The sequence below is a fragment of the Acidaminobacter hydrogenoformans DSM 2784 genome (assembly GCF_900103005.1).
Classification (GTDB): Bacteria; Bacillota; Clostridia; order Peptostreptococcales; family Acidaminobacteraceae; genus Acidaminobacter; species Acidaminobacter hydrogenoformans.
This window is the reverse complement of the sequence record NZ_FMWL01000016.1, coordinates 1-91,343: the sequence shown is the minus strand read 5'-3', so window position 1 is coordinate 91,343 and position 91,343 is coordinate 1. Positions and strand designations below refer to the sequence as shown.

At 46.4% G+C, this 91,343-nt stretch carries 79 protein-coding genes and 1 riboswitch; of the genes, 66 read left to right on the top strand and 13 right to left on the bottom strand.

The features are described 5' to 3' along the window. Nucleotides 1–769: 769 nt before the first annotated feature. From BLP63_RS12940 to BLP63_RS12925, 4 genes are all read left to right on the top strand, one after another. Entirely contained in the window at nt 770–1,798 is a 1,029-nt protein-coding gene (locus BLP63_RS12940; protein ID WP_092592245.1) for a DUF4352 domain-containing protein, read from the top strand. Between the two features lie 169 nt (nt 1,799–1,967). After that, a complete protein-coding gene (locus BLP63_RS12935) occupies nt 1,968–2,558 on the top strand; it encodes an MjaI family restriction endonuclease (RefSeq protein WP_092592243.1) in 591 nt (196 codons plus the stop codon). Between the two features lie 2 nt (nt 2,559–2,560). Further along, nucleotides 2,561–3,163, top strand: a complete 603-nt coding sequence (locus BLP63_RS12930; RefSeq protein ID WP_092592241.1) for an MjaI family restriction endonuclease — start codon at nt 2,561–2,563, stop codon at nt 3,161–3,163. 444 nt (nt 3,164–3,607) lie between these two features. Continuing rightward, nucleotides 3,608–3,693, top strand: a riboswitch (cyclic di-GMP riboswitch). A gap of 30 nt (nt 3,694–3,723) precedes the next feature. Next, nucleotides 3,724–7,098 carry an ExeM/NucH family extracellular endonuclease gene (locus BLP63_RS12925; protein ID WP_092592239.1) on the top strand — a complete coding sequence of 1,125 codons (3,375 nt, stop codon included), beginning with the start codon at nt 3,724–3,726 and terminating at the stop codon, nt 7,096–7,098. 1,260 nt (nt 7,099–8,358) lie between these two features. Here the strand turns inward: BLP63_RS12925 and BLP63_RS12920 are convergent. Continuing rightward, a complete protein-coding gene (locus BLP63_RS12920) occupies nt 8,359–8,718 on the bottom strand; it encodes a hypothetical protein (protein ID WP_092592237.1) in 360 nt (119 codons plus the stop codon). Nucleotides 8,719–9,300: 582 nt separating this feature from the next. Between BLP63_RS12920 and BLP63_RS12915 the strand changes: the two genes are divergently transcribed. The 14 genes from BLP63_RS12915 (at nt 9,301) to BLP63_RS12850 (ending at nt 20,813) form a co-directional block, all read left to right on the top strand. Next, nucleotides 9,301–10,224 (top strand): Fic family protein, encoded by a 924-nt coding sequence (locus BLP63_RS12915; RefSeq protein ID WP_092592235.1) that lies wholly within the window; start codon nt 9,301–9,303, stop codon nt 10,222–10,224. A 244-nt stretch (nt 10,225–10,468) separates the two neighbouring features. Further along, nucleotides 10,469–11,107 (top strand): type 1 glutamine amidotransferase family protein, encoded by a 639-nt coding sequence (locus tag BLP63_RS12910; RefSeq protein WP_092592233.1) that lies wholly within the window; start codon nt 10,469–10,471, stop codon nt 11,105–11,107. Between the two features lie 761 nt (nt 11,108–11,868). Continuing rightward, on the top strand, nt 11,869–12,411 hold the full coding sequence (locus BLP63_RS12905; protein WP_092592231.1) for a hypothetical protein: 543 nt from the start codon (nt 11,869–11,871) through the stop codon (nt 12,409–12,411). A 63-nt stretch (nt 12,412–12,474) separates the two neighbouring features. Then, the gene (locus BLP63_RS12900; RefSeq protein WP_092592229.1) at nt 12,475–13,878 is read left to right on the top strand and encodes an MBOAT family O-acyltransferase; all 1,404 of its coding nucleotides are present in this window, start codon (nt 12,475–12,477) and stop codon (nt 13,876–13,878) included. Between the two features lie 9 nt (nt 13,879–13,887). Further along, the gene (locus BLP63_RS12895; protein ID WP_092592227.1) at nt 13,888–14,991 is read left to right on the top strand and encodes a DHHW family protein; all 1,104 of its coding nucleotides are present in this window, start codon (nt 13,888–13,890) and stop codon (nt 14,989–14,991) included. 230 nt (nt 14,992–15,221) lie between these two features. Next, nucleotides 15,222–16,016 (top strand): PASTA domain-containing protein, encoded by a 795-nt coding sequence (locus BLP63_RS12890; RefSeq protein ID WP_092592225.1) that lies wholly within the window; start codon nt 15,222–15,224, stop codon nt 16,014–16,016. A gap of 22 nt (nt 16,017–16,038) precedes the next feature. Further along, entirely contained in the window at nt 16,039–16,305 is a 267-nt protein-coding gene (locus BLP63_RS12885; protein WP_330387160.1) for a GyrI-like domain-containing protein, read from the top strand. 214 nt (nt 16,306–16,519) lie between these two features. Next, nucleotides 16,520–16,942 (top strand): MarR family winged helix-turn-helix transcriptional regulator, encoded by a 423-nt coding sequence (locus tag BLP63_RS12880; RefSeq protein ID WP_092592223.1) that lies wholly within the window; start codon nt 16,520–16,522, stop codon nt 16,940–16,942. Next, nucleotides 16,942–17,715, top strand: a complete 774-nt coding sequence (locus tag BLP63_RS12875; RefSeq protein ID WP_092592221.1) for an EFR1 family ferrodoxin — start codon at nt 16,942–16,944, stop codon at nt 17,713–17,715. The genes BLP63_RS12880 and BLP63_RS12875 overlap by 1 nt, the downstream gene beginning before the upstream one ends. Beyond that, nucleotides 17,681–18,040: a hypothetical protein gene (locus BLP63_RS12870; RefSeq protein WP_139159832.1), complete on the top strand. Its 360-nt coding sequence runs from the start codon at nt 17,681–17,683 to the stop codon at nt 18,038–18,040. Before BLP63_RS12875 ends, BLP63_RS12870 begins: the two co-directional genes overlap by 35 nt. Nucleotides 18,041–18,292: 252 nt before the next feature. Then, entirely contained in the window at nt 18,293–19,138 is an 846-nt protein-coding gene (locus tag BLP63_RS12865) for a KilA-N domain-containing protein (RefSeq protein ID WP_092592217.1), read from the top strand. Nucleotides 19,139–19,212: 74 nt separating this feature from the next. Continuing rightward, nucleotides 19,213–19,605 (top strand): VOC family protein, encoded by a 393-nt coding sequence (locus BLP63_RS12860; RefSeq protein ID WP_092592215.1) that lies wholly within the window; start codon nt 19,213–19,215, stop codon nt 19,603–19,605. 65 nt (nt 19,606–19,670) lie between these two features. Next, entirely contained in the window at nt 19,671–20,384 is a 714-nt protein-coding gene (locus BLP63_RS12855) for an SAM-dependent methyltransferase (protein ID WP_092592213.1), read from the top strand. A gap of 75 nt (nt 20,385–20,459) precedes the next feature. After that, entirely contained in the window at nt 20,460–20,813 is a 354-nt protein-coding gene (locus tag BLP63_RS12850) for a hypothetical protein (RefSeq protein WP_092592211.1), read from the top strand. Between the two features lie 250 nt (nt 20,814–21,063). Here BLP63_RS12850 and BLP63_RS12845 read toward each other — a convergent pair whose 3' ends face one another. After that, a complete protein-coding gene (locus BLP63_RS12845; protein WP_170829452.1) occupies nt 21,064–22,680 on the bottom strand; it encodes a PucR family transcriptional regulator in 1,617 nt (538 codons plus the stop codon). A gap of 286 nt (nt 22,681–22,966) precedes the next feature. Here BLP63_RS12845 and BLP63_RS12840 point away from each other — a divergent pair, with 286 nt between their 5' ends. From BLP63_RS12840 to BLP63_RS12785, 12 genes are all read left to right on the top strand, one after another. Further along, the gene (locus tag BLP63_RS12840) at nt 22,967–24,580 is read left to right on the top strand and encodes an ABC transporter substrate-binding protein (RefSeq protein WP_092592207.1); all 1,614 of its coding nucleotides are present in this window, start codon (nt 22,967–22,969) and stop codon (nt 24,578–24,580) included. Nucleotides 24,581–24,687: 107 nt separating this feature from the next. Next, nucleotides 24,688–25,650: an ABC transporter permease gene (locus BLP63_RS12835; protein WP_170829451.1), complete on the top strand. Its 963-nt coding sequence runs from the start codon at nt 24,688–24,690 to the stop codon at nt 25,648–25,650. Further along, a complete protein-coding gene (locus BLP63_RS12830; RefSeq protein ID WP_207646472.1) occupies nt 25,650–26,549 on the top strand; it encodes an ABC transporter permease in 900 nt (299 codons plus the stop codon). The genes BLP63_RS12835 and BLP63_RS12830 overlap by 1 nt, the downstream gene beginning before the upstream one ends. An 8-nt stretch (nt 26,550–26,557) precedes the next feature. Then, nucleotides 26,558–27,745, top strand: a complete 1,188-nt coding sequence (locus BLP63_RS12825; RefSeq protein WP_242870911.1) for a M20 family metallopeptidase — start codon at nt 26,558–26,560, stop codon at nt 27,743–27,745. A 2-nt stretch (nt 27,746–27,747) separates the two neighbouring features. After that, nucleotides 27,748–28,761 (top strand): ABC transporter ATP-binding protein, encoded by a 1,014-nt coding sequence (locus BLP63_RS12820; protein ID WP_092592205.1) that lies wholly within the window; start codon nt 27,748–27,750, stop codon nt 28,759–28,761. Then, the gene (locus tag BLP63_RS12815) at nt 28,754–29,722 is read left to right on the top strand and encodes an ABC transporter ATP-binding protein (protein ID WP_092592203.1); all 969 of its coding nucleotides are present in this window, start codon (nt 28,754–28,756) and stop codon (nt 29,720–29,722) included. The genes BLP63_RS12820 and BLP63_RS12815 overlap by 8 nt, the downstream gene beginning before the upstream one ends. 46 nt (nt 29,723–29,768) lie before the next feature. Continuing rightward, nucleotides 29,769–31,028, top strand: coding sequence for a M20 family metallopeptidase (locus tag BLP63_RS12810; RefSeq protein ID WP_242870910.1), 1,260 nt, complete (start codon nt 29,769–29,771; stop codon nt 31,026–31,028). 54 nt (nt 31,029–31,082) lie between these two features. Beyond that, nucleotides 31,083–32,021: a DUF1177 domain-containing protein gene (locus BLP63_RS12805; protein WP_092592201.1), complete on the top strand. Its 939-nt coding sequence runs from the start codon at nt 31,083–31,085 to the stop codon at nt 32,019–32,021. Between the two features lie 5 nt (nt 32,022–32,026). Next, on the top strand, nt 32,027–32,704 hold the full coding sequence (locus tag BLP63_RS12800; protein ID WP_092592263.1) for an AroM family protein: 678 nt from the start codon (nt 32,027–32,029) through the stop codon (nt 32,702–32,704). Between the two features lie 18 nt (nt 32,705–32,722). Further along, nucleotides 32,723–33,649, top strand: a complete 927-nt coding sequence (locus BLP63_RS12795) for an aminopeptidase (protein ID WP_092592199.1) — start codon at nt 32,723–32,725, stop codon at nt 33,647–33,649. Between the two features lie 311 nt (nt 33,650–33,960). Then, on the top strand, nt 33,961–34,722 hold the full coding sequence (locus BLP63_RS12790; RefSeq protein WP_092592197.1) for a type II toxin-antitoxin system Phd/YefM family antitoxin: 762 nt from the start codon (nt 33,961–33,963) through the stop codon (nt 34,720–34,722). Nucleotides 34,723–35,051: 329 nt separating this feature from the next. Next, a complete protein-coding gene (locus BLP63_RS12785; RefSeq protein WP_092592261.1) occupies nt 35,052–35,723 on the top strand; it encodes a YkgJ family cysteine cluster protein in 672 nt (223 codons plus the stop codon). Nucleotides 35,724–35,960: 237 nt separating this feature from the next. On the opposite strand, the gene BLP63_RS12780 is transcribed toward BLP63_RS12785, so the two are convergent. The 5 genes from BLP63_RS12780 to BLP63_RS12760 form a co-directional block, all read right to left on the bottom strand. Next, nucleotides 35,961–37,757 carry a sensor histidine kinase gene (locus BLP63_RS12780; RefSeq protein WP_092592195.1) on the bottom strand — a complete coding sequence of 599 codons (1,797 nt, stop codon included), beginning with the start codon at nt 37,755–37,757 and terminating at the stop codon, nt 35,961–35,963. After that, nucleotides 37,754–38,443 (bottom strand): response regulator transcription factor, encoded by a 690-nt coding sequence (locus BLP63_RS12775; RefSeq protein WP_092592193.1) that lies wholly within the window; start codon nt 38,441–38,443, stop codon nt 37,754–37,756. Before BLP63_RS12775 ends, BLP63_RS12780 begins: the two co-directional genes overlap by 4 nt. A 177-nt stretch (nt 38,444–38,620) precedes the next feature. Continuing rightward, nucleotides 38,621–40,939 carry a xanthine dehydrogenase family protein molybdopterin-binding subunit gene (locus BLP63_RS12770; protein ID WP_092592191.1) on the bottom strand — a complete coding sequence of 773 codons (2,319 nt, stop codon included), beginning with the start codon at nt 40,937–40,939 and terminating at the stop codon, nt 38,621–38,623. Next, nucleotides 40,939–41,814 (bottom strand): FAD binding domain-containing protein, encoded by an 876-nt coding sequence (locus tag BLP63_RS12765; RefSeq protein ID WP_092592189.1) that lies wholly within the window; start codon nt 41,812–41,814, stop codon nt 40,939–40,941. Before BLP63_RS12765 ends, BLP63_RS12770 begins: the two co-directional genes overlap by 1 nt. Continuing rightward, the gene (locus BLP63_RS12760) at nt 41,807–42,271 is read right to left on the bottom strand and encodes a (2Fe-2S)-binding protein (RefSeq protein WP_092592187.1); all 465 of its coding nucleotides are present in this window, start codon (nt 42,269–42,271) and stop codon (nt 41,807–41,809) included. Before BLP63_RS12760 ends, BLP63_RS12765 begins: the two co-directional genes overlap by 8 nt. A 219-nt stretch (nt 42,272–42,490) precedes the next feature. On the opposite strand from BLP63_RS12760, the gene BLP63_RS12755 reads away from it, so the two are divergent. From BLP63_RS12755 to BLP63_RS12730, 6 genes are all read left to right on the top strand, one after another. Then, nucleotides 42,491–43,561, top strand: a complete 1,071-nt coding sequence (locus BLP63_RS12755; RefSeq protein WP_092592185.1) for a TRAP transporter substrate-binding protein — start codon at nt 42,491–42,493, stop codon at nt 43,559–43,561. A 152-nt stretch (nt 43,562–43,713) separates the two neighbouring features. After that, the gene (locus tag BLP63_RS12750) at nt 43,714–44,205 is read left to right on the top strand and encodes a TRAP transporter small permease (protein WP_092592183.1); all 492 of its coding nucleotides are present in this window, start codon (nt 43,714–43,716) and stop codon (nt 44,203–44,205) included. Nucleotides 44,206–44,212: 7 nt separating this feature from the next. Beyond that, nucleotides 44,213–45,499 carry a TRAP transporter large permease gene (locus tag BLP63_RS12745; protein ID WP_092592181.1) on the top strand — a complete coding sequence of 429 codons (1,287 nt, stop codon included), beginning with the start codon at nt 44,213–44,215 and terminating at the stop codon, nt 45,497–45,499. A 474-nt stretch (nt 45,500–45,973) separates the two neighbouring features. Further along, nucleotides 45,974–47,044 carry a Bug family tripartite tricarboxylate transporter substrate binding protein gene (locus BLP63_RS12740; RefSeq protein WP_242870909.1) on the top strand — a complete coding sequence of 357 codons (1,071 nt, stop codon included), beginning with the start codon at nt 45,974–45,976 and terminating at the stop codon, nt 47,042–47,044. Between the two features lie 73 nt (nt 47,045–47,117). Next, the gene (locus BLP63_RS12735) at nt 47,118–47,651 is read left to right on the top strand and encodes a tripartite tricarboxylate transporter TctB family protein (protein ID WP_092592179.1); all 534 of its coding nucleotides are present in this window, start codon (nt 47,118–47,120) and stop codon (nt 47,649–47,651) included. Between the two features lie 12 nt (nt 47,652–47,663). Further along, nucleotides 47,664–49,163: a tripartite tricarboxylate transporter permease gene (locus BLP63_RS12730; protein ID WP_092592177.1), complete on the top strand. Its 1,500-nt coding sequence runs from the start codon at nt 47,664–47,666 to the stop codon at nt 49,161–49,163. A gap of 203 nt (nt 49,164–49,366) precedes the next feature. On the opposite strand, the gene BLP63_RS12725 is transcribed toward BLP63_RS12730, so the two are convergent. Then, nucleotides 49,367–50,257 (bottom strand): LysR family transcriptional regulator, encoded by an 891-nt coding sequence (locus BLP63_RS12725; protein ID WP_170829449.1) that lies wholly within the window; start codon nt 50,255–50,257, stop codon nt 49,367–49,369. Between the two features lie 132 nt (nt 50,258–50,389). On the opposite strand from BLP63_RS12725, the gene aroA reads away from it, so the two are divergent. After that, a complete protein-coding gene (gene aroA / locus BLP63_RS12720; RefSeq protein WP_092592173.1) occupies nt 50,390–51,676 on the top strand; it encodes a 3-phosphoshikimate 1-carboxyvinyltransferase in 1,287 nt (428 codons plus the stop codon). 44 nt (nt 51,677–51,720) lie between these two features. After that, nucleotides 51,721–52,485 carry a type I 3-dehydroquinate dehydratase gene (gene aroD, locus BLP63_RS12715; protein WP_092592171.1) on the top strand — a complete coding sequence of 255 codons (765 nt, stop codon included), beginning with the start codon at nt 51,721–51,723 and terminating at the stop codon, nt 52,483–52,485. 174 nt (nt 52,486–52,659) lie between these two features. On the opposite strand, the gene BLP63_RS12710 is transcribed toward aroD, so the two are convergent. Further along, entirely contained in the window at nt 52,660–54,768 is a 2,109-nt protein-coding gene (locus tag BLP63_RS12710) for a flagellar export protein FliJ (RefSeq protein ID WP_092592169.1), read from the bottom strand. 162 nt (nt 54,769–54,930) lie between these two features. Between BLP63_RS12710 and BLP63_RS12705 the strand changes: the two genes are divergently transcribed. From BLP63_RS12705 to BLP63_RS12665, 9 genes are all read left to right on the top strand, one after another. Then, on the top strand, nt 54,931–56,376 hold the full coding sequence (locus BLP63_RS12705) for a sigma-54 interaction domain-containing protein (RefSeq protein WP_170829448.1): 1,446 nt from the start codon (nt 54,931–54,933) through the stop codon (nt 56,374–56,376). Nucleotides 56,377–56,730: 354 nt separating this feature from the next. Then, nucleotides 56,731–58,044 (top strand): Na+/H+ antiporter family protein, encoded by a 1,314-nt coding sequence (locus tag BLP63_RS12700; RefSeq protein ID WP_092592165.1) that lies wholly within the window; start codon nt 56,731–56,733, stop codon nt 58,042–58,044. 16 nt (nt 58,045–58,060) lie between these two features. Next, nucleotides 58,061–59,413: an aspartate aminotransferase family protein gene (locus tag BLP63_RS12695; protein WP_242870908.1), complete on the top strand. Its 1,353-nt coding sequence runs from the start codon at nt 58,061–58,063 to the stop codon at nt 59,411–59,413. A gap of 269 nt (nt 59,414–59,682) precedes the next feature. Beyond that, nucleotides 59,683–60,624 carry a dimethylarginine dimethylaminohydrolase family protein gene (locus BLP63_RS12690; RefSeq protein ID WP_207646471.1) on the top strand — a complete coding sequence of 314 codons (942 nt, stop codon included), beginning with the start codon at nt 59,683–59,685 and terminating at the stop codon, nt 60,622–60,624. Nucleotides 60,625–60,674: 50 nt separating this feature from the next. Further along, the gene (locus BLP63_RS12685) at nt 60,675–61,241 is read left to right on the top strand and encodes a DUF4256 domain-containing protein (protein WP_092592163.1); all 567 of its coding nucleotides are present in this window, start codon (nt 60,675–60,677) and stop codon (nt 61,239–61,241) included. 115 nt (nt 61,242–61,356) lie between these two features. Beyond that, nucleotides 61,357–61,827: a pyridoxamine 5'-phosphate oxidase family protein gene (locus BLP63_RS12680; RefSeq protein WP_092592161.1), complete on the top strand. Its 471-nt coding sequence runs from the start codon at nt 61,357–61,359 to the stop codon at nt 61,825–61,827. A 76-nt stretch (nt 61,828–61,903) separates the two neighbouring features. Beyond that, nucleotides 61,904–63,328: a C4-dicarboxylate ABC transporter gene (locus BLP63_RS12675; RefSeq protein ID WP_092592160.1), complete on the top strand. Its 1,425-nt coding sequence runs from the start codon at nt 61,904–61,906 to the stop codon at nt 63,326–63,328. A 175-nt stretch (nt 63,329–63,503) separates the two neighbouring features. Next, on the top strand, nt 63,504–64,133 hold the full coding sequence (locus tag BLP63_RS12670) for a metallophosphoesterase (RefSeq protein WP_092592158.1): 630 nt from the start codon (nt 63,504–63,506) through the stop codon (nt 64,131–64,133). A gap of 47 nt (nt 64,134–64,180) precedes the next feature. Beyond that, on the top strand, nt 64,181–65,188 hold the full coding sequence (locus BLP63_RS12665; RefSeq protein WP_092592156.1) for a hypothetical protein: 1,008 nt from the start codon (nt 64,181–64,183) through the stop codon (nt 65,186–65,188). A gap of 233 nt (nt 65,189–65,421) precedes the next feature. Here BLP63_RS12665 and BLP63_RS12660 read toward each other — a convergent pair whose 3' ends face one another. Both BLP63_RS12660 and BLP63_RS12655 read right to left on the bottom strand, forming a co-directional pair. Continuing rightward, a complete protein-coding gene (locus tag BLP63_RS12660; protein ID WP_242870907.1) occupies nt 65,422–66,138 on the bottom strand; it encodes a class D sortase in 717 nt (238 codons plus the stop codon). Between the two features lie 4 nt (nt 66,139–66,142). Continuing rightward, nucleotides 66,143–67,132, bottom strand: coding sequence for an ice-binding family protein (locus BLP63_RS12655; protein ID WP_170829447.1), 990 nt, complete (start codon nt 67,130–67,132; stop codon nt 66,143–66,145). A 516-nt stretch (nt 67,133–67,648) separates the two neighbouring features. On the opposite strand from BLP63_RS12655, the gene BLP63_RS12650 reads away from it, so the two are divergent. The 6 genes from BLP63_RS12650 (at nt 67,649) to BLP63_RS12625 (ending at nt 77,607) form a co-directional block, all read left to right on the top strand. Then, on the top strand, nt 67,649–68,473 hold the full coding sequence (locus tag BLP63_RS12650; RefSeq protein ID WP_170829446.1) for a ZIP family metal transporter: 825 nt from the start codon (nt 67,649–67,651) through the stop codon (nt 68,471–68,473). 234 nt (nt 68,474–68,707) lie between these two features. Beyond that, the gene (locus tag BLP63_RS12645; RefSeq protein WP_092592152.1) at nt 68,708–70,069 is read left to right on the top strand and encodes a Wadjet anti-phage system protein JetA family protein; all 1,362 of its coding nucleotides are present in this window, start codon (nt 68,708–68,710) and stop codon (nt 70,067–70,069) included. Next, the gene (locus tag BLP63_RS12640; protein ID WP_092592150.1) at nt 70,069–70,686 is read left to right on the top strand and encodes a DUF4194 domain-containing protein; all 618 of its coding nucleotides are present in this window, start codon (nt 70,069–70,071) and stop codon (nt 70,684–70,686) included. Before BLP63_RS12645 ends, BLP63_RS12640 begins: the two co-directional genes overlap by 1 nt. After that, nucleotides 70,673–74,056, top strand: coding sequence for an ATP-binding protein (locus BLP63_RS12635; protein ID WP_170829445.1), 3,384 nt, complete (start codon nt 70,673–70,675; stop codon nt 74,054–74,056). The genes BLP63_RS12640 and BLP63_RS12635 overlap by 14 nt, the downstream gene beginning before the upstream one ends. A gap of 32 nt (nt 74,057–74,088) precedes the next feature. Further along, nucleotides 74,089–75,372: a Wadjet anti-phage system protein JetD domain-containing protein gene (locus BLP63_RS12630; RefSeq protein ID WP_092592146.1), complete on the top strand. Its 1,284-nt coding sequence runs from the start codon at nt 74,089–74,091 to the stop codon at nt 75,370–75,372. A gap of 186 nt (nt 75,373–75,558) precedes the next feature. Further along, the gene (locus tag BLP63_RS12625; protein ID WP_139159830.1) at nt 75,559–77,607 is read left to right on the top strand and encodes a sigma-54 interaction domain-containing protein; all 2,049 of its coding nucleotides are present in this window, start codon (nt 75,559–75,561) and stop codon (nt 77,605–77,607) included. A gap of 106 nt (nt 77,608–77,713) precedes the next feature. Here BLP63_RS12625 and BLP63_RS12620 read toward each other — a convergent pair whose 3' ends face one another. Beyond that, entirely contained in the window at nt 77,714–79,261 is a 1,548-nt protein-coding gene (locus BLP63_RS12620; protein ID WP_092592143.1) for an AbgT family transporter, read from the bottom strand. A gap of 33 nt (nt 79,262–79,294) precedes the next feature. Beyond that, complete coding sequence (locus BLP63_RS12615) at nt 79,295–80,485, bottom strand: M20 metallopeptidase family protein (protein WP_092592141.1); 1,191 nt, start codon at nt 80,483–80,485, stop codon at nt 79,295–79,297. Between the two features lie 500 nt (nt 80,486–80,985). On the opposite strand from BLP63_RS12615, the gene BLP63_RS12610 reads away from it, so the two are divergent. From BLP63_RS12610 to BLP63_RS12550, 13 genes are all read left to right on the top strand, one after another. Continuing rightward, nucleotides 80,986–82,404: an amino acid permease gene (locus tag BLP63_RS12610; RefSeq protein ID WP_092592139.1), complete on the top strand. Its 1,419-nt coding sequence runs from the start codon at nt 80,986–80,988 to the stop codon at nt 82,402–82,404. Between the two features lie 83 nt (nt 82,405–82,487). After that, nucleotides 82,488–83,729 carry a sensor histidine kinase gene (locus BLP63_RS12605; RefSeq protein WP_092592137.1) on the top strand — a complete coding sequence of 414 codons (1,242 nt, stop codon included), beginning with the start codon at nt 82,488–82,490 and terminating at the stop codon, nt 83,727–83,729. 17 nt (nt 83,730–83,746) lie between these two features. Next, nucleotides 83,747–84,319: an ANTAR domain-containing response regulator gene (locus BLP63_RS12600; RefSeq protein WP_092592135.1), complete on the top strand. Its 573-nt coding sequence runs from the start codon at nt 83,747–83,749 to the stop codon at nt 84,317–84,319. 288 nt (nt 84,320–84,607) lie between these two features. After that, a complete protein-coding gene (locus tag BLP63_RS12595) occupies nt 84,608–84,880 on the top strand; it encodes a hypothetical protein (protein ID WP_092592133.1) in 273 nt (90 codons plus the stop codon). Nucleotides 84,881–84,905: 25 nt separating this feature from the next. After that, nucleotides 84,906–85,199, top strand: coding sequence for a hypothetical protein (locus BLP63_RS12590; protein WP_092592131.1), 294 nt, complete (start codon nt 84,906–84,908; stop codon nt 85,197–85,199). Nucleotides 85,200–85,341: 142 nt separating this feature from the next. Continuing rightward, complete coding sequence (locus BLP63_RS12585) at nt 85,342–86,742, top strand: APC family permease (protein WP_242870906.1); 1,401 nt, start codon at nt 85,342–85,344, stop codon at nt 86,740–86,742. Between the two features lie 253 nt (nt 86,743–86,995). After that, nucleotides 86,996–87,355 carry an ArsR/SmtB family transcription factor gene (locus tag BLP63_RS12580; protein ID WP_092592129.1) on the top strand — a complete coding sequence of 120 codons (360 nt, stop codon included), beginning with the start codon at nt 86,996–86,998 and terminating at the stop codon, nt 87,353–87,355. A gap of 19 nt (nt 87,356–87,374) precedes the next feature. Further along, nucleotides 87,375–88,379 (top strand): permease, encoded by a 1,005-nt coding sequence (locus BLP63_RS12575; protein WP_092592127.1) that lies wholly within the window; start codon nt 87,375–87,377, stop codon nt 88,377–88,379. Between the two features lie 104 nt (nt 88,380–88,483). Beyond that, nucleotides 88,484–88,711 (top strand): thioredoxin family protein, encoded by a 228-nt coding sequence (locus BLP63_RS12570; RefSeq protein WP_092592125.1) that lies wholly within the window; start codon nt 88,484–88,486, stop codon nt 88,709–88,711. Between the two features lie 208 nt (nt 88,712–88,919). Continuing rightward, entirely contained in the window at nt 88,920–89,327 is a 408-nt protein-coding gene (locus tag BLP63_RS12565) for an ArsR/SmtB family transcription factor (protein WP_092592123.1), read from the top strand. A 20-nt stretch (nt 89,328–89,347) separates the two neighbouring features. Continuing rightward, complete coding sequence (gene arsB / locus BLP63_RS12560) at nt 89,348–90,409, top strand: ACR3 family arsenite efflux transporter (RefSeq protein WP_092592121.1); 1,062 nt, start codon at nt 89,348–89,350, stop codon at nt 90,407–90,409. 34 nt (nt 90,410–90,443) lie between these two features. Continuing rightward, complete coding sequence (locus tag BLP63_RS12555; RefSeq protein ID WP_139159828.1) at nt 90,444–90,866, top strand: arsenate reductase ArsC; 423 nt, start codon at nt 90,444–90,446, stop codon at nt 90,864–90,866. 200 nt (nt 90,867–91,066) lie between these two features. Next, nucleotides 91,067–91,343, top strand: a 277-nt coding sequence (locus BLP63_RS12550; RefSeq protein WP_139159794.1) for a transposase, incomplete at its 3' end; no start/stop codon positions are given.

Sequence of the window (91,343 nt, the reverse complement as noted above, 5' to 3'; positions counted from 1 at the left end):
CTCATAACTGACCTTTGATTTTCTTTTCATAGAAAAACTCCCCTTGCAGCGACAGTTTTATTATTTCAACTGTCTACTACAAAGGGAGCATATCAAAGTGCCGATGGTCATTTTCATGTTTAGTATGAATACTGAGATAATACTTGGGATCACTCATTGTTGGGACTCGGAATGATGCTGCGGAAGTTGATCCAAAATTTAATTAACCCATTATCTTAAGCTGATAATGGGTTTTATAAATGACACAAATTGCAAATTTTTTACACACTATAGTTGGAGATGGGAAACCATCGGCTGAGTCTTTGCTCATGAATTGTGAAGCTGTTTAATGGAATCACGGGATAATGCAATTGATTAGGTAGGATCTCCCGAATGAAGAAAAGGAGTGTTGATAGTATGAATACGTCAAGTGCTGACATAAAGCTGGAAACAAAGTATGTAGGTTTCGTTCAAGGTAATTTCAACGTGGATATCGATAGGGACGAGATGAGGTAACTCGTCTCCTGGATGATATTTATTCAAACGGGACGAAAAACTAATGCGAATCGATGCTGCTATAGCCCGAATTAGTGATGTACTTGTTGTGAAGTTTTAAAATAACCATTGTTTGAGATTTGCGGTTTTATTGATTCGTTCAAAGTGAAGACGCTATTTGAGTGGTGATAATATTCAATTAATTATGTGCTATTCAAACAAAGATAAAGGGTATAGGAACATATAGTTGAAATGGAATGATATTACTTTAAAGAAAAATGTAGGAGGAGATTGTGTGAAAAAGTTAACCGGAATTGTTTTGATCGTAGTTCTAATAGCATCACTTGTGGGATGTGGCGGTGTGACAGCCGAGAGTGCGACCCAAAGCTTTCTTGAAGCGGTTAAGACAATGAATGTAGAAGAGATTTCAAAATATGTCGATTATGACGAGCTCGTCAACACTTCTGAGGAGTCAGAAGAGATGGAAAGCATCACTGAACAGGAAGAATTTGTGAAGCAGATTTTTACAGGAATGAGCTATGCCATTATTGAATCCTCAGAGGAGAAAGAAAGCGCTACAGTCAAAGCAGAGATTACAAATATTGATATGAAAAATGTAATGGGGGAATTCATTAAGGAGGCATTTTCTTTCGCATTTGCAAATGCGTTTTCAAATGTATTGAGTGATGAAGAAATGGAACAGAAGATGACAGAGATGATGCTTGCCTCACTTGAAAGCAATAAAGATAAAAAAGTAACGAATACTGTTGATATTCAGTTGAAAAAAGTTGATGGCGCCTGGAAAATTGACTTAAATGACGAATTGCAAAATGCGATAACTGGTGACCTGATGGAGGTAGCAAATTCTTTTGAGGATAGTTTTGCTGGTGAAGCTGCTGCTGAAGATACGCAAGAGGAAGAGCTGATATGGTATGAGAAGAATGTTGGTGATGAGGTAGAATTTGCGACTATTTTATTTAAGGTCAAATCTGTCAACGAAACAAAGGCGATTAAGAGTACATACAGTGAAGCTGAAGCACAAGAAGGTGCTAAATACGTCGTTTTAGAGGTTGAAGTGACGAATATCACCAAAGAAAACATCACGTTTGATCCGTTATTTATACTTATTGATCAGGAGGAGCGAAACTTTGAGGTTTCGGATGATACGTGGATTCTCGATGACTCCATGGTATATAGAGAATTAGCGCCAAGCATTAAAGAGAATGGTGTTTTAGTCTATGAAGTTCCAGAAGACGCAACAAGCTACGTTATAGCTGCCGGTAAGGCAGACACTAATGAAGCTTATAAGATTGTTCTGAAGTAAATGGTTTGAAGACGTCCATAACTGGGACCCAAAGTGAAGTTGAAGAAATTCAAAGGACATAGATCAGTGATCTTGAGAGATTTCAACGCAACATCTCATTAGAAAATGGATAAAAAAATTCAGATGCCCTTGGAGTTGAAACTTACAAAATGTTCATGGAGGAATAAAAATGAATTATAGTTTGAAAAACGAAAGTATTCAAGCATATAACGAAAGCAATCCTTCTTCATTCCCAAAATATACTTCCCAGTTAATAAACTGGGCAAATCAAAATGCGCAAGGAACCCGTGCTGTTGTTGTAGGTCAGATGTCTGATCTTTTCCCAGAATTCATGAATTCCAGCGAGGAGATTAACATTGAAGAATGGAGAAAATGGTACGTTGAACGTTATCCAGATTCCTTTGAAAAAGCTACAGATAAAATTTATGGACAAGTACAGAATCTTAGAAATGCTATTCCACTTATCGACCGTAAAATGGTTGAGAAATGGGTCGAAGATCTGGTAATATCTAAAACTTTCAACGGTCTATATTTACAGAAGGCAATACTTGGTTCACTTGCTGATAAAAAAGGTCTGACATATAGATTGGCATCGCCTGCTGAAGAGTCTGTTGGTATCGACGGTTTTGTCGGGGATGTTCCATATTCAATAAAACCAGATACATACAAAACAATGGGCCGTTTATCAGAGGTTATTGATGTAAAAATGATTTATTATACAAAGAAAAAAACCAGCATAAAAATCGAAGTGGAAGATTAATTATGGTGAATGAAAGAATATTAAACAACTATTACAACATCGGTGGGTTCAACAAACCCGTTCGAATAGGATATATGATGAAAATGATACGCGACTTAAGTCCTCTGACAGAAGATGAATGGAAAATTTGGTATTTCACAAATGTTCACGACGAAGCTTATCTTGATACCATAGTGCGAGAAATGCACCAGTCCATTCCTGAAAATTATAGGGTGAGTGTATTTGACTGTAAGCAATACATCTATGACGTTATGTTCCGTAGAACTTTTCAAGGATATAATAAAGAGAATCAAGCTTTAAAGATTCTGAGAGAAGTTGTTTCACCACTAATTCAAGAAGCTCCAAAAGAATGGGATACCGATTATTTTATCGATTTTTTTGCCATAGGTCAGAATAATAACCTTGTTGGAATTCAACTTAAACCTGAAACTTTTTATTTCGGGCATTATCAATATATTGTCGATATCAAAGGCAAGATGAGAGCGTTTTGCCAACAACAAAATGCCACAGCATTTGTTTTAAAGTATAAATCTACTTCTGGGAACGATATAATTGAATTTTCCAACCCAGAAGTTATTAACGAAATAAAGAAACAGCTATACTAAATTACAAGGAACTTATAGTATATCTATTACGACCGCCTGTACCGTTTGCCCGGATCGCTCGTACCAGGTAACCCCAGTGAACTTTCAGAAATTGTTCGTACAAGAATCCTGATATATCAAGGCTTTCAAAGGACACTTTTGAAAAAACGAGTTCAACCTGTACCAAGTAAAGTCGAAGAAATTTTAACAAATATGTGTGCTGCAGTTGACGCTTACGTTTAATAAGAAGAATAGTACAGAAAAGGACCGCAGTATTATTCGGGGAAGCGACCTGAATATTGGGCAAGAGATAATGAAACCCACCTTGTAGATTAGATCGCAGTGATTTGGTTTACGGGGTGGGTTACTTTTGTGTGTATTCAATAGATTTCTAAAACTTTTCTAATCGACGCTATTAGACAGTTTAAGTTCAGTATTATGTGGTAATTATTAAAGGTAACATAATACTTTTGAGGACGCGATGAAGCTGTAGATTTATTTGGACGCTCATGTCTACAGCGGAGCAAAAAGCGTAACCGGCCTTTTGGGTCGGTTTTTGTTTTTGAAAGGGAGAGATCTAAATGCTTAAAATGAAAAAGACCTCGCAACTACACAGAGTGCTGGCTATAGCCATAATGCTGATGCTGGCATTCGGGGGGGTAACTGTAGCTGAACCGATAGCGTTAACCCCAGTGATCAACGAATTCAGCTGCAGTACTACCGGTACCGACGTTGAGTACATAGAACTGTTTGGCGTGCCTGATACGAATTATGGCAATCTTACTATTCTGGAGATTGAGGGCGATACTACCGGAGCCGGAGTGATCGATGAAGTCCTGCCGGTTGGGAGCACCGACTCTCAGGGCTTGTGGCTTGGTAATCTGCCCGCCAACGCGCTGGAAAATGGAACCATTACCTTATTGCTGGTCGAGGATTTTACGGGAGCCCTTGGTCAGGACTTGGATGACAATAACGACGGTATCATTGACATTACCCCTTTGCCTTGGACAACTGTACTTGACAGTGTGGCCGTAAATGATGGAGGTGCAGGTGATATAACCTACTCAGAGTCAGTCTTAAATGTATCTTATGACGGCCTGGCCTTTGCACCGGGCGGCGCTTCCCGCATTCCTGACGGAAATGACACTGATTTGGCCACCGACTGGATCAGAAATGATTTCGACTTGTTCGGCATACCAGGATACACAGGAAGTCCGGTACTGGGTGAGGCCGTAAACACCCCAGGAAGCCTTAATCAAACTGTAATCCAGCCGATAGCTCCAGTGATCAACGAATTCAGTTGCAGTACTACCGGCACCGACGTTGAGTACATAGAACTATTTGGCGTGCCTGATACGAATTATGGCAATCTGACTATTCTGGAGATTGAGGGCGATACTACCGGAGCCGGAGTGATCGATGAAGTCGTGCCGGTTGGGATCACCAATTCAGAGGGTTTGTGGCTCGCTGATCTGGCTTCCAATGCGCTGGAAAATGGAACCCTCACCTTATTGTTGGTAGAGGATTTTGCGGGATCCCTCACTCAGGACTTGGATACAGATAACGATGGTGTCCTGGACAGTACCCCATGGGAAACCATACTTGACAGTGTAGCCGTAAATGACGGTGGTACAGATGATATAACCTACTCAGAGACAGTCTTATATCCAAATTATGACGGTCTGTCCATTTATGCTCCGGGCGGCGCCTCTCGCATTCCTGACGGATTTGACACAGATCAGGCCACCGACTGGGTCAGAAATGATTTTGACCTGTTCGGAATACCAGGATACGCGGGAAGTGCGGCACTTGGGGAAGCCGTAAATACCCCGGGCAGCCCGAATGAAGTGGTAACAGAGCCTATGCCGGTAAACGCCTTCATCCATGATGTCCAAGGCAGTGGGGCTGCAAGTCCTATGGTTGGACAAACTGTCACTATTGAAGGTATTGTGGTGGGTGACTTTCAACATGGCATCAATGGCACCCACGGTGATTTAGATGGCTTCTATGTTCAGGAAGAGGATGAACATGCAGATGCGGATCCCCTCACCTCTGAAGGCATCTTAATACATGATGGAAGCTCTCCGGCAGTGGATGTAAAGGTCGGCGATCTGGTAAGTGTGGAAGGCGTCGTCTCTGAATACTATGGAATGACAGAACTCACTTCCTTGACCGACGTTACGGTGGTTAGCAGCGGCAATGCTCTTCCAACGACCACATCCCTCTCTTTGCCGGTGACAGCCGTTTCTGACTTTGAATCCTTCGAAGGCATGCTGATCACATTCCCACAGGAGCTGGTTATCGCTGAATATTTCAACTTCGACCGCTACGGTGAAATTGTGTTGACCTCTGAGCGGCATCTCACCCCAACGGCTGAATTTGAACCGGGCTCAGTAGAGGTGAGCCAGGCCACGGCGGAGTATCTGCTGGATCAGATCACCCTGGATGACGGGCGTGATTCTCAGAATCCGGATCCTGCCATTCATCCCAATGGCGAAATTTTTGACCTGGACAACCTGTTCCGAGGCGGCGATACGATTGAGAATGTGACCGGCATCATGGATTATGACTTTGGGCTCTATCGCATTCAGCCTACCCAGGGGGCGGACTATACCGCAGCCAATCCTCGCCAGGATCAACCTGATGATACAGGAGGCAATGTGAAAGTGGCTTCCTTCAATGTCTTGAATTACTTTATTACATTTGGCGAGCGTGGCGCAGATAATGCGCAGGAATTCGAGCGCCAAAGGGATAAGAGCATCGCTGCGCTGGCAGCCATTGATGCGGACGTAGTTGGCTTGATAGAGATCGAGAATAGTCCGAATGACGAGGCCACTGCTGATCTGGTGAGCGGGCTCAACGCTGTTTTGGGTGATGGCACCTATAATTACATCGCCACTGGCGAGATTGGCATGGATGAAATCCGGGTAGCCATGATCTACAAACCAGATGCGGTCAGTCCGGTGGGGGATTATGCAATCCTCGATTCAAATGTGGATTCCCGCTTCATTGATACCTTGAACCGGCCAACCCTGGCCCAGACCTTTATGGATGACGCCACCGGCGGGATTTTTACGGTGGCGGTTAACCACCTCAAGTCGAAGGGCTCGGCATGCCCAGATGATCCGGATACTGGGGATGGCGCCGGCAATTGCAATCTGACCCGCACCGCCGCCGCCCAGGCCCTGGTAGACTGGCTTGCCACTGATCCTACCGGGAGTGGTGACGCTGACTTCCTCATTATAGGCGACCTGAACGCCTACGATAAGGAAGATCCTATTGATGCGATCCTCATGGGCGCTGATGATATTCTTGGAACCGGCGATGACTATACAGATATGGCTTACGAGCTGCTGGGTGAGGATGCCTACTCTTATGTTTTCGATGGACAGACTGGATATCTTGATTACGCCCTGGCCAGTGCGGGACTGGTTGACGAGATTACGGGCATGACCTACTGGCACATCAATGCGGATGAACCCGACCTGATCGACTACGACACCACATACAAGCAGGATGCTCAGGACTTGATCTACGCGCCGGATGCCTATCGTTCGTCAGATCATGATCCGGTTATTGTCGGCTTGTCGGTCTGCGAGGAGATCGCACCTTCCTTTGACGCGATTACGATTTCCCCTGATGTTCTTTGGCCTCCGAACCATAAGTACGTTGATATTGAAGCAATAGTGACGGCATATGACAATTTCGATGCCAATCCAGTTATTACACTGCTCTCAGTCACCTCTAATGAGCCGGATGATGCTGAAGGTCCAGACGACGGCAACACTATAAATGATATCGTTATCGTGGATGACTATCATTTTCAGTTGCGCGCTGAGCGTTCGGATACCGGTACGGGCCGGATCTATACCATCACTTATGAAGTGACCGATGACTGTGGCAACTCGACCACCCAGTCGGCAACGGTGGCAGTTCCGCTTCAGTTGGGAGATTAGTTGGCCTGTCCGGAAATTTTATTGCGCGACCCGATATATCATGTATGTACATTGTATTGAACGCCCGTACCAGATACAGGAAAAGAAATTGGTGAAATTGATTTACAATTTTCCGTAAGCTGTCACCAAGCGCCTCCGGAGCTATATCCGGGGGCGCTTTTCCATGTCTTTCGCTTTTCTCTTGTCAAGATTTCATCCATCTGGCATTTCTCCAATTCCAAAACCACCATCTAAAACAACCCATTATCGTTCGACCCGATAAAGGTTATAAAAAGCCTGCAACTTCCAAATTTTAACACACAAAATTAATTGAAGTTGGGTGATCATCGGCAGAAAAGTCTTTTCTCTGGCCTGTCCTTCAAATAGAAATGATTATTTCGCGCTAAAAGCATCATCGATTCGCGCCATGTGCATCATCGAAATGCAATTCGGGCAGCGGTAGACCATAATTTGGGCATCACTGTCACTTTCATTCTAACTCGAGTCAGAGTAAGAATCACCGCAGCTGATCAATGGCCTCATAGAGGGTTGAGATACCTACCTTAATCTCCATTCTGTTCTCTATGCTGTAGGGAAGCAGCATAAACTGCTGGTTTAGAACCTGGATCATCCTCGAGTCCTCAATTGGATAAACCAGGGCTTAATTGCCCATTACATAGAAAAAGCTCGCACCGGCCGGGTATTATAACTTCCCGGCCCAGTACGAGCAATTATGCTTAATGTACACAAGTGGTTGAACCGCCGCATACCGAACGGTACATACGATGGTGTGAGAGGATGATCACCCGAAAAATGGATGACTTCCTACTCGATTAAAATATTATTCATGGAGTGAAAGGCAACACTACTGTGTCAATGACGTGTATTATCCCATTGGATGCGGGTACATCTGTTACGGTGGCCCGTACCGGTGGCCCGTACCTGGTAACCCCAGTGAAGTTGCGGAAGTTGTTCATAAAATAATCCTGATATATCAACGCTTTCAATGGACTCCTTTTAAAAAACGAGGCAATATGTACCTGGTACAGTCGAAGAAATTCCGGAAGTTGATCTACAATTAAAAATAACCCATTATCATCTTAAGACCTGATAATGGGTTTTAAAAGAAACAAAGCCTCCATATTTTGTAAACTTGTGCGAATGTGGGGAAAAGGGATCATTGGCAGAATCTTTGCTTTGAGAAGGATCTGGCGGCAGATTTGTACTTTGGCAGCGATTCGACACTATCATGTTAGTATCCAGCGATTTAGAGCCACTTAATCAACGTAATGCTATAAAGAAAAAGACACCTAGAACTACAAGAAAAAGCAGAACAATGATTCCCCAAAATTTAAAACGCTTTTCTTCAGGGCTAAGATCTGCATAACGTCGGTGATTTGTTTTCCACTGTTTCCTATGGGTTATTCCTATCAACATAAAAATGATACCCATCCCGAAAAGTCCAGGGTTATGAGTTGAAATCATAATCGAAACACCAGCGCCTGTCCATATGATCCCCAAGACGAACATCATATAATAATCTATAGGTGGTTTAGGTTTATTCCTGTAAGTTATAATGTAGCCCACCAGAAGACCAATAACCACGATTCCAACAACAATTGATATAGGCAGCCATGGCATGCCTTTCACCTCCCAATCGTTCATCCTTGTTTTGTCATGATTTTCACCTTAGTGAATGCACTCATAATTGTGATAAGCGACTCTACCTTGCCATCAAAGGTTTAATGTTCTTTTTATCGAAGAGCACCTCTTTGTTCACTCTTTAATACATTATATCATGTTCCTTAAGTTTGGGATTATATTAAGAGGCAATCTGTACCAGTACAGTCGAAGAAATTCCGGAAATTGATCTACAATTAAAAATAACCCATTATCTTAAGCTTTGATAATGGGTTATAAAAAAGCTGAGGCTTCCATATTCTGTAATGCTGTGTGAGGCTGGGGAAACCGGAACCATCGGCAGCGTCTTTGCCCTGGTGGTTATTGATCAGTTTGCAATCAGAGTAGGATCAACTGGACAGGTGTTTTATTCACATATTTTCTGGAAGTTGACATCAATGATCCACAGTGTTGAGATCTGAACTTGTTATTATTTCAATAATCATTGTATGATTTTATCGGAATAATAGAGCGAATAAATCAAATTTCGGCCTTTTAATATTCCGATGAGGTGATATACTTTCTTTAAGGAGGTGATAAATCGTGGATTATATCACTGCAAAACAAGCTTCAGTACAGTGGGGCATCTCGGATCGCCGTGTCCGGGTACTATGCGCCGAAGGACGAATAGAGGGCGTTATCAAGAAAGGCCGTTCATATCTCATTCCGGCAGATGCGCTGAAGCCGGTTGACGGACGCAGCCTGAGGGGCAAGGTGATTCCGGAACAATACGTTTCACTTTTCGCCGCCGTTGATGAAATGAAAGCGGAGCTTGACCGTAGACGCCCGCTGACCAGTGGAGAGCTGAAGCGGCTGCAGGATGAGTTCCTTGTTGAGTTTACCTATAACTCCAACGCTATTGAGGGCAGCACGCTGACACTTCAAGAAACCGCACTCGTCCTGGATGGCGTGACGATTGACCGTAAGCCGCTGAAGGAGCACTTAGAGGCGGTGGGCCATCGCGATGCATTTGTTTATGTCACTTCTCTTGTCAGTGAACATGTTCCAATTTCTGAACGGATGATCCGTGAGATCCACGCTTTAGTCCTGATGGATCGACCTGAGGACAAAGGGGTTTATCGGAGAATTCCGGTAAAGATTATAGGTGCCCATCACGAACCTCCGCAACCCTATCTTGTTCCGGTACAAATGGAACAGCTCATTGTGGATTTATTCAATGACCGGCGGCACCCCATAGAAGCAGCGGCTCTATTCCATCTGACTTTTGAAGGCATCCATCCCTTTATTGATGGAAATGGACGCACTGGGCGACTCTTAATTAACCTGATGCTCATGCAAGCAGGCTACCCACCAATAGATGTAAAATTTTCGGATAGGAGACAATACTACGACTGCTTTGACAGTTATTTTCGAAAACAGGATCCTTCGCCGATGGTGATTATGATCAGCGAATATGTTAAGGAAAGGCTCTCTCGATATATAGCATTGTTGAAGGCTTTGAAATAGCCTCACGGAGAGCTTTCATACCGGGACCCGTACCTGTAACCCAACCCAAAATCAATTGAAGTTGGGTGACCATCGGCAGAAAAAGTCTTTGCTCTGGTCTGTCCCGCAAATAGAAAACCTCACTGGCACAGACTAGTTGGCAGCCTCATCTCTTAAACACCGCATTGCAACCTCTAAGTGATTCTTACTATAAAAAAACCATTGGTGAAGCGGCGAACTGGAACAATGAGAATGGAGGGAATTTATGTTTACGGTTTATGTTTACGTTCTGGATACTTTAGCCGACTGGGAACTGGGGTATGTTATTTCGGAGCTGAATTCTGGCCGGTTTTTCAAAAAGGGCGAGCAGCGTGTATCGCTCAAAACGGTTAGTCATTCTCAAGCGCCAATCACTACAATGGGTGGAATGACGATAGTGCCTGATTGCTTAATTGAAGATATTGTTGTGAGTGAAACAAGCGTGTTGCTATTACCAGGCGCAAATACATGGAACGACCTAAAGCATGTCGCTATTATTGAAAAAGCCAGCGAGCTTCTCTCAATAGGCGCTACGGTGTGTGCAATCTGTGGGGCTACTGCAGCGCTTGCCAACTTTGGGCTATTGGATCAGCGTCCGCATACCAGTAATGGACCTGGATTTCTTGAAATGGTTTCTCCCGGTTATAAAGGGCAAAGTTTCTACATAGACAAGCCATCTGTAGCGGATCACAACCTTATTACTGCAAGTTCCACCGGAGCTTTGTTGTGGGCGAAGCAAATTATTGAGCATTTAGGTGTTTTTCAATCAAACACACTGGAAGCTTGGTATGAGTACTTTCGTACCGGTGAGCCTGAACATTTCTTTGCCCTCATGCAAACTTTGCCGTCCGGCAATGAGAGCTGATCTGTGTTTGTCATAAACAGGATTGTCTGTATCTGGTAACAGCTCGGAAGCAGATCCTCAATTCAAACTAACCCATTATCGTACAATCCGATAATGGGTTTAAAAAGAAACAAAGCTTCCATATTTTGTAAATCCGTGCGAGTGTGGGGAAAAGGGACCACCGGCAAAAGCTTCAAAGTGCTGCCTTCCCTGGAATTTGAAGCCACCAGGTCAATCTCTACTTGGTTCTTGCAGCAGCTTCATTGGTTCATCTTCAAATTAATTGAACGTCGGTTTTCACGAAAATCTTACCAAAGGACTGCGTTGAATCCTTTTTAATGACAAAAAAGAAAATGTCATTTTTTTGAGAATCGGTGAAACTTAATTGAAAGTCTCGCGTCTAATAAAGCATTACGCTAATTGGAGGATAAGTTGAATTTCAAAAAAACACTTTCAATGCAGAGTGTCACAACTCAATTTCTGGAAATTAAAGGGAGGATCAAAACTTGAATGCGTTTCCGCCGTTCTCATTATTGGCGGAACTTTGTACTATTGTGGTAAATGTAATTTTCTGTGTAACCGTCAAATGCCAAACGAAAAAACCTGTGCATTCAGCAGTACGTTACTTTTATACGATGCTGAAATAGATCTTTTTTAATGTGGATCGTTACATAAAAAGGAAACTATCAACCTTTCACTTTCCATGACAAGGAAAGTGAAACCTGGATGCAGGCTTATTCCAACAATTGAAAATGAATGAAGAGATTATGGAGGTAATTAAAATGACAAAAAAAACTATTGCTTTACTACTTGCGGCGCTTATGATACTTACTTTGGGAGCCTGTTCAAAGAATGTAGCGTCTTCAACTACAAACGCTAATTATGAAGGAAGTTTGGAAGACCTGATGTCTGCAATTTATGAAATAAATCCAGTTGAACTTAAGCTCGGCCCAACAACAACTATTGACTTAGGTAATGCGGATAATTTAATCTATTTTCTTGGCTTATCCGACGCTGAAGGTATAAAAGAAGCCGTATCATCTGAACCCATGATGGGTTCGCAGGCATATTCTATCTCTTTGGTTCGCGTAGAAGAGGGTGCTGATATTGACACATTAAAGCAGAATATTCTTGATGGCATCAATCCAAGAAAATGGATTTGCGTTGGAGCGGACAAGGTAATTGTAACCAATTACGGTGATATTATCGCTATGATTATGACTGACAGCAACTTATCAGCGACCTTGACCGACGATCTATATAATGCATTTGCCGAAGCAGTTGGTGGAGAAACCGGTAAAAAGCTGGAGCGCGCAGCAGAATAAAAAAGAAACATGCCTGTGCCTGGTTGACGCAGGCATGTTTCTTTATATGGAGGACGTTTTGAAATGTTGTTTTCAAGTATTGTTTTTTTATACTATTTTCTCCCCTGCGTGCTTCTTTTGTATTTTATCTCTCCCAAACGTATGAAAAATCTGGTTCTTCTAAGTGCGAGCTTATTTTTCTATTGGTGGGGTGAACCCAAATATGTATTATTGATGATTTTCACTATTCTACTGGGCTATGGTCATGGCATATTGATTGATAAATTCAGAGGTGATAAGGCATCAAAGGTATTTCTTATTTCCTCGGTATCAACGAGTATCATGTTGCTCGGATTCTTCAAATATGCAGATTTCTTTATAAAAAATACAAATGCCTTATTCAGCTCATCGCTTTCACTTTTAAATCTCGCACTTCCAATAGGCATCAGCTTTTATACCTTTCAAACGCTCAGCTACACTATTGATGTGTACCGGGGAGATGCGAAAGTAATTAAGAACCCAATCAACCTTGCAACTTATGTGGCTTTGTTCCCACAGCTTATTGCGGGTCCTATTGTCCGCTATACAACGATAGAGGAAGCGTTAAATCACAGAACGCATAGCCTCGATGACTTTGCTTATGGCGCATTTCGTTTTGTAGTGGGCTTGGCTAAAAAGGTTTTGATTGCGAATGCTCTTGGTGAGTTGTGTGAAATCTTTCTTGATTCAGGTGAAAAATCGGTGCTCTTCTTCTGGGTGTATGCAATTGCATTTTCACTTCACATTTACTTTGATTTTTCAGGATACAGCGATATGGCAATTGGTCTGGGTAGAATTTTTGGATTTCATTATTTGGAGAATTTCAACTATCCATATGTCTCTAAAAGCGTCACAGAGTTTTGGCGCAGATGGCATATGTCATTAAGCACATGGTTCCGTGACTATATTTATATCCCAATGGGAGGCAATCGTGTAAAAGTATCCAGATGGTTATTTAATATCATTGTAGTTTGGATGCTTACAGGCTTTTGGCATGGCGCTGAATGGAATTTCATTGTATGGGGCTTGTTCTTTGCCCTTTTTCTCATTATCGAAAAGCTGTGGATTGGAAAATATCTCGAAAAAGCGCCATCTGTTCTAAGCAGATTTTATGTGTTGCTCTTGGTTGCAGTCAGCTTTGTAATTTTTAACGCAGATGGAATGAAGGAGGCAATCACCTATATATCTGCAATGTTCGGCACACAGGGCTATCCGCTCATCACCGCAGAAACATTATATTATTTACGCAGTTATGCAGTAATCATTGGGATTGCGGTTATTGGTTCAACACCATTTATCAAAAATAGCGTACAACTCTTGCAGCAATATCATGCCGCAAGGCGCATCTTAAATACCGTCGAGCCCGTGGTTATGGTCGCTCTTCTCCTCGTGATTACGGCATATCTCGTTGACGGTTCGTTCAATCCATTTTTGTATTTTAGATTTTAGGAGGCAGTGATGAACGATAAAACAAAGAATAAAGCAGTCACTTCAATTTTTATCTTCTTTTTTGCAGTGGCCGCCTTGCTCATTGTTTTACATGAGCAAAATGAAACATCTGAAAATGAGAGAAGAAAGTTGTCTTTGATGCCCAGACCCTCTATAGAAAATATGCTTTCCACAGAATATATGACGGACTTTGATAAATACGCCCTTGACCAGTTCCCCTTTCGAGACAACTTCCGTGAGCTAAAAGCCATTACACAATTTTATGTTTTTCAGCAGAAGGACAATAATGGCATATATATCACAAATGATACTGTGTCAAAAATTGAATATCCACTAAAGGAAAGCTCTGTTGTTGATGCAGCGAAGAAACTCTCGTATATATATGACTTCTATCTCGCAAATGAGAATACCAATGTATTCTTTTCAATTATTCCAGATAAGAATTATTTTTCAGCATCTGAAAATGGTTATCCCGCCATGGATTATGATAAGCTTGTAGCACTGATGCAAGAAAATATAGACAATATGAAATACATCAACATATTCGACTGTCTTTCCATTGAAGATTATTATGCAACTGACACCCACTGGCGGCAAGAAAGGCTTAGCCGTGTGGTCGAACGTATAGCTGCTGAGATGCGTTTTCTTGATAGACTTAAAGAAGAGTTTACTATCAATAAATTTTCCCCTTTTTATGGCGTCTATTACGGTCAAGCTGCGCTGCCCATAGTACCGGAGACACTTTATTATCTGACAACTGATATTATTGATAACAGTAAGGTTTATAACTATGAAACGAGTAAATATACCGGAGTTTATGATATAAATAAACTTGACAGCAGTGATCCATATGAGATGTTTCTTTCGGGTGCAGTCCCCCTTTTAACCATAGAAAATCCAAAAGCCCAAACTAACAAAGAATTGGTGATTTTCAGGGATTCCTTTGGCAGCAGCATTGCACCGCATTTCGTAGAGGCTTATAGCAAAGTTACACTGATTGATATCCGATATATTACAAGTGATTATTTAGGCAGTTTTATTACCTTTGATGATCAAGATGTGTTGTTTTTATACAGCACCCTTGTTCTAAATAATAGTACAATGTTGAAGTAACTTCGAGCTGTGTGAAAAGATTGCCCGTAATTGGTACGGATCCCCCGTACCGATCCCCCATACCTGGTAACAGCAGTGAAGTTGGCGAAGTTGTTCGTGCAGGAATCCTGATATATCAAGGCATACAAAGCGAGGGCCCCAGTTGCTGCGGCGAAAGAAGGGAATTTGTTTAACGCTGTCGTTCGAAAATATTACCTAATACGAGATCTGGATCATTGGAGGGCAGAAAAATGGGATTGAAAACGGGGTTAATTAAAGGTGGAAAAATAGTTGCTCACAAGCTTGCTCCGGATGTCGTGAATTTGGGCGCCAAAATTGGTACTGAGATCATAGAAAAACAGAAAAGCCTCGTCAAAATACCAAATCTGAAAGATGTTCATATTGACGAAGCGCTGCGAATATTAAAAGATGAACTCAACTTAATTCCAACTTCAGCAGTAGCGAAACCTAATATTGCGTATGCGAATGAAAGTGAAAACGAGGTCGTGTACTCTGAACCCAGATTTGGCAGGCGCGTTAATCCCAAAACAATGGTGAAGGTTTACTATCTTACTCAAGAGGTCATTGATAAGAGCAAAGAGCTGCTGGATAATTCAGTTCAAGAATTCAAAATGCCAGTAGTCGTTGGCCTTAACATAGAGGAGGCGCGTGAAGATCTCCAGGGATTAGGATTGAGAGTCACTGAAAAATTAGAGAAACCCAATCTGAAATTCGTCAATACAGTGGATGGTCAGGTCACGAGAGTGACGCTTCCGGGCGATAAAAAAGTCATTTCAAAGCTTAAAACGGGTGATCGGATTTGTCTCTATTTTGTCAACGAGGAAGTTATTTTAGAGAGCAAGGCCATAAGGGACCATAAGGAACAAGAAAAGCAGGCGCTCATCGATAAAGTTGGGCAAGTTGCACAAGGCGTAGCAAAAGGCATCCACACCGGGGCTGTAGAAGCCCCCCGCCATATTGCAAAAGGTATAAAAACACCTTTCAAAAAGAAAAAAGTTCGTGATGTTAAGAGGAAAGAAAAGTAGCTCTGAGTTAGTGAGGCTACAATTGCTTGATGAATTAATTGTCGAGGCCGGGACATGGGCAGTATTCGAATCCGTTGGACCATTTCCGGAAACGCTGCAGAATATTTGGGGGAGGATCTACTCGGAATGGCTGCCATCCTCGGGCTATGAGGTCGTAGAAGGCCCCGAAATTCTATGGAATGAGAGTCCGGATATCAGTAATCCGGAGTACAGGAGTGAGATTTGGATTCCGGTTAAAAAAAAAGGACTAAACGAAAGAGGCTCAATGACATGGGGAAGCTGTCATTGAGCCTCTTTGTGGTATTATGGCGCGCGAGCGCTTGAACATCAATTTTCAATATACTATGTGGAAGTGGCGTACAGGAACCATCGGCAGAGTCTTTGCTTTGTGAAGGATCTGGTGGCAGCTTTGAAATTATTAGTTGCGCACACAACGTTCTGGTGATATAATTCAGTATATCAGTTGTATGCACAACTTACGATGAAAAGAAAGAAGGGGTTATATGACGCATTCACCTGAACAATTGGGTGATTTAGTTGTCGGCATTTACAAAGAGTTGAAAGCAAAGACAGAAAAAAGCCTCAAAGCGTATGGGATAGGAATGGGACAGCTGCAAATTCTGATGCTTTTTTATGCACATCAAAGCAGCAGTTACTCTCAAAACGAGCTCGTTAAATTACTGAACATAGACAAAGGAAACATCAGCAGAAATGTTAAGAAGCTAATGGACAAAGCGTATTTGGAGCAAGTCCCCGAGCACTCAAAAATGTATCAGTTGTCTGCTCAAGGAAAAATGATCAAACGGGAAATTATGACTACTTTTATGTCGCTTCATCAAACTATGACGGAAGGGGTATCAAAAGAGGCGCTAACGCAAACCGTTATGATCCTGTCCAAGATCTCAGTAAACCTGGAGGCGCTCTAATGAGGGTTTCGATTATATATTTCAGTGGAACCGGCAACACTAAAAGCATTGCAATTGGTTACGGTCGGGCATTAGAAAAAATGGGACATGATGTATCAATCTCATCCATAGAAAAGGTCTCTACGCTCGAGGAACACGATGTTCTCATTATTGGGGGCCCTATCTATGCAGGTAATATGCCTCATGAGCTGATCCATTGGGTGAGAAAAAATATACCAAGAGCTACAGGCAACAAAAGCGCAATCGTTTTCTCAACTTCTGCAGGTCTTGAGAATGCAAATGGAGTCAAGTCTATTGGCAAAAAGCTGGCACGTAGAGGCTATGCCATCATAGATTTAACAGTTTTTGAAATGCCAAGAAATTTCTATGTGGAAAAATATGATCCAACGCCTGAAACCATTCAAAAACAACAGTTCAAGGATGCCGCCCAGAAAATTATCAATTCAGTTGGACATATTCATAATACTACCCCACGTATTGTAAGGGATTCTGTGTTCATAATTGACATGCTGGCAGATCTTTTCAGCATCATGGCAAAATCAATGGGGAAAAATTTCGCGATTGATGAAACCTGTCTATCGTGTGGTACTTGTGAGAGGGATTGTCCAAAGCAAAATATATCATTCAAAGATAAAAAGTATCATAACCGCTGTATTCTTTGTACACGCTGCATCCACAATTGCCCAGTCAATGCAATTAGCTATAAAGGCAAGAAAATCGAATCCTATAGAGTTCATAATGAAATTTACTTTGATGAGGAGCTGCTGCAATGACAAAAAAATTATTGTGTCTGTTATTATTGGTCTGGTTGCGGGACTTATTGACTTGATTCCATTGGTTATGGTCAGAGTGCCGCTGCTTAATATGATTTCAATTCTGATGTTTTGGATTATAACCAGCTATTTCGTTGCTAATGTGACATTGTTTAAAAACGCCCTGCTCAATGGTTTGGTGCTATCAACCCTGAACATGCTGCCATTGGTCGTGGTCATTTATACCATCAATCCGAAGGATTTTCTGCCTATGCTCTCAATGGCGCTGATCCTTGGCCCTTTGGTCGGTTATTTGAACGGTCGTTTTAATCGATCGAGTTCATGAAGACAGCAGGGCCGGCATCTGATAATTCCGGTGAAGCTGGTTAATTAGTTTAAGCAAGAATGGCTTTTGCCGATGGTCGCATGTCCCAACCAAAATAAATTTAGACGAGTGACCATCGGTATTTAAGTTTTTGCTTTAAAGCATTAAAGCATTTCAAAAAGATGATTCAGAACGTTTGTTCTTCGAAGCTTTTGGAGATATAATTAGTTTAGCTACAACGTACCTGATGAAATCTATATGGGAGGCTAAGCAATGTCAAAGAAGCCGGCTAAAGAGGTTATCCATGCCAAAGGATTCGACATTTCCATTTACACTGAAGATTTTCAAAACGAATACATTTCGCTCACGGACATTGCAAGATACAAAAGTGATGAGCCCAATGATGTTATTAAGAACTGGATGAGAAATAGGGACACGATTGAATTTCTAGGTTTATGGGAGAATTTAAACAATCAGAATTTTAAACCCGTCGAATTCGACGGGTTTAGAAAAGAAGCAGGACTAAATGCATTCACAATGTCTCCAACAAAATGGATTAATACAGTAAATGCAATTGGCATCGTCTCCAAATCAGGGAGATATGGTGGTACATTTGCCCATTCGGACATTGCCTTTGAATTTGCATCATGGATCTCTGCAGAATTTAAACTGTACATCATCAAAGACTATAAAAGGTTAAAAACGGATGAAAGCAGCAGGCTTTCATTAAGTTGGAATCTCAACCGTGAAATATCAAAGCTAAATTATAGAATCCATACCAATGCAATAAAAGAAAATCTTTTGCCGCAGGAATTGACAGCGTATCAAATATCCACAACTTATGCCAGCGAAGCAGATGTCCTCAACGTAGCGCTTTTTGGAATGACGGCAAAACAGTGGCGTGATGAGAATGTAAGCTTCAAAGGGAATATTAGGGACTATGCAACTTTAAATCAGTTGCTGGTTTTAGCAAATATGGAGAGCTATAATGCTATATTGATCGAACAAGGTAAGCCCCAAGCTGAAAGACTGCAATTATTAAATAAGCTTGCAATACGTCAGTTGAAAGCAATCGAAGAGATTGGAACAAGTGAAATTAAGACGCTTGAAAGTGAGTGAGGGCATTTTGAATCCTCCCATCGGCTTCATTGATGGTGATGGGTTCAGTATGAATGAATGGAGGTTCGCGCACTATGAAGCTAGATGGATTTGGGATCTTCGTCAAAGACATGGCGACAATGGTCCGCTTTTATAGGGATGTTCTGAATTTTGAAATCCAAGAAGAGGATAACGCATCAAATGTATATTTGATCAAGGATGGAACCTTGTTCTTATTGTATCGTCGGACAGACTTTGAAAAGATGACAAACAGAACCTTTGGATATACGAATAATATTAATGGACATTTTGAAATTGCCTTAAGCGTTGAAAACTATGAAGCGGTGGACTTGGCATTTAAAGAAGTCGTATCAAAAGGAGCAATCCCTGTTTTGGAACCTGTTACCGAGCCTTGGGGCCAGCGCACATGTTATATATCTGATCCGGAAGGCAATCTGATTGAAATTGGTTCCTTCAACAAGTCATGAAGTCAAGGCAGCAAAAACAAGACCAGATGATCCTGGTGATTTAAAAAAATTCGGTGGTGAAAATTATGTATAGCTATCAACGTACATCAAAGTATGATCAGCACTTTCTGTCTCAGAATTTGATGGGCCCAAACGCTATGCTCATGCTTGACGAAATCACACAAAGCATTGAGCTCACGAAGGGAATGCGTGTTTTGGATCTGGGCTGCGGCAAGGGGTTAACCTCCATATTTCTGGCTAAAGAGTACGGCGTGCAAACCTTTGCGGTGGACTTGTGGATCACAGCGACCGAAAACTATCAGCGCTTTCTCCAAATGGGTGTCGCTGACCTGGTGATCCCCATTCATGCTGACGCAGCGGAGGCGCTGCCTTTTGCCGACGGGTACTTCGATGCGCTGATCAGCGTGGACGCCTACCACTATTTCGGAAACAATGATGACTATTTTGAGAAGCTTTTGAAGCCCCTGGTCAAAAAAGGCGCACCCGTTGCAATTGCAATCCCTGGCACAAAAGAAGAGCTGAACGGCATTATACCGGAGGCGTTAAAGCCATTTTTAGATGACGAGGGCTTTGCTACACTGCACTGTATGGCATGGTGGACGCAAATTCTTGAGAAGCATTTGGACGACTTTGAGATCAGGGAAATGGACTGTACGGACACGGCGTGGCGTGACTGGCTTGCCGCCGACCATCCAATGGCAAAGCAGGACATAGAGATGATGAAAGCCGATGGTGGCCAGTATCTGAATCTGATCTCGATTACGGGAAAGAGGAAATAGCAATCTTTGAGTTTCCAATTGTTTAATTACATGATGAACTAATGAAACGTACGACTGAAGGAATGAGGTTGTGAGATGAAAAAGGCTGGCAATGTCTTTGGGATCATCACGGGGATCGGTATGATTTCAATGTGGGGAGTACTATTTGTTACTGGACAAATTCAAGAATTGAACACAGAGCCGCTTCGAATAAGTGCGCATATTTTATCGGAGGGGCTGACGGCTATAGCATTACTGGCAGGCGGGATATTGTCACTAAAGGGGCACGACTTGGGAAAACGAATGCACTTAATCTCCCTGGGCATGCTGATGTACTCTGTCTTGACGGCAGGCGGATATTACTTACAGCTGAATGATTTGGCCATGACCGGGATGTTCGGGGTGCTCTTTGTGGCGACGGTGGTTTTCGCTTGTGCTAATCTCTCTTGAATCCCGATGTAGAGATCAGGTTGGAAGAACCTATATGTCAGGCATAGAAACAAAAAAACATAGAACTCGTTCACCAATTGATCTTAGCCCGTTGTCTGGATATTGGGTTTTAATAATGAAGTGGTGTAATATTTTGTAATGTTGTGAGAGCGTAAGAAACAGGAACCAACCATCGGCAAAATCTTTAAGCTTTTATAGCTTCAGGTGGCTTTACCTTAACAAATGATTATAGTGGTTTTCTGAAAGTCTGCTACAGTATGTTTTTTAGCTTCATCATAAGCTGTAGGGTGAAGAGGCCTTCAGAGGACGATGTTGAGCAGCCTGTCAACGCTTGAATCTTGTTGAGCCTGTACCTCAGAGTCTCCACATGTATATGGAGTTCCTCAGAGGTTTCTTTTTTACTCATATTATGGTTGAAGTATTGGAATAAGGTATCCAAGAGAACGCCTTCATTCTGGAGATCGTAGTCCTCAAGTTTGAGCATGATCTCATTGTATTGCGTGATCACGGTAGGGTCGTTTTTGAGTGGATTGATGAGTCGGAGAGTTCCGATTGATTCATAGGTGAGGGTTTCTCCGGGTTTGTTAATCAGGGCGGTAACAACACATTCGTCCTGAACTTTGGTTAAGTCCGCAAGATTTTGGAAAGGATTTGATAAACTCACCGATAAGGAAAGAATGGAGTTTTGAATGCTGAATTTAAATCTTAGTAAATCGATAAGCTCATAAAGCCGGCTTTGTGAAATATTATTAATAAAGATCAAAAAGATATCATTACTTTCACCTATTAGAAATGTCATGTTTTTATCATAAATTTTTAGAAGTGTATTTAGATCGCGCTGAATAATTTCTGCACCGGGCATTTGACTTTTATCGGTGTAAAACTTCAATCCAATACCATAAGATAGTCGCTTGTTATCCCACTTTATATTTGCAGTTACATTCTTCATGAAGTCATCAGTCAGATCCTTGTCTTGAATTATTAGGCTTGTTATCATTTTCTTTATACGGATTTCGTTAAAGATATCAAGATCCACTTTTTTCATATTCATGCCAATAATCTTTGCACCATGGTTAAGCATATGTCGGATCAAATTATTGAATGGAGAAAGTGAGAAAGCATGGATGGCACCCATTTGATTATCATCAAATTCGACTGGGATTTTGATCCGATAGAAATTATCCTCATGAAAAGCAGTTTCGAGATCGGTTTCTCTGACAAGCTGATGATTGATGGTGTGATGGAGAAAGGAATTGTGGATCAACTGGTCGGGTCCTGCCAGGACTATTGAGAGGTTTCCCAGATGCCCTAAGGCCTCCAAGACACCGTTAGCATCTTTTTTGTCCAAGACTAAATCAAGCAGCTTCTCATGTGTTTTTTTGGTCTCGAGGAGATAGGCATTCGATTTATAGAAAATGGCTTCATAGAATCCGGAAACTAACTCTGTGTAGACCTTGCTCTTAGGTAATATTACAAGAGGGATGCCAAGTTGATCTGCCCGTTCCCTCATGGCTACTGGAATTTCATCGAGAAAACGACCTTCTTTTATGGCAATACCTGAACACCCACGCTCATGAATTTTGTCGATCAGCTTATCCTTGATATCTGGGGAATCCTTAAAAGCATAGCCTGCAGTAAGTATGAACTCACCTCCAATAAGCCAATCCAAACCATCCGGTGTTTCCCAGACAACGATCGAGGTGCATTTGTTATCCAGGCCACTGCTACCGCCAATTAGTCTTGATGTACTCATAGATGAGAGGCTCAACAGTTCCCTGATTGTTATAAAGTTGCCGCCGCAGTCCTGATTGATTGTTGTGACATCTTCATTGAACATACTTTTATACAAGTCAATAATTGAATTCATATCCTTCTCCTTGCCAAGCATTCTAAGATAGGGTAACCACTATTTCTGATAATTCTACTACATATGATTATGGATATCCATAAAATAAATTCTTAAATATTCATGAGTATGAGAATATTAAAACATGGAATTTTCAGATATATTAATTTATATTAATAATTCAAGTTGGATAGACCAGGATGAAGAAATACATATCAACGAACTTCTGTGGACCGACTTGAGTTATCATTGTTAGAGGGCTTTTATAATTTCCTGGGAAGAACATCAAAAAGGGGGAGTAACAAAAATGAAGAAAAAGCTTATGACATTGCTGAGCTTGGTTCTGATTGTCAGCATGGTGCTGGCAGGCTGTTCCGGCGGAGCAAAAGAGAACGGGGAAGCACAACCGCAGCCATCTGAACAACCGGCCGAAGTCGGTGAACCACGTGATGGCGGCACACTGACGATTGCACTTTCAGCTTCTCCGAAAAACCTTGATCCGGTCAAATATACCGGAACTTATGAGTCGCAAATTATTCAGAACGTTGGCGATACTTTGGTCGCCTATAGTATGGACCTCTCAGAAATCGTCCCTGCTATTGCGGTTTCATGGACCGTAAGCGATGATGGTAAGGCGTACACATTCAAACTTAGGGAAGATGCGTACTTCCATCCTGGGCAGTATCAGGACGGAAGACAAGTCGTTGCTGAAGACGTCAAATACTCACTTGAGCGTTCTTATGAACTGTCGGCAATGCAAAGACTTGATATGATAGAAAGCGTGGAAGTGGTCAATGATTTCGAAGTAATCGTCCATTTGCCTGAGCCAAGCGCTGTCTTCCTGACTGCACTCACGAATTCTGGAAACATCATCGTGCCAAAGGAAGAAGTTGAAGGCTGGTGCGATGATTTCGGCAATCATTTGATTGGCTCTGGTCCATTCATCATGAAGGAATTTAAACTGGATGAAGAAACAGTGCTGGTGAAAAATGAGAATTACTGGGCTCAGAAGCCTCATCTGGATAGCGTTGTATTTAAGGTTATCACAGACATGAGCCAGAATGCCAACGCGCTTAGAACTGGCGAAATTGATTTCGCACAGAACTTGACTGGTGAAGCAGTGAAAATCATTCGCGATGACGCGACAGTTAACCTACTTGAAACACCAGGACTTCACTTCGCTTATATTTACTTTAATATGCTCAATGGTCCAACAACTGATATAAAAGTCCGTGAGGCACTCATAAAAGCGGTTGATACAAAGGAACTGGTAAAAGGTATTTATCAGTATGGCGAAGCCCAGCCTGCAAGCCTGCCACTACCTCCGGGCTCGTGGGGCTATGATGCTTCAATTGAAGCTGATGTGCCAAATTATGATCCTGAAGCTGCCAAAGCTCTTTTGACAGAAGCTGGTTTTCCTGATGGCTTCAAGACAAAGCTATACATTTCAAACACTCCAGCACGTGTAAGAATGGCGACCATTGTTCAACAATACTGGAAGCAAAACTTGAACGTGGATGTAGAAATCATGACGTCCGAGTGGGGTACATTCAGTGAAATTGCATCTAAAGGAAACGCTGACATTTTCGCTATGTCATGGACGTGGTATCCGGATCCGTTCTTTTTCCTGAATAAGATATTCCATTCCGGTGCGATCGGATCCCTTGGTAATGGACAAGGTTTCAACAATGCTGAAGTAGATAAACTATTGGACGAAGCACTTGTCATTACAGATCAGGATGAAAGAGCCAAGCTCTATAGTGAGGCAGTCAGAAAGATCATTGCTGAAAGACCAGGCATTTTCTACTCCAACGAGAATGTTACATGGGGTGTTTCTCCAAAAGTCCAAGGCCTTGTGCAAAGAGCTGACGGAAGTATTTTCCTGGTCAATGAAGAAGTCAATGTTTGGCTAGCTGAATAGCAATAACTGATGCATTAAAAAGGGCTTAGAAGGGCATAGAGTTCCCTTTTAAGCCCTTGCTTTTTTTAGGAAGTTTCAAATAGGAAGTTGAAAAAGGTGGTGCAATCGTGGTTAAAACGATTTTTCAAAGATTAATCCAAATTATACCGACGCTGCTGATCGTTGTGACAATAACTTTCATTTTGACGAGAATGATACCTGGAAATCCTGCGGCTGCCATGTTGGGGCCACAAGCTTCCGTTGAGGAAATTCAGAAGTTGACTGAAGAATTGGGATTAAACGACAGTATGGGGCAACAGTACATGCGATATCTTGGTGATATTTTTAGAGGCGATTTTGGCAGGTCGTATTCTTACAATGATTCCGTGCTGAATCTGATTTTGAATCGATTACCAAATACATTGTTAATATCCATCACGAGCTTGATAGTCGCAATCATGATCTCCATCCCTCTGGGCATTCTATCTGCTATCAAACAGTATTCTATCTTTGACTATGTGGCCATGATCATGGCTCTCGTCGGTGTCTCGATGCCAATCTTTTGGTTGGGACTCATGTTGGTGCTTGTATTCAGCGTTGGTCTGGGGTGGCTGCCTTCGCTTGGCATGGGAAGTATGGACAAAGGATTATGGGATGTAATCAGTCATATGGTCCTCCCTGTCGCTTGCCTGGCGACCATTCCGACAGCGACATTTACACGGATCACGCGCTCCAGTATGTTGGAAACCATTAACAATGATTTCATTAAAGCCCTGAGAGCAAGAGGCTTAAAAGAAAGATCAATTATTTATAAGCACGCCCTGAAAAATGCACTTCCTCCAGTTATCACAGTCATTGGAATTCAGCTTGCAGGCGCATTTGCAGGTGCTATTCTCACCGAGACCATCTTCTCGTGGCCAGGTATGGGTACCCTGATCACTGGGGCAATTGAAAACAGGGATTATGTCCTGGTTCAAGGTGCTGTTTTGGTGACGGCTATGGCATTTGTCTTTGTCAATTTATTTGTTGACTTGATATATATGGTCGTCAATCCTAAAGTCAATTATGAAGGCAAAGGAGGCGGCGCATAATGAGTCATAAAAACGATATGTTGAGCAGTGATGCCCATTTCAAGATGCTTGAAAAGGAAAGACGTGCCAATAGTGCCTGGAACAAGATCAAGAGAAACAAAACCGCCATGTTGGGTCTCGCAATAGTGTCATTCATGCTTTTACTAGTTATTTTTGCAGATGTTTTAGCGCCGCATGATCCTAATGAGCTTAGATTGGGCAGCACTTTCCTTAAGCCCGGGAGCCCCGGTCACCTTTTCGGAACGGACGAGTTCGGTCGGGATCTATTGAGTCGGATCATCTATGGCTCCAGGATTTCACTTTTCGTAGCTGTAGGCGCTACCTTTGTAGGGGCCACTATCGGTATTCTTCTGGGCTTGGTATCAGGCTATGCGGGTGGTGGATTAGATGTCTTCATAATGCGTATCATGGATGGCATGATGGCATTTCCTTTTATTTTGCTGTCCATCATTTTGATGACGATCTTGGGGACGGGTGTGTTTAATGTCATTTTGGCTGTGGGTATAGCCAACATTCCGAACTTCGCCAGGGTGGTAAGAGGTCAGGTACACGTGGTTAAAAACGAAGACTACTGTAATGCTGTGAAAGGGATCGGTGCATCACATGGGCGAATTCTATTCCACCATATCCTTCCGAATATTTTATCTCCCATAATTGTCTACGCGACCTTAAATACAGCTGGCTCTATCATATCCGAAGCCGCTCTAAGTTTTCTTGGGCTTGGAATCATGCCACCGCACGCTTCTTGGGGAAATATACTCAGGGCGGGTAAGGAAACCCTAAATACGGCACCGCATGTAGCGACCATTTCTGGTTTGTTCATCCTCGTTACAGTATTGGGCTTCAATCTTCTGGGGGATGGCATTCGCGATATTCTCGATCCTAAAATGAAGAAGTAGGTGAGATTGTGGACTACAAACAGATTGTTCAAGAGAAAATAGATGACCTGATGCCTGAGCTTGTGGCTTTGTCAGATGAAATCTGGCGAAACCCTGAGTATAATTTTCAGGAGCACAAAGCTTGTGCTGCTTTTTCATCATTACTGAAAAAGCTTGGTTTTGAAGTGGAAACAGGCGTTGGGGGGCTGGAAACGGCCGTCAGGGCGACTTATTCCAGTAATAAAGAAGGGCCACACATAGGTTTTCTTGGCGAATACGATGCAGTCCCTGGAATGGGCCATTCTTGCGGGCATAATTTAATGGCGGCAATGGCCGTAGGCTCAGGTGCCGCTATCAGAAGTATTATTGATGAAATGGGGGGGACAGTCACCGTTTTCGGAACCCCTGCAGAAGAAGGTGGCGGAGGAAAGGTCATTATGCTGGAGAATGGCGCGTTTGATGCACTGGATGTTGCCATGATTCTTCATCCGGCTAATGAAACCGTCGTTAATGACATCAGTTATTCAAAAACAGATGTGTTGGTTGACTTCTACGGAGTCAAATCGCACGCGGCTACTTGGCCTGAGGAAGGCGTCAGCGCGTTGACGCCGATTCTCGAGTTATTTAACTTGATAAATGCGATGCGACTTGAGATAGCGGATCGCGGAAAGATCCTTGGTGTTATCACTAAAGGTGGAGAGGAGCCAATTTTTATACCGGATCACTGCCAAGCAAAATTTACGGTTCGATCTTTCAATGGGGATTATAAATGGAAGCTATTTAACTCGCTGATCAAAACATGCGAAAGTCTGGCTGAGATCACTGGAACGCGCTTCGAATATAGGGTTGAGGGACCGTCATATGAGGACATTCGCAACAATCCTATCTTGGAGGAGCTTCTGCAGCGCAATTTTGATAGTCTTGGTGAGCTCGTTATGCCGAGGAGAAAAGAGCTTGGCATAGGATGTACAGATATGGGCAATGTAACACATAAGGTTCCTGGATTTCAGTCCTATATCCAGGTCGTACCAGAGTTAAGAGGTCATACGCCGGAGTTTGAGGATGCGGTCGGTGGTCCTTATGGACAAAGAGCTATAAACATTGGTGCGAAGTCAATGGCTATGACAGCTGTTGATGTCCTGATGGACAAAAACACGCGTGAAAAAATTATGCGGTCTTTCAACGACATGAAAGCCCATTTTGGATGGGAGGGATAGGTTTGGGAGAATTGATCCTGCAGGCTAAAAACCTGAAGACATATTTATATCTTGCCAGTGGTGTAGTTAAGGCCGTCGACGGGGTTAGCTTTGATTTGAAGCGGGGTATGACGTTAGGTATTGTCGGAGAATCCGGTTCAGGGAAAAGTATGACAGCTTCTTCTATCATGCGGTTGCTTCCTAAAAATACTGGGAAAATTGTGGAAGGGGAAATCCTTTTCGATGGAAGAAATGTTTTGACTTTGAGTAAGAAAGAGCTCTTGGAATATCGTGGTAAAGAGGTTTCGCTAATCTCTCAAGACCCTATGACGTCCCTTGATCCAGTGTTCAAGGTTGGCTATCAGATGGTCGAAATGATACGAGCTCATAGGAATGTGACGGTGGAAGAAGCCAGGGCGATCAGTATTGACTCCTTGAAGAAAGTGGGCATCCCAAATCCTGAAAGTCGAATGGACTCATATCCCTACGAGCTATCTGGGGGGATGTGTCAGCGCGTCATCATTGCTATGGCCATCAGTGCTCAGCCGAAGCTTGTTATAGCAGACGAGCCGACAACCGCACTGGATGTAACGGTACAAGCCCAAGTACTGAACCTGCTTAAGGAAATGCAGCGCAACTTGAATACTTCCATCATGCTAATTACTCACAATTTAGGGATTGTGTGGGAAATGTGCGATGAGGTAATGGTGATGTATGCCGGAAAAACTGTTGAGCACACGACAGCCAGGAAATTATACGCTGAAGCGCTTCATCCCTATACGTGGGGGCTTTTGGATTCCATGCCAAAGCTTTCTCAAGATTCGAAAACTGAATTGATCACGATCCCTGGTACGCCTCCGGATTTACGCTTAACGGGTGGATGCTGCAACTTTTACAATCGTTGTCCTTATGCTTTGCAGGTTTGCTCTGAAAGGGTGCCGGAGCTTATAGAAGTTAATCCGGGGCACTTTGTTGCCTGCCACCGTCAGTCAAAGGATAGTACCCTGGAAAGAGTGGGGGTGAAGATCAATGCCTAATGAGCCAATTATGAGCGTAATAAACCTCAATAAGCAATTTAAACTGAGGAAAAGTAAGTTTGGTGAGCATCAAAAAATCCTACATGCGGTTAGTGACGTGAGTATAGATGTCTACAAGGGCGAGACTTTGGGAATAATCGGAGAATCTGGATGTGGAAAGTCGACACTTGGCCGTTGTCTGGTACGTCTTCATACAGCAACATCAGGGAAAATTCTGCTAAATGGCTTGGATATCAATGAGAAAAAAGGTGAAGCACTTAAAGCACTTCGCAAAGAGATTCAAATGATTTTTCAGGATCCGTATTCCTCATTAAATCCAAGGAAGACGGCTGGTCAAATAATTGAAGAACCTATGGTCGTTCATAAATTATTGGACAAAATCCAGCGCCGGGAGAAGGTTATCTCTCTAATGAAAGAAGTGGGTTTAAATGAACAGCATATCCACCGCTTTCCACACGAGTTTTCGGGAGGACAGAGGCAACGCATAAACATTGCAAGAGCATTAGCGCTTAATCCTGACATTATAGTCTGTGATGAACCTGTATCAGCATTGGATGTATCTGTTCAAGCCCAGGTCCTTAATTTGCTCAATGATCTTCAGAAGCAGCATAATTTAACTATGGTATTTATATCGCATGATTTGAGCGTAATCAAGCACGTCAGCGATAGAATTGTCATTATGTATTTGGGGCGTATTGTGGAGCTTTGCAATGCCCAGGAAATTTATACGAATCCGAAACATCCTTACACTCAGGCGCTGCTGTCTGCTATACCTCCAGAGAGCCCCTTTGAAGAGACACAAAAAATCCAGCTTAAGGGTGAAATCCCAAGCCCAATTGGGGAACAAAAGGGATGTCCTTTTGCGAGCCGATGCATGCATGTTATGGATCGATGCCGAGTTGAAACGCCGAAACTGAAGACACTGGAGAAGGGCCACCAGGTGGCATGCTATTTATATTAGGATTACATGAAAATGATATAGATGAGGATTTAATAGGAGGATAAAAATGAGCGTGACAAAAGATGAACTCTTGAAAATCGCTACGAGTCGAAGTAATGAGTTGATTGAATTGACCGCTAAGCTGATCCGGATCAATAGCGAAAACCCAACGGGAAGCCAGCGAGAAGTTATTGATTTTGTTAAAAAGTATCTTGAGGAATCAGGAATAGAAGCTGAAGAATTGAAAGCTAATGAAGCTTTCCCGTGCGTTTTGGCTAAAATAGGAAATGATGAGGGGCCCAGCATCATCCTTAATGGGCACGTAGATGTTGTCCCAGCCGGAGATCTGTCCAAATGGAGATTTGATCCTTACTGTGGAGAAGTTACAGATACGCTGATTTTAGGGAGGGGAACCTCCGACATGAAAGCTGGCGTCGCGGGAATCCTATTTGCAATGAGGCTCCTTAAGGAATCAGAAGCGCCTATTAAGGGGAATGTCCGTCTGCATATTGTTTCTGACGAAGAATCTGGTGGCCAATACGGGACCAAGTGGTTATGCGAACAAGGTTACTCCGACCAAGCAGATGCTTGTATCGTAGCTGAGCCCACTTCAAACTTTACGATTGAAATCGGTCAGAAAGGATCAAATGAACTGGTGCTAAAAGCCCATGGAACTTCAGCGCACGGAAGCCTTGGCAATTATAAAGGTGATAATGCAATCATTAAGCTCACGAAGGTTCTCCAGAATATTGGAAGACTACATGAAATCAGAGGTCAATTCAGTCTCGATCAAGCTCAGGCCCTTGAAAACTCTAAATATATTGCGGCAAGCAAGCTGGAAATGCCTGGTATTGAAAATGTTATTGACCATGTGACGGCAAGTGTAGGCATTATTCAAGGTGGCACCAAGTTAAATATGGTGCCGGATTACTGCGAAGCGCGCGTGGACATACGGCTACCTATTGGTGCCGATGTGACTGAAGTAGATAGAGCAATTCAAACTATTATTGATGATAGCGATGTAGATGGCGTTGAGTATGATGTGACTTGGAAAAACTTCGGCAATAGCACGTCCATTGATGCGCCTATTGTTCAGGCAATCAAGAAGTACGCAGAGGAAATATGGGATATCAAAGTATTGCCTGCCTATCAATGGGCTTCGAGTGATGCCCGTTATTATAGGGAGAAAGGAATTCCAACCATTCAATACGGACCAGCCAATACAGAAGGCATCCATTCATACAATGAAAATGTGGATATACAAGATGTCATAAATGCGAATAAGATTTATTTGCTTTCTCTGTGTGACCTTCTTGGTATAAATTAGAGAATCAAAATATAGAAAATAGAGTTACAAATAGAGACTCTAGGAGGATAGGGCATGCTTATAAAACAAATTATGGAAGTGTACGAATTGATAGATTCAGCCTCTGCAAACGGTAATGAGATGAAACGTTATCTTGAGAATTACGGGGCTAAGGATGTCGAGGTCAAGACAATAACAAGTGAACAAGGAAAGACCGACTTCATTAGAGTTACTATACAAGGGACCAGAGGGAAATTAAAAGGCATGGACGCACCTACTATTGGAATACTTGGCAGGCTCGGAGGAATCGGTGCGCGACCAGAGATGATTGGCATGGTATCGGATGCAGATGGTGCTGTGATCGCGATGGCTGTAGCTGCAAAACTTCTCGACATGCAGAACAAGGGTGACTTTCTGGATGGCGACGTAGTGTTATCAACACATATATGTCCAGATGCACCAACTCAGCCTCACAAGCCGGTTCCTTTCATGGGTTCGCCAGTAGATATGGCTACTGTCAACCAGGAAGAAGTTAGTGGAGATTTGGATGCCATCTTGTCTGTGGATACAACGAAAGGAAATCGTGTGATCAACCACAGAGGGTTTGCTATTTCGCCGACTGTTAAAGAAGGGTATATCCTTAAAGTCAGTGATCATTTGCTTGACATCATGCAATACACCACTGGAAAATTACCAGTAGTTTTCCCACTAAGTATGCAGGACATAACGCCATATGGCAATGACGTTTATCATATCAACAGCATTCTTCAGCCTGCAACAGCAACAAAAGCTCCGGTAGTTGGTGTTGCCATAACGACAGAGGTGGCTGTTCCCGGTTGTGCTACAGGCGCGAGTCACCCATTTGATCTCGAGCAGGCGGCACGTTTCACTCTGGAAGTTGCAAAGGAGTTCGGCAGAGGAAATTGCGGATTTTATGACCAACAAGAATTTGATCTTCTCACCAAATTATACGGCAATATGCACCAGCTTCAAACCCTCGGCAAGAAAGCGTAATGCACATGAAGTACAAAATGGGAGCAATAACAATAGGGCAGTCACCAAGAACGGATGTCGTACCGGAAATGCTGCCTCATTTGGGCCCGGATGTAGAAGTGATCCAGGCGGGTGCGCTGGATGGGCTTGAATATGAAGAAATCTTGGAGATGAAGCCGCAAGAAGGCGATTATGTTTTGGTTTCTACTCTAAGAGATGGCAGGAGTGTAAAGTTCGCGGAAAAGCAGATCTTACCACGTCTTCAGACCTGCATTGACAAACTCGAACAGGAGGGTGCAGATATTATCGTGTTTATCTGTACGGGGACCTTTCCGGATGTCTTTCACTCAACCCGGCCGTTGATATATCCACAAAAGCTTCTCCACAGCGTGGTTCCCTTGCTGACTAAAACGGGAAAAATTGGCGTTGTCATTCCAGATGCGGATCAGATTGACCAGACCATTGAAAAGTGGCGCGGATCCGGGTTGGAAGCTATACCCACTCCTTTTTCCCCATATGAGGAGCGTGATTTGACTCTATCCGGTCTTGAGAATTTAAAGACGAACGATGTTGACTTAATCGTAATGGATTGCATAGGATACACGACTTCAATGAAAGAGCAAATTGTTCGTGAAACTGAAAAGCCGGTGATTCTTGCAAGGACGCTGGTTGCCCGCATTCTTGGTGAGTTGTCACGGATTTGATCAAAGAGGAGGGCATCCATGGGTATCAAAGAAAACATCAAAACGATTTACATTAATAATTTCGGTTTAAAAGAGTTTGAATCTGTTCTGATTGTGACAGATGAAAAGCTCGACAGGATTGGAGGCTATTTCTACGCTGCAGCAAAAGAATTGGGGAATGAAACAGCTATCATTAAGATGCCTGCCATATACAAATCTGGAGAAGAACCACCTCGGATGGTAGCGGAATCCATGAAATCTGCAGATGTTGTGCTGTGCGTCACCAATGCGTCTCTCACTCATACCGTGGCCAGAAAAAATGCATCGATGGCAGGCGCGCGAATTGGTACTTTGCCGGGGATCACAGAAGATATGCTTTCAACAGGTGCTGTTTTGGCAGATCCGGATGAGATTGTTCAATTGACTGATCACTTCACTCGAATCTTAAATGAAGGAAACCAAATCGCTGTTGAAAAAGACGGTCACCGCCTGACATTATCAATTGAAGGGCGAAAAGGCATTTCGAGCACGGGCATTTTTCACAATAAAGGTGAAGCTGGGAATATCCCTTCAGGGGAAAGCTATATCGCACCTATTGAGACTTCCGCCAATGGAACCCTTGTGATAGATGGATCCATTGCAGGCTTGGGCAAGGTTGACACCCCTATACTGCTTACGCTGAAAGATGGTTTATTGGTTCATGCTACCGGAGAGATGGGCAAAAAACTTCTGGAATTATTGGGTGAAGGGAACGGACGAAAGATAGCGGAGTTCGGTATAGGGGCGAATCGATCCGCGAGGATTACGGGCGTAATTTTAGAAGATGAAAAAGTCTACAATACAATCCACGTTGCCTTTGGAAGCAATAAATCTTTCGGTGGTGCGACCGAAGCTGGCGTTCACATCGATTGCATTTGTCTGGCGCCTGATGTTTATGTTGATGATAAAAAGCTGATGTTTGATTAGTCTAAACAACTTATTGAATGATAATCTGTACTTTGTGCAAAGCTACGAAAATTATCCAATTAGATTGCATACATTAAACGTTGAACGTTATATGTATGCAATCTTTTCATTTGCATAACTATATGATTAGATAAATTTTGATTAGAATAGTTTAAAATGGTTTTTGAGCTGTTTTGAAATTGATCAGGTCTTTTTCTCTTCGTGTCAGATACCGCAAAGATGTGGGAATTATATCGTGCGATTAATTTGAGCTTTATCGCACGAAATGTTACAATGAACGTACGAAAAACAAAATTCTACGAGGTGATGAAATGAGCAAGAGCGTTGAAGAGAGTGTGACCATTTCTGCGACCGAGTTGAAAAAGAATTTAGGCAAATATCTTGACTACGTGAATGATAATCACGAGGTGGTCATAACCAAAAATGGTGAAAAAGCTGTACGCATGACACCCTATTTGTCCGATTACGCCCGGTATGAGCTTATGCAGGTCAAGGAAAAAGCGCTGGATTATCAGGTTGCCGGGAAAAAAGTGTCCTATGAGGAATTCCTGGAGATCAGTGAAAAAAGTGAGCTTCGAATGGAATATATTGAGGGTGAAATCATTCTGATGGCTGCGCCCAGCTTTAAGCATCAGGAGCTGCTGGGGATGCTCTATATGGCTTTCAGACAGTTTATTTCAGGGAAGGCGTGCAAGGTTATTTTAGCGCCTTTTGATATCAGGTTGTTCAAGCCGGAAATCAGGGATCCTGATGTTTGTCAACCGGATCTGATTATTGCCTGTGACACCGAGGAAAATCTAAATGAAAAGGGTCAGTATTTTGGCGTACCAGAATTGGTGGTGGAGATTCTTTCTGCGAGTACCCGTTCCAAGGATATGACCAAAAAGCTGAATACTTATATGCTATCAGGGATTAAAGAGTACTGGATTGTAGATCATAAACACAAAACGGTGATCATTTACAGGTTCGACAATCTGCAAATTGAAAGCTATAGCCACTATAAAAATGAGGAAGTGGCTTGTTCCCAAATCTTTGAGGGCTTGGCCATTTCCCTGGGGGCGCTGTTTGAATAAGCGGGTTTGCCCTGTGTAACGCTGTGGGGGCGGGAACCGCAATGAAAAGCTCATGCATTGTTTAAGATATACCTGAAACGATCTGATTATTTTTGGTGTAATAAATGTATAATTTAAATGAGCAAAAGCAGTCTTTGAGGTGCAACTATAGGCAAAGTCCTGGAAACTAAGGATACAAGATTTGCCGATGGTCACGATACCAAAACAAGCTGTGACTATAGACCGGAAAGGGGGGTGGTCAGGATGTCTTTTATGAGCGGTGCTTTCACTGTCCGCTGGGCGCACTTCCTGACCAAGCTGAAATGAATAAGATGAAACCCGTGGTAACAATGAACGATTCGAATACCCTGGCGTCCATTTCTGATGGAAGACTCTACGACCTCAAGGACTTTGTCAAAGCGGATGCCGGCGGGTGTCAAGGCTGCAGCGCGTGCTGCTGCGGCGTCGGTGAGCTGGTGAAATTGACACCCTTTGACACCTATGAGATGACGCGGGGACTCGGGGCAGCCTTTGATGACTTGTTAGTTGATCACCTGGAGCTGCGCACCTTTGATAAAATAACGCTTCCATACTTAAAAATGATTGGCTCTGATGAACGCTGCAGCTTTCTGAGTGAAGAGGGGCGCTGCACAATTCATGCGTACCGTCCCAATATCTGCCGATTGTTCCCGCTCGGAAGAGTCTACGAAGAGAAGGATTTCAAGTATTTCCTTCAGGTGGACGCCTGTGTGAAGCCTAACCTGAAAAGGGTCAAAGTGGAACAGTGGATTGGCATTGAGGACTATGAGAAAAACAAGGCATTTCTCAGTGCGTGGCATAATTGCCTGAAGGCCCTTGCGTTTCGTTTCAAGTTCGTTCGGGATGCTGACGAGCTGAAGGCTGCCAATGACTACCTGCTCGAGACGTTCTACCGGATCGCGGTGAAAGAGGGAGAAGATTTTTACGCTGCATTTTTTGAGGCGCTGGATGGAGCGAAGGACCGGTTGGGGATAATTGTTTAGTGGTTATTCGTTCGAGACGGTCTGAACCTGGTGCATTATGGCTTACGCGGTTGAGGGAATTGACAAAATTGGATCAAAAATAAAACTAACCCATTATCGCAGGATCGGATAATGGGTTAAAAAATGTACTTCGCATACATAGTATATAATTTAAAGATCGGGTTGAGACGGTGTGACCATCCGCACAGAAAAACTTTGCTGTGTGTATAAATAAACCTCAGCTGAAAGTGCTGTTCACTATGCTTTTATGTTCAAGAAATACCCGCTCGCAGTCCCTTCGCCAAAGCTGGACTCAAACAAAATCTCGCCATCATGCGCTTCAATAATGGCCTTGTTGATATACAATCCAAGACCATAGCCCTTTTGAGTGCCGTCGGACTTATAAAACATGTTGAAGATTTTCTCTTGTTCTTCCTCCTTGATTCCAATGCCATAATCCCGGATGCAGGTTAACAGGCGACCTTCAGAAAGTCGAATGATCAGTTCAATCTCTGAATCCTCAACGGAAAACTTCACCGCATTTGACAATAGATTATTGATGACCCGCTGGATCTTGGTAAGATCGACTGCAACCACGCTTTCGTCTTCACAGCACATTGGATCGATTTGGATCACCAACGCACGCTTTTGATTGCTGAGGTAATTCTCCGTGTTATAGAGAATCATATTAACATAATCTGAGATTTTAATTTCTTTGAGGTTCACGTGGATGTTGTTGGCCTCATAAGTATTATCGAGGATATCCGTCACAATATTTTCAATCTGATCTGTGCGATATTGAATGCGTTCTACATAGGCCTTCGCCTTATAAGGATCGACCATGTCCATGCTGAGCGCCTTGCTGTAGCCTTTGATCAGGGTGATTGGCGTTTTGATATCATGGGACAGCATGGACAAAAACCTCGAAGTCCCCTGACGGGTTTCTTCCAGATGCTGAATAAGGTTTTGTGAATTCATGTTTATTATACTGCTTTCGTATTTCAGAGACTCGAATATTTGCTTCAGATTCGAACGCATTTTATCCAGTTCTATGCTCAAATCTCCAATTTCATCCTGCGTTCGGATATTGATTCTTGTATCCAAGTTTCCTTTTGCTATGCGAGAAACGCTGCTGATCAAAGCTTCGATTGGCCGCGACAAGGATCTGCTGAGATAAAAATCAATCATAAAAATTAGAAGTACGGTTATTACAGAAATATACATGATCCGCTCGCGCATAGCGGCGGCCGATTGTGTAAAATCTGAAAGCGGTGCCAGCAAAAAGAGCTTCCAGTCGTAACCTTCAATACTGGAATAAGCAGCGATATAATCCACACCCGCCAGCTCGACTTCGAAAGCTTCTGGAGCCTCAAGCACTTTGCCATCCGCTTGAAGCTTGTCAAAAATGCTATGAAAAACAACTAATTTATCCGTGTCTTTTGGGCCCGTGATCAGATTAAGATTATCATCCAATAAAACGGCGAAGCCATGGTCGCCGTATTTGATGTCGTCAATGATCTCCACGATGTAATCCACATAGATATTGGCGGCAATTACACCCTCAAGGCCTGCAATCTCTACACTTGAGGCTATGGCGGTGACGTTGACCTTCTTGTTGAAATCCCGATATACCGAGGTCGTAACATAAGCGTCCTGATTCATTGCTTTCTGATACCAGGGACGGAGTGTCACGTCGTAGCTTTGATCCGGCTCCCAGCCGTAGGCATCAATCATTTCGTTGTTCTCAAGACCAACAAAAATGCTGATAAAATCAGGATTGATCTCGGAATAGGATCTCAAGAGCGCCGTGATTTCTTCGTAGTTATTTTTTGAGATGAGTTGAGATTTTAAACCGACCAGTATTTTCGATTTTTCGGTAAGCCAAGTCTTTATAATTTCTGAATTGTAATAGGCGGAGGTCTTCCCAAAATCCATGGCTGTCGCCTTGGAAGATTTAATCAGCAGATCCATACTCAATAAAGTCACTGGAATGGCCGTGATGATAGCAATCATCAACATGATCATAAGCAGCTTGGTCCTGATTTTGATGGTCATCTGACAGTACCTTCAAAGACATACCCGGCACCCCAAATGGTTTTAATGTATTCGGGCTTATCCGGGTTGTCCTCAATTTTCTTTCGAAGCCGCTTGATGGTGGTGTTGACTAAATTCTCATCATAGAAAGCGTCTCCCCAAACGTTGTTCAAAATCTGATCCCGGCTGAGGACAATGTAAGCGTTTTCGATCATGAAAAGCAGAAGATTGAATTCTTTGGATGTGAGGTTAACATCGGCATTATTTTTGTAAACCTTGTAGCCTTTTTTATAGATGGCAATATCCCCAAAGGTGATGATTTCATCCTTGATACTGCCCTGATTGTAATCACTCGTTCTTCTGATATTAGCCTTGATTCTGGCGACTAACTCAACTGGATTGAAGGGCTTCGTTATGTAATCATCAGCACCAACGCCAAGTCCCAGTAACATATCGTTTTGTGAATTGTTGCAAGTCAAGAAAATTATTGGTTTGAAACTCACTTTGCGGATTCTTTTGCACAGCTCAATGCCACTCATGCCATTCATATTGATGTCCAGGACTAAAAGCTTTACCTCGTCATTCAACAGTTCAAGGGCCATTTCACCTGAGCTGGCTTTAATAACTTCAATGTTTTCCAGCCTTAAGAAGTCTTCAATCATATCCGCGATCTCAATCTCATCATCTACAACCATGATTTTGACCAATATAACCGGCCTCCCATTAAATGTCCCATTGCCAACGGCACCAATAAATTTTAAGTCACCTTAAGTGTTTTGTCGAAATTTGTCGCAATTGTATGATTACATTTTATTATATCACACAATATTCAGTCCGTAGAAATTAGCTTAAGAAGCGACATTTAACATTTAATTGAAGCCTTCTTACCGATTCAAACCCTCAAGAGCAGCTATAATCCGTTCAGGCGTCGCCGGATAATCTGTGATATTCGTTCCCAGCGCGTCATTGATGGCATTGATCAGCGCGGGTGCAGGGGCGACTGCAGCCAGTTCGCCAACACTTTTTGCGCCAAATGGACCAAAGGGCTCTCCCTTTTCAATAAAATGTGTTCTGATCTCAGGCATTGAGGGCGCATTGATCATATGATATTTGGAAAAATTATCTGTCTTTAATTTGCCTTTATTATCAAAGACTACTTCTTCATAAAGCGCCATGCCCAGACTCATCTGAGCCCCGCCCTGGACCTGACCTTCTGCAAGGGTCAAGTTGATGATCTGCCCCGCATCCTGAACTATCAAAATGTCTTCAATATCCACCAAACCCAAATAGCGGTCGACTTTTGCCTCTACAAAGGCGACGCTATAAACGGAAGGATTTGCAATGGACTTATATTCCAGGTCGACTTTTAAGGTCGTTTCCAGATTGCTCTCACAATAAACAGCAAAGCGGCCCAGGCTCATTTTTTCTGAAATTACAGATGAAACAGACGATTCTGTCGAGTTAGTCGACCTGCATCCAATCATGCCCTCCTCGAAAATGACCTGTTCCTGACTGCACCCAAAAGCACTGGCGTAAAGCTTTGTCATTTTTGCTTTGATCCCCTCCGCTGCTGCTTTGACCGCACCGCCACAGACAAAAGTGACTCGACTCGCCTGGGTACCAGCGGAATCATAAGGTGACTGATGTGTATCCGCTTGAGGAATATGAATTTTTCCAGGGGACACGTCCAGAACTTCGGCCGCAATCTGCTGCATGGTTAAAACTGTCCCACAGCCCAAATCGTGGATGCCAATCTTAACGACCACCCGGTCATCCGGCATAATCTGAAGTGTGACATTTGTATAATCCGGGAATCCGCCATGATAGCCATTTCCATGGGCGCCAACCGCTACGCCTAAACCATAGGCATAGCGGTTATTATTTTTTGTATTATTTTTTGCCGCTACATTGGCTTTCCGCTCATCCCATTGAAATATTTCCCTGCCTTCTATTAAACAGTCTCTGAGCCTTGCATTTCCAATGCCCGGCATTCCAATTTGGTCCACCGCACCCTCTATGCTCTCTTGAGGCTTCACGGCATTTATGATTCGAAATTCCACAGGATCCATTCCAAGCATGCGTGCAGCATTGTTCAGATTGATCTCGCTGACAGCGTGGACCTGAGGGGAGCCATAGCCTCTGCAGGCGCCGCCCGGTGTGGTGTTTGTAAAAAATGTCCGTCCGGTATATTTTTGGTGTTCTATTTCATAGGCACGGAACGCTTTTTTTCCCGATGCCACTGCAATAGCCGCACCATTGGTGGTATAAGCCCCGCCGTCAAAATCAATTTCAATTTCTCTGGCAAGAATTTTTCCTTCTTTGCTGACCCCTGTCCTGATTCTTTGTTCAGAGGCATTGCGCATTCTTGTTGACGCAATGGATGATGTCCGATCCATAACAATCCTGACGGGGCGTCCTGTTTTTAGGGCTGCAAACGCGCAAATGGGTTCCAGAACCGGCATGCCTTTGCCACCAAAGGATCCGCCCATATCTGCCTTGATTACCCTGATCTTATCATACGGAAGACTCAGTGCCTGGGCCGTCACATGCTGAACTTGAAAGACAACCTGACACGGCGTCCAGATAATAAGATTGTCAAACGGATCCTGCTCTGCCATGCAGACATGATTTTCAATGGCGCCGTGATGCACTTTTTGGGTGGAACCAATGTCTTCTATGATAAAATCAGCTGCTTCAAAGCCTGAGTCGGTATTACCGCAGCTTAGAGTCTTTTCGAAGCAAAGCAGATCAGGATTCCTGCCGCTGAGCACAGCATCCCGCGCTGCGCTTATGCCGATTGTTGGCGGAAGCTCATCATAGGTGAGCTTTAAAGCATGACAGCCTCTCTCAGCGGCTTCCATGGTTTCCCCTAAAACCAGCGCCACTCGGTCTCCAACATGCTTCGCAAGCTTATGAAGGATATGCTCATCCTCTTTAATAGTCGACCCGGGGTACCATTGATTTGAGTTATAAGGCTTGTGAGGCACATCTTCATGGGTGAAAACCGCCCATACCCCGTCCACCGCAAGTGCCTCGGATTTATCGACGCTGACTATGGCGTGCGCCTTTTCGCTGGTCACGAGCCTGCCATAAAGCATGCCATGCCTCGTCATATCAGCAACATAACGCGTCCGTCCAAGTGCCTTGTCACGCGTGTCCATCCGGGAAATTCTCTTTCCAATATATTTATAATCCTTAGTCATCAAAGTCCCATCCTTTGCACTGAGATCTCTTGAAAAACATCACTGATCAAACCTTTTACCGCAACCCGCTTATAGTGCCGTGAGTCTCTTCCTGGAATGGCCTCGTCCACCTGGAGTGAACCCAGCTCCAGGAGTTCGCTTAACAAGGTTTCATTCCACAGCCGTCCGCTGCAATGCTCTGACATAGCCTTTGACAAGATACTTTTGGAGCCTATGGATCCAAAACAAAATGTGGCATTTTCAACATGCTGATCGCTAAACTCAACCCGGATCGCCAGGTTGAGCTTGGAAATACTCATATTTTTTCTGCTGCCAACCTTCGAAAAACCAGAATAAACGTTACGTCCCACCAAAGGATAACGAATCCGAATCAGAGCTTCATCCGCTTCCAATGCAGTCTCTCCGATCCCTAAAATAAACGCTTCCAGCGGAATTTCCTTAAGCTGACCATGGGCATTCATCAAAACGACTGTGGCGTTCAGCACACAGGATGCCGTAACGGTATCAGCACATTGAGCCGCATTAGCCATATTTCCGCCGATGGTCGCACGATTCCTAATCTGAGTCGATCCCATCCAACCTGCGGCATCCGTCAATGCTCGGGTATGGCGTTTCAGAATGGGCGACTTTTCAGCATTCGTCATGGTTACCCCAGCGCCCACCTCAATAAAATCCTCTTTCAACGTTATTTCTTTCATTTCCTCAATCTGAGTTAAATCAATCACTGAAAAATCCATAAGGTGTTGTTTTTTTCGGAAGATTGAAAAATCCGTGCCGCCGGCGACTATGTAGACATCATGGCGCTCGCGTTTCACCTTAAGGGCTTCTGCCAGCGACTTGAGATTGTTGGGGGCATAAAAGTCGCTGCTAATCATTTGTTTCACCCCTTACGAGCTTAATGGCACCAACGATTTTGTTGTAGCCAGTGCACCTGCAAAGATTGCCCTCAAGTGCCCGCTTGATTTCATCCTCTGTTGGATTTGGATTTTTATAAAGCAGGGCTTTCGTGGAGATCAGCATTCCCGGCGTGCAATAGCCGCACTGTATTGCGCCTGCGCTCACAAAAGCGTTGACCAGTGATTCAAGCTCACCTGCATGGTCCAGTCCTTCTACGGTGGTAACCTCATGACCGTTAATCTGACCCGCCATCATAGTGCAGGATGTCACGGCTTCGCGATCAAAGAGTACCGTGCACGAGCCACATTCCCCTTCGCCACAGCCTTCTTTGACACTTTTCAGATCCATTTCATCACGTAAAAAATCCAGCAGTCTCATAGTAGGATTGCATTCTCTTTGGACTGTAACCCCATTGACAACAGCATTGATCACCATGGCTCAAACCTCCTGATAGATAGTAAAATCTTTGCCTTCATTCTATTCGTGGATTCTGACTACACATCATGACTTTTATGACTTTTCTATGACAAAGTATTACATCATAAAAGAATTGGTTATTAAAAAGTCATAAAGTATCATCAAATGTCCATATTTATTGGAGGCTGATTTCTTTATACTCAAACTGTACAAAATTCAAAACGAAGGAGAATACGGATGAAAAAATTGCTCGCTCTGATCCTCATGACGGTTTTGCTGTTTGCTGCCGGCTGCGCGCCAACGACAAATACGGAACAGCCTGCTTCGGAAACCCCAGCAACTGAAACACCTGCAGCGGAAGAAAAGGAAGTCAAGCAAGGAGAATTCAAGATCAAGGTCGGCCTTGTCACACCTGAACAAGATATTGCAACCCGTTCCATGAGACACTTTGAGGAACAAGTTGAAACTTTGTCAGAAGGACGTATTGAAGTCGAACTCTTCCCAGGCGGATCCCTTGGCGGCAGCGCTGATATCTTTAATGGTGTTCAGGACGGCACCATTGAAATGTGTGTCAACATTTATCCACCTTTCGCTCAATTTTCGGACGCTTTCCTCCTGTACAATCTTCCATACTTATTCAGCAGCAAAGAAGTCGCTTTTGAATTCCTTGACAGCGATCTGGCGAAAGAAATTGCCAGCAAGATTGAAGACAAAGGCTTCAAACAGTTAGCTGTGTTTGACGGCGGCTACCGCCACGTTTCCAATAACGTGAAGCCAGTCAAACATCCTGATGATTTAAAAGGATTGAAAATAAGAACTTTGGACAATCCTGTTCAGCTCGATTACTTCAAAGCCTATGGCTCAAATCCAACGCCACTGCCTTATGGGGATATTTATGTCGGTCTTCAAACCAAAACCATTGATGGCCAGGAAAACAGCTTCAGCAACACTGTAAGCATGAAATTCAACGAGGTGCAAAAATACATAACGGATACCCAGCACGCGTTTGACCCGGTTGGCATGTTCATCAATACAGGGATTTACAATGCTTATCCGGAGGATGTCAAAGCCATCCTTGATGCAGCTTCTCTCAGCACACAAGACATTAATAGAAAATTAGCGGTAGAGCTTGAAAATGAGGCCATAGACGTCATAAAATCCACTACAGAATTTACAACACTTACGGATGAAGAGCGGCAAGCCTTTATCGATCAAGCCATGCCTACTTACAAAAACTTTGAAGAAAAAATTGGCAAAGAACTATTGGAAAGCGCATTAGCGAAGATCAAGGAAATTGAAAGCAAGTAACCAAAAGAAAGTTAAGGCTGGTATCCCCCCATATATTGAAGTGAATCTCTATAAGTAAAAAGGTGTCTAACGACACCTTTTTACACATCAAAAGAGCAGCTTTCATGATATAAAAGCTGCATAAAGGAATAGGTTTTACGAGGAGGTTGTTCATGAGACTCTTAAGACAGTTGGATGAACATATTGAGGAATGGTTATTGATTGTAACTTACACTGCTATGCTTTTGATCGCGACCGCTCAAATTTTCTTCAGGTATGTGGTCAACTACTCCATTTCCTGGAGTCAGGACTTGTTGACTTACATGCTGATTTGGTCAGTATTTATTGGAATCTCACTCGCTGTTAAAAAGAGGCGCCATATCAAAGTTGAGCTCGCGTATGTCTTTGTTTCACAGAAGAATCAGTTCTATCTTAAAGTCCTGTCCAATGTGGTTTTTATAATTTTTTGCGGCATCTTCAGTTATTTCTCCCTAAAAAAAGTCTATAGTTTAATGTTTGTGCTGCCGCAAATGTCAGAATCAACTGGTTTATCCATGTGGATGATTCAAATTGCAATCCCGGTTGGATTTATGCTGAGTATTTACCGGCTGATCGTAGATACAAAGCTGCTGTTTAGTGAAAGAAAACAAGAGACGGGCAGGTGATGGCAACGTGTTGATCTTTCTGTTGTTAGGCGCATTTGCGCTGTTTGTTTTTCTGTCGGTGCCTATTGGCGTCGCCATCGGCATGGCTTTGTGTCTTTATGGTTTTGCTGGCGGGGAGATGGGACTTGAATACATATCACAAGCTATTTTTTCATCTATGAACAGTTTTCCACTTATCGCAATTCCGTTTTTCATTTTGGCGGGCTCTCTGATGGAGGGCGGGGGACTTTCCAAAAGGCTGATTAATCTGTCGAACGCCATGGTTGGTCACTTCACAGGAGGACTCGGTATTGTGACTGTGTTGACGTGTATTTTCTTTGGCGCGATCAGCGGCTCTGCAATAGCGACCGTAGCAGCTGTCGGGACCATTATGATTCCCGCTATGCAAGAACAGGGCTACCCGCTGTCCTTCGCGACGGCGTTAACGGCTGCAGCCGGAGTCCTCGGAACCATCATTCCGCCGAGCATTCCTATGATCATGTACTGCGTCGCCCTTCCAGCCGCTTCTCCTGGCAACATGTTTATGGGCGGGATTGGACCTGGACTGCTGGCGGGTGGTTTACTGATCCTGACGGTCTATTATTATGCGAGAAAAGAAGGGTACAAGAACAACAGTGCATCCTTTAGTCTGAAAAACGTTTTAAAATGTGGTATCGATGCCATCTGGGCCCTTTTTGTGCCTGTGATTATCATAGGCGGAATCTATGGCGGTGTCTTCTCTGCTACGGAGGCTGCGGTGGTTGCCTGCGTCTATGGATTTATTGTTGGGAAATTTGTTTACAAAGAGTTGACTATAAGCGCGTCCGCCAATGCGTTTATCAGCTCCGCCATCACTGTCTCCTCCATACTGATCGTTGTGGCGACGGGTTCTGTCCTGGGTAAAATACTGACGGTTGAGGGCGTTCCATCCATGGTGGAACAGGCTTTGACTTCCATGAGCAGCAACGTCATAGTTCTGCTTATCGTAATCAACTTGATACTGCTGGTCGTAGGATGTGTCATGGAAACTTTTACTGCAATCATTATTCTTAGCCCAATTCTGTACCCAATTGTTGCCCAATACGGGATTAATGTCTATCACTTTGGAATCATGATGATTTTCAATTTGTCCGTAGGATTTATAACCCCGCCGGTGGGCTCAAATTTGTTTGTGGCATGCGGGATCACTGGGATGAAATTCGAAGCGCTTGTGAAGTCCATTTGGCCATTTTTATTGGCACTGATAGTTGCGCTGATCCTTGTGACGTTTGTTCCTCAGATTACGCTGTTTTTGCCGGGATTGTTTGGGTTATAGGGGAGTTTTATAATTTATCTCTTTGATGAAACAGTTCAGTAAGGCCAATTTAAACTATTGTATACATGAGTTTAGTTGAGAATTTCAGAAGGTACAGAAATCCCCATTATCACAATGTGATAATGGGGATTTCCTGTTTGAAATAATATCGGCTATCTACCAACCCTTTGGTACTCCTCAAAAATCTCTGCGATACTGAGGGAGATGGCCGGAGGAGACCATCGGCAAAAATTACCGCGTCTTTCCCTGGCGCCGAATATCAGAAAATTGCGAAAGCATCAAACAAATCTAAGAGGGATAATCTATCACGAGGCTACCCTAAACAGCGATAGAGATCAGCAATATCAACAAGCCTCTGAAATGATGACCTGTAGGTTCATAATACATGAGATATCATGTATTAGACATTCACAATGCTTGATGATAAATTGAGATCAGAAACAACGGTCATCCACTTTTGATAGGAGGAAATTTATGAAAACATCATTCATTAAGTCCTTACTTGGAATTACCCTCGCTGCGGCGCTGAGCCTTTTCGCTTTTGGATGCAGTGTGACCACGAACAATCCAAATGAAGCACCGGCAAACGAACCGGCCAAGGTCGACTATCCAACAAAAGCTATTACCATGATCGTCCCTTATGCACCGGGCGGATCCACCGACACCTATGGAAGAATGCTGGCGGTTCAGCTGGAGAAAAAGCTGGGCGTTCCGATTACCGTCAACAATATGAGCGGCGCGTCCGGATCCATAGGCACCAAATTTGTCTATGACGCTCCAGCAGATGGCTACACCATATTTTTCTCAGCAGAGACTATTGGCACCTACCGCACCATGGGCACCAGTGAGTTGTCCTATAATGACTTTACGCCAATCTCTCCGGTTGTCAACGATCCAAAGGTCGTTGTTGTTTCCAAGAATTCAAAATACAATACGATTGAAGAGTTGCTGCAAGCGATCAAAGAGAAGCCCGGCAAAGTGACCATGTCTCACTCCGGACCAGGGGGCAGCGGCCACAATCAGGGTCTGATTCTTAAAGCGCTCGGATATGATGTGGCTATGACCGGTTTTGACAGCGGCAACAATGCACTTCTTGGTGTACTCGGCGATCAAGTTGACTTTACGAATGCCAATCTGTCCTCTGTCACTAGCTATATGACCAGTGGCGATGTAAAAGTTCTTGCGATATTTGCGAACGACAGGCTTGAAAAGTACCCGGATATTCCTGCCTTTACAGAGGCGATGCCTGAAGCTGAAAGCTATCTGGATATTCCTTTGACACCGCTTTCTATGCTGGTCAAAGTAGGTACGCCGGATGAAATCGTTCAAATTCTTAGAGAAGAGGTCAATGCTTCATTCCAGGAAGAAGAATGGAATACGTTTGTCGAGGGCAATGGCGCGGACAAGCTTTACGAAAAATATACAGACGAAGCGTCAATGAAGCAGTTTTACGCAGATTGGGAGTCTATGATTTGCTGGCTCCAGTATGACAATGGCGTCGCGAAAAATAGTCCTGAGAGCTTCAATATCCCAAGAATCGAATAACAGAATAGCGCACATATGCGAGCATATGTGCGCTGCTTATATCTTTCGGTTGGGAACAGAAAGGATTTTCAAAATGATTAAAATGACTAAAAGTCGGGCGAACCTCATAGATGGCATTGTTTTTCTGGTGGTTGCCCTGGGCCTTTTCGCCTATGCCATCATTTCCTTCAACGCAGGCTTCAACAAGGATTGGGCGCAATCGCCATCTCTCTTTCCGTTAATTGTTTCTTTCATGATTGGATTTCTGTCAGTTGCGCTGATCCTTCAGTCATTGAGAAGAGTTAAACTTGAAACTGGGTTTGAGGGTGCTGCTGAAGTTGGCGATGTCCGGAAAAAGACGAATCTCAAAGGTGTCGCGATTGTATTCGCAATTATTTCAATTTATTATGCCGTGTTATCTCTCGTCAAGATTCCAATAGTGACCATTATGATTTATTCCCTGGCCATCACCCTTTCAATTTTCGAGGTTGCCACCATCTTGCTCCTGGTTGTCCTGATGTGGTATCTGGGCGTGCGTAAAGCATCTGTTCTGGTTTTAACCCCTGTCCTGTCAACGTTGTTTATCAGCATAGCGTTCAGATCGCTGCTGCACGTTTTGCTGCCTTAAGGAGTGATAGAGATGGATACAATTTTAGGAATATTTTCGGTTATTGATATAAGGTTTGTTGTCTTTGTATTTATGGGCGCCGTCGCCGGATTGTTTGTAGGATCGATTCCTGGCCTGTCTGTTTCCATGGCTACAGCGCTTTTGGTTTCGATTACCTACAGCTGGAACACCGTGGATGCCTTGGCAACCATCATGGGAGTTTACGTGGTCGGTGTATATTCAGGTGCGATCTCCGCGATCCTGATCAATATTCCTGGAGCGCCATCTTCCGTCGTCACGACCTTGGACGGCCACCCTCTGGCCATTAAAAACAAGTCCCATGTGGCCTTGTCCTTCGCCTCCATGTATTCCTTCATAGGCAGCGCGTTCGGATTAATTGCTTTGATGGTTATTGCAAAGCCTGTTTCCAATATCGCTTTGAAATTTACACCCATGGACTATTTTCTGCTGGCTTTGTTTGGACTCGCAACAGTAGGCGCCGTCACCTCGAAAAACTATACCAAAGGCTTGCTCAGCGCGGCATTTGGCCTTGTCGTCAGTATGATCGGTCTTGATCCCATTGTAGGCACTCCGAGAATGGTCATGGGCATCTATAATTTGCAATCCGGAATCGCCGTCGTACCGGCACTCATAGGACTTTTTGGATTTTCAGAAGTCTTAAGTGTGGTCTACACCAATAATTTTCAGCAAATTGTCATGCAGGTGGACAAATCCAAGGTGAAGCTTAAAAACCTGCTGAAACATTGGAAACTCTCAATGTATACCTCGACCATCGGCACCATTATTGGCGCTCTTCCTGGCGCGGGCGGCCCAGTTGCTGCATTCATTGCCTACAATGAGGCCAAGCGGATCGTCAAGAATCCTGAAACGCCATTTGGCGAAGGTGCCGTGGAGGGCATTGTCGCCAGCGAATCCGCGAACAACGCGTGCATAGGTGGCGCGTTGATCCCAATGCTGACCCTGGCGGTACCGGGGGATGCGGTCACAGCCATTTTGCTCTCCGTCTTCTACATCCACGGGCTCAAGCCGGGCCCAATGTTCCTGATCGAAAGCCCCGAAATGTTCAGCGCGATTTTGGCCGGTGGTTTCATTGGCTGCATTGCCCTGTTGGTTCTCGCCTGGATCGTTGGACCGAAAATCAGCAAAGTGATTTCCGTCCCTAAAAACATTCTATTACCGATGGTCGCAGTACTGAGCGTTGTTGGTTCTTTCGCGACGAACAACCGTCTTTTCGATGTCATTCTAATGTTTGTCTTCGGTCTCATTGGATTTGTCATGAACCTGAGAGAGTACCCAACAGCCCCCATGATTCTGGCCATCGTTCTTGGCAGTATGATGGACGCCAACTTCAGACGGTCCGTTTCCCTGGCTTCCTCTACAGACCATATGCTCCTGTCCATGTTCGGCAAGCCCATCACGATATTTCTTCTGACAGCCACTATTCTGGTGATTGTCACCAATATCCCGCAAGTGAAGCAATTCACAGCAAACCTTAGGGCGCGCGGGAAGTAAGCTGAGGTAAATTAGCTTAGGATTTAGGAATTTTGAGATTTAGAGGGCGTGGATTTTCCAGACAGAGAATTTCGAACCTCGGAATCCCAAGCTTTGAGCGTAGAGACATTAGTATTGGCATATGAATATCGCCGATCCCACACCCAACCTTCCAACGGTCAATTCATCTCAGGCCATTTTCAATGATCTGGCCGTTGGCTTTTTTATTGCTTGCTTTGGCTCACGTGATTGAAAAAGTCGACAATATAATCGCGAAAGCATTCCGCGGATTTCGTAATATAATGATCCGCATCCCAAGTCAGGATTATACGTCTCGAGCACTTAGGCTCTGAAATATTGACAATGGCAATGCCTTCGTAGTTGATCTGTTTCCAAGTGTATTTTGGCAGAAAACAAATGCCCATGCCATTCTTGACCAGCTCAAGAATGGTGTTGGAGTCATAGCATTCCAGCAAAATTGAAGGCTTGAAGCCCGCCTGCTGACAGTAATAATCCGTCGTATGCCTGAGCTTTGTATAAGAAGGCAGGCTGATAAACGGTTCCACCGCCACTTCGCTGAGATCAACAGACTTACGGGCAGCAAGGGGATGGGTGAGGGCGCAGGCAAGCTGTAGTTCTTCCTCCAGCAAAGTAATTGTGTTTTTCCCTGGTATTTCATCAATATCAGCAACCGCGATAATAAAATCATATTTGCTTATAGTCAAATCATTTAAGAGCTGCTTTTGAGTGATGTTGAACTTGATGTCCGGATGTTTCCTGTTAAACCCTGAAATGATGTCCGGCAGCATGCTGAGACCGGCTTGGACACAAAGCGTGATTTCGTTTTGTACAATTGTATTAAAATCATGCAGTTCCTTTTGGGCATCTTCCAATGATTGGAAGTTTCTTTTAACGTATTTTAGAAAAATTTTCCCGTTTTCGTTTAAAATGATATTTCTTCCAACTCTATCAAACAACTTATATCCCAAATCGGCTTCAAGCGTACGAATGGTTTTGCTCAGCGCCGACTGAGAAATGTGGAGCTTTTCCGCCACCTTTGTCATGTTTTCTTCCTCAGCAATCAATTTGAAATATCTGAGTTGGAGCAGTTCCATAGATACCCCTCCCTTATACATGAGTTTAAAGTCAACAATATATAAAAAATTATATATTGGAAGTTATTGATAATCAAGACTATTCTATAATTAATCAGTCAAAGAAATCCATTTGGGTTAGGAGCGTTCAATATGCAAGCAAAAGTGAGAAATCAAAAACTATCAGGCAGCGTTATGGTACCGGGTTCAAAAAGCCACACCATTCGAGCGGTCATGATCGCAGCCATGGCAAACGGAAAATCTATCATCCAAAATCCTTTAACCAGCGCGGACTGCAAAAGCGCTTTAAGTGTGGCCCAGGCCTTCGGTGCTGAGTGTGAAATGCAGAAAGACGCCTGGATCATCAGCGGTACAAACGGCAAGCTGAAACTGCCGGATAACGTCATCGACTGCGGCAATTCAGGCACTACAACTTATATTGCCTGCTCCATGGCGGCAACCATTAAAGGCTCCACTATCATTACAGGAGACGCCCAAATCCGCAGACGACCAATCAAGACTTTGATTGAATCACTAGATCAAACGGATGCGGAAGCCTTTATCGCTCGACCGGGCATCGACGCGCCGCCAGTTGTCATTACTGGCCCAATGAAAGCCGGAGACATTTATCTTGAAGGCAAGATTTCCCCGCAGGTATCTGGAGTGCTATTGTCAGCGGCAATGCTGGAAGGGACTACAACCGTCCATGTCAAATATCCAATGGAAGTCTCCTATGTGAAAATGACCTTGGACTGGATGGAAGGCCAAGGCGTCAGAGTAGAGCACGACGACGCATTTATGAAATACGTCGTTCATGGCCCGCAGACCTATCAACCCGTCAACCGTGCCATCCCAAGCGACTGGTCCGGCGTCGCGTTCCCACTGATCGGCGCTGTCATGACCAAGTCAGAGATGACCATCGAAGGCGTTGACTTTAACGACGTTCAAGGCGACAAGGAAATTGTTGATATTCTGATCCGCATGGGCGCAGATATCACCAAGGACGAAGTAAACGGCAGAATCCTTATCAAAGGCGGCAAGCGGCTCCACGGCGTGCATGTCGACTGCAAAAATATACCAGATACTCTGCCCGCCCTCTCAGTAATCGGTGCTTATGCCGATGGTGAAATGACCCTTACCGGCTTGGAAGTGGTTCGGCTCAAGGAAACTGACCGAGTCGCCGTGATGCAGAACGAACTGCGGAAAATGGGTGTTCAAATTGATTCAGAAGAGGATAAGGTCATTATCAAAGGCGGCAAAGGCTTTGTCGGCGCCGAGGTTGAGAGCCACGACGACCACAGGGTCGCAATGGCACTCATGATGGCCGGCCTTGTGGCTAAAGGCGAAACAGTTGTCAATGAGATTGAATGTGTTGGGGTCTCCTTCCCGAACTTCCTCGAAGTTATGAACAACGTCGGCGCCGACATTGAGGCGTTATAGAACTGCGCTGTTAACTGCGCTATAGGTATATACGGAGGTCTGACATGAGTAAGGTAATTAAAGTAAAAGGCATCTGCATCGGAGAAGGCGCTCCCAAAATCATTGTGCCGATTGTTGAAAGAACCAAAGAAGCCATCATTCAAAAGGCTATAGCGCTCAAGAATCACCCAATGGATGTCGTGGAATGGCGAGTAGATTTTTACGATGAGGTCTTTAACGCAGCCAAAGTACTCGAAGCGCTTCAAGCGCTCCGTCAAGTCCTTGAAGAGACACCCATCCTTTTTACCTTCAGAACGAAAAAAGAAGGCGGCGAGCGGGAAATTTCGCTGGAGAACTATGCCGCGTTGAATCTCACAGCCTCTCAGAGTGGCTTAATTGAGTTGATAGATGTTGAGATATTTTCTGGGGATGCCTTTGTTTTAACACTCATCGAGAATCTTCATAAAACCGGTGTTGTTATCATAGGCTCAAATCACGACTTCTTCAAGACACCTTGTAAAGAGGAGCTGCTAAGCAGATTAAGGAAAATGCAAGACATGGGTGCGGATATTCCAAAAATTGCGGTGATGCCTGAGACAATGTCTGATGTCATTACACTTCTGGACGCTACCCGTGAAATGTCAGAGCGCTATGCGGATCGTCCCATCATCACTATGTCCATGTCCTCCAAAGGTGTGATCAGCCGGATAGCCGGTGAGTTCTTTGGCTCGGCAATGACTTTCGGCACCGTTGGCCAAGGCTCCGCCCCGGGCCAAATTCCGGCATCACAATTATCTGAGTCTATTAACATGTTGCATAATGCGATTTAATGTGCCATTAAAAGAGTCTGGAAATCAGAAACAGCTGATTATCCAGACTCTTTTGCTTTCAACGCAGATGGTAAATAATACCTGACATAATTGACTACTGAGAACAAGGTTGAAACAGTTCATATGTAAGTGAGTAATTGAGATGAGAATGCATAAAAGGATAATGTTCGGCAATCATTCAAACTTCTCCATTACGTACTGCCCTTCAAATGTTCCCTCGGGCTCTGTCTGAAGTGAATGCATCTCAATGCGCAGGATACCGTCTACGACATAGGCCTGTCCACTGATTTCCAAAGTCACATCTTCAAAGGTTTCTTGATAGGAGAAGGTGCCAGAAGTGGCGTTATACGGGATGGGGGTCCGAGTGAAAAATCCCGCCGAATCACCGAAGACCACGTGACCATTCACGAATTCCACGTAGATTTCGAGGGTTTGGTTATTTCGCTCTGCCTCACCATCACGGGTATCAACGGTCTGGGCGTTCATGCTATATAGACCGGGCAGGGCATCAAGCGGAGGGATACCGTTGGTTAGTGGAGTGCCCGAATGCTTCGTGGCATGTACGTCAAAATGGAAGGCGATCGCGCCATCACCGCCGTCTATGACCATTTCAAGGGCAATGTTTGGTCCATCGAAGAAGGCTCGGCCAGAGAGGGTGTAGGTGATGTCGTGATTCGAACTCGTAAGCTCAAAGTGGCCGGTTTCAGGATCATAAGGGACGCCTGTGAGCGTATCGCTGGTGAAATCCACGAAGGTTAATGTTTTCTCACCTTCGAAACGCAACTCTGTCGTGCTGACACCGGAAATGTTTTGGACACCGTTCTCGGGATCTGAGACCCATGCGTCGCTAACAGCGTTGTAGAAGCCGGCGAGCTGTTGTGTTGTGGGTACTTTTCCAATGGTTTCATCAACAGCTGTTGATGGAGGTGTTATGGATGCTTCTCCAGTTTCCTGGCTGTCCTCATCACGTTCCTTCTGTCTTTTGCAGTCCTCAATGAGCATCTGTCGTACGCGTTCTTTTTCGGCGGCAAGTGAAGTCTGATAATCGCTTTCAGCCAGTTGGACCGCTTCCTCGTGGAAGGAAATCTCATCGCGAATTTCTTCAATATTTTTATCGAGGGTGGCGATCAGTGCATCAAAAGTTTTATTGCGCAGCTGTTGGTCGCGCAGAAGCTGGAAATCAGCCTCTGATAGGTTGGGGTCGTCCCAATTGTCTACGGTCTTCACCACATCAAAGGTTTCCTTTTGCAGATCGTTGATCAGGTTGACGGTGACATCCTTGGCGGTGAAGCCACTATCGAAAAGCTCCAGAACAGCGGAGTTTGCAATGCCAGAGGCGCGATCTGAGGCGCTTTTCGCACCAGTTGTAGCTTCGGGCGGTGTAAGACTCTTGAAAATCTTGTAGGAGCTCGTCAGGATCTGCACGCCTGCGGTGCTGGTATCCAGTATTTTTTTCACGGCATCTTTATTGCCGCGCGCCATCTTGATCGTTTCGTAAGTAACATAGGAAAGTCTCATAAAGGCTTTCAGATAATTGTTTTTTAGATTTCGGACCAGGAGATTTTTGGTGTTTTTTGCCTCCTGCCGTTTATATTCCTCGAGTGTGAGAGCCTCGGTCAGTCGGTACATGGCTTCGTAATGCTCGCGGATCTGATCCGAAAACCGTACGACCTCCTGAGCTTCAGGACTTCTGGAGATCAGTTCAATCCGGTCGTCAATATCCGAATATTTGAGCCAGTCCATATTAAAGGCCGATTCATTTATGTTGCAGTCCTCATCCGTAATGCCCTCGGCTGATGACCAAGGCAGGGCAGTCGCTGTCAGGGAACAGATGAGGAGAAGGGCGGCTGTTCTTTTTCTTCGAAGCAGGAAAATAAGCAGCATTATGAGCAGGAGCACACCTCCTGCGACCGCTATCTTTTGGAGCGGTGAAAACGCGGTGCCGGAGGTTATGGGTGTCCGCGTGCCATCGAAATTCACACTATAAAGAAGGTCTGGCTTGCCATCCCCCGTGGTATCTCGATGAGCCGCCATGAGGGTATCATCATCACCATAGCGCAGGAGGTTCTCTGGGGTACCGTCGGCGCCTTCATCAAAGGTGGCCAGAACCAACAAGTCATTGGCATAGTAGAGCTGAAGCACCTCTGCACCAGTTTCGTTCAGATCGTATCCCACGACAGTATCGAAAACAAGGCGCTCATCTCCAAAGACAACCTCACCGGAGATGGAGGGGTAGGGAGAGATCACGAGGAGCAGCAACAGGAATATCAGACAGCGTTTCATCTTCTCATCTCCTTTCAAATGATTGCTTTATTCTTACCCTTTTGAGAGGATCAAATGACTCAAATTCAGCGATGCATTTGGTGATTTTCGAGAATCTTTGCTATACTGAGGGGGATGGCCGGAGGCGACCATCGGCAAAATATCTGTTCAGGAGGTGGGGGTATGGACACACTGGATCAGCTCAAAATCTATCAGAAGATCATTGCATCTGTCCATGACGGAATCGTCATCAGTGATGCCGCGGGAAAAATTGTGGCGTACAACCCTGCGCAGGAGCAGCTCGAGGATCATGATGCCAGTAATATGGTGGGCAAGTATCTTTGGGAGGCATATCAGTATGGCACGAGTGATCATTCTGAGCATCAGACTGTTCTGGAGTCAGGAAAACCCATTCTCGACAAATACAAAGCGCATGCTTATAAGAATGGAACGCCCAAATATGTGTCCTACAGCACTTATCCGGTGGTTGAGAATGGACGGCGGATTGGGGTCTTTTCTGTCAGCAAGAATGAGACTAAGCTGCATGCCCTGTTAGAGGAGACTATTGAGCTCAAACGTCAGTTTTTTCAAGCGCTGCCTAAGGGGCAGGAAAAGGAAACGCTGCATGGGAATGGCACCCGCTTCACTTTTTCTGACATTGTGGGGGACAGCCAGGTGACGAAGCAGTTGATCCATGAGGCGCAGACGCTTGCCTGGATGGCGCACAACATCTTGATCGCAGGGGAGACGGGAACAGGGAAAGAAGTCTATGCACAGAGTATCCATAATTATGGGAAGAAAAACAAGGCGCCGTTTCTCGCTATTAACTGTGCGGCGATTCCGGAAAACTTGCTGGAGGGGATTTTGTTTGGCACGGTAAAAGGGGCTTTTACAGGTGCGGTGGATCGCAGCGGGATCTTTGAGGAAGCAGGCGAGGGGACCATATTCCTGGATGAGTTGAATTCTATGCCAGTCGCAATGCAGGCAAAGCTTCTTAGGGTCATCCAGGAGCGGCGCTTCAACAGAGTGGGCGGCACAGTGATGGTTCCGGTACGGTGCAGAATAATGTGCGCCGTTAACGAAGACCCCTATGACCTCATAGAATCCGGAAGACTGAGGAAGGATCTGTATTACAGGATTGCATCGCTTAGTCTGTATATTCCACCGCTGAGGCACAGACGCAGCGAAATTCTGGGATTGGCGGATCACTTCATCCAAAAAAGCAGTGATGCCATGAACCGAAAGGTCAAGGGACTGTCGCCGGAGCTGAAGGATCTGCTGCTTTCATACAGATGGCCGGGGAATGTGCGGGAGCTGGAGCATGTCATAGAAAACCTTGTGCTGCGCGCCACGGAAGACCAAAGCATGTTAAAGCTCGAAAATTTGCCGCCGCATTTGTCCATGCTTCTCGGTAAGGTACCTCGTTATACATTGGATCGGGACAAAGAACCGTCATCAAATAATCTGTCACTCAATGATAAGTTGAGAGCCGTTGAAGCCCAGTGTATTTTTGAAGCGCTGGAGGCCACCGGATGGAATCTTTCCGCTGCGGCCAGACGCTTAGGCATTATACGGCAGAGCTTGGCATCGAGAATGAAAAAGCTGAATATAACGAGAACAAGAGTGTAGGTGTGCATACAAAATATGCGAAATGCATAACAAATAGACACATAGCGCATAAAAAATAGACAACCCGACCCAAAACGAGCAGGAAGCCGTCGTTTAGGGTCGGGTTTTTGGTTGTCTTTGAGTCGGGAAGAGGCGTACAAAGTCACTGGTTGCTGTCATTTCAAGGGTTTGAATTGAAGTGAAACAATGTGGCATCTAATTTGCATTACTACTTAATACGACTGCAGAGGCTCGCTGAAAACTATCGAAAAGAATGGGGTGGATCAGGTTTGCTGAATTAGACAGTGAGTGGTCTGGAGAACTTGAATCGAGTAAACAATGCTTTGATCGAATGGCATAAATAGGAGGGAAATTATGGAGGTTTTATTTAATCCTGTTGTGATCTCGGTAGTGGTCATGACCGTCTTATGTCTTCTCAAACTCAACGTCATCCTATCGTTAATCATTGCGGCGCTGGTGGGAGGTACCGTTGCCGGCATGTCGCTGGGGGAGACCATGGACGCTTTGGTAGGCGGTATGGGTGGGAACGCACAGACGGCGCTCAGCTATGTGCTCTTAGGTGCGCTTGCTGCAGCTATTCACAAGACGCGGGCAGCTGAGGCGCTGACATTGATGATTGCCAAATGGATCAAAGGGAAGAAACTTGTCTTGTTGATCATTCTCGCGGTGGTCGCTGCTTTATCCGGCACGGTAATACCGGTACATATCGCATTTATTCCAATTTTAATTCCACCGCTGCTTCCACTGATGAACAAGCTAAAGCTGGATCGCCGCGCAGCCGCCGCTGCACTTGCGTTTGGCCTTAAGGCACCTTATATTACTTTGCCTGTTGGCTACGGCATCATTTACCATGGCATTATCAAGGATCAGATGGCTGCAAGCGGGATGGAAGTCACTATGGAGATGATCTGGAAGTCGAACTGGGTCGCAGGTCTTGCCATGCTGACGGGCTTCGTGTTCGCAATGTTTTTCTACAGAAAGCAAAGAGTGTACAAAGATGTGGCAGGCATTGATGATGTCAATTTCGACATTGCCGAAAAAGAACACAAGGTAACGGCAGTTCACTATATTACGCTGTTGGCGGGCGCGTCGGCTCTGGTGGTTCAGCTGACCCTTGGCTCGCTGCCGCTCGGCGCGATTGTCGGTCTCGCCATCATGGTCGTGACGCGGGCAATTAAATGGAGCGACGTCAGTGATATGATCGATGGTGGTATTCGCATGATGGGTTTTATTGCCTTTGTCATGCTGGTTGCATCTGGTTATGCGGCTGTCATGAGGGCAACGGGTGGTGTTGAATCCCTGATCACGGCCTCTGCTGCGATGATGGGCGGCAGTAAGCTCGTTGCTGCGACTGTCATGATTTTGCTTGGACTTTTAATTACAATGGGTATTGGGACTTCCTTTGGCACCGTGCCAATTCTGGCGGTTATTTATGTTCCACTGGCTATGGCACTGGGGTTCAGTCCAAAAGCGACCATTCTATTGATCGCGACGGCTGCGGCGCTTGGTGATGCGGGTTCCCCGGCTTCGGATACGACCTTGGGGCCAACCGCGGGTCTCAATGCAGACGGTCAGCACGATCATATCTGGGATACTTGTGTCCCAACCTTTGTGGCCTACAACGTGCCGCTCGTGATCTTTGGTATAGTTGGTGCGCTGATGCTGTAGGAAAGGAGGCGGCGGTGTGGCGCTGAACCTGTACAATTCTTCCCGGGTTGTCTCAAGAGATGATCAAGTGATTTGCGGGGCTTCAAGAGCCCGTTATTTTCCGATGGTCATCCAAAGTGGAAAGGGAAGCTGCTTTACTGATTTGGATGGGAATGACTATATTGACTTCTCAAGCAGTGCAGCGGTGCTGAACACAGGCCATAGCCATCCAAGGGTTCTAAAGGCCATCAAGGCACAACTGGATCAGTACATTCACTTTTCCTGCGACTATCTCTATGCCGAGCCTCAGGTTAAACTGGCCGAGGCCATTTGTAGGATCGTTCCAGGGGATTATAAAAAGAAGGTCAGCTTTGGGCACTCGGGTTCAGACGCCATAGATGGTGCGATCAAGCTTGCCCGAGCTTATACGAAACGCCCAGGCATTGTAAGCTTTATGGGCGCCTATCATGGCTCGACCTTTGGCGCGCTTTCTGCGAGCGCTATTTGCCACGAAATGCGACGCGGCATTGGTCCCTTGCTCCCTGGGTTTCAGCACCTTCCATATCCGAATTGCTTCCGGTGCTCTTTGGAGCACGCGCGTTCCACTTGTGGACTCGCTTGTTTTTCCATGTTGGAAGAGGCTTTTTCGACTTACATTGTACCGGAAGAAACGGCAGCAATTCTCATTGAACCCATCGCAGGGGATATGGGATTTATTGAACCGCCGGAGGCTTATATGACAGCACTCCAGCGATTCTGCAGAAAGCATGGCATCTTGCTGATCGCGGATGAGGTGCAGCAAGGTATGGGCAGGACCGGGCGCTGGTTTTCATTTGAACATTTCAATCTCGAGCCAGATATTGTGGTTATGGGTAAAGCGCTGGGCTCTGGTCTTCCCATCAGTGCCGTTGTTGCAAGGGAAGAGATTTCCAATGCGCTGGAAATGCCGGCGCATTTGTTCACGCTTCAGGGAAACGCTGTTGCAGCTGCGGCTGCCCTTGCAACCATTGAAACGATTGAGGAAGAGCGCTTGATTGAAAATGCCAAAATGATGGGAGATTTTTTGAAAAGTCGATTCAGAGCGCTGATGAAGGACTATCAAGTCATTGGGGATGTGCGGGGAAGAGGTCTGTCGATTGGCGTTGAATTATTAGCTGACAGAGAGCTGAAAACTCCGGATCCTGAAGCGGCAGTCAAAATTACTTATGAGTGCTTTCAGAAGGGTCTGCTGATGCTGTTTCTATCCTCGAATGTGCTGAGGATTCAGCCGCCTTTGATATTGGATGCAGCTACAGCGGAAAAGGCTGTCGACATTGTGGAAGGGGCGGTCAAAGCTTATAGCAAGAATCAGCTTGGAGATGAAGCCCTTGCGGTTGTAAAAGGCTGGTAAGGGGCGAGGAAAGGCTTTGCAGGTTGGGGGCAGGTTCAGATATGGGCTTGCTCGCGGGCTGTAAGGCCTTTTCTTTGTGTTGCTCCAAATTTGTACAAAGTTTTGTAGCCTGTGCCTGAAGTTGATTTACAATAAAAATATATTGTAGTTGGGAGACCATCGGCAGAAAAAATCTTTGACCGGCTTTATTATTTCAACTTAACACGAACACCTGGCCAGACAAATTTACGATATAATGAAACCAGATGAAACATCAGGAGGTCGCTGGCATGAAGACTATGGACATTGACGCAATACCCGGAGAAAAATGGTTCCCAAAGGAGACTCAGTTTATTGACGATATGCAGGAATACTGGGGGGACTGGGGCGTTTCCTCGGAAGTGGACAAGCTGAGGGCAGTGCTGATGCGGCGCCCGGGCAAGGAGATCGAGAAATTTGATGCCAAAGAGGTCCGCTTTTCGGAAGCGCCTGTCGACATTGAGTTAATGCGCATGCAGCATGATGCGGTTGCCAACATTTACAGAGACCATGGCGTCGCGGTTCATTATGTGGAAGAGCAAAGGGAAGACCGCCCCAATGCCGTTTTTTGCAGAGATTTGATGCTCATGACACCTGAAGGTGCCATAATTTCACGGCCAGGCATGTCTGCGCGCCGCGGAGAAGAGCGGTATGTCGCCCAGGCCCTGGCAAAATTGGGGGTTCCCATTATTAAGACCATAAATGGTGACGGAATCTTCGAAGGTGCCAATGCCATGTGGGTGGACCGTGAGACTTGCGTGATCTCGACAGGCAGCAGATGCAACCGCAGCGGCTATGACCAGGTGGCTGAAGAGCTCCGCAGAATGGGCGTCTCCAATATACTGCACATGCAGCAGCCCTACAGCAACATTCATATAGACGGCCTGATGAACACCGCGAGTCATGACGCGGTGCTGGTCCATGCCTCGCAGGTGCCTTATGACGTGCTGAATGTGCTGAAAAAGAAAGGGTACAAAATACTTGAAGCGCAGTCGACCACGGAAGTGCGCTCCACCTTCGCGTGCAATTTTGTCGCACTGGAGCCAGGGCTGGTGGTGATGCCTGAGGGAAATCCGAGGACGCAGGCGCTGCTGGAAGACAACGGCATCAAGGTTATTCCCGTGGATGTGTCAGAAATCCTTAAAGGCCGCGGCGCGATTCACTGCATAACGGCCTACCTGAAAAGGGGATAGGCGGCGCACCAAAATCAAATTGTATAAGCTATAAGAAGGAGCGGGTTTTGTTGAAAAAAGAAAAAGCGAAATTGTCACCAGAACAGCGCGCAGAATTACTCAGCTTATTGAAAAGCCGTTTTGAGAAAAACAGGCACCGTCATCAGGGGCTTGAATGGGCTCCGGTACAAGAAAAGCTTGAAAAAAATGAAGAGAAGCTTTGGTCGCTTTACGAAATGGAAAGAACCGGCGGTGAACCGGATGTGATCAGCGGTGATCAACAAACCGGTGAATTCATTTTTTATGACTGCTCAGCGGAAAGCCCCAAGGGTCGCAGAAGCGTCTGCTATGACCGTGAAGCGCTCGAGTCAAGGAAAGAAAATAAACCGCAAGACAGCGCTTTAGGTATGGCGGAGGACATGGGGATTGAGATTCTAACGGAGGAACAATACCGGCACCTGCAGACCGTTGGAAGCTTTGATACTAAAACGTCCAGCTGGGTGAAAACGCCGGACGAGATCAGAACGCTCGGGGGCGCACTCTTTTGTGACCGCCGCTATGATGCGGTTTTTGTGTACCATAATGGTGCGGAGTCTTACTATGCCTCCAGAGGGTTTCGCGGTGCGCTCAGGGTGTGAGGTTGAGTAACCTCGGATTGAAATAGCAAGACCATCGGCAGCGTCCTGTGCTTTTAGGGATTTTGCCGATGGTCGTCTTATAACCCAATATAGGTCAGCGGTGGAGGCTTTTTTAATGAGACGAAAAGACAGAGAAATTAAGGACACCAAAACAATGGATGAAATAGTGCGCGCCTGCTTCTGTTGCCGGGTCGGGTTTAATGACAATGGCGAAGTTTACATAGTTCCGCTGAGCTTTGGTTATGTGTCCGAAGGAGAGAATCGCACCCTCTATTTCCATAGCGCACGGGAAGGCCGCAAAATCGATCTGATTGCCCGGGGTCCCAAAGTCGGCTTTGAGATGGATACGGCCTATGAGCTGGTCGCGCATGCGCAGGCTTGCAGTCACTCCGCCCGTTTCAAGAGTGTAATTGGAAGCGGCACCATCAGCTTTGTTACAGACAATATGGAAAAAGAAGCCGCGTTGCGTCAGATTATGCTGCAGACCACGGGAAAAAGCCAATGGAGCTTCTCCGAGGCCATGCTGAATTCTGTTTGCGTGTTTAAGCTGGAAGTGGAAAAAATTTCTTGCAAAGAGCATCTCTAATTTTCCTGAAGGGGAAAAACCGCAGCGAACAGTTGGCCGTTATTCAAAAGGTAAGACATACAGAGGGGAGGGCATCATGACCGAGATTATTACACGCACCCGCAGCTTAAGTACTTTTGGCCTTTCACTTTTGTATTTGAGCAACTTATTCTTAAAATCCGAGCTGGTAAATGAGCTGTGCTTCGTGCTTATGATTGCAGTCATGCTGCTCAGCTTGCCAGCCATTTCAGGCATTTCCAGAGTGATTGGCTACGCTTCCCTGGGTCTCAGCGCAGTGCTGTTTCTCCTGTACCGGGCACCGCTCAGCGTCTGGAAGCAGGCGCTCACGGGCAACCTGTACCTGGTGGCGCTGTTTACCATGGTGCCCATTTTGAGCATCCCCATCCGGCATGGGGGCTATTATCCGGCGCTGCAGGATTTTTTCAGGAGATATGTTTATACGAACCGGCGTTATTATGTCATGGTGAGCTTTACCTCCGCCTTTGTCGGGGTGCTCGTGAACCTCGCGGTCGTGCCTTTGGTTTATCAAATCGTTCAGGCCAGTGAGATCAGCCGCAACAAGAAGCTGATGAGCTCAGCGATCAGCAGGGGCTTCGCCACGTGTGCGATCTGGGCGCCAACGACGGCCGCTGTTGCCCTGGTGATCCAGGTATCAGGGGCCAATTGGGGGCGGTTTGCGCCGCTGGGGATTCTGTGCGGTGTGATTAGCGGCATTATTGGCTATGCCATGACCAAGTTTAAGGAGAATGAATCCGGAGCTCTGAAGCACGTGCTGCCTGAGGACACGAAAGCGCATTTAATGGATCATTCAATGGACCATTCAATGGATCATTTGGAGGGCGGCTCGAAGCTGAACAAGATTATTGAGCTTGGCGCGTTCAGTGTCGTTCTGATTGCAGCTATTGCTGTAATCTCAGTAGTGACAGGCATCCAAACCGTCATTGTGGTATCCATGGCGGCGCTGACCTTTCCTTTTCTTTGGATGGGGCTCATTGGCCGGCTGCCGGTTTTGATCCATGACATCAAGACATCCTACTTCAAGAACCGTTTGACGAAGCTGAGCAATGAGATCGTCTTGTTTGTAGGTGCCGGGATGCTTGCAAGCAGCATCACCTTTTCAGAGCTTGGGAATTACATACCTGTAGCCCTTTCAAGGCTCGTGGGGGACAGTGCTTTTTTACTGGCGGTCGTCGTGGTTTTTGGCATTGTCGTCTTGTCGGCCCTTGGCGTTCACCCTATTATCCCCATTACGATTATTGGCGGAACCATTCAGGGTTCTGATTTTGGCGTGACGTCAACCTACATTGCCCTTCTGCTGGGGATCAGCTGGTCTATGGGGATCACGCTGTCGCCGACCTCTGCAACGGTGATCACGTTGTCCGGGGTGTCGTCCCGGTCTCCCCTTCAGGTTGGTCTGGAATGGAATGGGCTTTACGTGCTGGTGACGTCCAGCGTTTTAATCGTTGTGATCACAGGCTTGAGAATGGTGGGGTGGGTGTAGCGTGGGAGGTTGGGGCGTGGTGACCATCGGTATAAAATGTTTCTAAAAGCTTAAAGCTCAAAGAAGCGCTGCCGATGGTCTTTCAACCTACATCAAGCATCCTCATAAGTGATACTATAGTGTAAGGTAAGAACCGTTAGATAATTCCGGGGGGATCCGGGTTTGGAGGGATGTGATGAAGACGATCAAGAAGCTGCTGTGGCAGATGATGGGGCATGTGAGTATCGATCAAGCAGCCCTCCACGCGAAAGGTCCGACCGTCCTTCATATTTCCGATACGCCACGTTCCTTCTATCCAGAATTAAAGCGGCTCCTGGACATTTTGAAGCCCAATGTTATCATTCACACCGGGGACCTTGCGGATGATTTGAAGCTTGAAAATCGTCCGAGCCTGCTGGACAGCTATGAGAAAGCGGTCATAAAGCTCATGCGGATTGTAAATCAAAGCGCTGCTGAAACGGTGGTATTCACCCTTGGGAACCATGACAATTTTAAGGTCGTCAGCAAGCACGCTGGCCGCGCAGAGGTATATCAGGATGCGGTCATAAAAAGCTTTCATGGCAATGAAATTTTATGCGCTCACTATCATGATGCTGCGTTTGATGCTGCGGCGTCGAAAATGCCTGACTTCGCGCTTTACGGTCATGACTTATCATTAAAGAGTCTTCAGTCTTATAAGGCAAAAAATCTTAACGGTATTGAGGCCATGCATTTGATTGATCTTTCTACGGGGGCGGTTTTTGTGATCAAGTACCCAATAGGCACGGATAATGAGCGGTTGAATCGAAAAAGGTTGCGTCTGTAGTCTGTTGTCTGTTGTCTTTAGTCTGCAGTTCATTTGGAGGTGAAGTAATGGTATCCCTGCTTAGAAATGGTCCGCGTATGTTGTTTATTGGCACCTCAAAGCGATGTGAATTCATTGATTTTATGAACGAAAAATTTAAAGCTGAGATTTTGGATGTGGATGTGATCTTTGATAAGTCGGATGAGTTCAATACAATAATTTACTTGTTCTCTGAGCTGAAGCCAAATGTCAATAAAAGCGATGTGACGGATGCGCTCTTAATCAGAAATGATGTGGCGAAGGTACTTTGCCGCTTGGTTGAGCAAAATGGGAGTCGGTTGATTGATGCGATCAGGCCGGCGCCGCAAACGGTTCTCATGAGAGCAGTAGGCGACATGGAACAAATGCTGCTGCGTATTCAAAGGGACTTTGGCGGTAAGGTGGGGTCGTTTAATTACTGTATTGAGAGTGGTTGTGAAGCCACCACAATTATTGGGTTAACGGACAAACCCCTCAGCCGGACCGCTAAGTTCAGCGATATGCACCACAACTTCCTGAGCCTGAATCAGGATTACGCAGCGCTTCATCGTGATCTGACCATGGAAGCATTTCGTTACTTGAACAGCGGGCTCGACAAGAAAGATTGGCATGAGCTTGAAATACGCATTTATGATGTGTACGGCGCTTTTCAGCTGCATCACGAGCGGTTGATGGAGGTGCTGGATTCTCTCGAGCTCGGTATTGTGATTGGTGAGGCCTGGTCAAAGGATTATCCAAAATTTCTCTTTCCTGTAGAAGTTTACAGTGTCCATTTTCTTACCTTTGTTAAGCCAAGCGAATTTAAAAGAATTATATTTGGCCTTGAGCATCTTTCCGATGGCACGCGGATTGTAGATTATGATCTCTACATCAAGAACAAGAAGGTTTACTGGCGAGAGATCATGAATAATAAAATGAAGACCAGCAGGGAAGTGGAGGCGCTGAAAGCCCGCTCGGAAGTATATTCGAGGCTGGATGAAAAAACGAAAGTGGCGCTGGCGGAGCTTGAGGAAAGGATTTTGGGGACGAGGAAATAGGGGGGAGAAGGGGTGTGAGGAGCGTTTCGGAAAACGGTGCGATAGGCGCAGTTTCTGGTTCCTTTTTCTTCCTTCTTTTTCCATTAACAAAACAAAAAAAGCCCACCATCAAAACATCAATGGTGGGCAAATAAAGCATATAGACTTCCAAAATATAACATTTTTGTTGTGGAGCTGTTTGTATGACCATCGGCAGAAAAGCTTTACAAAGCAATCAGGCTTTTCGCCAAATGCTACTCGTTATCCACCAAATCCGCCGTGACAACATACCGCTGCGGAGCGTTTCCAATAAAAGCAAAGGGATAGCACGTCGTGAGGGTAAGCACAGCATGATCAGTAGGAACAATCACTGTACGGTCTTCTTTGTCGACAATGCGTGTGCCGCTGATTTGATAGGTGAACAGACGATCCGCCATTTCTATGATCAACAGGTCCCCCGCAATCAAGTCTCCCAGATCTGAAAAAACTGTATCGCGATGTCCGGAAAGAACACAGTTGTCTTCCTCGCCGGGCATCACGCTTTGTGCATAATGACCAACGCCCGCTTTCAGGTGTTCGTCACTGGTGCCGTGTAGGATAGGAAAGGACTGGTCCAGCGCTGGGATCTGAAGGGTGCCTATGAAGTCGCCCTCCATGATATTTTGGAACGCTGTCGATTTCTCGGGCTTTGTGCTGTGAATCGATGCTTCTGGAATATGAAGCTGGTTTTTAAGATTCACAAAAACTTCTTGCTGCTCGACGAACAAATCCTGATTGACGACCAAAGTTTGTTCAACTGCGGTGAGACTGAAGGGCAGCATTTCAAGCTTATAGAGCGCAAACCCTGTCAAGCCGACCCCTGCAGCCGCCAGGCAAACAGAGAGCAGCGTCAGGAGACGGTTCTTTTTTTTATATGCCCGGGCTTTCACAGCCATTCTTGGTGTTTCTCCACGATTCAGCTTTTTTGTCATGGGGTTACCTGAATTTAAGTCCTGCTGCACCGGCAGCAGACAACACGACGCCAATCAGAAGCATATTGTACCATGGTGTTGCGGTGTCCGGCATTCTGCCGCCTGTTACGGTTTCGGTGACAGCGTCAGATGGTGCTACAACGATTACAGGTGCAGATTCTGGGGTCGGTGGGGTTGCGACTGGCTGTTCAATGGGCTGGGTTACCACAACGGGCGGCGTTTCGACGACGGGTGGCGTGACCACGACGGGTGGATCTGTGTCTTCGCAGATCCCGTTAGTGATGGTATTGTTGTCAAGGGTGACGGCGCCATTGCTTGCCAGTAGCTGCCCTTGGACTGAAGCGCCGGTATTTGCCGTAATAGAGGTCGTTGCAAAGATATGCCCGACGAAATGCGAGTTGACACCAAGCGTCGCGGAGCTGCCAACGGCCCAGAAGGTGCGGCAATAGCGGGCACCGTTGATAAGGGCAACGTTGCTGTCCACTGCTGTGATTAAAGTAGACGCAGTCTTAAAGATGAAGACGCCGTCCGGGTTCCCTTTGGCATCCAGCGTCAGTGTGCCGGTGATTTGGAAGGTGCCATCGGCGGAGTCGTAAACACCAGGTGCCAGCGTGGTGCCGCCAAGTTCAGATGCAATGCGCGTCACTGGGGTTCTGCCCGCGGCATCATTGTAAGCTGTCAGCAAATCCGACTTGGCTATGGAAGCTACAGCGTCGGCAATATGTACCGCGCCACCTATAGTCATGGACGTTTGTCCAGTTATAGATGTCCCTGGAAATAATCCTGCGTCAGCTCCCGCGTCGCCGTTAATGACAGTTTCGCCAGTATTGGTGATGGTGGAACCGGCTAAGACCGCAAAGGTTGAGGAGGTTCCCAGATTGACGGTGGGCTGCGACGTTTCAACCGACATGCCTATAACGGGCAGGGTGGTCATCAAAATCACTGCAGCGGCTAATAGACTTGCAAACAAGGGTTTCGTTCGATTCAATTTCATGATGGGCATCGCTCCATTTCATATTTAAGAACTGTGTTTGAGGCGATTAATCTACAATAGGCAGCAATACCTGATTACGAGCGGCCCTTGATGTTCTTGACAACGGTCGCTTCCGTTTCTGTTTCTTGAACCTTTTCGACTTCTTTTTTCTTCTTTTTCAGTTTGTTTGGATTCTTATCACCCATGAGATCACCCCTTTTAAATTGTTAAATATATTAATTAATGACTATAAATGGTATTTATGCGTATTACAAAAGCCACTTTGAATAAAGTGGCTTGATCTGACGTTCCCTATAGTACGACACACGCCTCTTGTGGATGTCGTTATGTCAACTATAGACTATAAACTGGCGGATGTCAACTTGTGTGGGATATATTTACAATTTATGTGTTACATATTGTATAAGAAGTGTCTATAGGATTAGTGGGAAGGTGCTTGGATAAATCCTTGAATCTGAGTTATGAAGTAAGGCCAGGGTATGAATTCAATACTACAAATAGAATGAGGTGCTTTTTATGATCCAATGGATGAGTCAATTTGGAGCAGTGCAGCAGGCCTTAATAGCAACGTTTTTCACATGGGGAGTTACTGCATTGGGTGCAGCGCTTGTATTTTTTTTCAAAACTATAAACAAACAAGTCTTGAACGGTATGCTGGGCTTTGCGGCCGGAGTTATGATTGCAGCAAGCTTTTGGTCCTTGCTTGCACCTGGAATTGTGTTGGCTGAAGAATTGGGTCAAGTGGCCTATATTACTGCTGCGAGTGGATTTTTATTAGGGGGTGGCTTTCTTTATTTGGTCGACAAATTGCTTCCGCATTTACACTTGGGGCTTGATACCTCTGAAGCAGAGGGGGTTAAGACAAATTGGCAAAGAAGCGTTTTGCTGGTATTGGCGATCACACTCCATAATATACCAGAAGGACTTGCTGTCGGTGTGGCCTTTGGCGCTGTTGCTGCAGGTATAGGGACCTCCGCGACGCTCGCGGGGGCAATAGCATTGGCAATCGGTATAGGACTGCAAAATTTCCCGGAGGGGGCAGCTGTGTCTATACCATTGAGACGTGAAGGTTTCAGCAGAACAAAAGCATTTTTATATGGGCAAGCTTCAGGGATTGTAGAACCTATTGCCGGTGTCATGGGCGCTTATGCTGTCATAAAAATACAGCCAATTTTACCTTATGCACTTGCCTTTGCGGCAGGTGCCATGATTTACGTTGTTGTTGAGGAGCTGATTCCAGAAGCACAGAGAGAAGTAGGCGGTTCGAAAACGGATATTTCAACCATAGGGGCCATGTTGGGTTTTGCAGTTATGATGGTGCTCGATGTTGCTTTGGGTTAAGGTAAGGGCTGCAATGCGCTTTTGCTCTGCATTGCTTCACAGACCATCGGCAAACGCTCTTGAAAGCTTTAAAGCTCAGAGCTGCCGATGGTCTTTTTATTGGCGCCAAATGCCCCCGCCCATATAGCAACGCTTAGCTATCTTTGGTATCATTAAAGAAGGAAAAACAGTGTGATAGGCGTCAGCCGCAACTGCTGTTTTTCCTTAATAACCGACTTGAATTGAGGTATCCCCATGAGCCTTTTCGACACCCTCCCGGACAATTTTTTTTCACCCCTTTCCTCCGCCAACAAACGCATCTATTTGAAGGCGCTATTTGTGCTGCATAAACGCTTCAAATACGACTGGCGAATTAAAAAGGATGAACTGGTCTACGTGCTGGCAGAGGCGCTTTCGAGCGATGCCAGCTATTTTTCGTTCACAGAGGAAGGGGAAGAGGAGGACCGGAGCTATTCCGGCTTTGCCCATATACTGCTGCGAAAGCTCGAAACCACGGGCTGGATCGAGTACGAATACGGCGAAACCAGCTTTGACGTCTATGTGATCATACCGGAGTACGCCATTGTGATCCTTGAGACGCTCAAGGCCATAGAAGAGGGCGATTCGGTGGAGTACAACTCCTACGTCTATTCCACCTATTCCAGCCTGCGGCTGGCGGAGGACACGGGCAGCGACCATTACCACGCGCTGATGACGGCCCATGAGCGCACTCAGGAGCTGATGACCAAGCTGAAGATCCTGCTCAACAACATCAAGCGCTTCCAGCGACGGCTGGCCGATCACGAGGCGGTGCAGGCCCTGGTTCGGGAGCACTTTGACGAGTTCAAGGCGGGGATCTCCGACCGGATCTACCATCCACTGAAAACCTTTGACTCTGTGCCGCGCTTCAAGACCCCCATCCTGAGCATTCTAAACCGTTGGCTGACGGATAACGCCGTTTTGGATGCCATTCTTCAGGACGGCCTTAAAAGAGGGAAATTTGAAACCGATGGTTTCACTCAAGTCATCACCATGATTTCAGACATCATTGAGGTTTACGAAAAAATCAATGCACTCCTGGGCGTTATTGACGTCAAGCATACGGCGTACACCCGGGCGGCGGTGGAGCGGATTGAGTACATGCTCAATGTGGACGGCTCTACTCGAAGCAGGCTGGTCAAGGTACTCCAGAGGATTGGGCAGTATGATGAAGACAGCTACAAAATGCCCATTTCCTCCGTCATGAACCTGAGGGAGGATTCCCTGTACATACGCAAGAAACAGGCTGCCAGAGTGCCGGCGCCCGTGCTCACTTTAGCGGAGGACATGGATGACGCCAGCCTGGCCAAAGAAATGGACGGTATGAAGGCCGTCATTGACTCCGCTTACAGCAATCAGCAAATCCAGGCTTACGTTGAAGCGCTGCTGAAGGACCGGGACACGGTCGCTATACAGGAGATTGACCTGGAAGAGGACGCGGACTACATCCGCATGATCCTGGCAAGCCTCCAGCATGATGACCGCAAGTCCACCTACACAGTAACCTACGAAGACGGCAGGGTGTCAAAGGGCGCCTATCAAGTCCCAGAGCTCACAATTCGAAAGAAGGTGAAATAATGTTCGACCTGCAGTATGACCGGCTCACTTCAAGGGAAAAAGAGGATTTCGCGGCCTCTGTCAATCTCCTCTTCTCCAGAAATTATCTGCTCCGTGACGTCTACTCCGAAAAAGAAAAGGGGACCAGGTCGGACGGCGCCTACCGCTTTGTCGAGCGGCATCAGGCGCTCATCAGCCATTACCTCGAGTATTCCGGGTGGGAATTGAATATAGACGGCAAATATGGCGTGGCCTGGGTGGTCAACCGCCTTGACCAGAACCGGGAAAGCCTCAACAAAGCCACCACAGTCATGCTTCTGGTGCTGCGTCTGATCTATGACGAAGCCCGTGAAAAGCTCACCTTGAAGCGCGAAATCCTCACCACGGTCAGCGAGATTGTAGGCAAACTCATTTCCATAGGCACTTACAAGAAAAAGCCTGCCGATAGTGACTTGACCGACGCCTTCAGAAAACTCGAAAGCTATAACGTCCTCTGTAAGCTGGGGGGCAAATGGTCGGATCCGGAGACTAGAATTTTGATTTACCCGTCGATCCTGTTTATTCTCACGGACGCCCGCATAAAAGACTTGTACGAGCTGATGCTTGGCAGCGAGGAGGATGACTATGAAGACATTTAAGAAGCTGCTCCTTCTGAACTGGCACTACATCAGCCGTGAAGTGATTGAACTGGAGGACATCAACTTCCTCACGGGTAAAAACGCCTCAGGCAAATCTACTGTGATTGACGCCATGCAGCTGCTGCTCCTTGGAGATACCTCCGGAAACTATTTCAATAAGGCCGCCAATGACAAATCCCGGCGGACGCTGATTGGCTATGCCAAAGGTGAGCTGAGCGACGCGGATGCCAGCTTCAATTACCTGCGCTCCGGCCGCTTTACCACCCACTTGGCCCTGGAGGTCTATGACGACGTCAAGCGCCAAAGCTTTGTCCTTGGGTTTCTCATGGATGTGGAAGGGGACGACTCTTCGGACAAAAAGTTTTATTTTATGGAAGGCACCTTGCCAGAGCATAACTTTGTCCGTGACAACCGTGCCCTGAGCATGGAAGAGCTCCGGGGAGGGTGGAAGCGTGAAGGGATCAAGCACACGTTTTATGGCACCCAAACCGATTACAGAAACGACTTCAAAGTCAAGATGGGCCACCTGAACGACAAGTATTTTGAGCTCTTTAAGAAAGCGGTGGCCTTCAAGCCGGATGTGGATCTAAAGCGCTTCATCACGGAATTCATCTGTGAAACGGAAAACCAGGTGGACATAACCCATATGCAGGACAATATCCGCCACTATGAAAGGCTGAAGCAGGAAGCTGAGACCGTGGCCACCATGGTGGAACAATTGGAAGACATAAGTTCCATATACAAAGAGTTCTTAAAAGAACAGCAAAATGAGAAGCTCTATGGATTTTTGATTGGCAAAGGCGAGCTGGAGGCTCTTAAAGAAGAGCTTGAGGGACTAAGACTGCAGCTTAAAGGCCTCGAAGAAAAAATCCGGCGGGATACGGATCACCTTGCAGCCCTTGAAAAAGAGATTGAGACAAGCCATATGGAAATTAGCAGAAAGCAAAGTCAGCTTTTTGAATTTGAGCCGTACCGTATAGAGCAGGACTGCAAAGCTCGTATTCAAGAGTACAAAGCCCAGAATGAAGCACTGGAGCGCGACGTGGATAAAGTGCTTCAGCGCGTCAAGGCATGGTCCAGACGGTGGCTGGCGGTGCTGGAGTCTGAGGGTGGTACGGAGGCGATGACATCAGAGGTGGCGTCTGATGCGGTGGCTGCTGTAGCGACGACTGCGGAAGCAATGCCTGCTGAGGACACTGAAGCTTTGATTGCCACGCTGCGCGACGCCCTTAATGATATAGACAGCCGGGCATTCGGACTGAACCTCCAGTCCCTCCGGGAACATGCCGCGGCGCTGAAAGATTTAAAGGTGAAAGGCGCAGAAGTATACGAGGCGGGCCAAAGAAGCCTTGAAGAGGAGATACGCGAAGCAGAGACCAAGAGAAATCAGCTGAACCAGGGCATCAAACCCTTCGATCAGCCGGTGCTTAAGCTGAAAGACTTACTGGAAACGCGGCTTTCTGAGCGGGCTGGCAGCCCTGTCTCTGTAGATGTCTTCTGCGAGCTCATGGAAATTGCGGATGAGCGCTGGAAAAATGCCATTGAGGGCTATCTCCACACACAGAAATTCAACCTGATTGTGGCACCAGAGCATTTTGAAGAAGCCATCCGACTGTATGACCAGCATAAGCACAGCCTGAGCCTCTACGGCGTTGGGCTGGTGGACGTGGGAAAAATTATGGAGCGAGGGCCTAAACGTGAAGCTGGATCTTTAGCTGAAGAAATTCAGACGGACAACAAATTCGCCAGGATATATGCGGATTATCTCCTTGGACAGGTCATGAAGTGTGAGGAGGTTACAGCACTCAGAAAGCACCGGATCGCCATTACGGCGAGCGGGATGCTCTACAAAAACTATGTGGCAGCCCAGATGCGTCCAGATCGCTATGAATTCCCTTACATAGGACGCCAGGCTGTGAAGCGGCAGCTGGAGCTCTTTGAAGAAAAGCTGAAGGGCCTGTATAATCAGAGGGAAGCGCTTGAGCAGAAGCTGGTGCCCCTTAGGGCCTTTCAAAAGCTGGAGACCCTGACCCAGGACGCTGTTGAAGATTATGGGGATGCCCATGTGAAGCAGGTGAAGCTCCAGGAAAATATGATGCAGATCCGCGCCCTTCAGAAGACCCTGGAGACGCTGGATATGAGTGCGATTTTGCGGCTTCGGGAAGAGCTGGAAGGCCTTGAAAAGGCCCAGTATAAGCGACAGGGGCGGTTTGCCGACCTGAAGGCGGGGATTAAGAGGGATCAGGAGACTTGTGGTGTGCTGGGGGCGGTGGGGATACCATCGGCAGAGAAGCTCTTTGAAAGCAGGCGGGAAACGTTTGATACTACCTATGAGGCGAGCTATAGGGCTGAAATTGGGGAGCCGCGGTATCAGCAGGAGCTGCAGCGGCTGAAGCGCCACGACAGAATCCGGGACAACTTTGACCAGGCCTATAAGACGGCCCAGAACCGGAGGGGGGAGGCCTTCACGAGGCTGGTCGAGGGGCGAAACCGCTTTGAGACGCTGCACAGGCGGGACTTAGGGGTCGCGGCTGAGCACAACGAGAAGTACGACGCGCTGCTGGAAACGCTGCGGGAAACTGAGCTGCCGTCTTTTATGGAGAAAATTGACGAGGCCATAGGGCGGGCCCAGCAGGAGTTTAAGGACGATTTTATTTCCAAGCTGAAGAGCAATATTGACACGGTAAACCGTCAAATTGAGGCGTTGAATGCTTCGCTGAAGTCCATTCGCTTTGGGAAGGATCACTACCGGTTTGAGGTGAAGCCGGACGATTTTCACAGAAAGTACTATGACATGATCATGGATGATATGTTGATGAGCGGGTTTAACCTGTTCAGCAGTGACTTTCAGTCCCGGCACAAGGAAGTGCTGGATGACCTGTTCAAGAAGATTGTGGATGTGGGCGAGACCGGGATTTCAGCGGCGGAGCGTGCGGAGCTTGAAAAGAACATTGAAAAGTACACGGACTACAGGACTTATCTGGCGTTCGACCTGATTGTGACGGATGAGAATGGCGTGAAATCGCATTTGTCGAAGATGCTCAATAAAAAGTCCGGAGGCGAGACTCAGACGCCGTTCTTTATTTCGGTGCTGGCGAGCTTCCACAGGCTGTATGCCCTTGGTGATAAGCGGCGTGAGGACACCATGCGGCTGATTATCTTCGACGAGGCCTTCAGCAAAATGGATCACGAGCGGATTGAAGAAAGCCTTAAGCTCCTCAGGGACATGAAGTTTCAGGCACTGATTTCCGCGCCAACGGAGAAGATTGCCAACATTGCGCCTTTCGCGGATAAGACGTTGTGCGTGCTGCGGACCAAACAAGTGACCAGCGTCCGGGAATGGGACAAGTACAGGCTGGGAGAAGGATAGACCGGGATAAGCGTAGATTGGAAGGTTAGGCCATGAGACTGGAAAAGCAGGTGCTGAATCAGTTAATAGACAAATATGAGCGGTCCAGGCATGTTTTTGAGGCCGCCTCGTCCCGGCGGGTGATCCTGAACGCCAGGGAAATCAAGCTCTATCAGAGTGGCAGCTATAGCGACAAGCAGGCGGTTCACCTGGCGGTGGAGGATTTGCGTTCACGGGGTTTTGTTGACTACCAGTGGGTTGCCTTTGAAGAGGGGAATCTGCTGGATAAGCTGTTTTTGAATTTAGGGCAGCTGGAGGCGGCTTATGACTTCCTGGGCCGGATGCCGCTGCTGCGTCAGCTTGAAGAGGCCGGCCAGGCGCTGGCAGCTCTGGATAGCGCGCTGCCTTGGGTCGAGGCGTACCAGACGGAAATGCTGAGATGTCTCAGCGAGGAGCGTCGGTTTCACCGGCTGCTGCCTCAGGAGCCGGATAAGCTGGGACTCCTGCTGGATACTTTTAAAGGCCTGGGGGAAATTTCCGAGCTGACGGAGCGGATTTTCAGCACCCGTTATCTTGGCAACTCCAAGACTTTTGAACGGTCTGTCAGGAGCAGGCTGGTGACCATTCTCAAAGCCTATTTGGATCCAGAGATGGAAGAGGATCAGCTGCTGGCCAGCGTGGGCATTGTCCGCAACTATGACGAGCTCCTGCTGAAGGGTGAATTGTCCATTCTGCTGGACGGGCAGTGGTTGGATCTGAGCAGGTTTTCATATGGGACCTCGCTGAATTCGGAGTCCATTCGCAGGCTGGAGGCCATTGAGGTACGGAGCGGGACGGTCCTGACCATTGAAAATAAGGCGGTGTATTACGAGTACATTAAACACGCGCCCGAGGATGAAATTGTGATCTACCTGGGCGGATTCTTTGGGAAATATACGCGGCTGTTTATGGAGAAGCTGCGGGATGCGGCGTCAACAAGTACAGTGACTATACCGATGGTCACAAAACCCACCACTGCCACTGTGTTGACGGATTCAGCACTGACTGCGAAGACCTCGAAAAAGCCGCAGTACCGCCACTGGGGCGACATTGACCTGGGTGGTTTTATGATTTATGACACTCTGAAGGTGATCCTTGGAGAGGGGCTGACCCCGCTGTATATGGATCTGGAAACGCTTCAAAATAATGCGGATCAGGCCATGGATTTTGGGGAGGATTACGCCGCGCGTTTAGGCGGGTATATTGAAAGAAACCCAGAAACGGAATTTGCCGAAGTGATCCGGTATATGCTGGCACATAGGGTGCGGCTGGAGCAGGAGGCTTTGGTGGTTGAGTGAGATAGTACCCTGTAAACGCTAAAACTTGACATACAACTGGTTAAAATTCCGTATTGCTGTGTTGTCGTCATCCGCGATACTGCTTAGTATCGCTCCTTCCTCCGCCTTGCACTTCGAAATTTTACCGCAGTTGTATGTTATCGTTTTAGAATTTAAAGGGTACTAGGCCAGAAAACATGAAACGAGGTGATCCCCATATCCACCAAACTTAAAGTGACAGTCTTCGTCATCTACGAGGAATCCGCGGATTTCTACCTTTCCATTCTAAGGCGTTTGTTTGAGGATCATATTGAGCTGGAGGTCAGGCTATACTCGGATCTCAGCCCGCTTGAGCCCTTTGACGCGGACATTGTACTCTTCACGGTGAACTTCTTGAAGGCAATTCTCGCAGAAAAATGCGTAAATCCAGGCGCGGTTTATTACCACATGGGCAACACTTTGCAGGGCAAAAATCTCGAAGCTATAAAGCAGCTGAACCGGGGCACCGAGCTTCTGATTGTCAGTGAAGGCTCCGTATTTCTTTGGGATACCTTATTGACTTTCAAAGCCCATGGCATTGATCATGTCGACTTCGTACCCTACTATGGGCAGCGCCGTGATTTCAGCGCTTATAAGTATGCCATCTATTTAGGCATTGAAACCTATGAGCTGCCTTGGATCGAGAATGCCATAGACATAGGCTGGCGTGTCGTTCATCCCTTTGTACTGAGAAAAATTGGTGAAGCGGCGGCGCTTTCTGAGGATTACATGGCTGAAAAAATTACGGCATACATGGCAGATGAAACGGATTTGCTGGATTATCACCAATGTGTCGAAATTTCAATAGAGAGTGAAGCGATCCAGGAGCGCCTTGCGCTTTTAAATCAAATGGAATCGCCAGCCCTGCTGATCAATGAGCAGGAGGTGGTTTTGGGGTTTAATGAACGCCTCAGATCCGAGTTTCAAATGGACTTTGAAAAAATGCTTGGCCAAAAAATATACAAAAGCGAGCTGCTGGAGTCCCTGCGCAGAGCTTGTGACGACAGGGGCGGCAATGGCCGGTACGAAACGGCTGCGGGGCGCCGCTACAGCGTCGAAATCAAAGTCATTGAAAGCTACGGCGAGAGTCTCCAGCACAGATTTCTGCTTAAGGCGGTTCCGATATTAAAAGACGAGTCCCCAACTCAGCTGACTTACCGTTTTCAAGATATCATCTGTGAGAGTCAGGAAATGAAGCGCGTCGTGGCGCTTGCGAAGCACTTTGCGGGCACAGAGGAAAATGTGTTGATTGAAGGACCTTCCGGTGTGGGCAAGGAGCTTTTGGCACATTCCATACACGCGGCGTCCAAACGCAGAAATCACCCCTTTCATGCGGTGAACTGCGGCGCGTTTTCGGAGACGCTGCTGGAGTCCGAGCTCTTTGGCTATTCAGGCGGCGCTTTTACCGGCGCTCTGAGAAGCGGAAAGAAGGGGCTCCTTGAAAGTGCGAATGGTGGCACTGTTTTCCTGGATGAAATTGGCGAGGCAAGCCTGAAGCTCCAGGTCAGGCTGCTGTGTTTCCTTCAGGAAAAAGAGGTTCAGCCTATTGGATCAAACGCGGTTAAAAAAGTGGATGTCAGGGTGATCTGCGCCACGAACCGGGATCTTGAGGAAGCCATGGCGCTGGGCACCTTCAGGGATGACTTGTACTACCGGATCAGTCCGGTGACCCTTCTCGTACCGCCGCTTCGGGACAGGCTGGCGGACGTTGAGCCCATCCTGGCCCAGAGCCTTGGACCAGGCGCCTATCATCTCAGTGAGCCGCTCAAAAACTTTTTCAAAGCTTATCCATGGCCAGGCAATGTAAGGGAGCTGAAAGGCTGCGCCGCCTACATGCTGAGCTTTGGCAAACGCGACCTGACCACGGAGGACCTCCCGGATAAGTACCAGAGATGGCTGCGCGGTGTACAAAAAGACATAGACTCCCCAATGACCAAAGAAATTTTGCCGATGGTCACAGAACGCCAAAAAATCGAAGTCGAAATCCTTGCGCTCATAGACCGTGACCACGCTGGCCGCCGAAGCCTGCTCAAGACTCTGTCGGATCAGGGGTTCAAAGTTACCGAATACAAAATCCTCGAAATCCTGAGCGAGATGAAGGCCCAGGGGTGGATTGAAATCAAGAAGGGCCGCCACGGGACGTTTTTGACAGAGGTGGGGCGCAGACGGCTGGATGCGCTGCGGGAAGCACAGGTAAGCACAAATGGATGTCAATAAATCCGGATAAAAATGAGAAAAAACCTTGGTGGATTTTGCGACTATCGGCAAAATCCACCAAGGTTTTTTGGTGCTTTTATGGGGTAAGGTTCGAAGGCCGTACGGGCTAAGGCAAGATGTAGTGGATGCCTGCGCCAGGGCCCAGTGGCAGGTTGAAGAGGATAAAGATAATGAGGAGGACCGTCCAAATGATAAAGAAGACAAGGGAGTACGGCAGCATATTGGAGATCATGGTGCCAATACCTACATTTTTGTCGTACTTTCTGGCGAAGGCCAGGAGGATTGGGAAGTACGGGAGAAGCGGCGTCAACGGATTGGTGATGGAGTCACCAATGCGGTAGGCCATTTGCGTCAGGGCTGGATCGAAGCCGAGGAGCAGGAACATTGGGACGAAGATAGGGGCCATGATTGCCCATTTCGCGGAGGCGCTGCCAATAAAGATATTGATGAAAGATGAAAGGATAATGAATCCAATAATCAGGCCAATGTCGGAAAAGCCTGCAGCCCTTAAGGTTTCAGCGCCTTTGACAGAAAGGATGACGCCTAAGTTGCTCCAGTTAAAGTAAGCGAGGAATTGTGAGGCGACGAAAGCCAGGATAATGTAGGGACCCATGTCGCGCATGGAGTTGCCCATCATGGCGGCGGCTTCTTTGTCGTTTTTGATGCTGCCGGTGACTTTGCCGTAAACGAGGCCCGGGATGAGGAAGATGAACGTGATCAGCGGGATAATACTCTGCATCAGTGGAGACGTGAACGCGAGGAGGGAGCCCGTTGCTGGATCCGCGAAGAACGCGTCTTTGCCAACGCTTAAGGCGATGACCACCGCAAAGAGTGCGAGAAAGGTGAAGCCCGCCCACTTCAGGCCTTTGACTTCGACATCTGAGATTTCGGTGATCTCGTGCTGAAGGTCATCATCAGGGACATAGGTTTTAAAGCGCGGCGCTATGATTTTTTCTGTGACTAACGTGCCGGCAATAACCAGAATACCGACGGAGGCGATGAGAAAATAGAGGTTCATGGCTGGGGTGCCCTGGTAGGACGGGTCAATGACCTGGGCAGCGGGAATGGTAAAGCTCGCAGCCAGGACGTCTGACATGTTTACCATGACGTTCGCGGCAAAGCCACCGGCCATACCGGCATAAGAAGCGAACATGCCCACGAGAGGGTGACGGCCAATCATGAGGAATACGAGAGCGGCGAGCGGAGGGAGGACGACGAAGCCCGCGTCTCCAAAGGCATTGGCAATGATGCCAATGAAGATGACGGCAGCGCTGACCATATTGGCTGGAATCTTGGAGATGGAGTGACGCATGGCGGCTGTAATCATACCTGATTTTTCTGCGACGCCGGCGCCTATCATAACTACGAGCACCAGGCCAAGCGGCGGATAGCCCTGGAAGTTCTTGACGAAGCCGGTCATGATGTTTCTAAGGCCGTCTTTCGTCAAGAGGTTGACGGCAGATACGGTTTCGTTGGTGGAAGGGTGAATGACTGAAAGCTGAGCCTGTGCCGCGAGCCAGGAAATGATCAGAATGGCGACGCTGATGATGAAGAACAGGGTGACGGGATCCGGAAGGGCGTTGCCGGCGCGCTCGATAGCGTTGAGGATACGCTCAATTCTGGAAGTCGATTTGCTTTGGTTTTCTTTTTCCATAGTTGTTGATGCCTCCTTGTTAATTGATTAAATCTATTGGTTTAAGTAATCTATGGCGACTTGTGCCAGCGTTTGCATGGAGACCTTGAGGTTTTCGTCATTCCAGGCAAACTTTGGATGGTGGTGGCTGACCGGGGTGGCTTCATCCGGCGCTATACCGACAAAGAAGAACGCAGAAGGGACGTGCTCAGCGAAGTAAGCGAAATCTTCACCACCCATATTTGGCGTTTCGGTCCATTCGACGCGGTCGCTGCCAAAGAGCTTAACGGCGGATTTTTCGACGAGCTCTGTCATGGCATTGTCGTTGATCAGTGGCGGGAAGCGCTTTTCCACGTAGAAGTCGTAGCTGGCGCCATTCGCCTCGGTGACATGGCGCAGGACGGACTCCATGGTTTCCGGGATCCACTTTCTGACTTCTTTGTCGAACACCCTGATGGTGCCGCACATTTCAACGGTGTTTGGGATGACATTGTGGGTTTCGCCGCCGCGGATCATGGAGACGGAGATGACTGCGGGCTTCACGGGGTCTTTTCTTCTTGAAACTATGGTTTGGAATTCGCTGATGACCTGCGCGGCAATGACAATGGGGTCAATAGCCAGGTGAGGCGCTGAGGCGTGCCCGCCCTTGCCTGTGATCTTGATGGTGAACATATCTGGGGAGGCCATCATAGGGCCTCTTTTCAGCTGGACTTGGCCTTCCTTCAGGTTGCCCCAGAGGTGGCAGCCAAAGGCAGCGTCGACTTTTGGATTTTCCATGACGCCGGCTTCAATCATGGGGAGGGCGCCGCCTTCGTTTTCTTCCGCGGGTTGAAAGACGAGCTTGACGTTGCCTTTCAGCTGGTCCTTCATTTCGTTCAAGATCATAGCCGCGCCCAGAAGTCCGGCAGTGTGGCCGTCATGGCCGCAGGCGTGCATGACACCTGAGGTCTGGGACTTATAAGGGACCTCTGCTTCTTCCTGGAGCAGCAGGGCGTCCATGTCTGCCCTGAGAAGGACGGTTGGGCCCTGGGCCGCACCGCGAATCAGACCAACGACGCCTGTCTTCGCTATGCCGGTCTGGGTTTCAATGCCCAGCGCCTCAAGTGTTTCTGCTACTTTTTTGGCAGTGCCGAACTCCTGGAATGACAGCTCGGGGTTCATGTGGAAGTAATGCCTGAGGGCTTTGACTTCGGGATAAAATTTGTCGGAAAGTGATTTTATGTAGTTTGTGTTTTCCGCGTGCATGGTCTTCACTCCGTTCGGATAAAATTATGTAAATGTAAAAAGGTAAAAATTTTTTGTTGATATGAACAAATCGTAATATATTAACAATAAGCAAAAATGATGCCAAGTTAATTCGAAGCTGAAGATGGCGCAATAAAACTTTAAGGGGTTGGAAAAACTATGATGAAGGGGGCGTAAGTGCGCGGTCTGGATGAAAAAAATGGGGATATTTATTAAATAAAGGTGTGAAATGGAGGTTGAATGGTATTGATTAATGGGGTGAATGGGGTGAATGGAATTAATGGAGCTAATGGGGCTAATGGGGGGATGGGGGTGCTATAAAACCTTGCTTTGTCTTCACCCTCTGCCGCTTCCTTTCACAAAAGGCGTCAAAAACATTCCCAGATGAGGTCATAAGGATATATAATGAGATTAATTTATCAGACGGCGGGAAGCTACACGGCTTTAATTTAAGACGATGCATAAAACTGCCCACACCTTTCATACAAGCAGGTGAAACTATGAAACCCACGGAACAAAGTGATGCGTTTGAGGATGACATCCTGATCTCCAAAAAGCAAATCGATGACTACAGAAAAAAATTTGGGCTGAAGCGCATTCTCTCAGGCATTCACTTGTGGGGGATTGGCGTTGGCACTGTCATTGCTGGCACCTTCTTTGGCTGGAACTATGGCCTTGAGCTTTCAGGCTCCCTGGGCTTTTTTATTACCACCCTGGTGGTCACAGCCTTTTACATAGTCCTTGCGTTTATCTTCTCTGAGCTTGCGGGGTTATATCCTTATGCCGGCGGCCCTTATGCCTACGTCAGAAAGGGGCTGGGAAAGCTTGGGGGCTACCTGACCGGGGTGCTGACCATTGTGGAATTTATCTGTGCCTCCGCCGCGGTAACCATATCCATTGCCTCCTATGTCTCCTGGGTCTACCAGTCCATTCCCAAAATGTATGTCGCGCTGGGCGTTTACGTGCTGTTCCTTTTGATCGACATCATAGGCATCAAGCAGTCTGCGATTTTCCAACTGATCATTACCAGTGTGGCGATTGGAGCCCTTGTCATGTTTTTTGTTGGGACGGCGGATGCGGTGAACCTCTCCGAAGCCTTTAAGATTGAACCCTTCGTCAGCGGGGCAAAGGGGATTGTCATAGCGATCCCGTACGCGCTATGGTTCTATCTCTGCTTTGAGGGGATCGCGCTGGCTGCCGAGGAGACCGTCAATCCCAAAACCGACATGCGCATAGGCTTTGGCACCAGCATCATCACGGTGGCCCTGCTCAATTTTGGCGTCCTGATCTTTTGTCTGTCCACGGTGGACTGGCATGATCTTTTAATGAACGACTATCCGCTGTCCAGCGCCATGCACCTGGTCAATCCGGAGGGTGGAAAGTGGCTGGTCATTTTCACGACCCTTGCGATCAGCAGCCTCCTGGCAAGCCTCCACGGCATGATCAACGGATTTTCCAGACAGAGCTTCGCGCTGTCCAGGGCGGGGTATCTGCCCAAAATCATGAGCCATATTCACCCTGTCACGAAGACACCTTATCTTGCTATTGTGCTGCCTGGAGCTATAGGCATACTCCTGGCTCAGTTTGGCACCGCGAGAATCCTGGTATTCGCCGCGGGCTTTTCCGCGCTGCTGATGTACCTGCTGGTTATTTTGTCCTATCTGAAAATAAAATTGTCAGCGCGCAGGGCCTCGCACGGCTGGCTTACCAAAGTCAAGGCCGCGTCCCTGGTGGTATTCGCCGCGCTGATCTTCAGCGCGCTGACCTTTATAAGCCTGCGCACCCCCAACAGCCTGCAAATTATAGGCGTCTTTTTGGGCGGGGCCATGCTGTATTATTTTTTAATTGGCAGGAAATACATTGCACATGACGCCCCAGAGGAAATGGAAGCTCAAAACAGTGTGATCAAAATTCATTGAGGTTTGAAAGATAAGAGAAATCCTGGAGAATTAAAAGTAAGCTTGGCAAGTTAAGGAGAAAAGCGGAAAGGAACGTGGCAACCATGAACTCAACTACACCAGAAGTTTCAAGACAGCTTTGCGAGGACGTGGTGCGCCTGATCGCGGACGGATGGCACCCGCTCCTGAGCTGCTTTCAGTCCATGCAGCTAAGGGTTGAGGGCACTTTGCCTGTGATGCTGTCTTCGGACAGCCTTGAGCGATTGGATCCCTCTAAAGAAGAAAATGGTCACGCGCTGAACATCATGATGAACGGCGCTTTCCTGGGCACCTTCACCGCGACCCAGCGGGAAGGGTCATGCACTGCGGACGCCTTTTTGACACACCTGGATCAGGCGGCACTGCTGAGATTAGAGGACAATCCTGATTTGCTGCTCCCGAACCCTCAGTGTCTGCTTGACGCTGCAGGTGAAGTGGTCTGGAGGAATGGCCCCATGGCTGAAATCGCCCGGGTTTCTCCGGAGCCGCTTCAGGAGCTACTGCGCGGGTTTTTTAACCGCCAGAAGCGCGGGGTTTTTAACTGCCAGAAGCACGGGGCTTTTGACCAGAAGCTGCCGGCCAATGGAGAAGCTCTTCAGGTCTCAGAAATTGAAATTCGCCAGTACCGCATGCTTGCCGCCCAAATACCAGTACGCTTTGCCGATGGTCACCTTCACCACTTCATCACCCTTTCCGACAACGCGCCAGACCCCAAATCCGCAGTCATCAAGGAGATCCACCACCGGGTCAAAAACAATCTCCAGACGATTGCCAGCCTGCTGCGCCTCCAAATGCGGCGGGTCAACTCCAAAAAGGTCGAAAATGCCTTCAACGAAAGCATCAACCGGATCTCCAGCATAGCCTTGATCCACGAGGAGCTTTCACGGGGCGGTATTGATAAAATCAACATAAAAGCTGCAACGGCCAACATCATGGAAATGGTTCTGACCAGCATGGTGCCGCCTGGGAAAAACATTACAGGTGAGCTCAGCGGTTCAGACCTTTATCAGGACGCGGACAAGGCGAGCAGCCTGTCCCTGTGCATCACAGAGCTGATCCAAAATTCTGTTGAGCATGCTTTCCAAATGCGCAAAAAAGGCGTTATAAAGGTGGATATAAGCGAGGTAGCGGGTGAGGCGGTAATAACCATCTCGGACAATGGGATTGGCTTTGGCGGGAAAAAATCCAAGAGCAGCCTTGGCCTTGAGATTATTGAAATGATCACCGTGGAAAAGCTCAAAGGGACTTTTGAGATTCACGGGCAAATCAATGGGACAACTTCAGTGATTCGTTTTCCACTGATGTAGAGAAGGGGGTGTTTCAAGTGAAGCCATTAAAAGTCATAATTGCAGAAGATGAACCGGTGACGCGAAAAGATCTGCGTGAGATGCTTGCGGAGGCTAAGATCAAGACCATCGGCGAATGCGGAGATGGAAAGAGTGCGGTGGAGCTCGCCAGGAAGCTGAAGCCGGATCTGATTCTGATGGATATAAAAATGCCGGTCATGGATGGCATCGAAGCCGCCAGGCTGCTCAATGCGGAGAAGATTGCGCCCGTCATGCTCCTGACGGCGTACAGCCAGAAGCAGCTTGTGGAAGAGGCCCGGGAGGCCGGAGTGCTGGCCTATCTCGTGAAGCCTATCAACAAGCAGAATTTGATTCCCGCCTGCTACATAGCAGTGTCGCGGTATGAGGAATTCAGCCTCCTGGCGCAGGAGGTGGATACCTTGAATGAGGCGCTCCAGTCAAGGAAGCAGATTGAAAAAGCAAAAGGCATTCTTCAAAAGCACTATAACCTTGACGAAGAGGCGGCTTTCAAGAAGATCCGGACCATGAGCATGGACCAGAGAAAAACCATGAAGGAGATTGCGGAGGCCATTATCATTGCCATGGGATAAAATGATTTTGGCAGAGTTTCGTTGACTAAAGTGGACTATTAAGGATTGACGAATTCGAAATAGTCTGATAATATTGTGACAATTAAAGAAGTGAATGCAACGGCGCATTCTGATTTCGAAAGCAATGAGGCTTTCAAACCATCCAACAGTGCTTGTGATGGCTTGATGCCTCATTTTTTGTTTTTGAAATTTGCTGTACATGCTTCACAGCTTCGTAGGGGCTGATGCAAGCGCGCGAGTTCTGAAATTCATCATCTGACATTTTTCAAGCGGGGGGAGGTGAAACCTATGGAAAAAAAGATACAGAAGCTATATTCAACAGACTGCGTCACCATGATGCTTTTTCTCGCCATATTTTGGCTGCTGCTCATTTACATAGCCTTCAATGTCATTGCGATAGTCTCTGATCCTGCTGTCAAGGGTGTGATTATTGTAGCGGCGGCGTTGATCGCTGCTTTTGGCACAGCGTCTTCGATAGCTGTTCTGGTTCATCTGCGAAAGAACCAGCGGCAGATTTATGTTGAGGAGCTGTTGTCCTATGAGCATGAGCGTGAAGCGTAACTGATTACTGGAAAGGGTGAAAAACATGGAGCTTACTGAAAAACAAAAGGAGAAAAAGAATTTTTGGGTTGAACTCATGGATTCAATGTTTATCATGGTGCTTTGCTTCGCAACGCTGCTCACCGCCATGCTGATGTCTGGAAAATCAGACGGGGCTCTAAGCTATGGCGTTGATTTCAAGACGCTGGGCTTAGTTTGTGTGAGTCTCGTCATTTATCTGGCCTATGTCCTTTACCAGTCTGACAGAGAGCTAAAATCCATGATTCAAAATTTATACTGCGACAGTGAAACGACAAGCATAGAAGTCAAGGGGGCGTAAGGGATGAGCTTTTGGAGCATTATGAACTATGTGGCCTGGGGCCTGTCCGGCCTGCTGGCATATCTGATCTTTTCTGATTTTATACGCGTCGAGCTTGGACGCATGAAGAAAGAAGACTAATCTCTTGAAAGGTGGTACTGAAATGGATCATTTACCTGATCTGAAGGCGTCGAAGGAAGCTTCTTCGAGCTCGCATCTGTCAAAGGTTTTAGGCCCTATGCATATCTGGGCCCTTGGGGTGGGCATTGTTCTCGTGGGACAGTTCATGGGCTGGAACTTTACCATTGCCAAAGGGGGGTCTTTAGGCTCGATCATTGCTTGCTGGGTGATTGGGATCCTGTATATTTCTCTGATCATGTTCAATACGGAAATGGGCTCAGTGATGCCTGAGGCGGGTGGACAGTATTCCATGGCCAAATACCTCTTGGGTCCACTGGCGGCGTTCAATGTTGGCATGATGCTCGTTTTTGAATACGTTATGCTCGCCGCCGCGGACTCCCTGGTCGTTGGCGAGATTCTGAAGACCATCAGTCCGGACATTCAGGCGCTGCCCTACATTATTCTGAGTATCCTGTTCCTGACCTGGCTCAATTACCGGGGTGTACACGCCACGCTCAATCTCAATATTGTACTGACGGGAATCGCATTCATAACCATTATAATTTTACTTTTCAGCACCAAATTCTATTCACCTACTGAAAGCATGCTCAATTTAAAAGAAATGACCAACGGCCTGCCTTATGGCTGGATGGGCATCCTGGGTGCGTTCCAGTTTGGCTGCTGGTTTTATCTTGGCATTGAAGGCACGGCGCTGGCGGCGGAGGAATGCCGCTCAACGGGCCGTTCGCTTCCGGTGGGGGCGATTGTTGGGCTCCTTACGCTCATCATAGGCGCGACCATCACTTGGTTTGTCAGCTCGGGACTGGTCCCCGCTGATCTCTTGGGTGCGTCCACTTATCCTTTGTTTGACGCGGCAGTGGCGACGGGGAAGCCTATAGTGATCCAGCTGCTCTTCGTTGGGACAATTCTCGCGTGCCTGGCCAGTGCCAATGGCTGTATCGCAGACTCAAGCCGCGCCTGGTACTCCATGTCCCGGGACACGCTGATTCCGGAGGCCTTCTCGGCGATCCATCCCAAATACAAAACCCCATACCGCGCCATTGTTTTTCTGATGCCAATCTCCTTGGCGTTCGGTTTTACGGGGCTTCTGGATCAGGTTATTACGTTCTCAATTTTGTCCGCGCTTCTCGTCTATCTTTTGACTGCCTATATGATGTTCAAGTTCAGACGCATGTATCCAATTGGTTCCATTGACCGTGGCTACATTGCGCCATGGCACCCGTTTCCGGCGCTGGTGGTCATTGCCCTGGCCGCCGCGACGCTCTTTGGGATGTACTTTGGCTACTGGATCAATCTCCTGGCAGGCTTCGCGTTTTATCTGCTGGCCTCCTTCTGGTTTGTGCTGCACAGGTCAAAATCCCTTGATATGTCACGGTTTATTGCCCATGGCGCGTCTTACTGGCCGCGGCCTAAGGGCTATTAATTTTAGTTGAAATCCCCCCATCACACTTTATGTGGCGTGGGGGGATTTTTGTTTTGGGGGAAAAGTGCTTGGTGGGGGACAGGGGCGCGTGGCGCGCCCCTGTCCCCCACCAAGCACTGTCCATCAGCAAAAAAAGAACGTTGACAGATTGAGGGATTTGGTTTAATATTCTCATATACCCACATGAGAATACGAGAATGTGAAAGTACAAAGATAGATACCTATGGACGTTTTACCGAGAAGGGAGATTTTCATGAACAATTTGACGGGCATATTTAAGCTGCTCTCTGATGAAACCCGACTGAGAATCATCATGCTGCTGTTCCAAGAGCCGTTGTGCGTTTGTGAACTCAGCGGGATTTTAAAGGTGTCCCAGCCCACGATTTCAAAGAACCTGTCCAAGCTGAGGGATTTGAACCTTGCAGAGGATCAGCGCAGGGACAAGTTTGTGTTTTATACCCTCAAAGAGGACAATGAGATGCTGATCACGGTGCTGAAATCCATTGCGGAAAACCTCGAGGCGTATCCGCAGCTGGTGGAGGACCGTGGGAGACTATCGGAAAAAGAGCTGTATTTGAGTCAATGCGGGAACATCAGCCCGCTGATAAGTTAAAAGACAAGGAGAGGTAGCAATGGTTGTATTTAGCTGGTTGAACAGGCAGCTGCTGAAAATGGAGTGGCTCTACGACGGGGTCAGGGCATTCGTCGAGAACGTGCTGAAGCTCGACTTCGAGAGCAAAATTGGCGGCAGCGTGCACTTTTTCATTTATGATGTCATCAAGATTTTCATTCTTTTATCCGTCCTGATTTTTTCTATTTCCTATATCCAAAGCTTTTTCCCACCGGAGCGGACGCGTAAAATCCTTGGGCGTTTCAACGGCGTCACCGCGAACATTTTAGGCGCGCTGTTAGGAACCGTAACGCCGTTTTGCTCCTGCTCGTCCATTCCCCTTTTTATAGGCTTTACGAGTGCGGGTCTTCCTATAGGCGTCACCTTTTCCTTCCTGATTTCCTCCCCACTTGTGGACCTGGCTTCAGTCTTACTGCTGGCGAGTATCTTCAACTGGCGGATCGCCATTGCTTACGTCGTGGTGGGTCTCATTTTGGCGGTCATTGGCGGCACAATCATCAGCAAGGCGAGACTTGAGAAATACGTGGAGCCCTTCGTCTTTGGCAATCCTATGCTGGAGATGGAGCAAGAGGCCATGACGCGGCGGGATAGAATCAACTTTGGCAAGTATCAGGTCAAGGACATCATCAAGAAGGTTTGGCTGTATATCCTGATTGGCGTAGGTATAGGTGCAGCGATCCACAACTGGATCCCGGAAAATGTCATTGCAGCGGTACTGGGTCAGGACAAATGGTATTCCGTGGCGCTGGCGACATTGGTAGGTATTCCAATGTACGCGGATATCTTTGGAACGCTGCCTATTGCGGAAGCGCTGGTTTACAAGGGCGTGGGCATAGGTACGGCGCTGTCGTTCATGATGGCCGTCACTGCGCTGTCACTGCCGTCCATGATCATGCTGAAGAAGGTTGTCAAGACGAAGCTGCTGGTCATTTTCGCGGGCATTGTAAGCGTTGGTATATTGATTATTGGTTACACGTTTAATGCCTTTGGCTATTTGCTGCTGTGATTGAAGCATTGCGGCTGAAGAAGAATAGAACGAAAAGATTAAAATTAAAAGACTAAGACGAAAAGACTAAGACGAGACTTAACTTCAAACGAGGAGGAAAAAACATGATTATCAAAATTTTGGGAACAGGCTGCACAAACTGCAAAAAGCTGGAAGAGCATGCAAATCAAGCGGTAAAAGAAATGGGCATTGACGCTAAGGTGGAGAAGGTTGAGGATTTCATGGAGATCATGAAGTACGGCGTTATGAAGACGCCGGCTCTGGTCGTCGATGAGCAGGTGAAGTCCGCCGGCAAAGTCCTTTCTGCTGAGGAGATCAAAAAGCATTTATAAGACAGGTCTTTAGAGATCATACAAAGGGCAGCCCGAGGGTTGTCCTTTTTGCATTTGTAGGGGCGGAAAACCGGAGATAGTTAACAATGGTTTAACAATTATGGTATTGAAAAAGGGAAGTTACCATGGTAACATATGATTAAATTCAAATATAATCATATGAAATTAGTCACAACGATTGACGAACATCCCATGAAGGAGGTATTCCATGCTTGCAACCCTGAAGAGTTTATGCGATGAGAACAGGCTGCGGCTATTCAACATCCTCATGCATTATGAGCTGTGCGTCTGTGAAATTGAAGTTCTGCTGGGGCTCAGCCAGTCCAACGTCTCAAGACACCTGGGCATCCTAAGGAACCAAAAGCTCATCTCTGGGGCAAAAGACGGCCAGTGGGTCCATTATAAAGTGGATGAGCGGTTTTCTGAGGAAAACGCGCTGCTCATAGCTTACTTAAGGCAGGGCTTTGAGCGTGAGCCGGTCTTTGTCGAGGACCTCGAAAAATGCAAAGTCTACAAAGAAAGTAACCTCAGCTGCCAGGACATCACCAGTGACAAGGGCAGTGTCGAAGCTTATATTCAAACCCGCGTCAGCGGACAAACTGGCAAACGAATTTAACATGACTGGAGGATCTAAAAGTGAAAAAGAAACAACTTCAAGGCATCAGCTTTTTCGAAAGGTACCTGACGGTGTGGGTCGCGGCCTGCATGGTCATTGGTGTACTTATTGGCGTGTACCTGCCCCAGATTCCGGCGTGGCTCAGCAAATTTGAATACGCCAGCGTCTCCATCCCCGTGGCAATTCTGATCTGGCTCATGATCTATCCTATGATGCTCAAGGTCGACTTCCACAGCATCAAAAAAGTGGGTGAAAACCCCAAAGGCCTCATCATTACCTGGGTGACCAACTGGCTCATCAAGCCCTTCACTATGTTTGGAATAGCTTCGCTGTTCTTCTACGTGTTCTATAGCGGCCTGATCTCGGACGATCTGGCGAAGGAATATCTGGCTGGTGCCGTTCTCCTTGGCGCGGCCCCTTGCACCGCCATGGTCTTTGTATGGAGCCATCTCACAAAGGGCAACCCCGCTTACACTCTGGTTCAGGTCGCAACGAATGATCTCATAATCCTCGTTGCGTTTGTGCCCATAGTTGCCTTCCTTCTTGGGATCAGCGACGTCATAGTCCCTTGGGAAACCCTTTTCCTCTCTGTTGTCCTGTTCGTCGTCATCCCGCTTGGTGCCGGCTGGTTCTCCCGGGTCTTCATTTCAAAGCACAAAGGCCTGGACTATTTCGAGAAGGTCTATATTCCTAAGTTTGGCAATGTCACTATTGCAGGGCTCTTGCTGACCCTGGTCATCATCTTCTCCTTCCAGGGCCAAATCATAGTGGACAATCCCATCAATATTGTTCTGATCGCGATTCCACTGATCATCCAGACCTTCTTCATCTTCTTCGTTGCCTACTTCTGGGCGAAGCTGTGGAAGCTGCCTCACAACGTCGCGGCACCGGCAGGGATGATAGGTGCCTCGAACTTCTTTGAGCTCGCGGTAGCGGTAGCGATCTCACTCTTTGGACTTCAGTCCGGCGCCACCATTGCTACAGTGGTCGGTGTCCTTGTGGAAGTACCGGTCATGCTGACCCTCGTCAAAATTGCGAACAATACCAAGCACTGGTTTAAACCGGTAGGCCGGGCGGCGTAGAACAGCGCGCTTGAAGATAAGGAGGAATCATTAAATGAAATTGAACGTGAATGGAAAACCAAAAGTTGCCTTTATATGTGTGCATAACTCCTGCAGGAGCCAGATGGCGGAAGCCTTGGGCAAGCATTTTGCCGAGGATGTCTTTGAAAGCTACTCCGCGGGTACAGAAATGAGGCCCCAGATCAATCAGGATGCCGTGAGGCTCATCAAGGAACTCTATAACATTGACATGGAGGCGACCCAGCGTCCGAAGCTGCTGCACGAGATCCCAGAGGTCGACATTGTCATTAAAATGGGCTGCAACGTCATTTGTCCGTTCCTCCCAAGCCAGCATGAAGAAGACTGGGGTCTGGACGATCCATCCGGCAAGAGTGATGAGGCATTCAAGATCATCATTGATAAGATTGAGGAGAACGTAAAGGCGCTGGCTGAGAAGATTCGCAGCGGGGAGCTGTAAGGAAACGACAATGGAATCATAGGGGACGGTTCCTTTTGAATCCTTTTGAATCCTCCTGTTGAGACCATCGGCAAAGCAATCAAGGGGCAATCAAGGGGGACGGTTCCTTTTGTGCTGTTGAGACCATCGGCAAAGTGATATGCTCCCTTTGTAGTAGACAGTTGAAATAATAAAACTGTCGCTGCAAGGGGAGTTTTTCTATGAAAAGAAAATCAAAGGTCAGTTATGAGGAAAAGATTCAAGCAGTCCAGCGCTATATAAATGGATTAGGAAGTTTTTCAACTATCGCAAAAGAAATATCAGTTGATAAATCATCATTACAATCCTGGGTGAAAATGTACAAGCACGTAGGTGCGCACGTATTGTTAACAACCTCCCAAAACACTCCATATAGTCGAGACTTAAAAATTGCTGCCGTTAAAGAATATTTTGAGGGGAATGCCTCTTTACGGGATATTCAAGCTAAATATGCAATTA

Coding starts and splice junctions, on each gene's coding strand:
- BLP63_RS12935 (WP_092592243.1), top strand. CDS start 1,968: ATGAATTATAGTTTGAAAAACGAAAGTATTCAAGCATATAACGAAAGC.
- BLP63_RS12930 (WP_092592241.1), top strand. CDS start 2,561: ATGGTGAATGAAAGAATATTAAACAACTATTACAACATCGGTGGGTTC.
- BLP63_RS12925 (WP_092592239.1), top strand. CDS start 3,724: ATGCTTAAAATGAAAAAGACCTCGCAACTACACAGAGTGCTGGCTATA.
- BLP63_RS12920 (WP_092592237.1), bottom strand. CDS start 8,718: ATGCCATGGCTGCCTATATCAATTGTTGTTGGAATCGTGGTTATTGGT.
- BLP63_RS12910 (WP_092592233.1), top strand. CDS start 10,469: ATGTTTACGGTTTATGTTTACGTTCTGGATACTTTAGCCGACTGGGAA.
- BLP63_RS12905 (WP_092592231.1), top strand. CDS start 11,869: ATGACAAAAAAAACTATTGCTTTACTACTTGCGGCGCTTATGATACTT.
- BLP63_RS12900 (WP_092592229.1), top strand. CDS start 12,475: ATGTTGTTTTCAAGTATTGTTTTTTTATACTATTTTCTCCCCTGCGTG.
- BLP63_RS12895 (WP_092592227.1), top strand. CDS start 13,888: ATGAACGATAAAACAAAGAATAAAGCAGTCACTTCAATTTTTATCTTC.
- BLP63_RS12890 (WP_092592225.1), top strand. CDS start 15,222: ATGGGATTGAAAACGGGGTTAATTAAAGGTGGAAAAATAGTTGCTCAC.
- BLP63_RS12880 (WP_092592223.1), top strand. CDS start 16,520: ATGACGCATTCACCTGAACAATTGGGTGATTTAGTTGTCGGCATTTAC.
- BLP63_RS12875 (WP_092592221.1), top strand. CDS start 16,942: ATGAGGGTTTCGATTATATATTTCAGTGGAACCGGCAACACTAAAAGC.
- BLP63_RS12870 (WP_139159832.1), top strand. CDS start 17,681: ATGAAATTTACTTTGATGAGGAGCTGCTGCAATGACAAAAAAATTATT.
- BLP63_RS12865 (WP_092592217.1), top strand. CDS start 18,293: ATGTCAAAGAAGCCGGCTAAAGAGGTTATCCATGCCAAAGGATTCGAC.
- BLP63_RS12860 (WP_092592215.1), top strand. CDS start 19,213: ATGAAGCTAGATGGATTTGGGATCTTCGTCAAAGACATGGCGACAATG.
- BLP63_RS12855 (WP_092592213.1), top strand. CDS start 19,671: ATGTATAGCTATCAACGTACATCAAAGTATGATCAGCACTTTCTGTCT.
- BLP63_RS12850 (WP_092592211.1), top strand. CDS start 20,460: ATGAAAAAGGCTGGCAATGTCTTTGGGATCATCACGGGGATCGGTATG.
- BLP63_RS12845 (WP_170829452.1), bottom strand. CDS start 22,680: ATGAATTCAATTATTGACTTGTATAAAAGTATGTTCAATGAAGATGTC.
- BLP63_RS12840 (WP_092592207.1), top strand. CDS start 22,967: ATGAAGAAAAAGCTTATGACATTGCTGAGCTTGGTTCTGATTGTCAGC.
- BLP63_RS12830 (WP_207646472.1), top strand. CDS start 25,650: ATGAGTCATAAAAACGATATGTTGAGCAGTGATGCCCATTTCAAGATG.
- BLP63_RS12815 (WP_092592203.1), top strand. CDS start 28,754: ATGCCTAATGAGCCAATTATGAGCGTAATAAACCTCAATAAGCAATTT.
- BLP63_RS12810 (WP_242870910.1), top strand. CDS start 29,769: ATGAGCGTGACAAAAGATGAACTCTTGAAAATCGCTACGAGTCGAAGT.
- BLP63_RS12805 (WP_092592201.1), top strand. CDS start 31,083: ATGCTTATAAAACAAATTATGGAAGTGTACGAATTGATAGATTCAGCC.
- BLP63_RS12800 (WP_092592263.1), top strand. CDS start 32,027: ATGAAGTACAAAATGGGAGCAATAACAATAGGGCAGTCACCAAGAACG.
- BLP63_RS12795 (WP_092592199.1), top strand. CDS start 32,723: ATGGGTATCAAAGAAAACATCAAAACGATTTACATTAATAATTTCGGT.
- BLP63_RS12790 (WP_092592197.1), top strand. CDS start 33,961: ATGAGCAAGAGCGTTGAAGAGAGTGTGACCATTTCTGCGACCGAGTTG.
- BLP63_RS12785 (WP_092592261.1), top strand. CDS start 35,052: ATGAACGATTCGAATACCCTGGCGTCCATTTCTGATGGAAGACTCTAC.
- BLP63_RS12780 (WP_092592195.1), bottom strand. CDS start 37,757: ATGACCATCAAAATCAGGACCAAGCTGCTTATGATCATGTTGATGATT.
- BLP63_RS12770 (WP_092592191.1), bottom strand. CDS start 40,939: ATGACTAAGGATTATAAATATATTGGAAAGAGAATTTCCCGGATGGAC.
- BLP63_RS12765 (WP_092592189.1), bottom strand. CDS start 41,814: ATGATTAGCAGCGACTTTTATGCCCCCAACAATCTCAAGTCGCTGGCA.
- BLP63_RS12760 (WP_092592187.1), bottom strand. CDS start 42,271: ATGGTGATCAATGCTGTTGTCAATGGGGTTACAGTCCAAAGAGAATGC.
- BLP63_RS12755 (WP_092592185.1), top strand. CDS start 42,491: ATGAAAAAATTGCTCGCTCTGATCCTCATGACGGTTTTGCTGTTTGCT.
- BLP63_RS12750 (WP_092592183.1), top strand. CDS start 43,714: ATGAGACTCTTAAGACAGTTGGATGAACATATTGAGGAATGGTTATTG.
- BLP63_RS12740 (WP_242870909.1), top strand. CDS start 45,974: ATGAAAACATCATTCATTAAGTCCTTACTTGGAATTACCCTCGCTGCG.
- BLP63_RS12735 (WP_092592179.1), top strand. CDS start 47,118: ATGATTAAAATGACTAAAAGTCGGGCGAACCTCATAGATGGCATTGTT.
- BLP63_RS12730 (WP_092592177.1), top strand. CDS start 47,664: ATGGATACAATTTTAGGAATATTTTCGGTTATTGATATAAGGTTTGTT.
- BLP63_RS12725 (WP_170829449.1), bottom strand. CDS start 50,257: ATGGAACTGCTCCAACTCAGATATTTCAAATTGATTGCTGAGGAAGAA.
- aroA (WP_092592173.1), top strand. CDS start 50,390: ATGCAAGCAAAAGTGAGAAATCAAAAACTATCAGGCAGCGTTATGGTA.
- aroD (WP_092592171.1), top strand. CDS start 51,721: ATGAGTAAGGTAATTAAAGTAAAAGGCATCTGCATCGGAGAAGGCGCT.
- BLP63_RS12710 (WP_092592169.1), bottom strand. CDS start 54,768: ATGAAACGCTGTCTGATATTCCTGTTGCTGCTCCTCGTGATCTCTCCC.
- BLP63_RS12705 (WP_170829448.1), top strand. CDS start 54,931: ATGGACACACTGGATCAGCTCAAAATCTATCAGAAGATCATTGCATCT.
- BLP63_RS12700 (WP_092592165.1), top strand. CDS start 56,731: ATGGAGGTTTTATTTAATCCTGTTGTGATCTCGGTAGTGGTCATGACC.
- BLP63_RS12690 (WP_207646471.1), top strand. CDS start 59,683: ATGAAGACTATGGACATTGACGCAATACCCGGAGAAAAATGGTTCCCA.
- BLP63_RS12680 (WP_092592161.1), top strand. CDS start 61,357: ATGAGACGAAAAGACAGAGAAATTAAGGACACCAAAACAATGGATGAA.
- BLP63_RS12675 (WP_092592160.1), top strand. CDS start 61,904: ATGACCGAGATTATTACACGCACCCGCAGCTTAAGTACTTTTGGCCTT.
- BLP63_RS12670 (WP_092592158.1), top strand. CDS start 63,504: ATGAAGACGATCAAGAAGCTGCTGTGGCAGATGATGGGGCATGTGAGT.
- BLP63_RS12665 (WP_092592156.1), top strand. CDS start 64,181: ATGGTATCCCTGCTTAGAAATGGTCCGCGTATGTTGTTTATTGGCACC.
- BLP63_RS12660 (WP_242870907.1), bottom strand. CDS start 66,138: ATGACAAAAAAGCTGAATCGTGGAGAAACACCAAGAATGGCTGTGAAA.
- BLP63_RS12655 (WP_170829447.1), bottom strand. CDS start 67,132: ATGAAATTGAATCGAACGAAACCCTTGTTTGCAAGTCTATTAGCCGCT.
- BLP63_RS12650 (WP_170829446.1), top strand. CDS start 67,649: ATGATCCAATGGATGAGTCAATTTGGAGCAGTGCAGCAGGCCTTAATA.
- BLP63_RS12645 (WP_092592152.1), top strand. CDS start 68,708: ATGAGCCTTTTCGACACCCTCCCGGACAATTTTTTTTCACCCCTTTCC.
- BLP63_RS12640 (WP_092592150.1), top strand. CDS start 70,069: ATGTTCGACCTGCAGTATGACCGGCTCACTTCAAGGGAAAAAGAGGAT.
- BLP63_RS12635 (WP_170829445.1), top strand. CDS start 70,673: ATGAAGACATTTAAGAAGCTGCTCCTTCTGAACTGGCACTACATCAGC.
- BLP63_RS12630 (WP_092592146.1), top strand. CDS start 74,089: ATGAGACTGGAAAAGCAGGTGCTGAATCAGTTAATAGACAAATATGAG.
- BLP63_RS12620 (WP_092592143.1), bottom strand. CDS start 79,261: ATGGAAAAAGAAAACCAAAGCAAATCGACTTCCAGAATTGAGCGTATC.
- BLP63_RS12615 (WP_092592141.1), bottom strand. CDS start 80,485: ATGCACGCGGAAAACACAAACTACATAAAATCACTTTCCGACAAATTT.
- BLP63_RS12610 (WP_092592139.1), top strand. CDS start 80,986: ATGAAACCCACGGAACAAAGTGATGCGTTTGAGGATGACATCCTGATC.
- BLP63_RS12605 (WP_092592137.1), top strand. CDS start 82,488: ATGAACTCAACTACACCAGAAGTTTCAAGACAGCTTTGCGAGGACGTG.
- BLP63_RS12595 (WP_092592133.1), top strand. CDS start 84,608: ATGGAAAAAAAGATACAGAAGCTATATTCAACAGACTGCGTCACCATG.
- BLP63_RS12590 (WP_092592131.1), top strand. CDS start 84,906: ATGGAGCTTACTGAAAAACAAAAGGAGAAAAAGAATTTTTGGGTTGAA.
- BLP63_RS12585 (WP_242870906.1), top strand. CDS start 85,342: ATGGATCATTTACCTGATCTGAAGGCGTCGAAGGAAGCTTCTTCGAGC.
- BLP63_RS12580 (WP_092592129.1), top strand. CDS start 86,996: ATGAACAATTTGACGGGCATATTTAAGCTGCTCTCTGATGAAACCCGA.
- BLP63_RS12575 (WP_092592127.1), top strand. CDS start 87,375: ATGGTTGTATTTAGCTGGTTGAACAGGCAGCTGCTGAAAATGGAGTGG.
- BLP63_RS12570 (WP_092592125.1), top strand. CDS start 88,484: ATGATTATCAAAATTTTGGGAACAGGCTGCACAAACTGCAAAAAGCTG.
- BLP63_RS12565 (WP_092592123.1), top strand. CDS start 88,920: ATGCTTGCAACCCTGAAGAGTTTATGCGATGAGAACAGGCTGCGGCTA.
- BLP63_RS12555 (WP_139159828.1), top strand. CDS start 90,444: ATGAAATTGAACGTGAATGGAAAACCAAAAGTTGCCTTTATATGTGTG.